Here is a 95,690-nt window from a genome sequence, read left to right on the forward strand (position 1 = left end):
TTCGTGGTGGTCACTCTGGACTTGAAATCAATGAAGGACGTGCCAATGCTAATAAGGAGATGGTACGTTTTGTTCGCAAAGCAATCACCGAACTCGATGCTCGGTTAGCTGGTTGGCAGGGTGGAAACATGCGTAATGCCATTCCTTTCAAGGCTGAAGTTGTCTTAGCCTTACCACAAGCTAATGTCGTTGTACTTAAGGAACTCGTTGAGAAACAGAAGTCTGCTATCAAGGACGAGTATAAGGGTATAGAGGTTGTTGATAATGTAGAATTCTTCGTAGAGGACGTAGATAAGCCTGTAGCTCTTCTACCAGTTGAGATTCAAGATAACCTCATCGACGCTATTTATGCTTGTCACAATGGTGTCTTGCGTATGATTCCTTCTTATCCAGATGTGGTAGAAACCTCTTCAAACCTCGCTATCATCAATATCGAACCAACAAAGGCTTCTATCAAGATCCTTGCTCGTTCAAGTCGTGAAGACATGAAGGAGTATATCGCAACACAATTGGAAAGCTGCTTTAATATGGCTGGTATGAAGACAGTCTTTAGTGCTCATTATGGCGGTTGGGACCCAAATCCACAGAGCGAGATCCTTAGCTTGTTGCAAAAAGTATATAAGGAACAAAACGGCGAAGAGGCAATTGTGCAGGTAGATCACGCTGGTCTCGAGTGTTCAATCATACTTGGTAAGTATCCAAATATGGATGTTGTCAGTCTTGGACCAACGATTCGTAGTCCTCACACAGCTAAGGAACGCTTTGAAATCGCTACTGCTGAGCCATTCTGGAACTTGTTAGTTCAGACCTTGGAGGAGATTCCTGTGAAGTAAGATAATGGTCGTTGAGAGCCTCACCCGACCTCACTGAAAGAGGGAGAAGATGCCTCACCCCCGCCCCCTCTCCGAATGGAGAGGGGAGTAGATAGTGCTATTGGTGTATGGAGGGAAAGGTTTAGTCGGGTGTTGTGAGGCATTGCTTCGTTAGCAGCGGATAAAAAGACGAAAGATAAGAAACGCCTCCTTCGAAAGAAAGGGGGCGTTTCTTCGATATGAGGAGAGCCTCTCCTTAGTAGAAAGAAACGCCCTTCTCCAATGGAGAAAGGCGTTTCTTGTTTTCTTACTTATGAGTTTTGAATATTGAATGAAGCAATTCTCCCCTTTATCCTAACCAACTTCCGTTAGGCACATCCCCCTCTTCGGAAGGGCTTGGGGAGGCTTTTTTTGGTATTCTGTGGGGTATTAAAATGCCCAACCAAAGCCGAGATAAGGGTAGAGCACAGCCTTTTTAATAGCGTTCTTCTCACCTAATGTGAAGGAAGGATTCACACCCACACGGAAAAGGAAGCCCTTGTTTGAAACGTGACGATAGCCAATGTTACCAAAGAAATAGTATCCGAAACGGTTGTGACTCGTGTTATAACCAAGGTAAGTAATCGTCTTTCCACCGATAGTTCTTTGCGTTATCAGGTGCGCCTGTTGGTCAGGAGTGAGCGTGACAGGACCTTCAAGGGTTTGAATGTCACGATCGTGAGAGTTGTAAATACCCACGTTAGCGCCAGCCCCCAGCTCTAAGTTGTTCTTTTGAGAGCCTATAAGATAGTTTACCTCCAATGGAACTGAGTAATAACGAATACTACCATAGTTACCAAAGAAGTTGGAGTTGCTACCGAAACCGAAGCTAAGACCTGCTCTCCAACCCCATTTTGTATGGTCGTTGAAACGCTGATCATAATTGATACCTACCATGTTTGAGGCTCCTAAAAGCTCCAAGTAGACAGCTTTGTCTTTCTCAAGTCCATCTGAATTAGGCTCTACTGCCATCATGTTTGTTGCTAAACTTAATACAATCGAAAGTGTAAGTAATTTCTTCATAAGAATCTTCTTTATCATTATCTTTTAGTTTTCTGGCTGCAAAGATATATTTTTTTTTGATATATATAGACACTTTCTCGGTTTTTTATTTGTACTTTTGCAATATACTATATACTCGTTTCAATCATCGAAGAAAGTTCTCTTGACAGGTTGAGCGAATAAATATTTAGGTAGCAGTGGTAGGCATCTTCACATTAATATATAATGGTCTTTTCAGCTTGGCAAATACATTCTTCCGCAGAGTGTGGGGGAGTGAACGTTGTCAACGATGGCTACAAAAGAAACACCTAAAGGCTTATCGCTTTGTTATGGGGCAACAAAACTTGCTCTCAACCATACGTTGTGAGATGGTAGATGATGGTCGTGAGGTCTATTGGTTTCATGCTGCTTCCTATGGAGAATACAATGTTATTCGTCCGATTATACGGACTTTAAGGAACGAGAGACGCCGTTGCATCGTTACTTTCTTTTCATCATCTGGTTACATTGCGTTGATGAATGAGAACGAGAAAAGCCATGAGGTGGATAACATTTTCTACCTTCCTTTAGACACGAAAAGCAATGTTAAGGAGTTTCTTGACATCGTGAAGCCTTCAAAGGTAATCTTTGCTATCTCTGAATATTGGGTAAATTACTTGTCAGAATTGCATCGCCGCAAGATACCAACCTATCTTGTTTCAATGTTAGTAGCTGATAGTTCTTATCTTCTGAAGTGGTATGGTTACCCCATCCGAAAGGTTTTCAAGGTCTTTACAAAGTTCATGGTCTTGGACGAACGATCGAAGGAGAATCTGGCAAAGATAGGCTTTAATAATGCAGAAGTGATAGGTGATCCTTTGTTTGATAACGCTATTCGCATAGCCAAAGAGCCTTATCAGAATGCAGTAATAGAGAAGTTTTGTGCAGACAATACGCCCGTCTTTGTGGCAGGGAGCGTGAGCGATGCTAACGATTTATCGCTTGTGTCTTCTTTAATTGAGCACGAACCAGATGTTAAATTCCTTGTTGTTCCACATGAGATAGATGCAGTGACACTTCGTGAGGTGCAAGAAAAAATACCTGCAAAGTCATTGTTATATACGGAATGTACCGCAGATACCGACTTTACCGATGTGCAAGTATTGGTAGTTAATATCCTTGGCTCGCTCTCACGTATCTATCGTTATGGTAATTGGGCATACGTTGGAGGTGGTTTCACAGCCTATCTGCATAGTGTTATCGAACCAGCTGTTTATGGCATACCCGTGGCTTTTGGTCCAAGAATAGAGCGTAAGACAACCCCGAAAGAGATGGTTCGTCGAGGTATAGGAGCGATAGTCACAACGCCAGAAGGCTTGTGTTACTGGTTTAATCAGGTGAGAGAAGTAAGGGAACAGGAGGATGTGAAGAGTCGGGCAACGGCTTTCATAGAAGCAAATGCCAACTTCACTCAAAAGGTTTGTGCAAACATAGAGCAATGAGAAAAGTACGTTATTATATATTCCTCGGTCTCCTCAAGTGTATAGCCTTGCTGCCTTTCTGGTGCTTGTATCGGATAAGTGACTTTATATATCTCGTTTTGCGGTATGTTATTCATTATCGGAAACGAGTGATGACAGGTAATATCAGTAGGTCATTCCCAGAGTTAAATCAAAAGGAGGTAGGCGTTATCACCAATAAATTCTATCGTCATCTGGCTGATGTCATAGTAGAGTCTGTGAAACTTCTGCATGTCAGTGACGATGAGATGAAACGCCGAATTGAGGTCTATAATGGCGATGAGGTGGAACGCATAGCGGCTGATGGTCGCCCCGTAATCCTATTCCTTGGGCATTATGGTAACTGGGAGTGGGCACAGGAAGTATCGCATTATTACAGTCGACCAGCATTCACTTGTGAGTTATATCGACCTGTAAAAGACAAGGTGATGGACGATTTGATGTTACGCATCCGAAGCCGTTTTAACACCACACTTGTTACACAGCAAGAAGCCATCCGATTCCTTTTAAGGAAGTATCGGAGTAATGAACAATTCCTCGTGGGGTTCATATCTGACCAGCGTCCGAATAGTCAGAACCTTCATAACTGGACACAGTTTCTGCATCAAGACACCGCTTTCGCTGTGGGAGGGGAGGAGATAGGTAAGCACGTAAAAGCCCACTACTTCTTCCTACATGTTGAGAAACCGCGACGTGGTCACTATGTTATGACCTTTCAAGAGGTGCGTCCTGAAGAGGATAAAACGAAGTTCCCTTATACTTTACAATACCTCCGCATGATGGAGGAGAACATCCGTAAGCAACCCGAGCTATGGCTTTGGTCGCATAACAGATGGAAGTTTGACAGGGACGGGAACGCCATTCATTAGAAGTACTAAATAATAGATACAATGAATATCGTATGTGTAATTCCTGCGCGAGCAGAGTCTTCGCGCTTTTTTGAAAAGCCTCTTGCATTGATCTTAGGCAAGCCAATGATACGTTGGGTGTGGGAACATTGCAAGGAAGTAGAGCAGTTCAGTGAAGTGTATGTAGCAACAGATAGCGAGAAAATCAAGGCTCTCGCAGAATCGTTCGGAGCGAAAGTTGTTATGACAGCATCTGATCATGACACTGCAACAGAGCGTCTTTATGAGGTGTCAACAAAGGTTGATGCAGATCTATATGTCATGGTGAATGGTGATGAACCATTGTTGACTAAGGACTACATCACGCAGTGTATCCCTGCAAACATAGGTGAGGGAGAGATGTATGTGTCTAACCTTATGACCGATTTCCACAACCCTGTTGAGGTCGTTGATTCGACTAACTTGAAGATAGTAACAGGTCATAACAACCGTTGCTTATTTATCTCACGCAGTCCAATCCCATATCCAAAGGGCAATATGGATTATGTTTATCATAAGTTCGTGGGTGTAGGTGCTTTCAATCATAAGGCTTTGGAGTTCTATCATACGACCCCTCGTGGACCTATAGAGAAGATAGAAGAGAATGATTCCTTCCGCTTTATCGAGAACAATGTGCCTATTTATTACTACAATTGCCATTGTCGCTCACTCTCAGTGGACAACCACAAAGACATTGCGGGAGTTGAGGCTATTATGAAAGGCGAAATGGAATAAAGAGGAAATCACCTATGGGTAATTCAATAGGGAAGATCTTGGACTATGTATTCGTACCTCGAATATGTTATCGTCCACGTCTCTCTTCCATCATGGCAGGGCTTAGCCATGATGAAAGAGAGATTGTTATGGATCGTGTTGCCTACTATAATAAACTTCAAGAGCATACTCATATAGATGGAGCAACTACTGTTGGGCAATATAAGTTCCCATTAAAGAAGCAACAGTTTGGCGATAAGAAGAGTCGTCTCTCTACTTATTTCTTTGACCAGTATAGTGTCTTGAAGTATTTCCCAGCGGCATGTAGATTTAGATATGAGCATGGGGATGTAACCCATGTGCCGTCTCAACCAACGTTTGTAAAGAGCCGTCCGATAGCAGGGGACAATGTGAATGCGGTCTTGCTGAAGCTCGATCAGCATAGACACTTCCGTTTCGTGCATGACGAGAAGGCTTTTGCAGAAAAGAAGAACATGCTTGTCTCAAGGACAACATGGTGTAATGCTCGTCCTCACAGACGCAGGTTTTGCGAGATGTTTTGGGATCATCCCATGTGCAATATAGGTAAGTCTCAAGCCGAGCCAAACGAAGATTTCCCTGAAAGTATCAAGGGATTCCTAAGCATTGAGGAGCAGTTAGATTATAAGTTTGTCGCTTGCATTGAAGGAATGGACGTTGCAACGAACCTCAAGTGGGTGATGTCCTCTAATTCAGTAGCCGTCTCCGCACCTATGATTTATGAGACTTGGTACATGGAAGGAAGGCTTATTCCAGATTATCATTATATAGAGGTAAAACCTGACTACTCGGACTTGATAGAGAAAATAGAGTACTATATTGCACATCCATCAGAGGCTGAAACCATCATAGAACATGCCCATGAATGGGTGAAGCAGTTCCAAAATCCAAGAATAGAATTGGCTACGCAGCTTGCAGTAGCACAAAAGTACTTTGACTTAACAGACCTATGATGACTAACGATAACCAGCGGCATGGACGGAAAGTGCATATTGCATTCCTTTCAAAAGACTTCCCTTGCGGTGGAGCAGAGCGTGTAACGTGTGATGTGGGCAACTGGTTATGCTCCCACGGATTCGCTGTTACGGTCTTTGTTATGAACCATTTGCAAGAGAACTATCCGAAGGGTTTCCAGCGATTGTTCGATGTGAAACCTCTTCCTAAGGGTAATATCCTATGGTCACCACGTGTTGCCAAGGCTATTCGTGATGCCATATTAAGGGAGAAGGTGGATATTCTTGTGACTTATCAGAAGCAACGCTATGCTGCTTGGTTGAAGGCAAAGACAGGTGTAAAGATGGTCTTTGTCCTCCACAATCCACCATTCCATGAACTGTTGGGGCTTACCGTAGCTATTGGTGAAGCACATCCTTTTAAAAGGAGTCTGTTACAGGTATGGAAGAAGGTAATGGATATGGATTATTACAGAAAGTACCAGAAAGTATATCACTGGGCGGATGCTTATGGTGTTCTTTGTCAGTCTTTTAAAGATCAATTGACGAAGAACTTGAATCTATCAGCTGATAATAAGGTATGTGTCTTACCCAATTCTGTATCCTTACCAACTGATGTGAACTTGGATAAAGAGAAGATCATTCTTTATTTGGGACGCTTTGCTCATATACAGAAGCGTGTTGACCGCTTGTTACGAATATGGAAGATCGTACAGCCGCAGCTACCTGATTGGAAGTTGGAGATTGTTGGCGGAGGTGTAGAAGACGCATCATTAAGGGCAATGGCAACAACGCTTGAACTGAAGAATATAGCTTTTGAAGGACCGACCAATCAGGCAAAGAAGTATTATGATGAGGCTGCAATCTTGTGTATGACATCGTCTTATGAAGGCTGGCCGTTGGTTTTGGCGGAAGCACAAACTAATGGTGTTGTTCCTATTCTGTATAATAGTTTCACAGCAGCTACAGCTGTTGTCTCAAGCAAAGAGGAAGGTGTTCTGATAGAGCCATTCGATAAAGAAGCATACGCCAAAGCGTTAGTTGCACTTGCTAAAGACGATGAACGCAGGAAGAGAATGCAGTTACGAGTGATTGAGAAAGCAAAGACATACAGTATTGATAATACAGGGGCTGCATGGCTCCAGATGGTTAGGAGGATACTAAATGAAGATAGGGGTTGATGCAAGGAAGATATTACGTAATGCCACGGGATTAGGCAATTACGGTCGGACATTGGTGTGTAATATGTCAGAGTTGATAGCTGACAACGATCGTCTCTTGCTGTTTTCTCCAGATGAAGGGAAGCCTGCTTTGAAAGCTATCTCTATACCTCAAAAAGGAGAGTTGGTGGTTCCTACAAATTCATCCATCCCTTTATATAAAAGGTGGTGGCATTTGAAAGGAATGGTAAAAGACCTCCGTAAGCATGAAGTGAATGTCTTTCATGGACTCAATGCAGAGTTACCAAAGGGTATTAGTAAGGTTGTTCCTGCCATTCTTACAGTTCATGACCTTATCTTTCTGCGCCATCCCGAATGGTACAAACCCATTGATAGATGGCTTTACACCCGTCGTTTCTATAACGCCATCAATGAGGCAACACACATCATAGCCATCTCTGAATGTACAAAACGAGATATTATAGAGTATGGGAAGGTGCCCGAAGAGAAAATATCGGTAATCTATCAGAGTTGTAGTACACGTTTTGCAGCTCCTGTAGATGTGTCTTTAAAGCATAAGGTAAGGGAGAAGTATCATCTTACAAACGACTTCATCCTCTTTGTTGGTACGATAGAAGAGCGCAAAAATGCCCTTGAGATAGTGGAAGCCTTATCTTATTTGGAAGGTGTTGATGCGGTTATTGTGGGTAGAAGAACCCCTTATGCCGATCGAATAGAGGCGAAAGCTAGGGAACTTGGAGTCGCTGGTAGGGTTCATCTCCTATCTGGTATTGATGATGAAACATTGCATGCTCTATACCATTCGGCAGCTGTCTTTGGTTATCCGAGCCGTTATGAAGGGTTCGGAATACCCATCATTGAGGCAATGGAAGCTAGTCTCCCTGTTGTCGCAGCGACGGGAAGTTGTTTGGAAGAAGCTGGTGGTAAGGGTAGTCTATACGTGAGTCCAGATGATCCGAAGGCATTTGCTGAGGCTATAAAGCGCATGTTGCCGGGTGGTGACCGGCGTGAGCAGGCTATCTGTGAAGGCTTGGAATACGTCAAGAAGTTCGATGGTAAGAAGGTTGCCCAACAGGTGATTGACATATATAATAGGTATGGCAAATAAAGAAAACAAGCGTATCCTTGTCATAAGACTATCAGCATTGGGGGATGTTGCAATGACTATCCCTGCTATCTATAGTGTGGCTAGAACCTATCCACAACACCGTTTCTATGTGTTGACGATGGCTTTTTGTACCAAGCTCTTCATCCATGTTCCAGAGAATATAACACTGTGTCCTGTGAAGGACAGAAAGGCTGTCTTAGAGCCAATTAAGGGCTTGAAGTTTGACGCTGTAGCCGATTTACACAACGTGATGCGCTCTTGGAAGATTGATTTACGCTATCTTTTGCGAGGCGTGCGAGTGACAATACTTGACAAGAAACGTAGTGAACGACATGCGATAACACATCAACATAAGTACACGGAGAGTAAGTTTACAGCACGATACTTCGATGTTTTTAGACGATTAGGGCTACCTTGTGAACCTCAGTTCGATGGTTTGTTCGATAAGAAACCAACCCTACCTCTACAATTAACAAAGCCGGAGAACGAACATTGGATAGGTATTGCACCCTTTGCAAGATATAAGAATAAGACCTATCCAGCTAGTCAGATGCAAGAAGTTATTGCCTTGTTGAATCAGACAGAGAACGTGAGAGTGTTCTTATTCGGCGGTAGGGGAGAAGAAAAAGCAACTTTAGAGTTATGGGCAAAAGAGTTGGCTAACGTCAGATGTATCGCTGGTTCATTGCAATTACACGAGGAATTGGCACTGATGGCATGGCTTGATGTAATGGTGTCTATGGACTCTGCCAATATGCACTTAGCCTCTCTTGCAGGCGTGCGTGTCGTGAGTATATGGGGCGGAACAGCTCCCGCTTGTGGCTTCTTAGGCTGGCAGCAGCAAGAAGGTGACGCTTTGTTGACACATTGTGATTGCCAACCTTGTACGATAGCGGGGGCAGATGAGTGTGCAAAAGGTGATTACCATTGCATGACGACATTAACCCCATCGCAAGTTGTAGATAAGTTGATGAATGTGATAAAGACGAACGATAAGAAGTGATATAACGTATAGATAAAGATAAGAACATCTATTAGATAGACTGAAAAAATTGATTATGAAGAAAGATCTTTCAATATTATTGTGGCTGTTTATAGCCTTTACTTTGTTTTTCTTAGGTATTCAGAAGCCGTTATTCCTCATTTATAACCATGGCTTCGGAAAATTATCTCCATCGTTCCATGACGTCTTGGAGATTTATGTACATGGTTTTGCCATTGATATGGCAACGGTGGGTTATATGATGGCAATACCTCTTTTGCTCTTTGGTATCAAATGGGCATGGGCGAAGTTCCCTATTAAGAAGAGTTTAAACATCTATCTCGTCATTATCTCCATATTACTGACATTGGGCGCGTTAGCCGATGCATCGTTGTATGAGTTTTGGGAGTTTAAGCTCGATCGGATGGCGTTCTTTTATCTTAATGACCCAAAGGATGCCTTTGCAAGTGTGTCAGTAGGTTATCTGCTTGTACGTCTACTCGGTTGGATTGTACTAGCTGCTATCTCATACGCCCTGCTTGCATGGCCTTTATGGAAAGTACAATTAGGAAAGATAAAGACAAATCCATGGTTGCGTGGTGTCCTTTTTGTTGTGATAGGAGGAGCCTTGTTTGCTATGATTCGTGGTTTAAGAATATGGCCAAATACGCCAGGTCGTGCGTTTTATAGCAATGTCACATTCTATAATCATGCAGCTTTGAATCCAATCTTCAACCTTATGTACAGTCTTCAGAAGGAGGAGGACGACTACAAGGAATTTGATGCTTTCGATGAGAAAACGCGAGCTAAGCTATATGAGGGTCTATTTCCAACAAAGGCCGATAGTACGGAGAAGCTCATAAAAACATCACGTCCTAATGTGTTAGTAGTGGTTCTTGAGGGCTTTGGCTCATGTTTCATTGAAGGCTTAGGAGGTATGAAAGATGTTGGGGTAAACATCAATCGCCTCTTACCAGAGAGTGTTGTCTTCGATAGTTGTTATTGTGGTAGCTTCCGAACAGACCGTGGTATTGTGTGTGCAGTGAGTGGTTATCTGGGGCAACCAACGACAAGTATCATGCGTTTTACACATAAGATCAAGCATTTGCCAGGCTTACCAAAGACCCTGAAGAAGTATGGCTATCAGACACAAGCACTCTATGGAGGCGACGTGTCATTCTTTAATATGTCTGAATACTTCCTTGATTCGGGGCATGACAAGCTAGTGACAGAGGATGACTTCCCCGCTTCTGACAGAACAACTAAGTGGGGAGTACCAGACCATGTAACCTTTAACTGGTTGTATAATGACATTGTTCGTCGTGATAAGGAAAAGTCTGGTCCATGGTACACTACCTTCTTAACCATCAGTTCTCACAACCCGTTTGATGTGCCTTATCATCGTTTGAAGGATAAGAAATACAATGCTTTCGCATATACGGATCAGTGCTTTGGAACATTCATAGATAAGTTGAAGAAGACTCCAGCATGGAAGAATCTACTCATCGTAGTGGTTGCTGATCATGGATTTAACTGGCGTGAGATTGCTTCACCGAAGTTCCCTTACATTCCATTCTTGATGATGGGCGGTGCTATTAAGCATCCTCAGCGTATCCATAAACTGATAAGTCAGACCGATCTTCCTGCTACTGTCTTAGGTCAAATGGGTATTCCTCATGAAGACTTTACCTTTAGTCGTGATGTAATGGGTAATACTTATCGTTATCCGTTTGGCTTCAATACCTTTAATAATGGCTTCAATTTCTGTGATTCAACAGGCTGTACTGTCTATGACAACGTAAGTAAACGAGCTATTTATGGGAATGACAAGCGACGCATAAACATAGGAAAAGCCATTTTGCAGACCCTGTATCACGATATGGCAAAGCGTTAATAGTAATACAGAATCATGTTATGAATCTCATACGAAAGATTAGAAATTACATCTCTTCATGCCGTTGGGTAGTGCCAATCACTACTCAATGGCCTTTATTTATAAGTTATATCGTATTGATAGGATGGAGTTCTATAACTCAGAATATCTATGCGCGTGCTTTCGTAATCTACTTGCATGCTTATATCGCGACCGCTATCGTCACATGGACTAAACGCTCGTGGGTGAAGGTGCTGATCTATGTTTTAGCCTTTATCTTATTCTTTATTAATGCCTCATTGAAGGTTAACTATGACTTAGAAATATCCCCCAGCGTATTGATGCTGTTAGCTGAGACGAATGCAGAAGAGAGCTCGGAGTTCTTACATTCATTGCTGCACACGAGTACAGCATGGGTTATTCCGGCATTGACAGTGGTCTTTGTTGTACTTGTTGTAATAGCTGAGAAGAAGAGGACGAAAGGTACATTATATTTAGAAAGGAAACGTCCTTTCCGTATATTGTCAGTATTTTCTGGGATAATGCTCACTGTTGGTGTGATTGGTTCCTATTGTTATATAGGTCTCTTCCAGTGCAAGAATCCAGATGACGTCTCTGTTTGGAATCTACACATGAGTTACCCCAGCGATGCGCTAACAAGGGTGGTTGTGGCTCTTTATGATTCACATCTGGCTAAGAAAGAAATGGAAGGAACAGCACTATTAGCGGAAAATGTGAAGTCAACAAAGAGTGATATTGGAGCAAAGGATTCGTTGAATATCGTCCTTGTGATCGGTGAATCGTATATAAAAGATCATGCTTCTGTGTATGGATATGGACTTAATACTACTCCTTTCTTATTGCATGAGAAGAAAGCGGGACGATTAGTTGCATTCACAAATGCCGTCTCTCCATATAATTTTACAACCAAGGTAATGCGCAATCTGATAAGTACGAATAGTCTTGAAGATGGTGTTCGATGGAGCGAACGCCCACCATTAACGGCCGTATTCAAGCGAGCTGGCTATTTTGTCAGTATGTATGATAATCAAAGAACCTTTGCTTTTGGAGCAACATTCACCTTTGCTTTGAACAGTTATCTTTATGCACCACGTGTCTTGAAAGTATGCTATGATAGGACAAACAACAATTCTTTTGAGTATGATGGACAATTAGTTGATAGATATAAACGTGATTTTCAGGAGCAACATAGCCATGCTCTGACTATCTTCCATCTCATGGGACAGCATATAGAAGCTGTTAAGCGTTATCCTGCTGATAGGCAGTTTAACCATTTCTCTGCTGATAGTATTAAGCGGAAGGAACCATGGATAACAGAGGAGATGAGGAGGGGTATTGCTGAATATGATAATGCTACATTATATAACGACTATGTGATGAAGCAGATAATCAGTCAATATGCTCATCGGAATGCAGTGGTTATCTATGTTTCTGACCATGGTGAAGAGGAGTATGACTATCGTCCAAGTGCGGGTAGAAAGGGCAGTGATGATCTGAAAAATATGCTTTATTATCAATACAGTGTACCTATGATGGTGTGGTTCTCTGATGCCTTTAAAGAGAAATATCCTACTAAGGTTCGGCAGATAGAGGCTTCGGCAGCAAAGCCTTTGATGACAGATAACATTTGTCAAATACTGTTCTATCTTGGTGGTTTGACCTCTTCTCCCTATTACTTAGCTAAGCATAATGTGTTGAGCAAGGACTATGTTTGTGGGAAGCGCATCGTTGATGATAAGTATAATTACGATAAGATCGTGCGCCCGTGAGGGATAACAAATAAGAACGGGGTGCTCTTTAAGGATATAGAAGGGCGTCCCTTCATATTGTGCGAAGCCTCATCTCCATAGGTGCGGGTATTCCCCTCATTATATGAAATAGTATTCGTGTTAAATTCCCAAAGGTAGGATGTGACAGGCGGAAGTAGGATAGAATGAAGAGAAAAGGGTAATGTGATAAAGTGCAAAGTTAATTTTGCTGTCATTCCTGTCACTCTTTTGTAGCATGTAACTACCTGTTTGTTAGTAAGTTGTTTGAAATGTTAAAAGTGACAGCAACTTTAATTAAAAATAAAATAGGGTTTTAAGAGTATGAAAAAGGTTCGTTTTCCACTCTCGTTGATACCCCATCATCCAACGAAAATATAAGTGGATATACTAAGTAAACAATCTTGTGGATTCGAGTAAAGAGCATTTTAAATTGCACCTTTTCGATAAAAAAGTTTGGAGAAGTTTTGTTGTTTAAATAAAAAACGCTACCTTTGCACTCGCAATTCAGTAATGAGTTAGCTCTTAATGGGATATGGTGTAATGGTAACACTACAGATTCTGGTCCTGTCATTCCTGGTTCGAATCCGGGTATCCCAACGCTTAGAGAGATAGAGTTATCTATCTCTTTTTTATTTTTGTGCATTTCCTTCCTTCATTATATACGCCAATTTGCAGTTAGAGATAGACTGTGCCTACTCTTTTATAATCATAGCCTTGGTACGTAAACATAATTGTTTTTGGTCTTGAAGAATATATTTCCCGATAGAGCTTATAAAAGAAAACCAGCAACTTAGATGTTAGATCTAAGTTGCTGATTGCTTATTGTGGACCAGCCTGGGCTTGAACCAGGGACCTCCAGATTATGAGTCTGTTGCTCTAACCAACTGAGCTACAAGTCCGAGATGTGGTTGATACGGGTGCAAAGGTAATGAATTAAATGGAAAAAGGAGAATGGAGTTGAAAGAAAGTTGCGGTTTTAACACATTTTGAGAAGTGGTGGATAGTGTTTGTGGCGGTTTCTAAGTAACTTTGCAAGGAGCTTCGTTAAGGTGTGCAAGGGGCTTTGCTAAGGAGAGTAAGGATCATCGTTAAGGAGGGAAGGCGCTTTGTCAAGAGGTGATAGAAACTTTCCAGAGAGGTGAGAGGAGCTTTTCTAAGGAGTGAAAGGAGTAGGAGGAGCGAAAGAGAGGTAAGATAATAGTGCTGTTGAGGAGGATTGTTTGAAGAGATGGAAGAGGGGAGAAGGAGGACAGATAGCTGTTGGAAGGATGGTAAATAGTGTATAAGGAATTTGGAAACGATATATATAAAGCAAGGAGAGAAGGTTGAGATAGGAGAGCTGGTAGCTACTATCGGCTTCTTTGATGGTGTGCATCGTGGGCATCAGTATTTGATAAGGAATGTGGTTGAAGAGGCGCATCGGGTAGGGATGGTGTCGGCTGTGATAACCTTTGATGAGCATCCTCGGCAAGTGTTGAAAGTATCATTGGGGAAGGAAGAGGATGTTAATAGCCGACCAGAATTGCTATCATCGCTTGATGAGAAACTGCTGTTATTATCAAAGACAGGCATTGATAAAGTCATTGTGTTACACTTTGATGTTGCATTGGCAGACTTATCTGCACGCGAGTTTATGGAGGACGTCTTACGCAATCAACTGAATGTACGGAAGCTGCTTATCGGTTACGACAATCGTTTCGGGCATAATCGTTCGGAGGGATTCGATGATTATAAGCGATACGGCGAGCAGTTAGGAATAGAGGTCATACACAATAATGCCTACCTTCCCGATGGTGAGAAGATTAGTTCGTCACAGATAAGGACGTATATAAAAGAAGGTGATATCGTGCGTGCCAATCACTGTTTAGGTTACGATTACACCATCTCTAGCAAGATTGTGAGCGGCTTGCAGAATGGTCACAAGTTAGGTTTTCCCACTGCCAACCTCGATATCAACACTTGCCAACAGCTCCTACCTATGCGTGGCGTATATGCTGTCATGGTTCAATTAGACCACTCCCTCGTATGGAAGCGTGGGATGATGAATATCGGCAAACGCCCCACATTCAATGGAACGAAAGAGACTTTAGAAGTAAACATCTTCAATTTCGAGGGCAATCTCTATGGGCAAGATGTCTCTATCCGATTCATCAGTAAGATACGAGATGAGCGTAAGTTCGATTCCCTCGAAGCCCTATCCCAACAGCTCGAACAAGACAAACATACCATCAACGAACTCTTCGATAGGCGTCATCCGATGGTTGATAACATTGTAGAACAATAATAAACAAGGAAGAATATGAAGTCAAGAAAATTATGGACAGCCGTTCTTTATACCATATTATTCGTAGCACTCTTCATTGTGTTGCAAGTTATTGCATTAGTAATTACCGATCTTACAGTTTCATTCATTAATGGAACTCCCTTCTTAACCACGATGAATGGTGCCAAAGATGGTACTTCGATAGCTCTCTCATCAGTGATTAGTAGTTTGTTAACCCTCCTCCTCTTCACTCGTACAAAGTGGGCACAAGTATCTAACCTCTATCTCAAGTCACGTCCGTGGGGCGTTCTCCTTTGGGCAGCTTTGCTTGCTTTAGGTTCTATTCTTCCGATGGAGTTTATAGCAGAAAAGATTAATCTCACCATGCCCGAACAAACGGAAGCAATGTTCCAAAGCATTATGGAGACATCATGGGGATATATCGCCTTAGGTATCATGGCACCATTGGAAGAGGAGGTAGTCTTTCGCGGTGGTGTACTCCGTGTACTTCTGAATGCAACGGGCAGTAAGAGTCACTGGATAGCTATCATCCTCTCGGCTCTCGTCTTTGGTTTCATCCACTTCAATCTGGCGCAGGGAATCCACGCCTTCTTGCTCGGTTTGGTACTTGGATGGATGTATTATCGTACAAAGAGCATTCTACCAGGGCTTATGTTGCATTGGATGAACAACACAGTAGCCTATGTGATGTTCCATTTAATGCCACAGATGAGCGACGGAAAGCTCATTGACTTCTTCCATGGAAGTGAGCGAATGATGTATGGCGGACTGTTTTTCTCGCTTTGCATACTCATCCCGTCCATCTTTCAATTAGCCCTTCGGATGAAGAAAGCATAACGACGAACCTTCTTATTCCACAATGATAAGGGTGCATCAAATGTCCGTTAGGATTATTGATGCACCCCTTTTTTAGTCCTGTTACCTATGACCTCTTTCTGTCTCAAGCCTTGATACACACAGTCTCAAGCCCTGATACACACAGTCTCAAGCTATGAGACCCACAGTTTCAGTACATGAAACGCAGGGTTTCAATACATGGAACGCAGGGTTTCAATATATGGAACGCACAGTCCCATGCAATGGAAGGTGAGAAAGAAAGTACCAGGATGCTCGATTTTCCTATCTGTTATGTATGCGAAGTTACGTCTTTATTAGTACCTTTGCATAGTTTTTAGAGTTGATTTAGATGTTTCGTTCGTTCTTTAACAGGCGTTTTTACAAGAGTGTAAGTATTATTCTCGTAGTTCTCCTATTGTCATCTATTGCCAGTCGTAACCTCTCGTTGACAAGAAGACATATACAAAGATGTGCCGTAGATGTGACTGAAAAGTCTTATTATCAGTTGGACGTTGATGGCAAACCAGCAGCTTATTTCTCTGATTATACCGACTCTACTTTCGTTGGTGGTAGTCTCTCTGCCGACAGCATACACTCACGTATGTCCGTCTCAGAGGGCTATTGGGTGAATAAACTCCCCATTTTGCCTTCTTGCTTTGGGCGTATAGCAGTGATAAGGCGCCATTATCCTTCTACAATTATCAATCTGAAGGATCAGAAACTGCGCCATGTATTGATGTATGCGTTGCTGAAGATGGATATAAAGTTGGTGGGTTTGCAGTCCAAGCGGAACGAGACAGCCTATTATCTGCGCGTTCATAGTGTGCAAGATTATGGCTATAACAAGATTGCCGATTATCATACAAAGTTGGTGCAACAGATGGATTCACTACAAAGGATTATACATGCTTTGCAAGATATAAAGCCCAGCTCGCGTCTCCGTATCCGTCAAGTGAATCAATACACAGCACGTGTATGGTATAAGCCAGGCGAGATAATGGTTTGTAATCGCTTGAATGACGAGTCAAACCGATGGGCTCTTTGCTTGCAGACATCTGATTGTATGACTCCTTGGAGGATCTCTTCACGCTTCGGCAGAGAGCGAGGTATGCAAGAGAGTTTGCGTCACTTCAAGTCTTATCCGCATCCCGTTCTCGGCTTTCCGGCAGGAGCTTTGATCGATTCTGCGGGTTATTACGTTGGCGAGCAACGAAGAGGAAAGGCTGAGGGATATGGTCAGTATTATGGTAATGATGGTAGTTTCTATGATGGGCATTGGCTGGATGACAAACGAAATGGCTTTGGTATCAATGTTGCGCCACATGACTTTCTGAAGGTAGGGGAGTGGAAGAACAACGTATTTAAGGGCGAACGTCTCACTTACAACGCTGACCGTATCTATGGCATAGACCTTTCTAAACATCAACATGAGAAGGGGGAGCAGCGTTACGGCATAGCTTGGAGCAAGTTAAGAATCACTCATCTTGGTACATTAAGCACTAAGAAGATCAAAGGAGTGGTTGATTATCCGATCTCATTTGCCTATATCAAGGCAACTGAAGGGCGTACTTTGCTCAACAACTATTACTATTCTGATTACTTGGCAGCCCGTCAGCAGGGGATCAGAGTGGGCTCTTATCATTTCTTCTCAACCTTGTCTTCGGGCTATATGCAGGCTAACTTCTTCTTAAAGAAAGCTCGATTCAGAAAAGGCGACCTACCCCCTGTGCTTGACGTAGAGCCTACTGATGCGCAAATTCATGCTATGGGAGGTGCTGAAGTGCTGTTCAAACAAGTGAGGATATGGATGTCTATGGTATTTAAACATACGGGTCATCGCCCGATACTCTATATCAGTCAGTCGTTTGCTAACCGTTATATGCCCTTAGCCCCTGACCTTGGTGATAACTATCTCGTGTGGATTGCGCGTTATGGAGAGTATAAACCTAACTTCAAGTTAGCTTACTGGCAGCTTAGTCCTGATGGTAAGGTGCGTGGTATTCATGGTGATGTTGATATCAATGTGTTCAATGGTTATCGCAATCAATACGAAGACTTCTTAAAGAGACATTGCTTTTGAATGTCGCTTTAAGAAGTTATAAATAATTGTGTGATACGATTCAAATGCGCCTTAGAGAGTAATTTCTCCAGAACCAAAGCAGCGGTGGTGCTGCTCATCATATATGACACAGAACTGTCCGGGGGCAACTCCATGAATATTCTCTGTAGAATGGATGAGGCACTTCCCATCGCTTAGTTGCTCCACGGTAGCCGTGTGATACTCCGGTGTATGGCGTATCTTGAAAGTCACCTTAGCTGGTAGTTCCGTGATACCTTCGGTTAGGAAGTGGAAATCATGCAGTGGGAAGTCCTTCTTATAAGCTGTTGCTGGATCATAACCATGGCTTACATAGAGAAGATTCTGCGCCACATCCTTCTTAACAACGAACCAAGGACCGCCTCCAAGACCCAATCCTTTGCGTTGTCCGATGGTGTGGAACCATAGTCCACGGTGCTCACCAATCTTCTTACCAGTCTCTAATTCGATGATGTCACCCATCTGTTCCCCCAGATAACGACGTACATACTCATTGTAATCAATGTTCCCAAGGAAGCAAATACCCTGTGAGTCCTTCCTACGAGCATTGATTAAGTGCTCCTGTTCGGCAATTTCTCTCACCTCATTCTTCGCATAATGCCCTATAGGGAATATCGCTTTCTTTAGTTGCCAATCGTATATTTGAGCTAAGAAGTCGGTCTGATCTTTTACAGGGTCAGGGCTTGTTGTAAGCCATTTACGCCCAGCAATCCATTCAGTCTGCGCATAATGCCCCGTTGCAATTAGGTCATAATCATGTCCCATCTTCGCATCGAAGGCACCAAACTTTATGAGTCTGTTGCACATCACATCAGGGTTTGGAGTGAAACCAGCCTTTACCTTTTCCATAGTATAGCTCGTTACCTGATCCCAATACTCCTTATGACAATCGATGACCTGCAACTTGCAGCCATAACGATGCGCCACGGAAGTAGCCATCTCCAAGTCTTCTTCAGAGTTGCAATCCCATTCTTCCTTCTCTTCTGGTCCTATCTTAATATAGAAACAATCGGGGTGTAAGCCCAGTCGAGCAAACTCATACACGACGACCGAGCTATCTACACCGCCAGAGAGAAGCACAGCAATGCGTTTATCTTTTATCTCCTGAATATCCATTCTATAATCCTTTCCTATCTAAAAAACCGTCAGGCTTTTACCTGTTCTTCGGTTATCTTCTTGCGATGCGATACCTTCATGCGATCAAAACCAACGCCATATACACCATTAACAGCCCCTTGCGAAACGAATGCGTTGGGGTCTATTTCATCAATGAGTTGGTAGATGGCGCGTGCTTCCGAACGCCTTGCTATGACGAAGAGCATCTTCAAGTCCTTACCCGTATAGAACCCTTGTGCATTGATGATGGTACATCCGCGTGGCACGTCGTTATTGATGGCTGTACCGATCTCTGCCCAATGCTCCGATATAACAAAGAACTGAACGGAACCTCGCATACCGTTGATCATGTAATCAACAACGTATGTCATGACAAAGAGAACGATGTATCCATAGATTACTTTCTCCCAATTATTCAATACGAGATAACTTGAGCTAATAATGCAAAGGTCGCATGCCAAGATGACACGACCTAATGAGATGTCACGGTACTTATGTATCATTGCGGCGATAACATCCGATCCGCCAGAGCTTGCATTGTACTGTAATGCGATAGCAACACCAGCTCCTAATAGTACACCTCCTACTACACAGGCAAGGAAGGGCTGGTCGGCAAAGAGTGCATGACCCGCAAATACCTGTCTAAAAAGCGATGTAAAGAATGCGAAGCTAAGCACTGCAAAGATGGTTCTAACGCAGAACTTCCACCCAAGAATCCTCAAAGCAACAAAGAGAAGAATGCCATTAATTGCCAAGTAGGTATATTGAACGGGAATATCTAATCCCCATTGAATAACAGAGGAAATACCTGCTATACCACCAATTGTAATCTTGTGAGGTAAGAGGAAGGCGCACCATCCAAAACTACCAAGCAACATTGCAAAAGCAATCACTAAGAACTCCCATACGTCTCTTAGCTTGTTTTTTCTTTTTCTGACCATGTGTTTATCGATAAATAGTATTTTGCAAAGATAGTGAAAATATAATGAAAATCAAGTTACTGGATGTCTTTTTCATAATTATGATATGTTCTTTCTCTTGTAAGAGAGTCTTTTCTCCAATCAAAGAGACGCCCTTTTCATTGCGAAGAAAGCCTTTCTTCACAGCAAGAAGAGCCTCTCTTTGCATGAAAGAAAGGCTCTTCTGTTTATTAGTTGGTATTCTCCTTGATTTGTGACTATTGCTTGTTTCGTTTGTTGAAGAGGCGGAATAACTCTCCAACCCATAGAACGACAGAGGTGGAAGTGACGATGATCAACCAATCAGAAAGGCTAAGGGGAGTGACGTTGAACATCTTTCCACCACACTGCACGATGATAATTTGCCCCACAAATATCAACAAGGCTATAACACCAAAACCCTTACAACCTTTCAAGTGGAAAGCACTGCGTCCTGTTGCAAAGGCTCGCGCATTAAACATGTTCCAGAACTGTATCATCACAAAGAGTGTGAAGAAGATGCTCAATTCATGGTCAGTTAGTCCTTGGTTTCCCATATTCTTCCATGTAAGGAAGTCGGTCATTGATTGAATAGGAGCATGTTCCAGCATATAAAGCAACGTGAGTAGGATTGCAAAGAACAAACATCCAACACCGATAATGAGCCTTGTCATTGCTGGATTAATAATGAAGGACTTGCGGTTGCGAGGCTTGTCACGCATGACGTCTTTCGATGGTGGAAGAGATGCGAGAGCCATAGCTGCGAAGGTATCCATAATGAGATTGACCCATAACATTTGAGTTACTGTCAGTGGACTCTGCGTTCCCATCAGTGCTCCTGCTAAAACGATAAGGCAGGCAGCAACGTTTACTGTCATCTGAAAAAGGATGAATCTCTGAATGTTCTGATAGAGTGATCGCCCCCACATTACTGCACGACCAATAGAACGGAAGGAGTTATCAATGATGGTGATATCGGATGCTTCTTTCGCAACATTCGTTCCATCGCCCATTGATAAACCCACGTGTGCCGCTTTGAGAGCTGGAGCATCGTTTGTTCCATCGCCCGTAACAGCTACGACTTGGTGCTGGGCTTGCAAGGCTTCAACCAATCGCTTCTTATCCATTGGGCGTGCGCGGGCTATGATCTTTAGACTGTTTACACGTTTAGAAAGTTCTTCGTCGCTTAGAGCTTCAAACTCCGGACCTGTTATCACACAGTTATCACAATCCTTCCCAGTCCATAGTCCCACCTGTCGACCTATCTCTTTTGCTGTCCCCGGGGTATCGCCTGTGACAATCTTAACATCTATTCCAGCATCAAGACATTCCCGAACAGCAGCTGGAACCTCCTTACGAACAGGGTCGGAGATGGCTACGATACCTTGGAAAGTTAATCCTTTCCCTGTTTGTTTGATGGTGTCGAGGAGGGTTGGAATTACCCCTTCGTGTAAGTTCTCATCGTTGATGAGCATATAGGCAAAGCCCAATGTGCGCATAGCTTGGTTCTGCCAGGTTAACAACTGGTTGCTAATTTCATCCCACGAACGATTCCCCATGATAGAAGAACAATAATTACGGATGATGTCGGTTGCACCTTTTATATATAAGATGGTCTTCCCTGGAAGTTGAGCTGAGCGCACCAAAGTTCCCATGCACTTGCGTTCTGTTGAGAAAGGAAGTTCGTCTATCACTTCAGCCTCTGTGCGCAACTGACGATAATCATAGCCCTGATCATTTAACCAAAGTAGGAGTGCGCCTTCTGTTGGGTTGCCTAAGGCGGTTGGATGATGATCGTCAGAGAAATCGAGAGACGCTGTTGAGTTCACAGCAATAGCCTCTCTTGCTAACGCCTTGTGCTCTTCAGTCTCTCTGTCAATAGCCATTTCACTCACACGCATTTGATTCTGCGTTAGCGTTCCGGTCTTATCTGTACAAATGACAGTCGTTGCCCCCATAGTTTCGCAAGCGTGCATCTTGCGCACAAGATTGTTTGTTTTTAGCATGCGACGCATTGAATAAGCCAAAGAAAGCGTTACCGCCATAGGCAATCCTTCGGGAACAGCAACGACGATAAGCGTCACGCAGATCATTATTGAGTCTAGGAGATATTGCAGGAAACGTACCCATTCGAAAGAGAAGTTCGAGAAGAACATGATAATGCGGGCAATGAGAATGAGGGCGGCAATGGTGTAACTAGCCCAAGTAATAAGTTTGCCCAATCGTTCTAATTGCTCGGTAAGGGGTGTCTTAACGCTGTTGTCGATCTGAGAAGCTACGAAAACCTTACCATTTTCGGTGTTATCTCCAATCTTCTCAACGCGGAATAAACCATGACCTTCCATCACCTTCGTTCCACGAAGGACATAGTTTGTTGGGAATGTTGCGTCTTTATCGAAATCAGCATCATGTGTACTCTTATGACAGATAGGCTCTCCAGTGAGAGAAGACTCGTCTATGTTGAGAGAGATAGCTTGTAGTAACGATCCATCAGCAGGCACTTCAGAACCCGTGTTGAGCCTGACAATATCGCCAACAACCACTTCTTGCTTTGTTATTTGGGTGGTATTGCCATTGCGAATGACCTCCACAGGTTCCTCGTCGTTGACTTGGTTGAGAACAGAAAAGGCTTTGTTCGCTTTCTCCTCGAAGAAGAATGCCATGCCAGTAGCCAATAGTATGGCGATAAAAATGCCTACTGGCTCGAAAAACACCTCTGTTCCTTCATGCAAACCATAGTATTCATAGAAAGAGATAGCGATAGAGAGAATGCCAGCAACAAGTAGAATGATAATCAGAGGATCCTCAAATTTCTTTATAAAACGCTTCCACATAGACTCTTTTGTGGGTGGTGTGAGGAGGTTCTCACCGTACTTCTTCCTACTTGCTAACACCTCTTGATCATTAAGCCCGTTAATTATCTTCTTCTCTTCCATAATGTCTTTGTGTATGAGACAACGGCGACAAAAGGGAACATGTTTACCTTTTAGCTGTTGTACTTGGGCTGCAAAGATACAAAGAAAAAATGATATTTGGCGACAGAAGGGAACATGTTTGCTATCAAGTGGAAGTTCTTACATTCACTACTATCGCTCGCGCCTTTAAAGCAATGGGGATTAGTGCATCTTTTGAAGCGCAAGGAATAGGGCGTATAGCATTGTGGTAAAGATGATATCGTACTATTGGTAAAATTGAAGGAAATCATTTTTGCTGTCATTCCTGTCATCTTTTCATAGTATATAAGGCATTAGTAATCAATGATATAGTGTAAATGTTAAAACTGACAGCAAATGATTTTGAAACTTAATTAGGGGTTTTATGTAATATAAATGAACTGGTTTTGTATTACTAAGATGGTTAAGAATACCTTTCATAAGCAGGACTTACGAACATAAGTCTACCCTTCACGGAAAAAGTCGAGTGCTTCCTTAATGTCTTCCTCCGTGATGGTCTGATCGATGCGGATGTCTCCGATACCACCAAGGAGCGTCACATTGATTTCATTACCACGATTCTTTTTATCGTGGTGCATGAGTTCTATAAGTTCAGGATAGTCGTTGCAGGTGATAGGAAGACTTCCATAATACACCCGAATGAAGTTTACTGTTTGGCGCATGCGCTCTGTGGGGAAGTCTGTTTGTGTCGTTGCAAGATACAGCTCAGCAATCAGTCCGAATGCGACAGCGTAACCATGCAAGATAGGTTGGCGCTTCATCGCCCATGACTCGAACGCATGTCCAAAGGTGTGACCGAGGTTTAAGGCTTTACGAATACCCTTTTCGTGTGGATCTTCAGCAACGATACGTTCCTTAATGCGTACACTCTTATCCAGCATTGAGGCTAATTGATGGAGATCAGGTTGTGCTAGATTGAAGTTGATGAGCTCTGCCCACATCGTTTCATCAGCTATCAAACCGTGTTTGAGCATCTCGGCATAACCGCTGCGGATATTTTCTTCATCAAGTGTTTGGAGCCAGTTGGTATCAAGCAATACAAATTCAGCATCATTAAAAACTCCTATCTCGTTCTTTAACCCACCAAAGTTGATCCCCGTTTTACCTCCAACACTTGCATCCACCATGGCAAGTAAGGTTGTTGGAACATTGATGAAGTTGATTTCCCGTTTGTAGGTTGAAGCAGCAAAGCCACCTAAGTCGGTCACCATACCACCTCCAAGGTTGATGAGCAGACTGTGCCGTGTGGCTTTCCCTTGCTGTAATGATTCCCATACATGGATGAGTGTGTCAAGATTCTTACGTCTGTCAGTTGCACCAATAACAATTGTTTGAGCATCTTTCAGACATAAATAATCCTTGACAAGAGACCAACAGAGTTTGTTGGTAGTTTCATCTACAAGAACAAAGATTCTATCATGTTCACATTCAGCAATGGCTTTTGCCAATTCTGTCTTGAGATGTCTTGATATGATGACACGCTGTTTCATAAGTTATCTAATCACTTTTAATCCTTATAAAAAACCTTACTTAGGAACGCCTTTGTCTATTAAGACGATGGAGAGCAGCATAATCTAATAGGATCAACTGCCAACTGCAATGTTACAAAAAATAATTGTAAACGTCTTATATAAGCTGTTAAAAGTGAAGATTAAAGTTAAACTTCTTATATGTTTAACCATCATATAAATCAGTTAATGAGATAGTTTTATGGTAAAAAGATTATTCTTGTTTGTATTCTTGTCGTTTAGTAGCATCACGCTACTTGCACAGAATAGAACGATAACAGGCTCTCTTTTTGATGGAGAAGTGAAAGAGAAAGTTCCTTTTGCAGTTGTTCAGTTGTTGAAGATGGATAGCACCTATGTTGTTGGAGCTACTTCCGATGAAGGTGGTAATTTCAAAGTGACAGCTCCAACGAATGGCAGGTTTATTCTGAAGGCATCCTATGTTGGTTATAAAACGATCTTTCAGAATGTTACGATTGCAAATGATCAAGATGTTGCTATAGGGCAGCTCGATTTTCAAGTTGATACGCACACGTTGAAAGAAGTTAAGGTTGTTGCAAGTGCACCAAAGGTAGTTGTGAAGGCTGATACCTTTCAATACAATGCGTCGGCATTCCGTGTTGCAGAGGGATCGACTATTGAAGCCTTAGTAAAAAAGCTACCAGGAGCCGAGGTGTCGGACGATGGTACGATAAAGATTAATGGTAAAGAGGTCAAGAAAATACTCATTAATGGTAAGGAGTTCATGACTGGTGATACTAAAACAGCACTCAAGAACCTCCCTACCTCTATAATAGATAAGATTAAAGCATACGACCAGAAGAGTGATTTGAGTCGTGTGACGGGTATTGATGATGGCAACGAATCGACTGTACTGGACTTCGGTGTTAAGGCTGGAATGAACAAAGGTTTCTTCTCAAACATTGACCTTGGAATAGGAACCAAGCATCGTTATTCGGAGAAGGCAATGGCTGCTTATTTCAATGATAAGTTCCGAATGATGGGCTTCTTGTCTGCTAATAATGTCAACGATATGGGCTTTGGTGGTGTCCTCGTGGCGGATGGGGTGGCATACGTCAAGGATTGAATGCTACAAAGATGGTTGGTTTGAATATGAACTATGATAATGGTAAAACCTTACAATGGGATGGTAGTGTTCGTTGGAATCATTCTGATGGTAACTTGAATACCCGTGTAGCAATAGAGAACTTCGTTGCGTCACAAGGTTCATACGCCAATCGTCGCTCACAGGAATATACTCGTGAGAACTCTTGGGACGGTCGTTTCCGTTTGGAGTGGAAACCTGACTCTATGTGGAATATCATGTTCCGACCTAATATCCGACTATCAAAGAATGATGGACAGATTGTTAGTAAGTCGGCAGCTTACAATACCGACCCATACGAGAGTGTGGATGATCCATTGTTGGCAACAGCTATTGCACAGTTAGAAGCACAAGGTGTAATGGTGAACAATCAGCATAATACAACCATTTCTTATGGTGATAACAATGCTTGGGGGGCTATGCTCCAAGTGAATCGTCGCTTGAGTCAGAACGGACGAAACGTTACCCTACGGGTGGATGGCGATTATAGTGATGCAGATTCGAAGACTTTCTCAACACAAGACTTACAATACTTTCAGTTGAGAGATGCATTGGGGAATTATGAAACCTATCGTGCTTATCGTTATAACCTTATGCCAACAAAGAGCTGGGATTACGCTTTGCAGGCTACTTATAGCGAACCACTTGCACGGAAGACATACTTACAATTCAGTTACCAGTTCAAATATGGTTTCTCAAAGAGCGATCGTGATACTTATGATTTCTCCTCATTACCATCTGGAACATTCGGTAGTTTGAAGCCAGCTTATCGATCATGGGATAATTATCTAGGCTTATTGACAAATCCTTTGGCAAGTTATTTAGATTCTAATTTAAGCCGTTATTCAGAGTATCGAACCTATACTCACGATATGCAAGTGATGTTGCGAATGTTACATACAAAGTGGAAAATGAATGTCGGAATGAAGTTACAACCACAACATTCCACCTATATGCAGGATTATCTAGGTGTGCATGTGGATAACAAACGATCAGTGGTGAACTGGAGTCCAACATTCGATTTCCGTTATAAATTCAATGCACAAAGCAATCTGCGTATCAATTATAATGGCACGGTCTCGCAACCATCTATGACGCAGTTACTTGATATTGTCGATAATACCGATCCACAGAATATATCGAAAGGTAACCCTAATTTGAAGCCAGCCTTTACTAATAAGTTTCGCTTGTTCTACAATGCCTTTAGGCAAAAACATGCGCAATCAGTGATGACTTTTGCGGACTTCTCTACTACACGTAACGCCATTGGAAACAGTGTTACGTATGATGGAACGACGGGAGCTCGTACAGTACAACCAGTCAATGTGAATGGTAATTGGGATGCAAATGCAGCTGTGATGTTTAATACAAGTATTGATTCTGCAGGTGTATGGAATGTTAATACGTTCACACGAGGCAGTTTCAATCGTTACGCTAGTTATTTACAACAGAATGCAACAAGTGCCGTTGAGAAGAATATCACTAAGTCTTTGACACTTGGGGAACGCTTATCAGCTAGTTATCGCACTTCTTGGCTAGAACTAGCATTGGATGGTTCGGTTGATTACACACACTCTAAGAACAATCTCCAAAGTCTCAATAACTTGAGTACATGGCAATTCTCTTATGGTGGAAGTCTTATCTTCTCCTTGCCTTGGAACATGAGTTTATCTACTGATTTACATCAGAATAGCCGTCGAGGATATAATGATGCGGCACTAAACACGAATGAGTTGTTGTGGAATGCACAGTTTTCTCAGAGTTTGTTAGCGGGTAATGCTTTGACATTGAGCTTACAGTTCTATGATATTTTACATCAACAAAGTAACCTCTCGCGCACTATCAATGCTGTAAACAGAACCGACACGGAATATAATAGTATAAATAGTTACATCATGTTCCGTGCTACTTATCGATTGAATCTATTTGGTGGCAAGAATGCTCCAAAGCCTAAGGATCGTGGTTTTGGACGCCCTAATTCAAATATGCCACCACCTCCTCCTGGTGGTGGAGCAATGGGCGGTGGTCGCCCACCAATGGGTGGTTCTGGTGGTTTCTAAGTAGATAAAAGGAACAAGAACCCTTTTAACTATATTACTTTAGGCAGAATAATATTCTTGAAGACAAAGCAAAGAAACGTGAAGGATCTCCGGCAAATTCTCTGCAAACAGTACTTTCTACTCCCCTTTCCATTATAGAGAGGGGTTGGGGGGAGGCTTTTTTCTCTATTTCCTTGCTCATTCTATTTTATCTTATTACCTTTGCATTGTTAAGTGGAAATTAACTTATAATAGTGATATTTCAAATAAAGAATTTCAATTAAGCTAACTATTGTGGCTTATATGATAAAGGTGTAAGTAATACCTGTTGTATTAGATTCTTTAACACATTAAAACGAGAAGAAGATAGCAAATTATTTGGTAGTTCCAAATAATGGTGTATTATAGGTCTAAATATACATTTATCTTCTCACATAAGCATAAAGGGCGTGAGTTGGGTAAATAAAAGATTTTCAGGAGTTTCTTTTATTTTCCTTAATACTTAGATATAGAGATTTTAAAGGTGAAATAAGAACTATATGATGTAAGTAGGTGAAATTAGTTTGTATACTTAAATTATTAATAATTAATTAAATTCGGCAATATGGATAAAAGAAAAGAGAGATATTATATAAGACCGCAAACGGAAGTTATATTTATAAAGCAAGGTGAGTATCTTCTTGAGAATTCTCCGGTAAACGGAGGACATTACAGCGCAGAAGATGATGGCGAGTCTTTAAATGCAAAGCCGTCAGGCTTTTTCTTTGAGGAAGAATCTGCCGAAGACAAGAACTAAAGTAGAATGGAACACAAGTTAAGAAAAGGTAGAAAAATGAAGTATTCTTATTTTTGGGCTTTACCGGTCATAGCCTTGCTTTCACTGGCAGGCTGCTCCAATGACGACACTTTGCAAGCAGACAACGGGAAGCAACAGAACACGGTGCCCGCAGGGATGACAGAGTTTGCAGACGGGGGATTGACCCGCACAGCAGGCACTTACGACGGTTCGGCGATAAAGTTTTATTGGACTTCAGGAGACAAGCTGTGGATCAACAACGCCGGCACTTTAACAATAAGTACAAAAGACAATATCACGGCTAAGGCTCCTACGGCTAAGTTCTATTTCCCCGGAGTACTCACCGCACCGAAATACAACGTACGTTATACGGGCAACGGCAACGCCAATGGTGACAAGGTGACCATAAGTCCGATCCAGTCGCAGAGCTCTTCTGACGATGCCTCGCACATCGGTACAGACGGAGACTGCGGCACGGCGGAAGCCAGCAGGCAGGGTGACGGGAGCTACACCTTCACACTCTCTCACAAAGCATCCTACCTCGTCTTTACGCCTTATTACAGCCCTGAGTTTGCAGAGGACGTGAAAGTGACGCAGATCAAGGTAACGGCAGACAAGGCAATTGCCGGAGATTTCAGATTCGATGACAATGGGATAAATACGACACCCCGCCCCGCTGCAACTGCTGCCAACAGGAGTATAACGCTCACACTGAACGGCGGTTCGGATGATGGATTCGTCATACCCAAGGTAGCAGACCATGAAAAGAATGCGGCTATAATGGTTCTTGCACCGGGCGAATATCATCATGTTACTGTGGAATACACTCTCTACGACCAGAAGACGAAGGTTCGTGGGACAGTATCCAAGACTTATAATAACATTACCTGCAAGGCAGGAAAGAACAAGAAAGTAAGCACCGATCTGGCAATCACACACTATTCGAGCGACAGATACTATCTGTGGGACGCTGCCGTGGGAAAGAACGCATGGAAAGATCATGAGAACGACCAGCCGGTTCTGAAAGGAGCAACGAACGCCAACTATCCCCAAATATCCAGTGACTCAAGATGGTATAACTCTGCCGCATTCCCGACTTCTGCAACACGTTCGGCAGCCGCTTGCCCTAATGCTAACGAAATGTTGTGGTATGTTATGTATGGAGATCCTCATTGGGATCCTTCTCTCTGGTCCATCATGAAACATCTGTATGCTGGAGGTATGTGGCTGAAGAAACTCAGCGGTATCGCTGCCGCCGAACATACGAGTGTAACGGCGATGAAGAAGGCGGCTCCCGGTGGGACTGATTACACAAAAGTACAATCAGATTTTAAGATTTATGACAAGTATCCTAAGAGCAACACAGACATTAAAAAAGGCAGACCTAGCAACCCGAATGATTACATCTTCCTGCCAACTATTGGCATCTATCTAGAAAGTACGGGACAGTTATGGTGGATTGGAATCAGAGGATATTATTGGTCAAGTACACCACGTCCTGATGGAACATTAAATGGCTATGATTTGTATGTTCAGGAAAATGAAGTACATACTGGATATAATCCTCGTGCACATGCACACTGGTTGTGGCCAGAATAATATATTTAAAATAAAAGGTGTGTCAAAAGCAAAGTTTGACACACCTTTATGTTTGATGGCAATTATCTGAAGATACTTTTAGTTCGCTGAAGATATTTATAGTGGATAATTATATTGTCAGGTTTATATGGTAGTGCACCATAGTAGACAAGTTGTCGTATAAAACTACAACGGAACGTATTAAGAGAAAATTTTTAATGTGTTTGATATTCATGGGGAATATGTTAGAAATCTACAGGGACAGGTTGGAGTTGCAGAGCCGATGTTACTTGAGAGAAACATTATATTATTTTGTCCATTCGGTCTAAGACATGTTTTTAGGAAACATGTTATTCTTCATCATCGTCATCAAAGCCGAATATTGCTGGATCGATGAAGGCATCTATCTGTCGACGGTCTTTCTTTGTGGGGCGACCAGTACCTCGTGCTCTGTCAACGAAACCACTGATACGACTCATCTCAAGTAGTTCGTATTGCTTTGCTTCGGTGACATTCTCATATACTTCGGGGATTAGTTTTGCTCCAACGCGCTGTTCTATGGTTTTAAGAACCTTAAACGAATAGGTGATAGGAGGCTTCTTTACGCTTACTACTTCGCCCACTTTGATAGTGTGAGAAGGCTTTACGTTTATGCCCTTAATCGTCACACGACCATTCTTACAAGCGTCTGCTGCAATAGAGCGAGTTTTAAAGATACGTGCAGCCCAGAGCCATTTATCTATTCTTGCAACGTCGTTCATACTTCTTTTATTAGTTTTTTGAAACCAAATAGTATTACTTCTTACCGAGTTTGTTAAATTGATTCATGGTGATATCAATACCTGCTAAAACAAAACTCTTGATGATATCTACACCTAAATCAATCGCAGGTTGAAGGACTTTCATATCATCTTCTGAATAATGCCCAAGCACCCAGTCTATTTGACCTCCACGTGGGTAATCGTTGCCAACCCCCATGCGTAATCGTGCATAATTTTGTCCAATGAGTTGTTGAATATGACCCAAGCCATTGTGCCCACCATTTGATCCATTCCCTTTTAAGCGAAAAGCACCTAGTGGTAATGCGACATCGTCAGAAATAACGAGTAGTCGATTTTGGTCAATATTCTCCTTATTCAACCAATAACGAACAGCATTCCCTGATAGATTCATGAATGTTGTAGGCTTGAGAAGAATGATTTTCCGCCCTTTAATAGTCGTTTCTGCTATGAAACCATAGCGTTTATCCTCAAAAACAATATTGGACGCTTTAGCGAAAGCGTCCAATACCATAAATCCTGTGTTGTGCCTAGTCCCTTCGTATTCACGACCTGGGTTGCCTAGTCCACATATCAAATACTTATCCAATTTGTTGTATCTGTTTAAGATTGTTCAGTTTCAGCTTCAGCCTCTTCGGCAGCTGCAGCCTGAATAGAGTTACGTGTAGCCTTGATAGAGCAAACGACAACCTCCTTAGGAGTTACCAACTCGAGACCCTCAAAACTTAGTTCACCAACCTTGATACTCTTACCAAGGTGAAGATTAGTAACATTGATGTCTAGGTGCTCTGGAATCTGCTGATAAGGAGCCTTAACATTGATCTTACGAATAGACATGTTCATACGTCCACCATCACGTACACCCTGTGCTAAACCAACGAGCTTAACTGGTACGCCCATAACGATAGGCTTCTGGTCGTTTACTTCATAGAAGTCTACGTGAAGCAAAGCATCTGTTACTGGGTGGAACTGAAGTTCCTTAAGAACTGCTGTGTGTCTCTCGCCGTCAATAACCAACTCTACAACGTAGATGTGTGGAGTGTAAACCAACTTGCGAAGTTCTGCCATTGAAGCAGTGAATGACAATGCCAATGGCTTGCCGTCTTTCTGTGCCTCACCATAAAGGTTACAAGGAACTAAACCTTCCTTACGAAGTTGCTTTGAAGCTTTCTTTCCAAGGTCTGTACGCTTCTGACCTGCTACTTTAATTTCTTTCATAACTTTGTGTTACTCTAAATTAATATGAACGTTAATTCGCCATCACACACTGAGAAATAACGAGGCTAAGTCTTTATAGAACTTTTAATATCTCTTTCTCAATTTGCCGAAAGCGGTGCAAAGTTACCTCTTTTCACTGGACTACACAAGTATTGTCTTAAAAAACATAGAAAAAGAATGTTTTGTTTGCATGTGCGAAGGAATTTTCCTACATTTGCAAAGTTAAAGAATTCAATAGAAACACAATCTTTTAGAACAGACAATGATCAATAGGGAATTAATTAGAATTAAGATTGTCCAGTTAACCTATGCATACTATCAGAACGGTAACAGGAATATGGACAATGCGGAGAAGGAATTGCTTTTCAGTTTGGCAAAAGCGTATGATCTCTACAATTACCTCTTGGCTTTAATTGTATCTATCACGCAAGAGGAGCGCCATCGCGTTGAGATAAATGCTAATCGTGCTACACGTGAAGGAACAGAGGCTCCTTCTCAACGTTTTGCTTATAATAAGTTTGCAGTACAACTAGAGGAGAATAAGCAGCTCAACAGGTTCATGGAGACGCAGAAACATCGTTGGGAAGATGATATGGAGGTTGTTCGTAAACTTTGTGATCAGATAGAACAGAGTACAATCTACCAAGAGTATATGGTGAACGAAGAAGATTCGTATGATGTAGATCGTGAGGTTTGGCGGAAAATCTATCGTACTTTGATACAAGAGAATCCAGACTTAGATGCTGTCCTAGAGGAAAAGAGTCTTTATTGGAACGATGATAAAGAGATTGTTGATACTTTTGTTATTAAGACAATTAAACGTTTTGATCCAGAGAATAAGGCAGATCAAGAACTATTGCCAGAGTATCGTGATGAGGAAGATCGCGAGTTCGCAGTGAAGCTTTTCCGCTCAACTATCCTTAATGCGGATGAGTATCAGCGTTATATGAGTGAGTCAAGTCGCAATTGGGACTTCTCCCGTCTTGCTTATATGGATGTTGTTATCATGCAAATTGCTATTGCTGAGATGATGACATTCCCTAATATTCCAGCGACAGTGACCATCAATGAGTATGTGGATTTAGCTAAGTTATACAGTACGCCACGCAGTGGCGGATACATTAATGGTATGCTTGATACAATCGCACGCCATCTTATAAAAACAGGTAAGATGATGAAGGCGATGCCAGAACCACGTCCTCGTCGTACTTATGAGGATAATCAGAGGAACAAAGCTCCCCATCGTGAAGGACGTCGCCCAACGATTGATCAGACATCAGATCAGGATGCTGCTAATCCTGTACAGCCAGAAGATACGCAATTAGAAGTCGAATAGTGTGGCTTGCTTTCTTTTTGAATAAGGGTTCTTCATGTAGACAAACATTTTTAATAGTACAATAAAGTAATAAATAGATAAAATGAATACAGCTATGTTTTTAGCAGCACAACCTACCCAAGGTGGTGGTGGTTGGCAGATGATAGTCATGATGGTAGTAATCTTTGCCATCATGTGGTTCTTAATGATTCGCCCACAGCAGAAGAAACAGAAAGAAATACGTGCTTTTCAGAATGCATTGAAAGCAGGTGACACTGTTGTTACTGGTGGTGGTATCTACGGTACAGTCAAGAAGATTGATTTGGCAACCAACAAGGTGGATATAGAGATTGCACACAATGTTGTAATCACTGTAGACAAAGGTTACGTCTTTGCTAGCGTACAGGCTTCCCAACAGGGGCAGACAAAGTAGAAATGATCTCATAAAGGAGTAATTCATTTGATGAAGATAGGCAAATCGCTGCATACACTCAGTTTCTTCAGAAGCTTCTTGTCGATAATCATCAACAAGGAGTTTCTGATTTTTTTGTTCTTCCTAATATTAAGTGGCAGTTTTTGGCTCATTATGACGTTGAATGAGACGTATGAGCGAGAGTTTAGCATACCACTTCGTATGGCAGATGTGCCCCGTAATGTTGTTATTACCAGTGAGCCAGACTCTGTTGTTCGTTTTACGGTTCGCGATAAAGGCTATATGATAGCTGCTTATGGGGCAGAAGACGTTTTTCGCCCTATATATGCAGATTACAAACTCTATACTGATGGACATAGCCGAGGCAACATCTCTGTTGCAGATCTTCAAAAGCAGATTTATTTTCAGTTATCAAAAAGCTCAAAGATAACCTCTATTAAGAGTGGTAAGTTCTCATTTTCTTTCAACTTCGGACAACATAAGAAGGTTCCTGTGCATTTATTAGGAACGGTAGTGCCAGGTAAGAATTATTATCTAGCACACGTTGACTTTGTTCCCGATAGTGTACAAGTTTATGCAGCTAGGAATGTATTGGATAGTATTCAAACTGTCTATACAAAACGTCAGTATATTACCAATTTCACCGACGTAAAGGAGATGACGATTGATCTTCGGAAGTTCACGAATGCGAAGTGCATACCATCGAAAGTGAAGATGAAACTCTACCCTGATGTCCTTACGGAAGAAAACGTTGAAGTACCAATAGAGGCGATCAACATGCCAGAAGATAAGGTAATGCGCACGTTCCCAAGTAAGGTAAAGGTTCGCTTTGTCGTTGGTGCATATCGTATGCGTAGTATGCCGAAGAATGCAGAGACAAAGGAATTACTGCCCGTAGACTTCCGCATCGTTGTTAATTATAAGGACATAGAATCGAGCCAGTCAGACAAATGCCGCCTATATATCCTCAATACTCCTAATGGGGTTCGAAATGTTCGTCCGTCAGTCAATACTGTTGATTATTTAATTGAGCAGCGATGATTATTGCAATAACAGGTGGTATTGGTAGTGGTAAGTCCTATGTGTGCCAAATATTAGCTATGCGAGGTATAAAGGTATACGATTGTGATGCCCATGCTAAGTTACTCATGCGCACTTCGATTCAGTTGCAAAAGAATCTAAAGCTGTTAGTTGGCGAGCATGTATATAAAGAAGGTGTATTGCAGAAAGCTGTTCTTGCCGATTATCTCCTTCGTGATGATGCCCATGTGCAGGCTGTTAATAATATCATTCATCCTGCCGTTGCACGTGATTTCGAACAATCAGGAATGTCGTGGATAGAGAGTGCCATTCTCTTTGATAGTCGTTTCTACGAGCGCACACATATAGATAAGGTGGTATGTGTCACTGCTCCGATTGAAGTGCGCATACAACGTGTTATGCAAAGGGATGCTATCAGTAGAGAGAAAACTCTCGATTGGATAAACCGACAATTACCGCAAGAAGCAGTCTTGAAGCGTAGTGATTATGAAATTATCAATGATGGAATACAATCATTAGACCAGCAGATAGACTCCCTGCTCACACAACTATCTTCCACAGAGAACCATTCCTAAGAATAAAGAGAGTTATTAATTCAGAATAATTTAACAATAAACAATTTATAAGAAAATGTTACAGACAATTCTTTCAATTGCAGGCAAACCAGGACTCTATAAGTTGGTTAGCCGTGGTAAATCGAATCTTATCGTTGAATCACTCGATGAGACGCACAAGCGTCAACCAGCTTTTGCTACCGACAGAGTAACCAGTCTTGCTGATATTGCAATGTTCACTGATAGCGAGGATGTGCCATTGGGCGAAATATTGACTAAGTTGCGTGATAAAGAAAATGGCAAAGTTGCTTCCCTTAATTGGCGTAAGGCATCTGCAAAGGAGCTACAAGCGTACTTTGGAGAGGTGCTTCCTAACTTTGATCGTGACCGCGTTCACAACAGTGATATCAAGAAACTTCTTCAATGGTACGAGATTCTTGTAAAGGCAGGAGAAACCAACTTTGAAGAGGATATGAAGCCTACCGAGGGTGATAACATCGATGACAGAAAGTAATTGAAATCATATAAAATGCTTAGAGCAACTAAGTGTTAGAATAAGGAAAAGCCCCGAGTACAAGCGTACTTGGGGCTTTTAACATCACAATTTATTCAATTCAGTATAATTCTTCTTTCATCAATAACTAGACAACTAGACTTTATCTCAAAGTCTTTCAAATCTTTAGTCTACAGCAATCTGTCTTGCAATCTTCTGCTCTTGAACCTGAATCTTAGGCAAAACAACCGTCAACACACCATTATTAACACGTGCTGCGATATGCTCCTTTTGTACATCATCAGGTAAAATCAGTGTCTGCTCGTACTTGCTGTAAGCAAACTCACGACGCAAGTAATGACCTTTCTTCTCTTGCTCCTCGGCTTTCTTCTCCATCTTAATAGTTAAGTCGCCATCACTATTGATGTTTACATCGAAATCCTCCTTGCTTAATCCAGGTGCTGCAAGCTCCACAGTGTATTCTTTTTCAGACTCCAGTACGTTGATAGCTGGTGCTGTTGCATTTGTCTTAGGCATATTTGCTGTATTCAAAAAGTCATTGAAAACTTCTGGTAACCATGAATTTCTATACATATCTTAATCTCCTTTACTTTATGTTATTATTATCGTTTTTGTACTGACCATAATGCAAGGAGCATACCAATAGACTATGTGTGTCATTTTGTCAAAATGTAATGACATTATGTCTCATAGGCGTAGATTCTTATCATATTAATACTATGAATGCGATATGAAAGACACTGATATGTCTATCAAGGAGATGCAAAAGGCTATAAGAGGAGAGTTGTTTCTATGTGAATTCATTGCGAGGTAATCTTGTTTTATTGCTGTTTTAGATACGAGTTGGATAGCATTCTGTGCATTGGAGATTATCAGAGAATATTCTTAATGAATTGAGTTTGTTTTTCTAATTTTTACTTCCATAATTGAATTAAGTGCTTTCATTCTTTGATTTTATATATTTAATATTTATATTTGCAATATTTTAATTAAATAACCAAAGCTTATGAAACATTTTACCTTATCAACGAAGCTGTTTGTAAGTATTTTCTTTCTATCCCTTACAAACGTGTTATCTGCAAAGATTCAGGAGCCTAATGTGACTAATGCCACTGCACAAGCAGGTTCTGAAAAGCCAACTATTGAGTTACTGGAGGATCCTTACTTTTATTCTTTTAATGAAGGGAAGCCTGTACAATGGCAAACTGTAGGAACCGTAACACAGCTCAAGGGAAGTGATCGGTATAGTAGTGATACAGGTTTTGGGGTCGGTATTCAAACTGAAAATGAGGTGGGATCTCTCAAACAGGTAATTGATCTGAAACGAGCTGACAAGGAAGTTGTTGCAGGTGACGAACTAGAGTGTCTTCTACATTATTGTACGTTAACTAGCAAACGCCCAGAAGGACCTTTCCGTCTTGCTTTGCGTTGGTTGGATGCTGCGGGGAAAGAACTTCCATCTACAGAGAAGGATTTTATCAATAATCCAGATATTTACTTCGGTAGAATGAAGGCGTACGGCGAGTTGAAATTCCGCACCATCTGTCCAGAAGGAGCCGTAAAATTAGAGTTTTCCTTACTGATTGCTCCAGAAAGCCAAGTACGTATGGACGACTTTAGTGTCCTACGTCTATCTAAGAAAGACATTCTCCCTCTTGTTGCCGTTTTGCCTCAGTTCCGCACAATAGTGGGTGAGGTGGGGAAGTCAGAGACTTATCCTGTTGCCTTACAAGGTATGCACTTAGCTGCAGATCAAGCTCCTAACTTTGCTGGAACGCAGTCTGCTTCTGTGATGAAATTAGATGTTGATAAGTTACCAAAGAATGGAACCATCAAGGCACATCTGACAATTACTCCACAAAAAGCTGGAGTTTATGTGGGTGGTAGCACTTATAAGCTACGTTTTTCGGGTGCAGACCAAGAGAACAGTGGTTCTCTTTCATTGACAAGCTACTTCAAGAAAGCGGGAACAACACCATCTATTAAACTTAAATCAGGTCAACAAGTTCGTACTTTCGTAGCCGCTCCAAACAAAACGGATGAGCAGTCGCTTGAGTTTGAAATCAGCGATGTTATCACAAGTGTGAATCTGGCTTTAACACAAAAGGTAAATGGAGCTTTCCGTATTGATGTGGGGCAGTATTATTATGCAACAGGCTCTGGCAAACTCTATCAACGCCCTGTTAAGGTAACCTTCGCACCACGTGAAGCAGGTGAATATGAAGCTATGTTGAAGGTCTCAAGTGTATTGGCTGACACTTTAGTTATCCATCTCAAAGGCGTTGCAAAGGCTGCAACTTCCACGGAATTAGTAGAGTCTTTCAGTGAAGATCGTGCGATGGATAAACGCTTCGTAGGTACTGCGTGGACAGGTTATCATAAGTTTGATTTGGGTTATTGGAAACTTGATGGTAAGTGGAAAGATAAGAGTAACGTATCCTTGTCAGCGTCAGGTACACTCTATTATGATGAATTAATAGCCAATGGAGTTAATACACTTCAATTGTTACCAGTCACTAGTGCCAAGCAATGCAAGGCAGAATATTCCATTGATGGAGGTGGACATTGGATCTTATTAGCTGTTGCAAATGGCGCTGGGGAGTATGTTGTTAATACGCATCGTCCAACGCTTATTCGCTTCGTAGCCACTTCTGATATAACTGTAGAGCGTGTGAAGATTCTTCCGAATACGTTAGAAACACGTCAGAAGTTTGATAAGATAGAAGATGCCATGCTGAAGCAAGCCGATAAGGAACCATTAGAAGTTCTCAATGAGACATTTTCGGGCTTACGCCATACACGTATTCTTGGATTGAACGGGTGGCAGAATCTTACCCTTCTAGGTGAACGCCCCTTCTATGCGTGGCAGCAGAAGGATGCAGCGCAGACAGTTGTTGAGAATGAGGTGGCACAGATCTCTTTCTTGAAATATGGTGTGGAAGATAACAGAGAACATGAGAGCTGGCTTATCTCACCGACCCTCTCTTATAAAAAAGCAAAGAGTAAAGACCTAACCTTTAGCTTGATGTATCGCAATCAGACTACTGATGGGAAAGAAGTCTTTGGATTCTATATCCTCGCAGAAAAGGACGGGAAGGTTACACCTTATTATATAGATCTCTCTAATTACGTTCCAGCTGGGGTGCAGCTTGAGGCTGATTCATGGTTTGATTATCGTATCGACCTATCTAAAGTGGATGGACTTACCATTGACGACAACTTCCATGTTGCCTTTTCTTACTATAGTCCAGTGGGAGGTAAACGCACATCTCTTAACTTCATGATAGATGATGTGACTTTCGGACGCACTGATCTTCCTGAATTGAGTATTGATAATGACTTTATCAAGTTTGTGTTCCATGCAGGACAGGAGATGACGCCTCAGACGATAAATGTATTCTCTGACCGTACTAAGGCTCCAATTACTCTCACTTTAACTCCTTCTGGTCAGAAAAAATACTTTAAGGTTTCGCATAGTAAGTTGCCAAGTGAAGGAGGAACTATTGCCGTTGGCTTCAAGAGTAATGATACAAAAACTCATGCTGCGGCATTGCTTATTCAGACTCGTGGAGCAGAACCCATTGTTGTGAAACTACTTGCTCAACCTATTGACACAGGTATTGATGACATAACAAGTAATGGAGAGAACGTGCCATCTCCTGCAATTATTGGTTCACAATTGGTTGTCAAAGGTAATTATCAACACTATCAACTTTTCTCTACGGATGGCAGTCTTTTACAACAGGGGACTTATCAAGAGCAAATTGATCTGTCTCATTTTCATTCAAAGATCTTTATTTTGAAGCTCAGAACTGATAATGTTGTGAGGAGTTTCTCATTGATACGTTAAATACTAAAAAACTGACATATTCTCCATAATTGTCAGTATATAAAGCAAAACAGGGGCAGATGATAATATCTGTCCCTATGTTTGGTTATGTTGTTTCGAGCAGTTCCTGCAGGACGACGGCATTGTTATGTTGCTCGTCATGTGCCGCATAAAGTAGTGTTACATTAGGATGTTCTTGGATGGCGTGACGTAACTCCTCCAATGCGCCAGATACTTGTAACTCTGCTTTGTAACGCTCGGTAAACGTGTTGAAACGCTCTGGGTCATGCCCGAACCACTTACGTAATTCGTTGCTCGGAGCAACCTCTTTCAGCCAAAGATCAATCTTCGCTTTCTCTTTACTAACGCCTCTTGGCCACAATCGATCTACGAGTATTCGATAACCATCGGTTTCTTCTGCCGGCAAGTAAACACGTTTTAGTTTCATAATCTACTCTTTTTAAAAACCTTATTCTATAGCTAATGCTCTCGGGAATATCACTTCGTTTTCCACATAGATATGTTCCAAGAGATAATTGCGGAACTGTTTTAAGTCGACCAAAGCCTTTACATATTCAGGTTCTGCACCTTCTGGGGCTGTGTAGTTATTAGTCAGTTCTGCAATGCGATCGTGTCGTTCAATCTCATCACTATGGTCAGCCATCATTGCATTGATAGGGAATTGGATAGAACCACAGTGGAACGGAGCGTGCTCCTGACCCAATTCTGCTGCATTGAAAAGCTCTAGGATGAAAGGATAGAGTACGTTCTCTTCTTTCTGGCAATGCAAGTCTAAGTCTGCAATACTATTGCGGAAATGATCTACAACACGATCTAATTCTGGGTGATTAGCTGCTAATTGGTTCAGTCTCTCTAATAGTTCATTACCATATTTGCGTGTGTTACGATGATGAAACTTCAATACGTAATCAACAAGTAAGTCTAGATCCCATGTCTCAAAAGGGATATTTGTTTTGAATTGTGCCTGTGACATATCTTTTAATTGTTATCTTGTTCTTGTTTGCAAAAGTATTAAAAATAACGGGAGGAGGGGAGTAACAAATGTGACCATATCGGGTTAAAGCACGTTAAAAGTATAAGATTACGAGTATTCTTTGTATCTTTGCAGGCATGGAAAGTAATGTTATGAAAGCCCTTCGTGCCTGTCCGCTTTTTGCAGGGATGAGTGATATTGAGATAGAAATAACGCTGGGGAACGTTCCACATCAGTTGGTTTCTCTACCTCCGCATGATGTTTATGCGCTAGCAGGAATGCCTTGTCGATCAGTAGATATTGTTGTGAGTGGTGTGTTGATATGCCGTATGGCAGCCCTGTCGGGTAAGCAAGTAGAGGTGAGCCGACTGAGAAGTGGTAATCTTGTTGCGCCTGCTTTTATCTTCTCTAAAGACCGAAGTCTACCCGTTAGTGTCGAGACTGATGGGCGTGTGGAATTGTTTCGTATGAAGCCCGATAGCCTGAAGTCACTTATTGATAATGATGATGCTATCCGCATGAATTTCATTCGTATCCTTTCTAATATAGACGTTTTCCTTACGCAAAAGATGAAGATTCTTAGTCTATTTACCGTCCGTGAGAAGGTAGCCTACCTACTCTTAGAGCGTGCAGGAGAGCAGGGTAGTAATGAGATACACCTTGAACGCTCACGTCAGGAGATTGCTGATTCATTCGGAATACAGAAGTTCTCTCTTCTGCGTGTACTTTCCGATTTGGAGAAAGAAGGTGCTATCGAGATTAAGGGTAAGATTATTAAGATACTTAATCGACGTGGGCTTGCTGGCTAAAGAGTATATCTAGAACTTCTTCCAGCCCCTCTCAAGGAGGGGAGTACCTAATGGGAAATATAAGGAGACGCTTTTCTCTAATTGAGAAGGGCGTTTCCTTGTTGTAAGGAAAGGCTCTCTTCATGTTAAGAAGAGCGTCTCTTTATTTTTGCCATCTTTGTTCTTGGCTAACGAGGCATTGCCCCGTTACACATAGACCTTAGTCTTTTTCATATTGTGAAGAGGGGCAACTTGGAAGCAAATAATGGATGAAATGAGGGCTATTTATCAAATAACTGCATTGTAAGTAGCCCATAATTGATGCAGAACTAACATTTTGGCATATTGCTTTTTATTTGTATCTTTGCCCGCCAAAAGAGAAAGAAGTATATGATACTAAATGTTTTATTTATCCTCGTGGGCATTGTGCTCGTTTTATGGGGAGCCGACCGACTGACTGACGGGGCTGTAGCAGTGGCTGAGAAGATGAAGATGCCACAGATTGTGATAGGGTTAACAATAGTTGCGATGGGCACAAGTATGCCTGAATTTTGTGTGAGTCTTGTGTCTGCACTCAAAGGGACTACCGACTTGGCTGTAGGTAACATCATTGGTTCGAATATCTTTAATACGCTGTTGATAGTTGGTGTCTCTGCATGGGTAGCACCTATGACTATCTTGAAGTCAACCGTTCGGAAGGATATACCTTTTGCATTATTTGCCTCAATTATATTATTAATAATGTGTCTTGATGGTAATATTAGTAGGTTGGATGCAGGCATCCTCTTTGTGCTATTCCTTGTCTTTATGTATGTCACCTTGAAGGGTGCTAAGACGAAAGACGATGATACCACAGCTAAGACAGTCCCCATTGAAGATAATAAAAAACCTATGGCAGCATGGTTCTCTATCGTATGGATAATCGTTGGATTAGCTTGTTTGATAGGAGGCAGTAATCTTTTTGTGGAAGGAGCAACGAAGGTGGCAGAGCATATCGGTGTGTCGGAAGCAGTCATCGGACTAACCATTGTGGCTGGAGGAACTTCCCTACCAGAGTTAGCAACAAGTGTTGTTTCTGCGCGTAAAGGCAATAGTGGCATTGCTATTGGCAATGTCTTAGGCTCGAATGTGTTTAATATTCTTGCAATCTTGGGCGTTACAGGTGTAATAACTCCTATGCACTTGCAAGGTATAACAATGTTAGACCTCTCAATGATGGTATTCTCAACGCTGTTAGTATGGCTTTTCTCCTTCACGAAGTATAAGATTGCAAGGTGGGAAGGAATCGTCCTTACAATAGTGTTTATCGGTTATATGGTCGTGTTGTGTTATTAAATAATGTGTGTCAAATAGCGCGGCTATCTGACACACTTTATATATATTACTTCAATAACTTTGCTAATTCCGTCTGCAAAGCTTCACCTCTTAGATCCATTGCAATGATTTTGCCGTCCTTATCGAGCAGTATGTTTGAAGGAATAGATCGAATGCCATAAACCTTACCAGCAGCAGACTGCCAGCCTTTCAGGTCAGACATCTGAGGCCAAGTCATACCGAGCTTCTCAACAGCAGATGACCATTTGAGTTTGTTGTCATCGAAACTAACGCCAATAATCTCTAGTCCCTTGTCCTTATATCTCTTATAAGCCTCCACAACGTTAGGCATCTCCTTGCGGCAAGGTGCACACCAGCTAGCCCAGAAGTCGACGAACACATACTTACCCTTACCTGCCCAATCGCTTAGCTTCATTTGCTTACCATTGAGGTCGGTCATTACCAACTCTTTATACATAGAGCCTGGTTCGCGTAGCTTGTACATCTCATATAAATCTTTGGCTTTCTTCATCTCTGGCGCATTGTAATAGCCCGTTGATGGGTCACATAGCCTCTTTAAATCTTCATATTGTAATCCGTCAGCCACCTCCGCAATATATTTTGCAGGGAAAGTAGTAGTCTTGAACTTCTCAGCAATCTCTAGTACAGTAGCCAACTGCACACTATCTAGTGAGTCAGCCTTTGCCATAATCTCTGTGACTTTAGCCTTATCAGCTTCTGTGAATGTAGATGGATCTTTCTGGCGCAAGGGAGTGAGTTCAGCTTCCAACTTATGAAATTCAGTCTCAATCTGCGACATCTTACTCTCGTATGGCTTTGTATCTTGCGCACTAGCAGCAAGTGTTGTAGCAGCCAACATGGTCATTAAAATGATTTTCTTCATATCTTTCATTTGGTTTATATATATGGTTACAAAAGTAATGAAAATATGCTGATCTCCACGTGTATTTAGCTTTTTTTTAGGGCTTGTTACGGTAGTTCAGATAAAAAGTGTACCTTTGCAGCCAATTAATTGGTATAGGGGTACTTGCTCAACCCCCTTTAACAAAACAAGACAATGATAAAAAGTAGACAACAAGTGAGTGTGCTGTTTATGCTTTTCAGCATCCTCTTCTGCGTTTGCCTTATTGCGGCAAACATCCTCGAGACAAAGCAAATCTCTGTGTTAGGTATCTCATTGACGGGTGGACTCATCGTCTTCCCCATCTCTTACATCATCAACGACTGTGTTTGTGAGGTATGGGGATTCCAAAAAGCGCGTCTGTTGATATGGACGGGCTTTGCAATGAACTTCTTCTTTGTATCTATGGGGGCTTTATGTGATTGGATACCAGGTGCTCCGTATTGGACTAACGAAGCTGGGTTCCATGCTATCTTTGGTCTTGCTCCACGTGTGGCAGCAGCCTCTTTCATAGCTTTTATATTGGGATCATTCGCTAATGCCTACGTCATGAGTAAGATGAAACTACGTGATGGAGGTCGTCATTTCTCATGGCGTGCCATCTTGAGTACCATAGCAGGTGAGAGTCTTGACTCTCTCATCTTCTTCCCATTGGCGTTGGGTGGAGTTGTTCCAACTCCTGAATTGCCAAAACTAATGCTCTGGCAGGTGGTCTTAAAGACGCTTTACGAGGTAATAGCTTTGCCTATAACGATTCGAGTTGTAAAGGCTTTAAAGGCGCATGAAGGGGAAGATGTTTATGACAATGGTGTGAATTACAGCATTTGGAAGATATTTTCTTTGCAGTAGCGCACAAGGGAATAAACGATTAAAAGGGGATGTGTCAATCGGTTGGCACATCCCTTTTTCGATGTAAGTAAGGCTTGAGTAGTAGTATCTAATGGAGGCTAATCTTCTGTAAGTTCTGGTAGTGTGCCTAATATTGTCTCAAAGTAGGGATAGCATTGTGAGGCAAAATAAGAAGACAAACATTCGTAAATATCTAATCTAATGCAGAGCAACTTTATGCGAGTGAGCTTACTATGAGTAAGGTTGCACAACAAACCAGAACCCCGCTTGCTATTCGGATTATTCAATATCGGTTCCTATTAGTTGTGCGTTTTGCGCTCCTTGTCTAATACAGTTTCACTCAGTTTCTTCCTTGTATCTTCTTCTTTTCTCATGTGTTTTACGTCTTTATCTTCCGTACCTTTTATTTGTCTCATCACGATGAAACTCGTGTCTCATCATGATAAAACGAGTGTCTCTTCATGATGAAACTTATGTCTCATCACGATGAGATAAACTTTTTATACGTTTGTAAAAGATGCAGAGCACGTGAGAAATGATTCGCAGACGTGGAGTAAATAATAATGGAACGGGTGGGAGAGAACCTTGAGCCTATAAGATGTTGGTTAGGGTGGTAATATATGAGAATGGTGTTTGCAATTTACCAACAATGTATTACCTTTGCAAGTAAAACAATATAAACGATTATGGAAAGAAACGAAGAGGGCTTACAGTCGTTAGGTTCTGCAACCCAATACAGAATGGATTATGCGCCAGAGGTGTTGGAGACGTTTATGAACAAGCATCCAGAGAATGACTATTGGGTGCGTTTCAACTGTCCTGAGTTCACGAGTCTGTGCCCTATTACGGGACAACCAGACTTTGCAGAGATACGTATCTCATACGTCCCTGGCGAGCGAATGGTTGAGAGTAAGAGTCTTAAACTCTATCTTTTTAGCTTCCGTAATCATGGTGATTTTCATGAAGACTGTGTGAATACTATCATGAAGGACCTCATTAAGCTCATGGATCCTAAGTATATTGAGGTGACAGGAATCTTCACTCCTCGTGGGGGAATCAGTATCTATCCGTACGCTAACTATGGTCGTAAGGGTACGAAATACGAGCAGTTAGCCGAACAACGGTTTATCACGCACGAATAAAGAAGTATGTTCCTTGTTCGTAACAAATGCTGATTGTTATGACAACTAAGCGGATTGTATATTCCATATTCTGGGTTCACATCCTACTAAGTTTCTGTTGGTGGGCATTACATATATGTCTACCAGCAGATTTGCGGATGGAACCCTTATTCGATACCTTATTATACTATGGCATGCTTGGCACGCTTCCTATATGGCTTTATCCTATAGGGAAAATAATCCGAAAGAGCTTTAACTATAATGAGATATTGGGTGTGTTGGTCATCATCCTTATGAGTGTTATCGTTCTCGTCTGTGGTGTTGTTGGTTTGTTTGTGTTCTCTATTGATGGACCGAAGGCGGTATGGTATAAGGATAAGACTCATATCATTACAGATGGTTATGCGTCACAGGTGTGTTCGTTCTTCGTGTGTGATAGGGGAGGAATAATAGATAAGGTAAAGTATAAAGGATTTACTGGCGATTCACCGATAATCCTTGATTCTGCACAATGGAAGTTCTATGACCAGTGGGGAGTACTGATTGCATGGTCGGATAATAAGCTTGATAAAGCCCGAGGCATGAAGGCTTATAGCCTTTTTGTTACAGACTCCTTATTATATAAGCGGCATCAGAAGGAAGTGCTAAACCTGCGTAAGTCTTATCTGATGAAGGAACGAAACTATATTCTCAATGGTCATTTATCGTGTTACGGAAGGTCTCTTCCGAACTACGAGTTCGAATATAACACACGGACACGGATGATGAGTGTAGACGGGGGCGGGTTTGATTCTAAGAATGAAGTTAGTTTTAAGTTGTCCCAGGAGGCGAATGATAGTATTGTTGCTTTCATTCACCAGCATCCAGAGGAATATATAGATCATGACGAAGACGTTGAACATTATGGTCAAGGAGATGTATGTGTATGGCTTAATGTAAATAGGCGTACTGTCTTTGACTGCGACAATAGCGACTTTGCACACATGCCCGCTCCTTTCCAGAATATCATTCGTCTATTTGCAAATAAGCATGTACGGGGTCGTGATCTATTGCAAGTTGTGGACAAAGCAGAATGATTTACCTAAAATAAAAGCTCTCAATAAAGCACTATAAACCCCTAATTTATTTTTAATTTTATTTGCTGTCAGTTTTAACATTCCGTATAACTTCTTATTTATCAGTATCTTCTTCTGGTATAAGTAATGACGGGAGTGACAGCAAATATAATCTCTCTCTTTATTTATAGAGTATTTACATCGTGTAAGAAACTACTTCGGAAAGTCCTGTAATTTACTCTAATTTGTGTATAAAGGGGCAACTATTCCTTTGCTAATGTCTCCAATCGGTTATCGATAAGGGCTTTGTATGATAGCTTCTGGTCATCACTTATAAAAGATGCATCTATACAAGCAAACCACTTATCTCTAAATTTTGAGAAGTCGGAAAGTATTCTGTTTGTAACTATCTCGGAAATGCCTGTGGAGAACATTGCTTCCCTAAAGTCATAAACAAGAAGTTTCTTCTTGAATCCATTGAGGTATAGTGCCATTTCTTCTGTATCTTCTGGCATGACGATCTTTGTAGAGACTTGATCGTAAGTTGGACTGAGGACATATCGATTTATTTGTGGACTATACAAGGAGAAGTTCTTTAGGTGCATGTCTGCATTACCAATAATCCATGAGAAGACAACCTGTTGCCAATAGTTTATTTTATCGAGTTGTGGTATACTTGAATATTGTTCTATGATACTTGTAATCGATTCATAGCTACCTTGATATTTCTGTTCTGTGAGCTTTCCACTCAATTGACACATATCTTCCATAGGCAGTTTCTTGCCATCGTTTGTCCTATCTATTCTCCGTGTGATATAATTCAATTCACCATCAGCAAACCGAATGAGTGCATGAGGAACGACTGGGATTTTTGCAATCTCAGCCAAATGCATGGAGAGATCTTCTATTTCGGGCAATCGTTCGAATCGTTCTGTCTGTGGCTTAAGGATGTAACGTCCAATGACGCCTACAATCGTTAGGCGTTGTGGATTGCCTACAGAATCATGTTCAAGATCTATTGATAACTTTGATTGAACACCAGTCACAGTAGTCCTATTAGCAACAACAATCTGTGCTAACTCATTGATGTCTTTACGAGTATAAGGTAGTTCTGGAGCTATGAGAGAACCAAATACTTTCTTTATACAATGTGAATGATAATCAATCTCACCTGCATGTAATTGTTTATAACAGCACAAACATCGTTTCATCTTTCCTCTTCTTTTTGCTCAATAGGTACAATACTGACATCGCCTATGCAATCACGACAACATGAGAGAAGTAGTCCCATGCGGTCACGTTGATTGATTTTCCAGTTCCGTTCAGCAATGCGCAACATCCAACCTTCAGGTATAAGACCATCAAAAAAGGAAAAGAGAACATTGCTATGATAGTCTTTTTGACCTAATGGTAAAGTGAGACTAACAGGTGTGGGATGGTTACTATTTAGGTACTCTTGCGAATAAGTGAAGTTGTAACCAGTCTCATTTTCTATTATGATACCTGCCATTTGATCTCTAACAAATACTTGTCCTTGTCTCATTTTGATGAATATTTGGGTGGATACTCCTTCCTTGGTATGGGTACAGGTGCTAGTTGTAAGTTGAACAATAGAAGTACTTGATTCACCTTATCCATACGCAAAGTAGCCTTTCCTTGCTCCATCTCACGGATGAATCGAAGACCTACTCCAGCCTTGAAAGCCATATCCTCTTGTGTCAGATGATACTCTTTGCGTAGCTGCTTTAGTGTGGTTGATAATTGATTATTCTCCATCTTGTTTATACCTTATCGGGTACAAATATACAGAAAAACTATGAAAAAGAGGGCTAAACATCCCTAACGGGTATAATCTTATGCTTATTTAACGTAATTACACCCTATTGGGTATAATATAGGTGATTGGTGGCTCTTATTTAAAAGGTACTTATCTCCTTATGACGAAACGCCTTTCTCATAGCAAGGAAGGCGTCTCGTCAAATGAAGGGAAGCCCTACCTAATTTTGAGAGAAGGGGAGTTTGTCTAAAGAGAGATAGTTTGAACGAAAGTGATGTGGTGCCTCTCTCTATTTGATGTATGTTTACTGATAGTTATAAGTCATGTATTGTTGATTGAAAAGCCTGCTTCAAAGTAGGGACAGATGCCCTCGTCTGTCCCTACTTTGTAGTGCTCTATTTCACAGAACAAATAACCAGTCCACTTGTTGACCGATCAACTCGTCAACTCGAAGTAACCATAATTTTGAATTATGAATTATGTTTTTTGAGCTAAAAAAGAGAGATCTTACTTCTTTATTGTGTCCTGCTTTGCAGCCTTTGCCTCAGCCTCTTGTGCTTCCTTGTTAGCCTCCATTGCACTCTTCTTACGATGGTATTGCATGACTTTCTTACCGAAGAGAGCAGCCATAGAATCGGCTGATAGGTAACGCATAGAGCCTGCATCAAAGCCAACAGAGTCTTGTGGAATACGGTGCCCACGCTCATCAATGGTGTCCTTGTATATATACAACCAACCGTTGTAGATATGCCAACTGGTGTAAACAGTTACTTTCGGGTATTCTACAGGACTCTCATCTTCCAAAGAGTTTGACTTCATGATATATCCCACGGGGGACGCTTGATTATAACTCTTGAGCGTGAATCCATACTCTCGAGGGATGAAGAGAGCCTTCTTCAAAGAGTCACTCATCCCTGCAAGAATCTCATCTTCAGTCTTCGTTGGGTTAGGTTTCAACTTCGGAAGAACCTGAAACGTCCATGTCCCCTTCATCTGTTCAAGGTCGATAACCATAGCTGCTTCGTATGGATCAATAGGGTTCGGAAGAATCGCCAGTTTATCTCCAATCTGTATATCACCATATACCATGTTATTACGTTTAGCCGTCACAATGTCAAACTTTATAGGGTCTCCACCCTCATCAGGGAGGAAGACTATGACCGAATCAGAGCACCCATCACATGCCAGTCCATATCGAGTACTATCACCTTTCAGACTTGTTTCAATGTCTATAGCCCCATGATCACCTGTTGAAGCTTGGTTATAACATGCCGTGAGCAACAATAGAGAGAGACTTAAAAGGGGGAAAAAGAAATTCTTCATGTACGTTGTTTTTATGCTGCAAAGATAGTCAATTATTGCAAAAAATATTGTATGTCAGATGATTTTTGGAATTTTTTATCTAATTTTGCAAGCTGAGATTGCAGGTTGCAATCACCTTCATTTAGATAGAAATAATATAAGATATGGGAAAGAAAATACAGTTCAGTCTCATTTACCGAGACATGTGGCAGAGCTCTGGTAAGTTCCAGCCACGTAAGGATGAGTTGGTACGTATAGCTCCTCTCTTTGTTGAGATGGGTTGTTTTGCGCGTGTAGAAACCAATGGTGGAGCCTTCGAACAGGTTAATTTGTTGGCTGGTGAGAACCCTAATGAGGCTGTTCGTGCTTATACCAAGATTCTGCATGAGGCAGGTATCAAGACTCACATGCTTGATCGTGGCTTGAATGCTTTGCGTATGTATCCTGTTCCTGACGATGTTCGTGCGATGATGTATCGTGTAAAGCATGCACAGGGCGTTGATATTACACGTCTTTTTGATGGTCTGAACGATATTCGTAACATTGCTCCTGCATTGAAGTGGGCTAAGGAGGGAGGCATGACTCCACAGGGAACATTGTGTATCACAACTTCTCCTGTTCACACTTTGGATTATTATACCAAGTTGGCTGATGAGGAAATCGCAGCTGGTGCAGAGGAAATCTGTTTAAAGGATATGGCTGGTATTGGTCAGCCTGCTTTCTTAGGTGAGCTTACTCGTCGTATTAAGGAGAAGCACCCAGATGTGTTGCTGGAGTATCATGGTCACTCAGGTCCAGGTCTTTCAATGGCATCTATGTTGGAAGTTGCTAAGAATGGAATCGATATCCTTGATGTTGCTATGGAGCCATTGTCATGGGGTAAGGTGCACCCAGACGTTATCTCTGTACAAAGTATGTTGAAGAATGCAGGCTTTGATGTGCCAGAGATCAATATGGACGCCTATATGAAGGCGCGTGCTATGACACAGGAATTCATCGATGAGTGGTTGGGTTACTTCATTAATCCACAGAATAAGATCATGAGTTCATTGCTCCTTAGCTGTGGTTTGCCTGGTGGTATGATGGGTTCAATGATGGCCGACCTCGGTGGTATTCGCTCTACTATTAATAACCTCCGTAAGAAGAAAGGCGAGGAAGAACTCTCTGTTGACGATATGTTGATTAGATTGTTCGATGAGGTTGCTTATGTTTGGCCTCGTGTAGGATATCCTCCATTGGTAACTCCATTCTCACAATATACTAAGAACATCGCATTGATGAACCTCCTCACTCTTGAGCAGGGTAAGGGACGCTTCGTTATGATGGACGATTCTATGTGGGGTATGATCCTCGGAAAGAGTGGTCGTGTACCAGGTGAGATCTGTCAAGAGTTGAAAGACTTAGCTAAGCAGAAGGGACTTGAGTTCACAGATGCAGACCCACATACATTGTTGAAGAACAATCTTGAGGATTTCCGCAAGGAAATGGACGAGAATGGTTGGGACTATGGTCAGGATGAGGAGGAACTCTTCGAATTGGCTATGCACCCAGAGCAGTATCGCAACTACAAGAGCGGACAGGCTAAGAAGAATTTCTTGGCTGATCTTCAAGCTGCTAAGGATGCTAAGCTCGGCGCAAAGGTTAGCCCAGAAGAGGCTGCAGCCTTTAAGCATGCAAAGGCAGATGCACTTGTTGCTCCTGTCAAAGGTCAGTTGTTCTGGGAGTTCCAGGGCGATGGTGAGGCTGCTCCAGCTGTAGAGCCATTCATTGGCAAGGAGTATAAAGAGGGCGATGCTTTCTGTTATATCCAGGCTCCTTGGGGCGAGTTCGTCACTGTTCCAGCTGCACTCGGTGGTAAGTTGGTTGAGATCAACGCTAAGCAAGGTGCTAAGGTGAACAAGGGCGATGTTATTGCTTACATTGAGCGTGAGCATGCTGAATAAGTAAAACACATTAAAAAAATATTAAGTCACGGTCTATTACTATTGAGTGAGACCGTGACTTTTTCGTTTATGACTATGGATTATCTTTCAATCATCAATAAGTATTACCCAACCGACAATGAGCTTCGTCACATCCTCTTAGTTCATAGTCGCAGTGTGGCTGATAAGGCATTAGCAATAGCGACTCATCATCCAGAATTAAAGCTTGATTGTGCGTTCTTGGAGGAGGCTGCTATGTTGCATGATATAGGTATTTTCAAGTGCGATGCGGCTGGCATTCAGTGTTTCGGGACCGAACCTTACATCTGTCACGGGCGTATCGGAGCAGAGTTATTAAGGTCAGAAGGCTTCCCACGTCATGCTCGTGTTTGTGAGCGACATACGGGTGCTGGGATTACAAAAGCGCAGATTATAGCGCAAAATCTCCCTCTTCCGCAGCAAGATTTCCTACCCGAAACGATGGAAGAAAAGGTGATTTGTTATGCAGATAAATTCTTTTCTAAGACGCACATAGATCGAGAGAAGACGATTGAACAGGCGGAAAAGAGCCTATCGAAGTTCGGTGAAGAGGGTGTTCTCCGCTTCCGTGAGTGGGAAAAGTGCTTCGATTAGGTGCTTTTCTCTGCTGTTTTCTAATCTTTCCAATTATCTTTTTAGATGATTCGTATAGACGAATTCATTAAGAAGATATTTTACATTCTAAATTTCCGAATTAGCTCTTTCTAGAAACGAATATTGGTTTTTGGAGTCACTAAATACCAATAAACTCAAAACGATAGTACCTTTTTATGAAAAAGTACTATCGTTTTTGGTGAAAAGTAGTATCGTTTTCATGAAAAGTACTATCGTTTTTTACGAAAATAACCATCGTTTTGGGCTAAAATATGCTCCAATTTCGTTAAAATCTATCTGCTTTCTTCTAATAATATGATAGCGTTATTTGTAACAGATTGGTTATTAGTCTATTAGAAGAACAAGACTTATTGCTCTCAAAAATCGAATATTTCGAGCAAAGTAAGTGGCTTTCCGGAATATCGCAGTAATAACCTATCAAATTTGCTATATTCTTTTACAAAACAAGCGGGCGTCTTCTGCTTCTATTCATTGTATATTCTATAGAAAAACAACTATCGAATTTCAGTGAAATAAGCTATTATTTAGTTTATTCTTATGTGCCTTTATGGAAAATGCTTACCTTTGTATTGCTATTAGAACAAATCAAAACGATATGAAAAAACATCTTTTTTGGCTTTGCGTGCTGGCATTTTCGGCATCTCTACACGTCACAGCACAATCGTTCAAACAGCAGATTAGTGCTCATCCAGAACTTTCTGCCAACAATTACTTAGCTTATCCGATTCCTTCTGGTAAGCTGACACCTGCTCCGTCAGGCTATTTTCCTGTGTATCTCTCGCATTATGGGCGACATGGATCGCGCTATCTCATTCATGCGCAGCAATATCTTCGACCGATTGAAACGCTTGAGCGGGCAGATTCTGCTGGAGTTTTGACGAATGAGGGGGTAGGTGTGTTGAAGAAATTACGCCTCATGTATGCAGAATCCTATAAGCGATGGGGCGAATTGACCCCTCTGGGAGCACAACAACATCAGCAGATTGCGAGAAGAATGTACGAACGTTTCCCATCTGTTTTTCGTGATTCTGTGTGGATAGATGCTAAGTCTACGGATGTTATCCGCTGTATTCTGTCCATGGAAAACGAACTGCAAGAGCTGATTCGACATAATCCTCGCTTGCGAATTAGGCATGATGCGAGTGCACATGATATGTATTTTATGAATCAATCAGACAAAAAATTGTCTCACCAAAGGGATAGTAGTGCTGTAAAGAATACGATTGACGAATGGGGCAAACGCAATATTGACACAAAACCTTTGATGACTCGCCTCTTTAAGGATAAGGAATATGTGGCAAAGAAGGTGGATGTAGGGCAACTCTCATTCGATCTTTTCAGTCTGGCTAGTATTGTTCAGAACTCGGAAATACGTCATTCGCTTTCATTGTACAATCTCTTTACTCCAGAAGAATTATACCGTCTTTGGGAACGTAGTAATGCTTGGTGGTATTTGCGTTATGCTAGTGCACCACAAAGCGGAGGTAATCAACCTTTTTCACAGCGCAATCTCTTGCGTAAGATCATCACTGATGCCGATTCTTGTTTGGCACTTCCTCATCCCGGTGCGACACTTCGTTTCGGACATGACACAATGGTGATGCCGTTGACCTGTCTGCTTAATCTGAATAATAGTGACATCAGAGTATCGGATATAGATAGTCTTGACCTGAAAGGTTGGAGTTCTACACGCATTGTACCTATGGCTGCTAACATTCAATTCATATTCTATAAAAATCTGAGGAAGCCTAAGGCTGAAACGCTTGTGAAAGTTTTATTGAATGAAGAGGAAGCAACGCTGCCCCTCCCAAAGACTTCTACACCATATTATTATAAGTGGAGTGACTTCAAGAAGTATTATCTCTCAAAGCTAAACAGCTATCATGAGTAAAGAGGTAAGGAATATTCTTGTCTGGTAAGTAGCGTGGAAAGGCAAGATAATATAAAACAGAAAGTAGGGACAGACACCTTTGTCTGTCCCTACTTTTTTGATGTTATTTTCTTAGATGTGGACCTGGTGGTAAATGAACTTACCTATATCAGTCCTTGATATTCAGAAATTTAGCCGAACCTCAATTTTTACTGTAGCCAATCTGTAGCCATTTCAGATATTTTTGAGAGAACGCACAGAAGTTGCATAGACTTCTTGTTTTCGGGTTCAAAGTTACAAAAAGATGATACATCTTCCAAATATTTGACTAAAAATGTTTTAGAAAGCTTGTGGCTACAATTTTTCAGTGCACGGTGCAAGACCTATCTATATATAGGCTTGCACCGTGCACTGAAGAGCCTTGCCACTTGTGATATACTGCTGATAATCAATATATAAAATGGTATTATATTACCAGACAATGGTATTTTGATATTCCGTTAGAAGCTCATTTCATTAGGAACTTTGCAGCCATAATCATTATAGTCCAATGTATTATGGCAAACAAAAACAGCAACTCAGAACAAAAGGGACACCTGTACATCGGTTGTCCTACGCTTGAAACTTTAGCTCTTTCATGCGTCAATGCAAAAGATGCTGCTCATACAAGTAGCATCGAGTATTCAAATTTCCTAAAGGCTTGCAAAATGGAAAAGGACATCAGAATCAGCACATATCGGAAATGTGCAGCAGGTTTAGGAAAAGAAGTTCTAATCATACATCTGCCTTTGGGAACCATAGAGTCGATGACCAAACCCAAAGCCCATGTGAAGAATCTTTATGAAACAATTGAACTGGATGAACTGATCAAGGTTTTAATGAAGGTTATGCCAAGTGATGGAATGAAGATAGTGAACTTCATGGAAGAGTTCAAAGGGCATCTAACAAGACACGACAAGGAGAACCTGATGAAACCCTTTCTGTCAGCTATTGTAGAACTTTGCCAAAACTTACTTAATGATGATGGAAAACCATGAAACACGCTCCCTAATGAATGAGCTTCAAACTCTTCGCGAAGAGTTCAGGCAGATAGCCTGCTTTATCAGAGAGCTAAAGCGTGACTACTCTGTATTAGAAGAGAAAATAGAGTTAAGTACGGCAGATGTCTTGCATCTGCTTGGTATATCTAAGGCATCCCTTGCCAGATGGCGGGAAGCGAACTCTATTCCTTACCGCTATGTATCAAGTAATCATGTGGTCTATCCATTCAAAGGACTCTACCTTTCTGTAAAGACAGGTAGGGCTACATTCAAGGGCTTTCGCCGCTTGGAGGCTTTGCAGCGTCTGAACGCCTACAAGGATGGTGTCCTTAAAGGCTACATGGGGGATTCTCAAACCTTATTTGAAGAACTATGAACATCAAAGAAGAAATACTAAGCCGGACGAACAAAGGACTGGAGGTGTTCTGCTTCTACATGCCCATCAACTTTGTACCCAAGCGCAACTTCCGTAATCCATTGTATGACGATAGGCGTGCATCATGCAATATCTACCTCGATAATAAGTCTGGCTGCTACCGCATGAAGGACTTTGGCAATGACGCCTACTCAGGTGATTGTTTCTGGTTTGCTGCAACTATGCTCGGTTTGGACGTGAGAAAAGATTTTATGAATGTTCTTGAAACAATCATCAGAGATTTACAACTCAATATTCGTCTTGAAGAAAGAAAAGAATATGGTAATAAGCGACCTGTCTTAATAAAACCTTCAAAGCAGCCTATATTACCTCCACCCGACCTTAATACTTCCATGACAAGCGAGAAGTGGTTTACATATATCGAACAGCCCTTTGGAGAAGAGGAACGAAATTATTGGCGACGATACGGCATTGATACCAGGACTTTGCTACGCTTCCATGTTAAATCATTAGCACGCTATGAATCCGTTTCAAGTCAGGGCAAGCCATTCTCACTTGTTTCTACGCGAGAAGAGCCTATGTTTGCTTATTGCCTTGGCAGGTTTGTGAAAGTTTATCGTCCCAATAGTAAATTGCGCTTCCTCTATGGAGGCAAGGAGGTGGATGACTATGTGTTTGGTTTTGAGCAGTTGCCCTGCAAAGGCGATATGATATTCATTACGGGGGGAGAGAAGGATGTGCTTTCACTCTCGGCTCATGGATTCAATGCCATCTGTTTCAACAGCGAGACAGCACAGATACCAGAGAATATCATTGAGGGACTATTGCTCCGTTTTCGACATCTAATCATATTGTATGATACGGATGAAACAGGACTAAGAGAAACTAAACGACAAGTCGAAGCTCTATCCAAGTTTAAGGTGCTTCACTTAACATTGCCCTTACAAGGCACAAAAACAGAAAAGGATATTTCCGATTACTTTGCCTTAGGCAATGGTTCGGAAGGTTTAAAGGCACTGCTTTCTGATATGTTTACCCAAATGTATGCACAGACGATGATGATATTGCAATCTTGTGAAATAGACTATGACAATCCTCCCGATGCCTCGAAGTCGGTGGTAGCAGTAAACGGCGTACCCCTCGGTACACAGGATAATCTGTTCTGCATCACTGGCGGAGAAGGAACAGGCAAAAGCAACTACATTGCTGCCATTCTTGCCGGTACTCTTGGTGCAGAACGCTTACAACCAGAACAAACTTTGGGATTGGAGGTAACCGCCAACCCCAAAAGATTAGCTGTACTCCATTACGATACAGAGCAATCAGAAGCACAGTTGCATAAGAATTTGGGGAAGACACTTCGTCGGGCAGGAGTCACGTCTGTACCAGAGTTCTACCATTCTCTTTATTTGGCTTCACTTTCTCGTAAAGATAGATTGAAAATTATTCGTGAGAGTATGGACTTGTTTCACCATAAGCACGGAGGAATACATCTTGTGGTAATTGACGGCATTGCAGACTTGATACGATCTGCCAATGACGAAACGGAGAGTATAGCCATTGTGGATGAACTCTATCGTTTGGCAGGAATCTATAATACTTGCATCATCTGTGTGCTCCATTTTGTCCCTAACGGTATTAAGTTGCGTGGACATATTGGTTCCGAATTACAGCGCAAGGCGGCAGGTATTCTCTCCATAGAGAAAGACGATAACCCTGAATATTCGGTTGTAAAAGCTCTGAAGGTGCGTGACGGCAGTCCACTCGATGTGCCGATGATGCTTTTCGGCTGGGACAAAGATGCGGATATGCACGTCTATCGTGGAGAGAAGTCGAAAGAGGATAAAGAAAAGCGTAAGACGGATGAACTTTTGGCTGTTGTAAAATCAGCTTTCCATACCAAGCTAAGACTCTCATATCAAGAACTATGTGACGTATTGATGCGTGAAATGGAAATCAAAGACCGAACGGCAAAGAAGTACATTGCCTATATGAAAGAGCAGTGTATATTGTCGCAGGACGCAAGTGGTAACTATCAAAAGGGTGAGCTATGCCATACTTAGAACAGACAACAGAGAACGATTGGTGCAAGCGATTGTTTGACAGCTTGAGAACTATCGAGAGCAAACTCGACCAACTGCTTGTGATGAAAGAGCAATCTGTTGACACAACTATTCATCCGCCTCTTAAACCAGAGTATCTTGACATAATCGACGTGTCGAAGATTCTCAAAGTAGAGCAGAAAACCATTTACAATTGGGTATGGGCAGGAAAGATCCCATATCTCAAAGCGAATGGTAGACTGCTGTTTCTTCGTGACGAGATAGACGATATGCTTCATAAACGAGAATGTTGGTGATCAACAAGCAATTTGTTTATTGCCGAATTCTAACTTATGGCACATCTTAAAATAGACATGAATATGAAGAAGATAGTTAAATTTTAGGACGGTAAATCAACTATTAGTTTATTTGTGGGAATTATTTTCAACCAATAAGCTATTATTTGAAATGATTTGCTTATCTTTGCGGTTGAAATAAATACAAGCAAGTAAACTATGAGTGTATCTACAGGTAACAAAATCAACCAAATGCTCCAATTAGGACAAAAAAACGGATTGTTGTTTGCTCAATGGCTAACAGGACGAGGATATTCCAGTCAGCTATTGAAAAGATACCGCATATCGGGATGGTTAACACCTCTATGTAGAGGTGTAATGTACCGTACTGGGGATAACCTATCTGCCTATGGTGCATTGCAGTCGTTTAATGAACAGTTAGGAAAGAAGTTCCGTATAGCTGCTCATTCTGCATTAGAGTTATGGGGCTTCAATCATTATGTGCCAATGGGTAAGCCATTGCTAGTGATAACTGCTACCAATGAGAGAATGCCTCAATGGATGAAGCTTAACGTATTCGACCGTGATTTTCATTTTTTCAAAACAGACGCATTTATGCAAGCACAAATAACGACTTTGTCTTATTTAGATTGGAATTTACTCGCGTCTACTCCAGAACAGGCTTTTATGGAATGCTTGTTACTATCGCCGCGGCAATACAACTACATGGACTTGTACTATATAATGGAACAGCTAACAACATTGCGTTCAGAGGTTGTCCAATCGTTATTGGAAACAACCAAGAACTATAAGATGAAGCGCCTATTCTTATATATGGCAGAAAAAGCAAACCATTATTGGTTTGAAGAATTAGACTTATCTAGGATAGATTTGGGAACTACAAAATTGCAGTTGGTAAAGTCGGGGGTATATCTCAGTAAGTATAAAATGACAATCCCCAAAGAATTGAACGACTATGAATAATCATCAGTATAAAAGTCAAGTGGCACTATTGGTACGCATCATGCCCTTGGTTTATAGAATCAAAGATTTTGCCGTACATGGTGGTACGGCTATCAACTTGTTTCATCAGAACATGCCACGGTATTCTGTGGATATAGATCTTACCTATATTCCCTTGGAGGCACGTTCAACGAGCTTGGAACATATCAATCTGAATCTTCAAGACTTGAAAACGAGCATCGAACGAGCCGTACCGGGAATACATGTGGTACATAAAACTGATGTATGGAAACTGCAATGCACATACAATGGCACTACGGTGAAAATCGAAGTGAATGGCACCAAACGTGGCATACTTGGAGAAGCGGAAGTAATGAACCTCTGCCCAAAGGCGAAAGATGAGTTTCAAGCTAACTGTAAGGCACGCATCGTACCTTATCCACAACTATATGGAGGTAAGATAGCGGCTGCTCTCAGTCGCCAACACCCACGTGATTTGTTTGATTGCAAGTACATGAAAGACGAAACATTGGATGAAGTAAAAGACGGTTTGTTTCTGTGCTTACTGGGAAGCGACAAACCCATCATAGAATCACTTTGTCCTAATGACATTAATCAGGAGGAGGCTCTTGAACATCAGTTCAAAGGAATGACCGATATTCCTTTCACTTACAAGGATTATGAGTCCTCGCGTAACGACATTATCAGAAAGGTAAATGCCTGCCTTACCGATGAGGACAAAGACTTCATCATTTCTTTTGAAGAAGGCTCCCCGCAATGGGAACTATGTTGTGCTGGTGATTTGAGCAAATACCCATCCGTACAGTGGAAACTGCTCAATATCGAGAAACTAAAAAAGCAAAATCAAAAGAAGTTTCAAGAAGGAATTGATAAACTCAAAACTTTTTTTGAAAAAATGATGTAGGTATAATCCGAATATAAACACTACCTTTGCAACGTAAATAGTGCCGATAAGGACTTTTGTCGCTTTATTAGCACTCTAAAAAGGGGAAATGGGGCTGTGTACTTTGTCGATACAGTCCCTTTTCGGTGTATTAAAACTTCAAAATCTTATGGATCTCTGAATAGAGCATAATAAGAAAGAAGACTATCAGCTGCTTAAAAACAATTAATAGTCCTCTCTTTTAGTGGACTTGCGGAGAGTCGAACTCCGGTCCGCACAAGGAAACCATATGCTTTCTACATGCTTATTTCAGCCTTCTGTTTTCGAGTGTTGGCAAGACCTGAACCACCAACCAACACCTTATCCTCTAAATTTCATCTATGCATCGAGGCATACACAAACTATTTCCGATTTACCTGCACCGCTTGACCCTTAGATTCGGAACAACATCCTTGGAGCAGTGTCTCGTCGCATCACCTGGTGACGCAATAAAGCCAGTAATCTACTATGCTTCGATTAGGCAGCGAGAGCGTAATTGTTTTCGCCAATTAATTTTTTGACCACTCAGATTTAGGAGGTAGCCGTCGAGCCTCCGCATGCTTACATACCATCTCATCTTGCCGTCAAATCCATACAAGCCCTCGGTATGTTCTGCAAAGTTACATATTATTTCTGAATTTGCTGAATGAGATTCGATAATTTTGTTGCAAATTTATTCTTTTAGATTCAAAATCTTACTTTATGACGTACTATTGTCTCTTTTGCACTGTGTTCTGAAACTGTATCAGGAGGATTTTGCAAGTCTGATTTTGGGGAGAGTTCTCCATCTCCTTCTTTGTCCGCAGTAATCGTCAAAGTGATTTTTCTGTCCAGCTCTGCCACCTGTCCTTTGAGCGAGCGAAGTTCGTCCTCTTTCTTCCACGTCCCATTAGCAATAGCAGTGTAGATTTCCTTATTGGCTGCAACCTTCTCTTTCTCCTTCTCATGCGATTCTATCACCTTGGGGATACGTCCCAGCGCACCCAAGAAGTTCTCACACGCAAGTTTCGGGTCGGTAGCCAACTTACCATTATTATAAGTATAGTAGATACTCTCCTGCCCTTTAACAAAGAAACGGTTCACGGAGCAGTCAAACAAATCTTTTGAGGTACTCTCTGTCTTCACCATGATGGAAAAGCCATAAATCTCTCCGATTTTATTGTACTCGCCTTTGGTACGTGCCTTGTCGTTAATCTCCTGCAGGCGTGCGGCAATGACCTTGGTATCCGTACTGCCCTCCACACCTTTGATGACAAGTTTATTGATAGGATTGCCGTCCTTATCACGCTCGACACGCTTCTCAAAGCATGCCAAGTCCGCCTTGGCTTCCTTAATCTTGTCCGAATGAAAAGATACGGAACTGTCAATCTCCGCCAACTTTCCCGTTGCGGCATCACGCTCACGGAGGAAGTTCTTACGCTCGGATTCCAGCGTGGCAATCTTCTTGTCGAGTTTGGCTTTCTCTAACAAGTCTGTATTACCAGATAGCACGGCAACATACTCTGAAAAGTTCATACCGCTATCCTCGTCCATCGAACCCTCGTCAATGGTACGACTACCGAGCGTATTGGTCTTCAACTGATTGATAAACAATTGCTTGTTATGTAGTAGGTTGAACTTATAACTGTCCAACGACCGCTCCACGGCATAGATAATCACATCGACCTTGTTGTCTGCAAATTCTTTGGCAACCATATTGCCTTTACGGATTGCCCGACCATTGCGCTGTTCTAAATCTGAGGGTCGCCAGGGTGTGTCAAGTTGATGCACCGCCACCGCACGCTGCTGGGCATTAACTCCCGTTCCAAGCATGGATGTAGAACCGAAGATAATGCGGATGTCTCCACGATTCATCGCATCTACCATCGCTTTTTTGGCTTTCTCGTTCTTGCACTCCTGAATGAAGCGTATCTCGTAGGACGGAATATGATAGTCCTCCACCAACTTACGCTTCACCTCCGAATAGATATTGAAGTCTCCACCGGGCTTGTAAGTGCCCAAGTCGGAGAAAACAAACTGCGTACCTTTCTGTGCATCATACTTCTGATAGTAGTCATTGAGTAATTTCGCACAATGGCTTGCCTTGTTGTCGATATGGTCTGAGTAGCCGTTTTCGTCTATCATGCGCAGATCCAAGCTCATCTTTCTGGCGTAGTCTGTGGCAATGAGCATCTTCGCCCTTTCCTCACTCTCGCTCAGCGGTGCACGACCTAAGATTGTGGCATCCCCTTTCTTGGCAAACTCCATCAACTTACCGATGAACTCTTCCTGTTCAGGTGTCGGCGGAATGTTATGCAGTATCTCGTTTTTCTCCGGTCTGTCAATGCCTATGTCCTTTGCTGTGCGGTAATCGCAAATCTCCGCATAGAACGAGGCAAGTTCGGGTACCTTGATGAAGGTTCTGAAACGTTCCTTCTGAATAATCTCATTCGTGATGGAAAACTCATAGTCGGTGGACTTCTTGGCAAATACCGCTGCCCATGCGTCAAAACTGTTGATGCCCTGCTTTTCCAAGGCTTGCGGGCGCAAGTATTTGAACAAAAGATAAAGTTCGGTAAGACTGTTGGAAATGGTTGTTCCCGAAAGGAATGTTGCTCCCAAGTCCTTGCCCGACCGCTCCTGTATGGTGCGAATGGCAAAGAGCATATTGAGCGCACGCTGCGAGCCATCCGGATTGCCCAAGCCCGACACTCTGTCGTGGCGAGTGTTGAACATCAGGTTCTTGAATTGGTGGCTCTCGTCCACAAAAAGGTGGTCAATACCCATCATCTTGAAGTCCACGGCATCGTCCTTTCGCTCGGCAATGCTGTCTTGAATGCCCTGCAACTTGGCTTCCAAGGTCTGCTTTCGCTTCTCTAAACCTTTGAGCATAGCACGGGATATGTCCGCTCCCTGCATACGGAGCACTTCAAGGTTTTCTTCCACAGAATCTTTTTCTTTCTGCAAAATCGCTTCTTGTATCTCCAAAGCCTGCGGTATCATGCTAAACTGCTCATGCGTAAGGATAATGCAGTCCCAATCATTGTTCTTGATGTCGTTAAAAATACGCTGTCGATTCTGCTTGCTGAAATCGTTCTTGCCCGGATAGAGAATCCTTGCATTTGGATAAGCCTTGCGGAACGTGTCGGCAATATCGAAAACGTTTGCCTTCAGACCGATAATCATCGGCTTGTTCACCAAGCCCAATCGCTTCATCTCATAGGCAGCCGTACACATGATAAGCGTCTTGCCCGCTCCGACCTCGTGGTCGCAGATACCACCTCCATTGGTCTTCAGCATCCACACGGCATCTTTCTGACTCTTGTAAAGGTCAGGTATGCCCAGTCTTTTAAGGTCGAGGTCGGGAAACGACTGATGCGTACCGTCGAAGTTAGGGCGCACAAAGCAGTTGAAAAGACGGTTGTAACGGTCAGAGAGCTGCTCCTTGAACGTGTCGGGCGTACGTCCGAGCCAATCCACAAAGCCTTGTCTGATTTCCTCAATCTTGGCGTTCGCCATCTGTATGGCGTGCCCGTCCCGTACTTTAATGGTCTTGGTTTCTCCTGTGATCTTATCCGTCACTTCCTTACTCTTGTTGATGTCGGGAATGGTATTGTGAAGTGCGTGCTTCATCAGGTTGATGCCGTCATAACGGCGAAATTCTCCCTGCACGGCATATTTGTGCCAAATGTTGGCATTCTTTCGGTCGCAGACAAGGGAATACTCGTCCATATTGGAATGATAGGACACGTTAATGTCCGTCTCGAAGAACTCCGAGGCGAACTTGCCATATACTTTGGCAGGTATCCATCGTTCACCAAGGTTGAAGTCCAAGTCGGCAAAGGGAATGGGCGTGGGCGTGGCGGCACGCAGGGCAGTCAGACTCTGTTTCGCTTCCTCATGCTCTGGATGATCCAAGAGCCACGACTCGATACGCTCCGCCTTTTCAATCACATTGCCAGAAATAAACTTGTCGGCTACCTCATAGCTGTCCTCTTCGGGATTGTAGAAGATGCGTCCTTCCAAGGCAGAAAGCATATCGCTCTCTTCCATATCGGGAAGCAAAGAACTCATATAGTCAAGTTCCACCGTGCCGTATTTGTTGAGTGATGCGCCCAATGCCTCCATCGGGTCTGCGGCAATGGAAAGCTCGGAGGTGGAGAAAGCCGTCGGATGGTCGAAAATATCCGCCTTGATGTACTTGCCGTTCTCGGAGCGTTCCAAGAACAGCATTTCCACTCCGGTGGCATCCATCTTGATGACATCGGTGTTTACTTTCTGGTTGAAGCATCCCCAACGCACTACATAGCCGTCATAAAGTCGATTGAGTTTCTCACGCTCTTCCTTGTCCTCCGCTTGGTTGTTCGCCTCATAATCATAGAGTCGGTGATAACTCTCCCTAATCTCAATGTATGCTTTCAGCCGTGAGAGCTGGGCAAAGGGCAAGTCCATCGGATTGAAGGTAGGATGCCGTTTCAAGTCAGAGAGAAAACCGACCTGTCCTTTCTGCACGACAATAGAGCCGTCCCTCAGATGAGAGTCGGGCGATGAGAGAAAGGGACGCGGTGAAGCGTCAAACTCTTTCTTGACTTCTGCTATGGGCTGTGGCTTACGAGGCTCGGCTTCCTCCATAAAGTCAAAGAGCGAGGGCTCTCTGACGGGGGCTGATGCAGTTTTCTTGTTTCTGCGGGGACTAGTGGGTGTACTTCTTGTCGATTTAGGTTGCCTGCTCGCAGAAAGCGGTTGGTTATCGCTGACCTTCTTTTGTTGAGCAGCCTCTTTGATTTCATTATTTACACGGGCTACATCTTGTGTCCAAAGACTATACTCTTCTGGGGCAAACAAGAGTTGCTCCGTTGCTTCGGTCTCTATGGTGCTATCCATAATCGGATGATGGTCTTCATCAAAGAATACCGTCTGTCCGTTCATTTCACGTGGGGCTTCCACGTCCGTGCGAATTTCACGGCTTGCCTGCTCATATTGCCTTTGAAGGGTGATTACGGGGACACCTTCGGGAGCAGGTTCGTTTTCAGGCTCTATTGTTGGAAGTACCTGTGCAGCTTGTGCTTCTTTTTTTGTCTCTGCTTCGTCTCTTGCTTCATCTCCCACTATCTTATTACCATCTTCGACCTTCTCTTGGGGCTGAGTGCCTTCCTGCACGGGTCTCAGAACTTCCTGACGGCTTTCATCCTTGCCTTCCTCAATGATAGGTTCTTTGGTGTATTGTCCTCTGACAATCTCTTCCAGTTCCGCAATCTCGTGCAATTTTGTGGGTTTGAAGTATAAGTCCCGCTCAATACCCAAGCCTTTGACCTTTACTTCCTCCATTTCTTTGAGGGACATATACCCAAGTTCCCAGCCATAGCCCATCGTAACGGCACCGAAGCCGATGCGCTCCTTGGGGTCGTATTCCAGCATATAGGCAGTATAGGCTCCCATCGGAAAGAAATAGCGAGCGTATGCCGTGCGGTCGCCAATGAGCTGTTTTTCCGTTGCATAGAGCTTGGGAAGTTGCTTCTTGGTGCTGTCGGGCATCAAATTGTAGGCATTTTCTTCTTCTTTTTCTTCTCCCTTATCCCCCTTGTCCTTGGACTCTTGTAACAGAGGTGTTTGTTCTGTTTTTATGCTTTCTTGCACTTTCTGCACCATCTTGTCCACCTGTACCTGCCATTCCTCCTCGGTCATGGGTATGCCGGTTTCATAGAGTTTACGATCGAAACGCTGCTCCACTTCCAAAGAGAGTTGCGTACGCAGGCTGTCGGCCATATCCTCGATACTTCCGTCAAACGTATATTCCCAAGCAGGCTTGCCGTAAGGATCCGTACCCATCGTGCGGTCTGTGGCAATCGTGCGGTGGGAAATATCTTTCCATTCGCCCTCAAAAAGTGAGTTATGATTGAACGCAATAGAAAAGCCGTCGCCTTTAGGAACAGAGGCGGTTTGTACAAACTGCTGCTCGATGCCCTCACCAATTTCCTTGCCACTCTGCTTTTGCAGCACAATGAGGTCGCTGCCCACATCCGTACCTGCATTCTCGGAGAACATGCCCGAAGGCAAACGGATAGCGGAGATAAGCCTGCTGTTCTGCATGAGGTAACGACGGATAGCTTCATTTTTAGGACTGTCCAATACGCCCTGCGAGGTAATGAAAGTAAGAAGTCCGCCCTCTTTGATAGTGTCCAGCCCTTTTACAAAGAAATAATTGTGAATGGTTCTGGTGGATTCCCGTTTAAGGATATTCTCCCCCTTGCTATAACTACGGTCATAAACCATAAAGTCGCCAAAGGGGATGTTGCTGGTGATAAGGTCGTACTTGTCCTTGTCTTCCAGTTCTCCGATGGCTTCAAAGGGTTCTTGCCGAACAAAGATATTGTCCTTGCCGTAAGGATGAAGGGCTTGTGTGATGCGTGCCGTCAGCAGATCTTTTTCCATAGCATCGACCATACCGGCACTTTTGGCAAAGGTTTCGGTAAAGGCTCCCATACCTGCGGAAGGGTCCAGGCATCGTCTTACTTGCACATCGGTGGCACTTAGGGCATCGGCAATGGCGGAGACGATACGGGTGTCGGTATAGAAGGAAGTCAGTACGCTTGCCTTGATGCTCTCCCAATAGCGTTTGGCTGTGTTGGCATCGACGGCATCACGGTAAATCATCTGTTTGAGTCTTTGGGTCGGCGCGAATAGGTTTTGCTCCGATGCACTCCAATAACGAAGGTCATCGGGATTATCACAACGGTTTAAGACGCATTTCAGACCACCGAAACCTTGATAACCTCTAAGCAAGACTTTTTCGGCATCGGTGGCTTCACGACGTTCTTTTTCTAATCGAAGGACCACACGGATGGCTTCCGTGTTGCCCTCCAAGACAGCTTTCTTATTGTATGCCATAGTTTTTCTGTTTTAAGATGGAGAGGAATTAGTCGGGAGATTATTTCAGTCATATAGAATTTTTCCTATCTCCCGACTAATTTATTTTATCTCCGAGTCTGTGTAAACTATCTCCCTCGTGCTTTTCCTTTCTTTCCTTCAAACTCAAAGGAGGTGGTATGGTCTTCGCCCAGAACAAGACGTGCGTTGAACTTTTTGCCAGCCTTACTCGTCAATCCTTTGAGAATGGGCGTTCGCCCGGTGGTTATCAAATCACGGATATTGTCTTCGGAAAGGAACGTGCCGCAGATTTCTCGGAAGATGCGGAAGTCGCAGCCCTCATGCCTGCATTTGGCAATCTTGGCATAGATGCCCACACTCTCATTACCGCATTTGGGGCAGCGGTAGGTGGGATAGGCTTTCTGCACCTGTGGAGCAAGGGCAAGAAGTTCCTCGCAAATAGTCTCCACGTAGGAGTTGATGCCTTGCGCGAACTTCTCGGGCGGCATCTGTCCTGCCTCTATGGCGGCAAGGGTCAGTTCCCACGAGCCTGTCATCTCTGCATTGGCAATCCGTTTGTCCTTGACAATCTCATAGACTGCCAAGCCTTTCTCTGTCGGAACTATCGTTTTCTTTTCTCTTCGGATATATTCACGCAAAATGAGCGTTTCGATGATGTTGGCACGGGTAGCGGGCGTACCGATGCCGCATTCTGCCATCGCTCTTTTACTTTCTGCATCTGAAACTTCTTTACCAGCATTCTCCATAGTGGAAAGCAACGTTGCTTCTGTATAAAGCGGTTTTGACTTGGTTTTGTGTTCGGTAATCTCTGAAGAAAGCAGTGGTAACACCTCGTTTTCTGTCAGGTTGGGCAATACGGATAAGGTTTGTTCTTCATCTTCCTGGCTTTTTTCTACGTGCATCTCAGTACCTTGCTGCACGGCTTTCCATCCCAAAGAAATGCTTCGGCACGCTTTCCAAATGAAGGTATTTGTACCGTCCGTCAGTTCCACCTGCATCCTCTCTTCCTCCGAGTCGGGAGAGAAGGCTTCGATGAAACGATGGACTACCATTTGGTAGATGGTCGTTTCATCTGCCGATAGTCCCGATGGAGTTTCACCCGTAGGGATGATGGCATGGTGGTCGGTTACCTTGTCGTTGTCCACCGAGTGGCGATTGAGCGGTGTCGGAAGTGCAGTGCCTATCTTGCCAAATAAGTCGGGTACTTCCTCGAAAACGTCTTCACTGATGTATCGGCTGCCTGTGCGGGGATAGGTCGTGATTTTCTTCTCATAGAGGCTTTGTGCGATTGAGAGGGTCTTATCTGCTGAAAAGCCGTGCTTTCGGTTGGCTTCCTTCTGTAGGGAGGTAAGGTCGAACAAGAGGGGTGGCGACGTGTGTCCCACCCGTCTTGCGACCGAAGTAACGGTAAGCCGGCTCTGTTCGCGAAGCATGGCGAGAGCGGACTGTGCATCGGCTTCATTCTCGAATGCACTATCGCTCACGGCTTTCAGCGATATGCCCTCTTTCTCTGCTGCTACGGAGAGTTTCCAATAAGGGACGGAAGAAAAATCACGATTCTCTATGTACCGACGGCAGACCATTGCGAGTGTCGGGGTCTGCACCCGTCCCAATGAGTAACCGCCTTTGCGTGCAATGGACAGGGCACGGCTGGCATTGATGCCCACAAGCCAATCGGCTTCGCTTCTTGCTTTGGCAGAATGATAGAGATTGTCATACGCAGTTCCTGCCTTGAGATGGGCAAGTCCTTCACGGATGGCTTTGTCCGTGAGTGAGGAAATCCAAAGTCTTTCAAAAGGCTTGTGGCAGTTCAAGTGCTGATAGATATAGCGGAAGATGAGTTCACCTTCACGCCCGGCATCGGTGGCTACGATGATGCGGTCGGCACTGTCGAAGCAACCACGAATGGCTTTGAGCTGCTTGAGTGCTGCGGGGGCTGACGTGTACTCCTTGTCCTTTCGCACTTGTCGCACGATAAGCCTGAAAGGATTTGGACGGATGGGTAGGTCTTCGGCTTTATAGGCTGCAAAACCGTAGGCTTCGGGCATGGCAAGGGTGATGAGGTGTCCCATCGCCCAAGTAACAAGATAGCCGTTACCTTCCAAGTATCCGTCCTGCTTGCCATTTGCCCCTACGATACGGGCTATATCTCTGGCTACCGAGGGTTTCTCGGCAATAATACAAGTAATCATAGTTAGGTTTGGTTTTAAGGGTTACATCTTACGTCCACGGCGCTGCTGTTTCTTCTCGTCCTGCTTCTGCTTTTGGGCGGCAGTGGGCTGTGTCTGCCCGGACTTTAAGGGCTCGTTCACGTTCTTGGTGGCTTCGTTGGTCTTGCCTTGGTTGTTCACTGCAACCTGTGTTTTGTGTTCTTCGGCTACGGCTACCACCTTTTCCTTGCCGGTTTCCTGCTTCTTGTCAGGGTTCCACTTGTAGAAACGTGGGCGGTTCTGTTCCTTGTCCATCTTGACATAGGCATTAAAAGGTTGCCCTTCCTTGTCCACCATATTCTTCAGATAAAGCGTGCGACCGCTGTCTAATGCTTCACGCTGCTTGTCGGAGAGTTCCAAACCACAGAGCTTGCGTGGTGCGCCTTGTTGCTGCGTGTGCTGCTGTCGCTCCTTCAAGCCTTGCTTGTTCTCGAAGATAAACTCGATGCCTTTCTTCTCAGCATTGACTTGCAGAGTGGCATTGAAGGACTTACCACTCTTGGCGGTCATTCCTTCCACTTTCACGGCTTTGCCCTCTACAAGGCCTTTGTACTGCGCATCAGAAAGTGTAACACCCTTGATTTCTTTTGGGATATTCACACGGTCGGCACGCAGGGCAATAAGTTCATTGGTCTGTGGGTCTATGGAAACGTATGCGGCAAATGGGTCACCATTCTTGGGCGTAATCTCGATGGTCTTGCCAAGGTTGCCCGTTGCAAGGAGTAGTTCTTTCTCTTCATTAGAGAACTTGTGTCCCATATAGGGGAAGTCGAGCTGTGGCTCCTTGCGAAGCGGGTGAACTGCCAATCCGATGTTACCCTCGCCATCTGTACGGAATGCCAAACGGGCATCGGTGTAGATGGTGGTATCACCAATAGGTATGGCTATCGTTATAAGATTGCTCTTCTGCCAGCCAAGCATCTTTACCAATTCTCCGCTCTGCTCCAACCGCTCACGGGTAAGTCCTAGGTTGTCGAGCTGCTTCCAATCAATCTTCGACTCGTCAATGGCAGTGGCATTCTTCTGCTTGGGCAAGAAATCATCAAAGCGCACCTGACTGTCTGCCAACTGCTGCTTGTTCTCAGGCTTCTCACGGTTCTGAAGCATGGTGTGGAGCGATGCCACGCCCTGCTCCACGTTATTAGCTACTACCTTGTAGAGTCCGAAACGGGACGGCTCATTAAACTGCTTGAGGAAGTTGGTCATGAAGTTCTTCAGCAAGCCGTCCTTATTGTTGAATTTCAGAAAGGCAGTTTGATGCACGTCTTTGGCTTCCGTTGTTTGGAGTTTGCCCTTGTCGTCAATACCTGAAACTACAGAGAGCTTTCCTGCCTCTTTCTCGTTCTTCACTTCCGTGCGGTCTTCTAATACCAACACATAGTTTTCATTGTTGTTCGATTCCATAAATCATTGTTTTTAAGATGAATAAATCATTATCGAACAGCAAAATTAAAGCAATAATATTTATATTATAAGGCACAGGGAGAAACTGGGAGAAACAATGAATTTAAAGGATTTTATTCTTCAAATGAAAAATATTTCACATATAAATAGGTATTGAAGAGCAGATCTTTCAGCCAAAAATCACTCTTTTTGAGTATTGATATTGCTATGTTTTATCCGTAACTTTGCAACAAAAAAAGAATGAACAGTTTACGCGACTTGTTAGAAAATGCAGCTAATAAGGCTCCACAAAAAGGAATTTTTGTAGTAAACCATAATGTGGGAGATATATTTATTTCTTATACAGAATTAGCAGAGAAATCAAGGAAGATAGCATATATACTAAATAGCTACTATGCAATACAGCCCAAAAGTAAAATAATAATTTCAGCAGTAAAGTCGGAAGACTTTATTGTGCTATTTTGGGGATGCGTATTCGCTAACTGCGTACCCGTACTTATGCCTTCTGTTCAATTGAATAATAAAGAATCTATTGACTTTGAACGATTCAAAAATGCCCAAGAAGTTATAGGTGAGGCTTTTTTAATTTCAAGTGATTTCAATTTATGCAATGCTTATCAGAAAAATAATGCTATTTATATAGAAGACCTTCTAAGACAGATGGAATTGGTAAGCAATTGTGAAATGAGTTTGCCCAATATTTTAAAAGAAGAGTTGTGTGTAATACAATTTTCGTCAGGAAGTACAGGAAATCCTAAGGGTGTTATGCTAAGTTGTGATAGGATTATAGCAAACATCAAAGCAAAAACCTTTGCAGATCATATTATAAAAGGAGATAAACTTATTCACTGGATGCCATATTTCCATGATTATGGGTTATTCGGTAATCACTTAACTTGTGTGTACAATTGTATTACCGAAGTTAAAATAGAGCCTTTTTCTTTTCTAAGAAATCCAACCGTTTTTATTCAAAAAATAGTACAATATGATATTACTATCTGTGGTGGAACAACTCCGTCTGGCTTAGAACTCCTCTCTAAAAAGGTTAAAGATAAAGAGCAAGAATTAAAAGATATTGACCTATCCCATATAAAGACCTTGTCTGTTGGAGCAGAAATGGTACCACCTAATTTATATTCAAGATTAGAACCGTTATTTAAACTTGGTCTCCGTCAAGAGGCCTATATCCCATCATATGGAATGGCTGAAACAACATTGATTGTTTCGGCGTGTACACATGGACACGGAAACAGAACCATAAAAATTGAAAGGGATGCTTTCTACGATGGGATAATCAAACATTGTAATAATGACGCTCCTTTTTGCGAGTTTACAAGTGCTGGAACCGTACTTCCTGGTTTTCAGGTGAGAATCGAGAAAGATGGTATATCGCAGGGAAATATGCAGATAGGAGAAATTCAAGTAAAGGGGGATTGCGTCATGATGGGATATTATAATGACAAAAAGTCAACAGATGCAGTTTTCAAAGAAGGCTGGCTATGTACAGGAGACCTTGGATTCTTTGACGCCAATAATATTCTATATATTGTAGGACGTAAAAAGGAGGTCATCATTGTAAATGGGCAGAATTACCATCCGTTCGATTTGGAAGATTCCATTATAAGAAAATTCTCTGGGGAAATCGAAAAATCAGTTTTGACTTCCTATTACTCAACGAAAACAGAAAAAGAAGTAGTATTGCATTTCTTCACATTGTATAAAAATATGACAGAGACATCTGTTCAGCAATTAGTGGAGAATGTTAACAGTTTTATTGCCAACATTGCAGGATTTGCTCCATCATATTCTATCCACATAAAGAAAGGAAATATACAGAGAACTTCAAGCTCAAAGATAAAGCGGAGATCCATGGCATTGGCTTTTGAAAAAGGAATGTATAATAAATATATTATTAATCTTATGGATAATTCAATGGAAAAAAATTATGCGTTAATATTGAAAGAGGTGTGGAAAGAAGTCTTACATGTGGAAAATATACAATTAGATGATAATTTCTTTAATCTGGGAGGAGATTCCATTAGAAGTATGGTAGCGGTCTCAAAAATAGAGAAGGCTTTCAATGTTAAATTAGAGAATAGTTTCTTCTACCAGTATTCTTGTATCAATGCTCAAAGCAAATATTTGGAAGCACACTTTTCAAGTAAAATGGAAGCTCCACTTAACGAATACGAATTATTAATTAAGGAATTTTGCTGTGAGGAGTTAAATGTTCCATTTTTGAAACTGCAATATACCGACAATCTGATAAATAGAGCTCAGTCCTTTGCACAAGTATATCACCTTATGCAACGGTTAACCGAAGTCTTTGATAAGATAACATTTGAGGATATTAAAGAGAAAACGAATATACGCGATATTGCAAAGGTCGTAAAGGAGCATTATGTTGTATCTGAAAGGATGCCTTTCCCATTAATGGACTTTCAGGAAACATTGTTTTATCATAATAAAAGTTTTATTCGCAATGAACCAACAGGACTTAGTTGTTATATTATATGTAGAACAAAGTTCAGAGGAATGTTTGAATTGGGATGTTGGAATAAAGCATTGAACGATATTATTCGGCATCATCCTTTATTACATTCCATCCTTTATGAAGAAGCTAACGAGCCAGAAATGGTTACATTGCCTACATATTCAACTTTCGAGTGCGGATATGAGGATATAACCAATATGAGCAAGGAAATGCAAGAAACTTTCTTTGCTCAAAAAGACATAGAGAGTCATGATTATAGATTCGACCTTAAAAAATTCCCCCTATTTTATTGTAATGTTTACAAAACGGGGGATAACGAACATGAGGTTTTATTCCATATAGACCATCAAATTATTGATGGATATAGTTTTTTCCATTTTTTACAAGAGTTGTTGTCTAATTATGATAGACTTCTAAGTGGCGAAAAAGTAATTGCAGAGAATGAAAAGGGCTTATCTTTCTTTGATTATGTTTTTATTGAGAGAGGTAGAAGAAAAACTTGGCGTTATCAGAATGCAATGGATTTTGCTCTGAAAGTCTTTAAGGACTTACCAGAAAAGATAATACTCCCAACGAAGCAACGTCCTTCTATGGTGAAAGATGTACATTTTCGAACATTGCATACAGAGTTAGATGGGGCAAAAATGAACAGATTGTTAAATCACATCCATAATACAGCAGGTATTTGTTTAAATTCCTTACTCATGGCTTGCTATTTTAAGCTAATGAATTTATGGTCTGGTCAAAATGACATCATCATTAATATGCCTGTATTCAATAGGGAACAGCATCTTCCTACTTCTAAGAGTGTTATTGGAAGTTTTTTGGATATATTCCCTGTTCGCATACACACTCATCCACAAGAGTCCATTGTTTCCATAGCACGAAACATTGAACGCTATGTACGTACTATGCTGAAATATCCAATTTCTTCTATAGAATTATCAAGAAGAATTGCAGAACAGGAAGGCCTTAAACAGGGTTCGCTGAGTCCTATCATTTTCAGCAATTCTATAAATATGCTTCCTAAGGGAATTAGTCATTCGACTAAGAACTTCACTATCGATCCCCCAAAGGTGCAGACAGGTGCTCCTGGCACATATATAGATTTGGTTCTGTACACTTGGGAAGACAAATGGTGTTTGGACTGGAACTATCTTATGGAATTATTTGATCCGCAATATATTTTGCTTCTATCCCAACAATATACTAATATGGTTTATCAACTTGTTGATGCTATAAATTCTTCTGAATTCGAGAGTATAGTAGCTTCAGATATTCTGCCTGTTCCCTATTTACAGATGTTGAAAGACAACAACAAAACAGAGCATGAATATTCTAAAAAGCCTATACATGAGCAAGTTTATCAGACAGTATGCAAATACCCAACAAGAGAAGCCATTTCGTGTCAAAACAAGTCTCTCTGCTATGAGGAATTTTGGAAAAGAGCTAATCAGATGGCTCACTTTTTACGTTCACTTGGTGTAGATAGGCATTCACATGTAGTTCTCTTATTGAACAGAACAATTGAGTTACCCGTGGTACAATTGGGTATTTTACTTGCTGGCGGTGCATATGTTCCTATAGATCCATCATATCCGTCAGACAGGATAAAGTATATGATAGATGATTGTGGGGCAAATGTACTTATAACTCAAGGGGCACATGCAAAGATTATAAATCAAGCATACACAAAAAAAATTAAACATTGTGTTTTGTTAGAGGATACTCATATTTCCTTGCCCACTGCATATTGCCGACATACGAAGGAAGACATTATGAAATTTCCAACCAAAAACATCGAGTTATGTAATACATCAGAAGACTTGATTTATATAATTTATACATCAGGTTCTACTGGACAGCCTAAAGGTACGATGTTACGACATAGGAACGTTTCTAATTTCTTCAATTACGAGAAGGAAGCTTTCAACATTAATTCAGATAGCAGGTTCGCTTTAATAACGTCATATTCATTTGATATGACTGTTACGTCAAATTGGTTGCCATTTATGACAGGAGGATCTTTGCATATTCTTTCCGATGATGAAACTAAGAACGTAGAGACACTTCTTTATTTCCTTGAGAAAGAAAAAATTAATGTATTAAACGTCACGCCCTCTCATTTTTCTATGCTTGTGAATGCTATGGACTTTTTGGAGCGTCCTGTAAAACTTTCAGAGCAAATGACCATACTTCTCGGTGCAGAGATTGTCAACGTTTCGGACATCAACAGATGGTTGGAACGTTATCCCTTACATCAATTTATCAATGAATATGGACCGACAGAAACGACGGTAGCTTCTACATTTTATAGGATTCCTATAGAAGCAGATGGACAATGCCATCTTGACACAGTGCCCATAGGTAAACCTATTTACAACACACAGGTTTACGTCTTGAATGATGATATGAAGCAGACTCTTCCCAATGTGCCCGGTACGCTCTATATCGGAGGACAAGGTGTGTCTTGTGGATATTTGGGCAAAGTTGAAAAAACGAAGGCGGCATTTGTTATCAATCCTATTAGCCATAAAGATATTGTATATAATACTGGTGATGTAGTAAAGATGACCGAGCAAGGAAACCTTATCTTTGTTGGAAGAAGAGACTTTCAAATAAACATGAGAGGATACAGAATAGAATTAGGAGATATTGAGAATGCTCTACTTCATGTTCCAAATATTGTAGATGTATGCGCCGAAATCCAAAAAGACGACAGTGGAGAGGATACCATAGTCGTATTTTATGTATCTAAAGAACATCGTAATATAGATAATAAGGACATTATGAAGGTATTACAAGCCCGATTACCTCATTATATGATTCCTAAATCTATGATGAGAATAGAACAATTACCCATCTCAGAGAATGGGAAGACTGACAAAAAACAATTGCCAAATATTGCCAGGGAGCAGAAGAACAAACTTGCCAGAAACATTGTTGGACCAAGAAACGAGAAAGAAAAACAGATTGTTTCTATTTGGCAAAAAGTGTTGGGTATATCAGAAGTTAGCATATATGATAACTTTTGGGATATTGGTGGGGATTCTATACGTTCTATTAGACTAATCAAGGAACTCAAGAATTTTGGTTTAAAGGAAGTTAAACTTAAAGACTTGTTCGAAAAACCAACAATAGCGGAACTTTTATCTTCAAATGAGGGTAATGACACTACAGAGAATGTCATATGCGTGAAGAATGTAGAGTCCCCTATTGCAAGACTCGTATGCTTACCATATGCCGCAGGTACCCCTGGAATGTACAACACTTTTGCAAAGGATTTTGTCAGCAACATTAATATTTATACTGTACAATATCCTGGCCATGGTGATGACCGAGAGATAAAGGCTACTGTGGATGAGGTCGGAGAATTACTATTTGGCGAAATACGAAAGTTTAATGATGGCATTCCTTTGTTTATTATGGGTTACTCTTACAGTTGCTATATTGCCTATGACTTATGCAAAAGGTTTGAGAAAGAAAATATTCCATTGCATGGTATCATAATGATAGGAGGAACTCCACCAACCTTGCGTGATATTCTGATGAATTTCTTCTCAAATGAGGATAATGAACTGCTTGATTATTCACGCACAAAGGATTTACTCAATGAAGAACTAATTTCGACATTAACAGAAAAGGAGAAGCATGAGTATCTGCATGAACTTAGAATGAACACTGTAGCAATGGTCAATTATCATTTCCTTGATTTCAAATTGAGGACGACTCTCTGTTCTGTTGTTGGTAAAGAAGACGAACCGACAATAAGGAGTAATCAACAGCTCTGGGAAAATTATTTTCAACAAGTTAATTATAATGAGTTGCCAGGTGGACATGTGCTTATTACGAAATATCATGTAGAATTGGCAAACCTCGTGACGAAACACATAGAGAAGAATGTTTGATACAACTTTACTATCTACCTCCACCATTGCCGTCAAATTGGTAGAGGAGAAAAAGGATATTCTAACAGAAGAGAGAGTGCTGCTTGATGAAACATCTCTGATTAAAGACAAATGGTCTCCAGTGAGACAAAAGACTTTTATTATGGGGCGTATCGCAGCACACAATGCTGTAAGAACCTTGGGGTTAGAAGATATTCCTATATTAAGAGGGAGAGATGGGATGCCAATATGGGGCAAAGATGCAGTAGGATCCATTTCTCATAAAGACACCATAGCCGTAGCCATCGTAGGAAAGAGTGATGTGTATCAGTGTGTCGGCATAGATATAGAAGATATGAACTTTCTGTTGGCAAAGGAAGAATACTCCCTTTTTTGCAATGAAGAGGAAATAAAGTCAATTGAGGAAGGTCTCCTATCAGGAACTATGATTTTCTCACGAAAAGAGGCTATTCTGAAAACTCTGTGTACCATAGATACCAATGTATATACACTGAAGAATATAGATAGTATTAATTTTCAAAAAAAACACCCAAAGTTGTATTTATCTTGTATTTATTATAAATCATACATCGTTAATATATGCTACATCAGCAAGTAAAAAAGCTACTTTTATTAATGGGAGGAATCTTTATCCCATTGATAAGTTTTGCACAACATTCCTTATCAGGGCGTGTTGTGAGCGAGAAAGATGGAGCCCCCGTTGTCAATGCCGCCATATATATAAAGAAAAACAATGTCGAAGTTTTTACGGATAAAAATGGGCTTTATCACATAAAATTAACCCAAAGTGGGAAGTATACTATAAGGGTCTCTTTCATGGGATATAACACGGTTGAACAGACTGTGAATATAAAAGGGGAATCCACCTTGAACTTTACACTGAAAGAAAATTTACAGGAACTTAACGAAGTTGTAGTAAGTGCCTCCGCACAGAAGGCAGAAATAAACCGTATTCGGCAAAGTCCTATGGCAGTAACAGTTGTAGACGGAGAAAAGTTACGGGGACGTTCAAGCGGTATAGAAGAAATTCTCACAAGAACGTCTGGCATTAAAGTGAGAAAAACTGGCGGATTAGGAAGTGCATCTCGCATATCTGTGCATGGGTTGGAGGGAAAGCGAGTCGCAGTCTATATCAATGGATTTCCTTTAAATAGCCCTGATGGTTCTTTCGATATTAATGATATTCCGATTGATGTCATCAAGTACATAGAAGTGTACAAGGGTATCGTTCCTGCCGAATATGGAGGCGACGGATTGGGAGGAGCTATCAACATTGTGACCAGAGAAGATGAATGTGATTTAGTTGGATTCACACAAGAATTGGCTTCATTTGGAACATTCAAGACACTTGCAAGTGCCCAGAAACTTTTTGCAAAACCTGGAATATTGTTCAATGTTGCTTTCTTCAAGAACAAGTCCAAGAACAATTATATGATGTCATGGCCAGTGTTTGAGACTAATCTACCTGCTTCTGAATACAGAAAGGTGAGACGAAACAATGACTACTATGACGCAGACTTCTATCATGTGGGCATAGGATTTAGGAAACTATACTTCGACAAACTGGATCTGGAATGTGCCTTTTACAGAAACAAGAAAGGTATACAGTCTCTTAACTTTGACTCGAGACATGCCTATACGAAAAGTCTTAATATCATGCCTACTTTGGACTTGGAGAAAAATAATTTTATCTTCAAGGGGTTGGATATGAGAAATACACTTGTTGCTCCCATCATACGTTCGAACATGACGGATACCGCAACAACAAAGACGCAATGGGATGGAACTGTCACACAAGCTATTGGGGAAACAGAGGACAACCTATTCAACGAATCGCATAACCGACAATTTGAGTTGCGAAACAAATTAAACTTGAAATATATGCTTGGACGACATTCTTTCAACCTGAACGACCAATTCGTACTCTCAGACTATAGGCCCAAGGATGAACGTATGAATGAATATCTTGGCTTTGATCCCAGTTCGTTTCCCAGCAAGATGATTTCAAACAACATCGGGTTCAGTCATTTGTACGTATCTTCCGATAATCGCTTTCAAAACTCCTTGACAATGAGCATCTATTATCTCAAGTCAAAGATTTTCAGAACAAGCGATGCTCTGTCAAAAGACCATGCGGAGGATGTGGCAGCTCCCAAGCAGACAAGCGTGAACAAAACATATTACGGGTTTAGTGAGGGGGTAAGCTATGAGTTTTGGAAAGGTGTGAGGGGGAAAATCTCGTTTTCACACAATGTAAGGATTCCAGATACGGGAGAGTTGTTTGGTAATGGGATAAGTATAAAGCCATCAGTAAACCTTCAGCCAGAAGTTGGGAATAATCTGAATGTAGGTATTATCATAGATCGAAGAAATCTGTGTGGACTTACTCGTGTGCAATGGGAAACAAACTTTTATTATATGTATATGAAGAATATGATAAGACTTTTCCCTGCAGATACTCGTTCCATATATACAAATTTAGGAAAGACGAGCACGCTTGGGTTCGATACAGACATAAAGGTGGATGTGACTCCCAACATCTATGCTTACTTTAATCTTACATTGCAGGACATTCGAGACCGACAAAAATGGTTAAACGATGAGAAGGGAACAGATAACCCAACGTATGACAAGCATGTGCCCAACATACCTTCATTCTATTACAATTATGGTATGGAATACCACGTTGAAGGTTTGCTAGGAAAGAAGGAATTGTCCAGAGTTTATGTAGACGTTTCCCATGTCGGAGAATTTGATTGGGGATGGCAAATGAGTACACTGCCCGACCAGCGCAAGAAATGGCTCATCCCCTCCAATGATGTGTTTACCATAGGTCTTCAACAGTCCTTTTGGCACAACAACATTTCACTGAGTTTTGAGGTTGAGAATATCTTTGATAAAGAAAACTACATGGAATTCAAAATGCCACTGCAAGGGCGTACTTTTAAAATGAAATTGCGTTTTAATCTGTTCCGAGATAAAGTCTCCGGGGGAGCTATGAGTATGTAAATTCTTATTATTATTTTTAATATTTAATTCAAAATGAAACATTATTTCTTAGTTGCAGCCGTAGCGCTGCTTGTATCAACAGGTCTTTCCTCATGTGGAAAAGACTCACCAGATGTTCCTCCAATGCCTCCGACAAAGACAGAATCGGGATTTGTACACAGCGTGAATATAGGAGAGAACACTTATGTCAGCCTGTTTAAGGACTTGACTGTCGGCTCACTTAACACGGACAATGCGTTAGTGTTAGCCAAAGGTGCATTTACCTTTGTACATAAAGGTAAGGTGTATGTAACTGACACTGAACACCTCTATAAATATACGCCTAAGGATGGCAAACTTGTTCAGGAAGGGCAGACCATGGTGTTTCCAAGTGGCGCAAAGGCTACATACATTACGTTCGTATCCGAGAAGAAAGCCTATGTTTCTTGCCTTGGATTAGGAAAGGTCTGGATAATAGACCCTGTTTCTATGACGAAGACAGGAGAGATAGATTTATCTGACTATTCTTTGGGGAAGTCGGCTGGAGACAACAATCCTGAGCCATGTGCCTCTATCATCAGGGACGGCATCTTATACGTTACCCTCTGCCAGTTGAAGTCTGCCTACTCATGCGAGGAGGGAGCATACATAGCCTTGATAGATACCAAGACCGATAAGCCCATCAAAATGATTAGTGACCCTCGTGCCACAATGTCCTCATGTATGACTCCTGCTGGGGATCCTTTCGTGGACGAGAAGGGTGACCTCTACTTCTATTGCGTTGCCATGTTTGGATATCAGCCTGGAGTCAAGGAAGGATTCCTGCGAATTAAGAAAGGAGAACAGAACTTTGATAAATCATATTGTTTCACTCTTGCAGATGTAAAGTTAGAAGGAGTCAAGGGAAACAAAACATCGTATGCATATAATAAGGTGTATGGTGGAAACGGAAAGGTTTACGGATATCTTAATATTCCCGGAGCCGCAAGCAATCCACCAGACTACGTTCATGACAAATCATTCCAGGCCTTTGAGATTAATCTCTACAATAAGACTTGCAAAAAGATGGATTTTGCAGGAACTACAGGCTGGGCGGCATCTATTTGCAAATCAAATAATGATATTATCTTCGGCATGGCGACTGACCAAGGTGTGGGCTACTCTGTCTATCATATGAATGATGGAAGCTATGAAAATGTAAAAGTAAAAACTTCTGGAGCACCATATATGATTAGTAGTCTGAAATAATATGAATTTCCTTGTCGAAAGTAAAATATTTCGACAAGGAAATTGTTCTCCTATCCATAAAAAAATAACAGGATGAGAATCTTTTGTTTTTTGACACTTTATTTATAGAGGATACAAAATGAAGAAAAAAATATTAGATATCATCGCCGTCTCAAGTATCATAAGTGGTGCGTTTATTACTGTCTGTGACTATCTCGTCCAGATGAGATCAACAGAAACGGAACAGTTTGTGTCAAGATTGTTAGTATTAGACGGAGTGTCCATCACTTTATCGTCTTATGTATGTATTTTTGCCTTTCCCTTTTGGATAATAGGTCTTTATCTTGTTTATTTGACCATGCATAAGGTCAATAGTGCTATGGCTACGATTTGTTCAGGAGTGATTGCATATTCTATGATTATGATGACTTTTTTTCATTATTGCTATGCTTTAATATATAACATAGGAAATGCAGGCATCATCGGGTCTGAATGGGAATCTGTCGTTTCTACTTTATCTCCTTTCTTTCCGTTTATGTTTATATTATTGCCTTTGGGCTGGATTTTGGTTGGCTTATGTAATTTGTCATCTAAGGCCATTGTTTCACGATGGACTATTCTACTAAATCCCGTTGTACTTATGGTAATGTCATCTACCATGACATGGCTATCTCCTACTTTTTTCAGGAAGGTGCAACCTTGTACGTTTAGTCTTGGCATTACTTCTTATTACTTTATTTGTTGGTTCTATATAAGAAAGAAAATATAATATTATGCGGCAAAAGAAAGTCTTAATTATTGGTGGAACAGGTATAGCTGGTATGGCCATCCTTAATGTATTGTCTGAATACAGAACTCTATGCAGTTTATCCATTGCAGCTCGAAAGTATTCTGGTGAATTTGACAATGCTGCCAATTTCATCCAGTTGGATATATTTGACACCTTAGCTTTAGAAAAAATTATCAAGCTCTTTGACATAGTTGTTATAGCAGCTGGTCCGTTCCATAAAATCAATTTGGATATTTATAGAATATGTCTTGAAAGTAAGATTGTGTGTATTGACATAAATGATAATATTTTACATTATGAACGTTTGATGAATTTCAAGAAGGAATCAATCAATCCTTATCACGGAACAGTATTAACAGGAATGGGGTTATGTCCAGGACTTACAACTTTTATGTTGGAATTTTTGGCAGGACAACTTGAAGGAATTGCTATAGAAGCATATAGTAGGATTTTCTTTGGAGCAGGAGTTGTATCTGGTAAAGCTTCCATAGACAATTTCTTTGAAAGTTTCAGCAGAGATGCACTTGTTCTTTCAGACGGTTGTATAAAAAAATCTTCGTCGAGACGTTTCCATCAAAAAAACTTTTCGTTTGATGCTTCTCATGAGGATTTACCACTACTGTTTTTTACGAGCTCTGAAATACTGTCTTTACCACAGGCTTTGTCTTTCAAACAGTTAAAAACATTTGATAGTGCTTTTTGTCTGCAAGGCTTCCCTAAAGGTCTTTTGCCATTATTGAGGCACAGTTCCTTTGCAAGAAGAATTCTTTGCCAAATGACAAAAAATAATCAACACAAATTGACTGCAAGTAGTGAAAAAGAAAGAACGGTCATAGTAAACTTGACAGTTAGAAATGAAAGGTGTCAAAAGAATTGTGTTTTACGTTCAGATTCCTCATTTCGATTGACGGGAATCTTTTGCGCAGCAATGGTACTTTCTGTCATTAATGGATGGGTACGCCTGGCACCAGGAGTATTTTCCTTTGAACATTTGGAAAAGAAAATGTTGCCAATATATGATTTTTTGTGTGATCATGGGTTAGAAATATTTATGGAAAATAAACATGAAAAATAAAATCAAATACATTGGTGTAATAGGAGGTAATGGATCAGTAGGAGGTCTTATCGTGAATTATTTACTTTCAGAATTGTCCGACCAACATATTTTGATAAGTTATAGGACAAGCGAGAGAGTTCCTACGTCAATATCTTCTACAGAAAGAACAAAATATTGCCATTTAGATTATAACAATGAAAACGAGTTAAAGAGTTTTTGCTCTCGATGTTTTGTTGTAATCAATGCTGCTGGTCCTTCTTCTTTGATGGGAAACATTATAGCACTACAAGCTCTAAATAGTGAATGCCATTACATTGATATAGGGGGGTATGATTCTCTTATGGAACAAATGAAACCATACGAAGATATTGTAAAAGCCAAAGGACTATGTTTTGTTATAGGAGCAGGTTGGATGCCAGGATTATCAGGCGTCTTTGCCAAATATATCATAGAACAACATTTGAATGTTAACCAAATGAAATTTAGAATGTTCTTTGGTGCTGTGGATACTTGGTCGTATAGTTCAACCTATGATATGGCAAAAACTTCCATAACAGGTTTCAGCACTTCTTTCTTTTCCTATGGAAAAAGATATAGACGTTCCCCTTTACACAAGGATATTCTTAAATCATTTTCTTTTCTTCTACAAAGAAAAATATGTATTCCAATATTCGACAACCAATTAGTCAAAGTTGCGTCCATACACAATCATGTGAAGGAGTTTTCTACCTATGTGATGGTAAACGATTTTATTTCAATGTTTAAATTTATGTGGATTAGTATTTTTTACAAAAATAGACTGGAGCAGGCTGCTAAATTATTGGAGAAAGATTATAAAAGACTGGTTAAAAAAGAAGGTAAATGGGGGGCTGTTGTATGTTCTATGTCTGCAGAGAAGAGTAGTACTGAGAAAAAATTTTGTATGCTTACAAATGACAATTTAAAATACACTTCATTACCTTCCATCATTACCGTTAAGAACTTATTGAGAAAAAAAATAAATTCAGGGGTGAATTACTTATGTGATGCCATTGAATGTGACTCGTTCATAAGAGAGATTAGTGAATATGGAATAAATTATACCTGTGATGAAATATAACAATAAAAAAAGAGTTCTAAAATTTTTGCTATGGATTTGTGTTATGGCCTGTATAACGGGGGTTCCATGGGGTTTCATTCCCTTGCAAAAGGTATATTCTTATATAGGTTTTAACGGCACCCCATCATATATGACGCAGTTTTTATTCACACAGCAATCTTTGTTTTTTAGTTTCTTTTCCCTTTACTTCCTGCTCCTGAAAAAAGACGTAGAGAAGTATAAAGAGATTCTTAGTATAGGAACTTGTTTAATAGCTTTTATGGGGTGCTTTATGTATGTTTTGAAGTGTCGTACAGGGCTGATTTATTGGTCTTCAATTTATGAACCTTTCATTTGGCTATTCATCGGAAGCTCTATGTTTTTACTTAATCTCAGTATTAAGACAAAGAGAGTAAATAAAAAACTTTTATTTCCTACAACGGTCTTGTTTCGCATATTCTCTATTTTGCTGGTCTTAAACCTCTGTAATATATTTTATCCAAAAGAAATTTGGAATTTACTATTTCGCATGCCGTATGATTCTGCTTCATCCCTTGATAAGTATATATTTGGACTGGTTAGCTGTTTCTGCGCCTTCTCATCTGTAATCATATACTATTTAAGCGATAGAATATCAAATTTTGTGTATATGGCAAAGTTAGTAGCAATCTTCTTCTTTATATTCTTTGCTTACTGCCTTGTTAGCTTTAATCCCAACAAACTGTACGCTCCTGTTGGTATCATATATATTGTAATAAATATATTTATAACTTTTTCAAGTTCATATAGTCTGTTTAAATGGAAATAAAATGGAAAATAATAAAGGTAATGTTGATGAATTGATAACGTCTGTTCCAGGTGAATGGAAGTTTGACGAGCAGGTCTCCAAAAATTTTGACACGCATGTCAGAAAAAGTGTTCCCTTGTATGAAGAAGTACAGAAGGAGGTTGTAGAGATGAGCGAATGGTTCGTTCGTGACAATAGTATAATCTATGATTTAGGGGCATCTACAGGAGAGACAATATCCCTTCTTCTTCAAAAGCATCATAGAAAGAATAACATAAGATACATTGGAGTTGAGGAAAGTTTGGCTATGATTGAGATTGCGAGAAAAAAATGTAACAGTGATACTGTGCAATTTTTACAACAGGACATTGCGGATATAAATGAGTTCTCAAATGTAGATTTGATACTGTCTCTATATACTCTACAGTTCTTGCCACTTTGGAAAAGGAAATTAGTTCTTCAAAGAGTCTATAATGGTTTAGTTGAAGGAGGTGCTTTCATCTTTGTTGAGAAAATGAGAGCAGAAAATTCTATGTTTGAAGACATTTGGAACGACCTATATTGGGATTATAAACAAGAAAGAGGGTTGAATGAACAGCAAGTAATAAAAAAGTCTCAAAGCTTAAGAGGGGTACTAATGCCTCTAACCTTGACAGAGAATTTACAATTGTTGTCAGACACGGGTTTCCAGTGTATGGACACATTTATTAAGTGGAATAATTTCGCAGGAATTGTTGCCGTAAAAATGTTTTCTAAAAACAATTTGTCAGAAAATAAGAATTTCGAACCTAAAAATAAGAAAAAAATAGAAATTAAGTAATAACTAAAATTATGAATATCTATATTATACTACAAATTACACTTGTTGTAATTTCTTTAACAGGTTTATGGGTATATTATTATGCCTTCAATACTGGTTACAATAATAATAAGCAAGGTATAGAGTCATCAGTGCCACAAAGACTGTATTATGCAAGTACTTATCCGGCTTTGATATGGTATGTCCTACCTTTTGTAAGGCAGCCGAGAATACATGGAGTTTACGATTTGATTGGTGGAAATTTTAACCTGCTTAGTTCTATTTATGTTTTCATAACATTAGGCGTTTTCCTCTATTTCTTTATTTTTTGGGGCAATAAATCTGTTTCTCAAAATTTCAAGGCAACCAAAAATACTTTTTATGCTCCAAAGAAACTTTTGACAGACGGAATTTATGGGAGAGTTAGGCATCCAATGATAATAGGTGATATTCTATGTCATTTCTCTTTAATTTTATTTATGGGAAGTTTTTATACATTGTGTCTATTCCCAATCTATATATTAATAGATTTATATATGATAAAAGTGCAAGTGAAATTTTCATTAATGCCGTATTTTAGAGAAGAACTATTAGCCTATAAAAAGACAACACCTTCTCTTCTTGATAGAAGATTGACTTTGGTTTTGTGCCTTTTGCTGTTATTATTGTTCATAAATATTTTATTATCGTTTATATAAAGTATCAACATGATGAGCATGTTAAGACGATTAGGAGCTTATATGGGAGGACGCAAGTGATTGCTGCTCTGTTGGGGTATCGTCAGTTAGCGGACAGCTTTCGCTTGTCTCTTTCCATAATACAGCTTACCACGGAGGGTTACCTTACCAACGCATCCATATGAGATTATGCCCTTGTCGCTTTTATCAATTGAATGATGCGTTTTCGCAAGAAATCACTATATTTGGGTATTGTATGGAAATAGCATTCTTTCTATCTTTGCAGTATCTAAAAAAAGTTTATGGCAAAGGATAAATACCACATACAAAGAGTTTCAATATTGAAACAACAAAGTAGTGCATCATTCATCATAGAATGGTGCGTTTTTTTTGTGAACAAATTAAAACTATGTTCATTATTCATCTTTGACTATGCAGACATTGAAGACAGACATAAAGCAACGCATATTGCAAGTTGCCCATAGAGAGTTTATCAAAAATGGTGTGCAGCGTACGTGCATTAGAAACGTGGCGCGTAAGGCTGGCGTGACTGTGGGGAACCTGTATCATTATTTTGACAGTAAGGATACACTATTTTGTGCGGTATTGCAGCCATTGCTCACCGCGCTTGACCGCTATATCCTCTCACATAACGATGAGGAGTTTCTCTCAATCAATGTGTTCGATTTGCGGCAGCAGCAGGTCAATCACATCATGGCGATGCTCACTCTTGTCAAGCAGTTCCGCCCCGAATTGCGGCTGTTGCTCTTCAATGCTAAGGGAACTTCGTTGGAGGGATACAAGAACAAAATCATCGACCACCAGATGAAGGTCGGTATGGAATACCTCCGGCTGATGAAGGAACGATATCCGCACATCAACACCGACATCTCTCCGTTTCTGACACATCTCACATGCTCAACTTGGATGACCCTTTTCTGCGAATTGGTGGAGCACGAAGACTATAGTGAGGAGGAAATCAAATTGGCACTTGAACAGTATGTCACTTTTGGGATGGCAGGCTGGAAAGAGCTGATGAAACCATAGGATAACATTCAAAATAAAATAATGATATGTTCAAAACACTCAAACGATTAGGAGCTTACATGGGAGGACGCAAGTGGTTGCTTCCCTGCGCCGTCGGGCTGTCAGCAGTCAACGGACTGCTCTCGCTCGTCCCGTTCGTTCTTTTGTGGCTTGTGGTACGCACGCTACTCACCGCGGAGAGCAGCCTTACCGACGCACCCGTATGGGACTATGCCCTCGCCGCCTTCATCGTGTCGGTAGTAAACGTGCTGCTCTACTTTGCCGCACTCATGTTCTCGCACCTTGCTGCGTTCCGTGTAGAGACCAACATGCGCCGCAGGGCAATGCAACGGCTCATGCGTGTGCCGTTGGGATTTTTCGATACGCAGAATACAGGACGCATGCGTAAAATCATTGACGAGGACTCAGCGCAGACCCACACCTTCGTGGCACACATCCTGCCCGATGTGGCGGGGAGCATCGTCGCCCCCGTTGGTGTCATCGTGCTGCTGCTGACAGTGGACTGGCAATTGGGCTTGGCGGCTATGTTGCCAATCATCTGTGCCTTCGGCATCATGGGCTATATGATGAACCCGAGAAACAACAACTTCCAAAAACAATATCTCGATGCGCAGGAGAAGATGAGCGGCGAGGCTGTGGAGTATGTACGCGGCATCCCGGTGGTGAAGGTTTTCCAGCAGACCGTCTTCTCGTTCAAGCGGTTCCACGACAGCATCATCCGCTATCGTGACCTTGTCATTCTGTACACGCTGTTGTGGCGTTCGCCGATGTCGGCATATACTGTTGCCATCAATGCCTTCGCCTTCTTCCTCGTGCCGGTGGGTATCATCTTGATCGGGCATGGGGGCAGTGTGGCGATGGTTATTGCCGACCTCTTTCTCTTTGTTGTCATTACACCGGTCATCGCAACCAATGTGATGAAGATGATGTATCTCAGTCAAAATCTTTTCTTGGCAAACGAGGCTGTCGATAGATTGGAGAAACTAACCGACGCCTCCCTACTGCCCGAAAGTGACGTTCCCCGGAAGCCACAAGCCCGCGACATAAGCTTTGAAAATGTCTCGTTCAGGTATGAAGGCGCGGAAAAGGATGCCCTCTGCCACGTCAGTCTCACCATTCCCGAAGGACAGACGGTGGCGCTTGTGGGAGCTTCCGGCAGTGGAAAGACAACGATGGCACGGCTCATTCCCCGTTTCTGGGACGTGCGTGAGGGCAGCGTGAGCATCGGCGGGGTGGATGTCCGGCAGATGGACAAGTCGGAGCTGATGCGCAGCGTGTCTTTCGTATTCCAGAACACCCGCCTGTTCAAAACTTCACTAATAGAGAACCTGCGTTACGGTAATCCCGAAGCAACGGCAGAACAGATAAACCGGGCGATAGACCTCTCGCAAAGCCGTGAAATCATCGACCGTCTGCCCCAAGGTTTGGATACTGTCATCGGAGCGGAGGGCACTTATCTTTCCGGCGGCGAGCAGCAGCGCATTGTCCTCGCGCGTGCCATTCTGAAAGATGCGCCCATTGTGGTGCTCGACGAGGCTACCGCCTTTGCCGACCCGGAGAACGAGCATTTCATCCGAAAGGCATTAGTGCACCTCACCAACGGGAAGACCGTCCTCATGATTGCTCACCGCCTGACCACCGTGCAGGATGCCGACAACATCGTGGTGGTGGACAATGGACAGATTGCCGAACAGGGTACGCACAAGGAACTGATGGCTAAGCAGGGACACTATTATAATATGTGGAACGAATACCAGAAAGCAGTGGCATGGAAACTATAAACATTCAAAGGAGACATCCATATGATTAAATATTTTCAAAACCGTTTCGCCCTTTCGGAAAAAGGGGCAAAGGACTTGCGGAGGGGGATAGCTTTCTCAACGCTGCTCAACCTTGCGCTGATGTTGCCGCCCTCCTATCTGTTCCTCTTTCTTATGGAATATTTGGAAGCCGATTCACGCATAGGTCAGCATACCTTGTGGTTTTACGTGTTGTTGGCGATAGCACTAATGTGCGTGATGTTCTTCATTAGCCGATGGCAGTATGACAGCACCTATACCACCATTTACAACGAGAGCGCGCAGCGTCGCATCGGTCTTGCGGAGAAACTGCGCCGCCTGCCGTTAGCTTTTTTTGGAGAGCGAAACTTATCAGACCTAACTTCTACCATGATGGAAGACTGTAGCTCATTAGAGCAAATATTCTCGCACACCGTTCCCCAATTATTTGCATCGGTGCTGAGCATGCTTATCATTGCCATAAGCCTGTTTTTCTACGACTGGCGATTGGCCATCGCTCTCTTTTGGGTGGTGCCGTTGGCGTTAGCAACTTTGCTCTTGGCAAGACGTATGATGGACAGGTCTTTCAAGCAGAATTACCACGTCAAGCGTAGCGTAACCGAACAGGTACAGGAGGGGCTGGAGTGTGTGCAGGAAATCAAGTCGTACAATGGCGAAGCGGAATACAACCGCAGATTCGATAACCAGCTGAAAGCCTATGAGAAGGAATTGGTCAATGGTGAGTTGGTGGCGGGGTCGTTCGTCAACCTCTCTGCCATGCTTCTGAAATTGGGTATGCCCACCGTCATTGTCGCAGGCGCATGGATGCTACAGTATGGGGAATTGTCTATTTTTGTCTATCTGGCATTTCTCCTTATTTCAGCCATGGTTTATAATCCCATTCAGGATGTGTGCAACAATCTTGCCATCCTCGCTTTCCTCGACGTACGCATCAATCGCATGAAAGAAATGGAGGCTATGCCGGAACAGAAAGGAAACAAGGATGTGGCGATGGACAATTACGACATCGAGTTCCGCAATGTGAGCTTTGCCTACGAGACCGAAAAACAGGTATTGCACAATGCTTCCTTTACAGCAAAGCAGGGAGAAGTGACGGCACTCGTCGGTCCGTCGGGAGGCGGAAAGAGCACCACCGCCAAACTCGCCGCACGCTTCTGGGACATTGACGGCGGAAAGATTCTATTAGGCGGAAACGACATCGCCCACATCGACCCGGAGACACTGCTCCGCAACTATGCCGTGGTGTTTCAGGACGTGCTGCTCTTCAACGCCTCTGTCGCCGACAACATCCGCATCGGCAAGCGTGACGCCACCGATGAGGAAGTGCGGCGTGTGGCACGGCTGGCACAATGTGATGATTTCATCAGCCGTATGCCGAATGGATACGACACCATTATCGGCGAGAACGGCGAAACCCTTTCTGGCGGTGAGCGGCAGCGTATCTCCATTGCCCGTGCGCTTCTGAAAGACGCTCCCGTCATTCTCTTGGACGAAGCTACCGCCAGCCTTGATGCCGAGAACGAGACGAAGATTCAGGCAGGCATCTCAGAATTGGTGCAGGGTAAGACCGTCATCATCATCGCCCACCGCATGCGCACCGTCCGCAATGCCGATTACATCGTGGTGCTCGGTGGCGGAAGAGTCATCGAGCAGGGTGCGCCCGAAGACCTCATGGCTAAAGGTGGAGAATTTGCACGGATGGTAAAACTTCAACAGGAAAACAATAATGAAAAATAAATAGCAATGTGGTATGCCGAAATACGTACAATATCCTTGCCGGTGTGGACTGGTATCCGAGCAACGATTGGTACTTCAGCGCGCAATACTGCCATAAATATACGGCAGGGAACCTTGACGGTCTTTCCGTTTATCGCAATGCCGGACTTGCCACGGCAAGAATATCGAAAGAATTACTGCGGAATATGCTGAAACTTTCAACATTCGTCTATATAGATGTAGCCAATGGTGGTGTTTTCAACCGTTTCTCTGCATCCTACGCTTTGAACGACCAAATCGAACTCACTGTCAGATACGATTTCTTCCATGCCGACAAAGGCAAGTTTCAGATGTATGACCGAAACTCTGAAATATGGGCAAAGATGAAATATAGTTTTTGAATGACATAAAGACATTGCGTCTCATTCTTTTATAAGATGACAAAGAGAAGGATCGTCTTTTATCCTTTTTATTTCTTTTTCAATCAAAACAATTATTTCCTGCTTAACACGTTTATAGTTGGCTTCGATAGTTTCTTTGAGATTATCGGAGCCATCTTCGTTTTGAAACGCATTGATCTTAGGAATGGGCTGGTATTGCTTCATTTCGGCAGAGACTTTAGCACTATCCACCACTATTTCAGCATGGAAAATCTTTTGGTCGATACGTTCATCAAAGTTGTCGGATACTGCTCCTACAAACATGCCTTGTGTGAGATTGCTGATTTTCGATGCAGGGATAAGACTATCCATCTGCGTAGAGATAGATGTGGACTTATCGTTGCGATTGATGGTCATAGACTGCCGTTGTTGAAGCACCTTGCCAAAACGCTCAGAAAGAGTCTTGGCGGTTTCACCTACAACTTGACCACTAAACACATTGCCCACTGTGTTCTGTATCACCTTGCTCTCCTTATCCCCATAATCACGGGTAAGCTGTGAGAAGTCTTGAAAGCCCAGACACACGGCAACCTTGTTACTACGGGCTGTAGCAATGAGGTTGTCAAGCCCACGGAAATAGATGGTCGGCAACTCGTCGATAATCACCGATGATTTGAGTTGCTTCTTTTTGTTGATGAGTTTCACAATACGGCTGTTATACAGTCCCAATGCCGCCGAATAGATGTTCTGTCTATCAGGATTATTGCCTACGACAAGCACTTTCGGCTCATTAGGATTGTTGATATCGAGCGAGAAATCATCGCCCGTCATTACCCAATAGAGAGCAGGGCTTATCATACGAGACAGTGGTATTTTGGCACTGGCTATCTGTCCCTGCAACTGGTCTTGCGCTCCGCCCTCCCAAGCATCCATAAAGGGAGAAAGGTAGTTGGCAAGCTCATCGTAGGAAGTAAGTGTCGGAAATATCTGTGCGTAGGGACGGTTCAGGAATTCGATGGCATGGGGAAAGGTGCAATACTTACCGTTCTCATATATCTTCAGAAACCAGATAATGGCGGCAAGCAAGATAATCGGTGATTCGACGAAAAAATCTCCCTGCTTCTGTATCCACGAGCGGTTGAGGTTGAGCATGATGGTGTAGGCGCTCTCGTAAGCATCCGATATATCTGTCATAAAGGCAGGATTGATGGGATTACAGCGATGGCTCCTGCGTGGGTCGTCGAAGTTTATCACATAGAATTGTGGTTTGACTTTATAAGCATCTAAATGATGAAGCAGGTGATTGTAGGCAATCTCCGACAAATCAGGGAATTTATAGTCGTAGATATACATGGCAAAGCCTTTCTCAATCTGCTGTTTGATGTAGTTATTCACAATGGCGTATGACTTACCCGAACCCGGTGTGCCGAGTACCATTGAGGCCCGAAACGGATTGACCACGTTAATCCAGCCTTTGTTCCACCTTTTCTTATAATAGAAGCGTGTAGGAAGATTGACCGAGTATTCATTTTCCATCAGCCTTGTTTCCTGCATAAAGCTCTCGTTCTCCGTGTTGAATACGTCGTCCATGAGGTTGTTTTTGAGTAATCGGCTCATCCACACACCACCCATTAGCAGGCAGATATAACCCACGGACAGTGTGAAGATGTAAAGCGTAGCCGCCCCGATTTTACCAATGGGCAATGCCAACAGCCACCAGTTGAGAAAGAAAAATACAAAGCCTGAGAAAAGTGCCGTCCAAATCTTTGGCCATGTGATTTTCTCCTCCTTCACGCCTTTTGTGCCCAAGCAGGATAAGGCGAGAAACACAACACAGAAGAGTTTCGTCCATAGGATAGATGAAAATAATCCCGTGGTGCGTTGAAAGTTCATCAGTATCTTATTGATGATGCCGAGTGTGAAATGCCACTCGTGAAATGCCTCGTAGCAAAACCAATAACAGTTAATCAGGAGGAATATCACAGATATACCTCGCATAAAGTCCATGACCTTACCTAATGCCCTTAAATCATCTTCTTGTGCCATAATGCAATCTTATTGTTGTTAGAGAATCGTTTGAATGTTATTTGAGCGGTGTACTTAACTCTTCCTACGTTTAAGATTTACCTTATTTTGTCTTCGGAGTTTACGCTGCCATGCCGCTTCTTTCCAATCATCATTGCCCGATGTAGAGAAAGTTTCTCTCACCAAATCGTCGATAAGTTCATCGACAAGATTGTCGCTTTCCTCTGTGTCTTGTTGTAATAATTGTGTTTTATTTATCTGTTCATGGCTAACGGACGGGCTACCATAAAGCGATTCATCCAAGAATGGATTATTTTTCGGGTTAGAGAAGTACTCGTTAAACTTATTGGCGGCATATCCTTTACCCAATCGAGAGCCATTGAGCGCAATGCCTTTTTCATCATCAATGAATGTAATACCATAGATGCGTCCGCTCTCATTCTTTCGGATAACTACACGCAAGCCTTGTTCCTCCAATCTTTGTCGGTGTCTTTCCTCCGTATCAGGAGAAGTACGCATTACTTCCAATACCTTTCTTCTGACGGCTGGTACCAATGGCTTAACCATCTGCTTCGACTTCTGCATCTTGTTCTGGACGGCAGCATAGCCCACACCTCTACCTATGTCCGAGGCATGAATGGGCGTGCTCACCTTATTGCCTTTGTCATCGGTAGGCACATAGACCAGCCCGTCATATCGCTTGCCCCTATACTCGGTCTTTACCTCCTCTACTGCAAGGTTGTATTTATGCAGAACGGCATTTAGTTCACCTAAGGAACAAAATATATAATGCTTCATAGCAGAACGGACGGTGTTAGCCACCTGCTCCTTGATATTCCCTTGCACAACATCGACCTTTGGTGTTTCTGTCGTTGTTTTCTCACTGACCTTTGAACTTAAAATAAGATTATATTTCTTTTCCAGAGCATCAGTAATCTTTTTGCTTCGTCTGCCTTCATACTTGTCATTGATTTTTCTGCCTTTGCTGTCCACCCGAAGCGACACGATGTGGATATGCTCACGGGCAATGTCGTTATGTTTAAAGACGATATAGGGTTGCTTGCCATAGTTGAGAGCTTCCATATACTCCTTCGCAATCTGCACGAGCCTTTCATCAGAAAGTTTCTCGTCCGGGTGCGGATTGAGGGAACAGTGGAACACCGTATTCTTTGTCCTGCACTTATCCGGGATAAGTTGTCTCATATCGGACAATACCTGTTCCATAGAGTATTTGCCGTCTTGATTTTGGTACAGACCATTGGCAAGCAGGACGGTTGCCTCTTCCTGCCTTACCTTCTTGAAGTTGTACCCCAATGCTCCTCCAAGGTTTGCCGTTGATGATATTTTGGCTATCATTTGCTGCGGTAGTCAATCGTTAAATCTATTGTTTTCTGCTGAAGTTCGATTATCTGGGCAGATAGTCTTTCCAATTTTTCAAGCATAATCTGTGCAGTTTTTACGCTATGGTATGCATTGATGGCACGCACAACTTGGTTGTACAGCACGCCAATCTTATGTATCTGTGCTGTCAGTTCTGAGAGTTTCCTGTAGTATTCCACGGCAGATTTGTCCACCGTAATGACCTTAAAACTATCGCCAAGAATACGTCCACGCACAAAATCCGACTTCGTTTCTGCACCTGAACGCTGAAACAAATCAATCACTTTTTGTTGGTCTTTAGGATTGGGCAGCCGTACATGCCAGTTGTCCCAACGGGGCTTTTCCGCCTTTTTTCTCTCTGAACGAGATTTCTCTTCCTTATTCATAGCTTCCTTTTTCTTTAATCACGACTTTGGAGTGATTATCCCCTCGCACCGAGGCAAGGGTCTTTGTGGTACAACTGAAAGTTTGTGTTACAAAGACACACCTTGCTGGTATCAAGAAATGATACGATTGAAGTATCCACCCTTTGGGGGTGTCTGCTTCGGGATATTACCTCCATGTATTATTCTCGCCTGCAAAGTTACGGCGGATTTTCAAATATCTCATTATCAGTGATATTCACTCTTTTTCCTTGCATTTCCCTGCACTTCATCGGTGTCATATAATCAGCCAAAATATCATTTATTTTGCAGTCAAAACGAGCGAACTATGGTATGACGACACAAGCAAAAGACACATCGTATTACCATTAGCTTGCACCAAAGATGCAAAGAAGAAACGAAACATATTCATGACAATTTGTTGTCATGACAAACTATTGTCAGTACAACAGATAGCAAGAACTATAAATCGTCCTTTCAGACTATCGCACGAACCATGCACAGCCAGAACAAACTGTCTGCTGATACTTCTCAAAAATGAGAGCACATCCAAACATCAAATAGACAAGTAATATGAACTAAGAAATTATCATTATGGAGAACAAACAACAACGCCCCATCTTTCTGGGGT

The 95,690-nt window shown here is 41.9% G+C and carries 69 protein-coding genes, 2 tRNA genes, 1 other RNA gene and 3 pseudogenes (1 of these 75 cut by a window edge); 51 read left to right on the forward strand and 24 right to left on the reverse strand.

All coding sequences use genetic code 11. The features are described from left to right. Nucleotides 1-833, forward strand: the 3' portion of a protein-coding gene (locus tag D464_RS0106115; protein ID WP_018910618.1) for an aminoacyl-histidine dipeptidase. 628 nt of this gene lie to the left of the window's left edge; 833 of the gene's 1,461 nt are visible here — the last part of the coding sequence; its start codon lies off the left edge, out of view; its stop codon occupies nt 831-833. 408 nt (nt 834-1,241) lie between these two features. Here the strand turns inward: D464_RS0106115 and D464_RS0106120 are convergent, their stop codons facing one another. Continuing rightward, the gene (locus tag D464_RS0106120) at nt 1,242-1,874 is read right to left on the reverse strand and encodes a hypothetical protein (RefSeq protein ID WP_208854298.1); all 633 of its coding nucleotides are present in this window, start codon (nt 1,872-1,874) and stop codon (nt 1,242-1,244) included. Between the two features lie 218 nt (nt 1,875-2,092). On the opposite strand from D464_RS0106120, the gene D464_RS0106125 reads away from it, so the two are divergent. The 10 genes from D464_RS0106125 to D464_RS0106170 all read left to right on the forward strand — a co-directional run bounded on the left by D464_RS0106125 (nt 2,093) and on the right by D464_RS0106170 (nt 13,476). Beyond that, on the forward strand, nt 2,093-3,334 hold the full coding sequence (locus D464_RS0106125) for a 3-deoxy-D-manno-octulosonic acid transferase (protein ID WP_238309016.1): 1,242 nt from the start codon (nt 2,093-2,095) through the stop codon (nt 3,332-3,334). Further along, nucleotides 3,331-4,221 carry a lysophospholipid acyltransferase family protein gene (locus tag D464_RS0106130; RefSeq protein WP_024985689.1) on the forward strand — a complete coding sequence of 297 codons (891 nt, stop codon included), beginning with the start codon at nt 3,331-3,333 and terminating at the stop codon, nt 4,219-4,221. The genes D464_RS0106125 and D464_RS0106130 overlap by 4 nt, the downstream gene beginning before the upstream one ends. Before the next feature lie 21 nt (nt 4,222-4,242). Then, on the forward strand, nt 4,243-4,974 hold the full coding sequence (locus D464_RS0106135; protein WP_018910622.1) for a 3-deoxy-manno-octulosonate cytidylyltransferase: 732 nt from the start codon (nt 4,243-4,245) through the stop codon (nt 4,972-4,974). Nucleotides 4,975-4,988: 14 nt separating this feature from the next. Further along, nucleotides 4,989-5,945: a glycosyl transferase family 90 gene (locus D464_RS0106140; RefSeq protein ID WP_018910623.1), complete on the forward strand. Its 957-nt coding sequence runs from the start codon at nt 4,989-4,991 to the stop codon at nt 5,943-5,945. Beyond that, entirely contained in the window at nt 5,942-7,126 is a 1,185-nt protein-coding gene (locus tag D464_RS0106145) for a glycosyltransferase (RefSeq protein WP_018910624.1), read from the forward strand. The genes D464_RS0106140 and D464_RS0106145 overlap by 4 nt, the downstream gene beginning before the upstream one ends. Beyond that, nucleotides 7,110-8,234, forward strand: a complete 1,125-nt coding sequence (locus tag D464_RS0106150) for a glycosyltransferase family 4 protein (RefSeq protein WP_026284647.1) — start codon at nt 7,110-7,112, stop codon at nt 8,232-8,234. Before D464_RS0106145 ends, D464_RS0106150 begins: the two co-directional genes overlap by 17 nt. Then, the gene (locus tag D464_RS0106155; protein WP_018910626.1) at nt 8,224-9,237 is read left to right on the forward strand and encodes a glycosyltransferase family 9 protein; all 1,014 of its coding nucleotides are present in this window, start codon (nt 8,224-8,226) and stop codon (nt 9,235-9,237) included. The genes D464_RS0106150 and D464_RS0106155 overlap by 11 nt, the downstream gene beginning before the upstream one ends. Before the next feature lie 55 nt (nt 9,238-9,292). Next, nucleotides 9,293-11,110: an LTA synthase family protein gene (locus tag D464_RS0106160; RefSeq protein ID WP_018910627.1), complete on the forward strand. Its 1,818-nt coding sequence runs from the start codon at nt 9,293-9,295 to the stop codon at nt 11,108-11,110. 20 nt (nt 11,111-11,130) lie between these two features. After that, nucleotides 11,131-12,879 (forward strand): phosphoethanolamine transferase, encoded by a 1,749-nt coding sequence (locus D464_RS0106165; protein WP_154649587.1) that lies wholly within the window; start codon nt 11,131-11,133, stop codon nt 12,877-12,879. Between the two features lie 526 nt (nt 12,880-13,405). Then, a tRNA-Gln gene (locus tag D464_RS0106170) sits at nt 13,406-13,476 on the forward strand. 228 nt (nt 13,477-13,704) lie between these two features. Here D464_RS0106170 and D464_RS0106175 read toward each other — a convergent pair. Further along, nucleotides 13,705-13,778: transfer RNA gene (locus D464_RS0106175), tRNA-Ile, on the reverse strand. A gap of 392 nt (nt 13,779-14,170) precedes the next feature. Here D464_RS0106175 and ribF point away from each other — a divergent pair. From ribF to D464_RS0106190, 3 genes are all read left to right on the forward strand, one after another. After that, nucleotides 14,171-15,163 (forward strand): riboflavin biosynthesis protein RibF, encoded by a 993-nt coding sequence (ribF, locus tag D464_RS0106180; RefSeq protein ID WP_018910629.1) that lies wholly within the window; start codon nt 14,171-14,173, stop codon nt 15,161-15,163. 15 nt (nt 15,164-15,178) lie between these two features. Continuing rightward, nucleotides 15,179-16,000 (forward strand): CPBP family intramembrane glutamic endopeptidase, encoded by an 822-nt coding sequence (locus tag D464_RS0106185; protein ID WP_018910630.1) that lies wholly within the window; start codon nt 15,179-15,181, stop codon nt 15,998-16,000. A gap of 349 nt (nt 16,001-16,349) precedes the next feature. Then, on the forward strand, nt 16,350-18,080 hold the full coding sequence (locus D464_RS0106190; RefSeq protein ID WP_018910631.1) for a GH25 family lysozyme: 1,731 nt from the start codon (nt 16,350-16,352) through the stop codon (nt 18,078-18,080). Nucleotides 18,081-18,131: 51 nt separating this feature from the next. On the opposite strand, the gene mnmA is transcribed toward D464_RS0106190, so the two are convergent. The 3 genes from mnmA to D464_RS0106210 form a co-directional block, all read right to left on the reverse strand. Further along, nucleotides 18,132-19,214, reverse strand: coding sequence for a tRNA 2-thiouridine(34) synthase MnmA (gene mnmA, locus D464_RS0106195; RefSeq protein ID WP_018910632.1), 1,083 nt, complete (start codon nt 19,212-19,214; stop codon nt 18,132-18,134). 29 nt (nt 19,215-19,243) lie between these two features. Further along, the gene (locus D464_RS0106200; RefSeq protein ID WP_018910633.1) at nt 19,244-20,155 is read right to left on the reverse strand and encodes a YitT family protein; all 912 of its coding nucleotides are present in this window, start codon (nt 20,153-20,155) and stop codon (nt 19,244-19,246) included. A 236-nt stretch (nt 20,156-20,391) separates the two neighbouring features. Further along, the gene (locus D464_RS0106210; RefSeq protein WP_018910635.1) at nt 20,392-23,088 is read right to left on the reverse strand and encodes a calcium-translocating P-type ATPase, PMCA-type; all 2,697 of its coding nucleotides are present in this window, start codon (nt 23,086-23,088) and stop codon (nt 20,392-20,394) included. Between the two features lie 137 nt (nt 23,089-23,225). Between D464_RS0106210 and D464_RS13920 the strand changes: the two are divergent. Next, nucleotides 23,226-23,318: pseudogene (locus D464_RS13920) on the forward strand (transcriptional regulator); the annotation flags it as partial. Nucleotides 23,319-23,549: 231 nt separating this feature from the next. Here the strand turns inward: D464_RS13920 and aroB are convergent. Then, nucleotides 23,550-24,596 (reverse strand): 3-dehydroquinate synthase, encoded by a 1,047-nt coding sequence (gene aroB / locus D464_RS0106220; protein WP_018910636.1) that lies wholly within the window; start codon nt 24,594-24,596, stop codon nt 23,550-23,552. Nucleotides 24,597-24,816: 220 nt separating this feature from the next. Here aroB and D464_RS12555 point away from each other — a divergent pair. The 3 genes and pseudogenes from D464_RS12555 to D464_RS0106235 all read left to right on the forward strand — a co-directional run bounded on the left by D464_RS12555 (nt 24,817) and on the right by D464_RS0106235 (nt 30,153). Then, nucleotides 24,817-27,779 (forward strand): annotated as a pseudogene (locus tag D464_RS12555) (outer membrane beta-barrel protein). A 583-nt stretch (nt 27,780-28,362) separates the two neighbouring features. Further along, a complete protein-coding gene (locus D464_RS0106230) occupies nt 28,363-28,554 on the forward strand; it encodes a hypothetical protein (RefSeq protein ID WP_018910637.1) in 192 nt (63 codons plus the stop codon). A 36-nt stretch (nt 28,555-28,590) separates the two neighbouring features. Continuing rightward, the gene (locus tag D464_RS0106235) at nt 28,591-30,153 is read left to right on the forward strand and encodes a hypothetical protein (protein WP_026284649.1); all 1,563 of its coding nucleotides are present in this window, start codon (nt 28,591-28,593) and stop codon (nt 30,151-30,153) included. A 329-nt stretch (nt 30,154-30,482) separates the two neighbouring features. Here the strand turns inward: D464_RS0106235 and D464_RS0106240 are convergent, their stop codons facing one another. The 3 genes from D464_RS0106240 to D464_RS0106250 are packed head-to-tail and all read right to left on the reverse strand — an operon-like array spanning nt 30,483 to nt 32,129. Then, nucleotides 30,483-30,893 carry an RNA-binding S4 domain-containing protein gene (locus D464_RS0106240; RefSeq protein ID WP_018910639.1) on the reverse strand — a complete coding sequence of 137 codons (411 nt, stop codon included), beginning with the start codon at nt 30,891-30,893 and terminating at the stop codon, nt 30,483-30,485. A gap of 34 nt (nt 30,894-30,927) precedes the next feature. Next, on the reverse strand, nt 30,928-31,500 hold the full coding sequence (gene pth, locus D464_RS0106245) for an aminoacyl-tRNA hydrolase (protein ID WP_018910640.1): 573 nt from the start codon (nt 31,498-31,500) through the stop codon (nt 30,928-30,930). 14 nt (nt 31,501-31,514) lie between these two features. Then, a complete protein-coding gene (locus D464_RS0106250) occupies nt 31,515-32,129 on the reverse strand; it encodes a 50S ribosomal protein L25/general stress protein Ctc (RefSeq protein WP_018910641.1) in 615 nt (204 codons plus the stop codon). A gap of 262 nt (nt 32,130-32,391) precedes the next feature. On the opposite strand from D464_RS0106250, the gene nusB reads away from it, so the two are divergent. The 5 genes from nusB to D464_RS0106275 all read left to right on the forward strand — a co-directional run bounded on the left by nusB (nt 32,392) and on the right by D464_RS0106275 (nt 35,986). After that, nucleotides 32,392-33,465 (forward strand): transcription antitermination factor NusB, encoded by a 1,074-nt coding sequence (nusB, locus tag D464_RS0106255; RefSeq protein WP_026284650.1) that lies wholly within the window; start codon nt 32,392-32,394, stop codon nt 33,463-33,465. A gap of 82 nt (nt 33,466-33,547) precedes the next feature. After that, nucleotides 33,548-33,877, forward strand: coding sequence for a preprotein translocase subunit YajC (gene yajC / locus D464_RS0106260; protein ID WP_018910643.1), 330 nt, complete (start codon nt 33,548-33,550; stop codon nt 33,875-33,877). A 30-nt stretch (nt 33,878-33,907) separates the two neighbouring features. Continuing rightward, nucleotides 33,908-34,918 (forward strand): CdaR family protein, encoded by a 1,011-nt coding sequence (locus tag D464_RS0106265; RefSeq protein WP_024985687.1) that lies wholly within the window; start codon nt 33,908-33,910, stop codon nt 34,916-34,918. Further along, on the forward strand, nt 34,915-35,493 hold the full coding sequence (gene coaE, locus D464_RS0106270) for a dephospho-CoA kinase (protein WP_018910645.1): 579 nt from the start codon (nt 34,915-34,917) through the stop codon (nt 35,491-35,493). Before D464_RS0106265 ends, coaE begins: the two co-directional genes overlap by 4 nt. 55 nt (nt 35,494-35,548) lie before the next feature. Beyond that, nucleotides 35,549-35,986, forward strand: coding sequence for a DUF5606 family protein (locus D464_RS0106275; protein WP_004382481.1), 438 nt, complete (start codon nt 35,549-35,551; stop codon nt 35,984-35,986). 165 nt (nt 35,987-36,151) lie between these two features. On the opposite strand, the gene D464_RS0106280 is transcribed toward D464_RS0106275, so the two are convergent. After that, nucleotides 36,152-36,559 (reverse strand): Hsp20/alpha crystallin family protein, encoded by a 408-nt coding sequence (locus D464_RS0106280; RefSeq protein WP_018910646.1) that lies wholly within the window; start codon nt 36,557-36,559, stop codon nt 36,152-36,154. A 433-nt stretch (nt 36,560-36,992) separates the two neighbouring features. Between D464_RS0106280 and D464_RS0106285 the strand changes: the two genes are divergently transcribed. Further along, entirely contained in the window at nt 36,993-39,836 is a 2,844-nt protein-coding gene (locus D464_RS0106285) for a choice-of-anchor J domain-containing protein (protein ID WP_018910647.1), read from the forward strand. Nucleotides 39,837-39,921: 85 nt separating this feature from the next. On the opposite strand, the gene D464_RS0106290 is transcribed toward D464_RS0106285, so the two are convergent. Together D464_RS0106290 and D464_RS0106295 are read right to left on the reverse strand one after the other, a co-directional pair. After that, the gene (locus D464_RS0106290; RefSeq protein ID WP_018910648.1) at nt 39,922-40,263 is read right to left on the reverse strand and encodes a DUF488 domain-containing protein; all 342 of its coding nucleotides are present in this window, start codon (nt 40,261-40,263) and stop codon (nt 39,922-39,924) included. 21 nt (nt 40,264-40,284) lie between these two features. Next, a complete protein-coding gene (locus tag D464_RS0106295) occupies nt 40,285-40,809 on the reverse strand; it encodes a hemerythrin domain-containing protein (protein WP_018910649.1) in 525 nt (174 codons plus the stop codon). Nucleotides 40,810-40,946: 137 nt separating this feature from the next. Here D464_RS0106295 and D464_RS0106300 point away from each other — a divergent pair, with 137 nt between their 5' ends. Next, the gene (locus tag D464_RS0106300; RefSeq protein ID WP_004382486.1) at nt 40,947-41,618 is read left to right on the forward strand and encodes a Crp/Fnr family transcriptional regulator; all 672 of its coding nucleotides are present in this window, start codon (nt 40,947-40,949) and stop codon (nt 41,616-41,618) included. A 369-nt stretch (nt 41,619-41,987) separates the two neighbouring features. Further along, nucleotides 41,988-42,932: a calcium/sodium antiporter gene (locus tag D464_RS0106305; protein ID WP_018910650.1), complete on the forward strand. Its 945-nt coding sequence runs from the start codon at nt 41,988-41,990 to the stop codon at nt 42,930-42,932. A 46-nt stretch (nt 42,933-42,978) separates the two neighbouring features. Here the strand turns inward: D464_RS0106305 and D464_RS0106310 are convergent, their stop codons facing one another. Then, complete coding sequence (locus D464_RS0106310) at nt 42,979-43,815, reverse strand: TlpA disulfide reductase family protein (protein WP_036908718.1); 837 nt, start codon at nt 43,813-43,815, stop codon at nt 42,979-42,981. Nucleotides 43,816-43,989: 174 nt separating this feature from the next. Here D464_RS0106310 and D464_RS0106315 point away from each other — a divergent pair, with 174 nt between their 5' ends. The 3 genes from D464_RS0106315 (at nt 43,990) to D464_RS0106325 (ending at nt 46,879) form a co-directional block, all read left to right on the forward strand. Continuing rightward, a complete protein-coding gene (locus D464_RS0106315) occupies nt 43,990-44,682 on the forward strand; it encodes a queuosine precursor transporter (protein WP_018910652.1) in 693 nt (230 codons plus the stop codon). 686 nt (nt 44,683-45,368) lie between these two features. Beyond that, entirely contained in the window at nt 45,369-45,824 is a 456-nt protein-coding gene (gene queF, locus D464_RS0106320; protein ID WP_018910654.1) for a preQ(1) synthase, read from the forward strand. Nucleotides 45,825-45,862: 38 nt separating this feature from the next. After that, entirely contained in the window at nt 45,863-46,879 is a 1,017-nt protein-coding gene (locus tag D464_RS0106325) for an endopeptidase (protein WP_238309012.1), read from the forward strand. A 242-nt stretch (nt 46,880-47,121) separates the two neighbouring features. Here the strand turns inward: D464_RS0106325 and D464_RS0106330 are convergent, their stop codons facing one another. From D464_RS0106330 to D464_RS0106345, 4 genes are all read right to left on the reverse strand, one after another. Next, complete coding sequence (locus D464_RS0106330) at nt 47,122-48,069, reverse strand: HipA domain-containing protein (RefSeq protein ID WP_018910656.1); 948 nt, start codon at nt 48,067-48,069, stop codon at nt 47,122-47,124. Then, nucleotides 48,066-48,401 carry a HipA N-terminal domain-containing protein gene (locus D464_RS0106335; RefSeq protein ID WP_018910657.1) on the reverse strand — a complete coding sequence of 112 codons (336 nt, stop codon included), beginning with the start codon at nt 48,399-48,401 and terminating at the stop codon, nt 48,066-48,068. Before D464_RS0106335 ends, D464_RS0106330 begins: the two co-directional genes overlap by 4 nt. Beyond that, entirely contained in the window at nt 48,398-48,634 is a 237-nt protein-coding gene (locus tag D464_RS0106340) for a helix-turn-helix transcriptional regulator (RefSeq protein WP_004382497.1), read from the reverse strand. The genes D464_RS0106335 and D464_RS0106340 overlap by 4 nt, the downstream gene beginning before the upstream one ends. Before the next feature lie 508 nt (nt 48,635-49,142). Further along, the gene (locus D464_RS0106345) at nt 49,143-49,958 is read right to left on the reverse strand and encodes a hypothetical protein (RefSeq protein WP_018910658.1); all 816 of its coding nucleotides are present in this window, start codon (nt 49,956-49,958) and stop codon (nt 49,143-49,145) included. Between the two features lie 143 nt (nt 49,959-50,101). Here D464_RS0106345 and D464_RS0106350 point away from each other — a divergent pair, with 143 nt between their 5' ends. From D464_RS0106350 to D464_RS0106390, 9 genes are all read left to right on the forward strand, one after another. Further along, nucleotides 50,102-51,880, forward strand: coding sequence for a biotin/lipoyl-binding protein (locus D464_RS0106350; RefSeq protein ID WP_018910659.1), 1,779 nt, complete (start codon nt 50,102-50,104; stop codon nt 51,878-51,880). 75 nt (nt 51,881-51,955) lie between these two features. Next, complete coding sequence (locus D464_RS0106355; RefSeq protein WP_024985686.1) at nt 51,956-52,492, forward strand: HDIG domain-containing metalloprotein; 537 nt, start codon at nt 51,956-51,958, stop codon at nt 52,490-52,492. 616 nt (nt 52,493-53,108) lie between these two features. Beyond that, entirely contained in the window at nt 53,109-54,404 is a 1,296-nt protein-coding gene (locus D464_RS0106360; protein WP_018910661.1) for a histidine-type phosphatase, read from the forward strand. A gap of 536 nt (nt 54,405-54,940) precedes the next feature. Continuing rightward, the gene (locus D464_RS0106365; RefSeq protein WP_018910662.1) at nt 54,941-55,420 is read left to right on the forward strand and encodes a hypothetical protein; all 480 of its coding nucleotides are present in this window, start codon (nt 54,941-54,943) and stop codon (nt 55,418-55,420) included. Next, a complete protein-coding gene (locus D464_RS0106370; RefSeq protein ID WP_018910663.1) occupies nt 55,407-55,799 on the forward strand; it encodes a hypothetical protein in 393 nt (130 codons plus the stop codon). The genes D464_RS0106365 and D464_RS0106370 overlap by 14 nt, the downstream gene beginning before the upstream one ends. Further along, on the forward strand, nt 55,796-57,862 hold the full coding sequence (locus tag D464_RS0106375; protein ID WP_018910664.1) for a bifunctional DNA primase/helicase: 2,067 nt from the start codon (nt 55,796-55,798) through the stop codon (nt 57,860-57,862). The genes D464_RS0106370 and D464_RS0106375 overlap by 4 nt, the downstream gene beginning before the upstream one ends. Continuing rightward, complete coding sequence (locus tag D464_RS0106380) at nt 57,850-58,158, forward strand: helix-turn-helix domain-containing protein (protein ID WP_004360030.1); 309 nt, start codon at nt 57,850-57,852, stop codon at nt 58,156-58,158. Before D464_RS0106375 ends, D464_RS0106380 begins: the two co-directional genes overlap by 13 nt. Before the next feature lie 198 nt (nt 58,159-58,356). Further along, nucleotides 58,357-59,121, forward strand: coding sequence for a type IV toxin-antitoxin system AbiEi family antitoxin domain-containing protein (locus D464_RS0106385; protein ID WP_004360031.1), 765 nt, complete (start codon nt 58,357-58,359; stop codon nt 59,119-59,121). After that, complete coding sequence (locus tag D464_RS0106390; RefSeq protein WP_004360032.1) at nt 59,114-60,025, forward strand: nucleotidyl transferase AbiEii/AbiGii toxin family protein; 912 nt, start codon at nt 59,114-59,116, stop codon at nt 60,023-60,025. The genes D464_RS0106385 and D464_RS0106390 overlap by 8 nt, the downstream gene beginning before the upstream one ends. Before the next feature lie 221 nt (nt 60,026-60,246). Here D464_RS0106390 and ssrA read toward each other — a convergent pair. The 4 genes from ssrA to D464_RS0106405 form a co-directional block, all read right to left on the reverse strand. Beyond that, nucleotides 60,247-60,645, reverse strand: a transfer-messenger RNA (tmRNA) gene (ssrA, locus tag D464_RS13150). 85 nt (nt 60,646-60,730) lie between these two features. Next, nucleotides 60,731-66,910, reverse strand: a complete 6,180-nt coding sequence (locus tag D464_RS0106395) for a helicase-related protein (protein WP_018910665.1) — start codon at nt 66,908-66,910, stop codon at nt 60,731-60,733. A gap of 107 nt (nt 66,911-67,017) precedes the next feature. After that, on the reverse strand, nt 67,018-69,102 hold the full coding sequence (locus tag D464_RS0106400) for a type IA DNA topoisomerase (RefSeq protein ID WP_018910666.1): 2,085 nt from the start codon (nt 69,100-69,102) through the stop codon (nt 67,018-67,020). Between the two features lie 21 nt (nt 69,103-69,123). Next, nucleotides 69,124-70,524 (reverse strand): DUF4099 domain-containing protein, encoded by a 1,401-nt coding sequence (locus D464_RS0106405; protein WP_018910667.1) that lies wholly within the window; start codon nt 70,522-70,524, stop codon nt 69,124-69,126. Nucleotides 70,525-70,764: 240 nt separating this feature from the next. Here D464_RS0106405 and D464_RS0106410 point away from each other — a divergent pair, with 240 nt between their 5' ends. The 13 genes and pseudogenes from D464_RS0106410 to D464_RS13165 form a co-directional block, all read left to right on the forward strand. After that, entirely contained in the window at nt 70,765-76,926 is a 6,162-nt protein-coding gene (locus D464_RS0106410) for a non-ribosomal peptide synthetase (protein WP_018910668.1), read from the forward strand. Next, nucleotides 76,919-77,524 (forward strand): 4'-phosphopantetheinyl transferase family protein, encoded by a 606-nt coding sequence (locus D464_RS0106415; protein ID WP_018910669.1) that lies wholly within the window; start codon nt 76,919-76,921, stop codon nt 77,522-77,524. The genes D464_RS0106410 and D464_RS0106415 overlap by 8 nt, the downstream gene beginning before the upstream one ends. A 17-nt stretch (nt 77,525-77,541) precedes the next feature. Next, on the forward strand, nt 77,542-79,935 hold the full coding sequence (locus tag D464_RS0106420; RefSeq protein WP_018910670.1) for a TonB-dependent receptor: 2,394 nt from the start codon (nt 77,542-77,544) through the stop codon (nt 79,933-79,935). A 33-nt stretch (nt 79,936-79,968) separates the two neighbouring features. Further along, nucleotides 79,969-81,162, forward strand: coding sequence for a YncE family protein (locus D464_RS0106425; RefSeq protein ID WP_004360039.1), 1,194 nt, complete (start codon nt 79,969-79,971; stop codon nt 81,160-81,162). Between the two features lie 118 nt (nt 81,163-81,280). Beyond that, entirely contained in the window at nt 81,281-81,910 is a 630-nt protein-coding gene (locus D464_RS14150) for a DUF6796 family protein (protein WP_081618105.1), read from the forward strand. A 4-nt stretch (nt 81,911-81,914) separates the two neighbouring features. Then, the gene (locus D464_RS0106435; RefSeq protein WP_018910672.1) at nt 81,915-83,006 is read left to right on the forward strand and encodes a saccharopine dehydrogenase family protein; all 1,092 of its coding nucleotides are present in this window, start codon (nt 81,915-81,917) and stop codon (nt 83,004-83,006) included. Continuing rightward, entirely contained in the window at nt 82,996-84,087 is a 1,092-nt protein-coding gene (locus D464_RS0106440; protein WP_018910673.1) for a saccharopine dehydrogenase NADP-binding domain-containing protein, read from the forward strand. The genes D464_RS0106435 and D464_RS0106440 overlap by 11 nt, the downstream gene beginning before the upstream one ends. A 788-nt stretch (nt 84,088-84,875) precedes the next feature. After that, the gene (locus D464_RS0106450; protein WP_018910675.1) at nt 84,876-85,673 is read left to right on the forward strand and encodes a methyltransferase domain-containing protein; all 798 of its coding nucleotides are present in this window, start codon (nt 84,876-84,878) and stop codon (nt 85,671-85,673) included. An 11-nt stretch (nt 85,674-85,684) separates the two neighbouring features. Further along, a complete protein-coding gene (locus D464_RS0106455; RefSeq protein ID WP_018910676.1) occupies nt 85,685-86,350 on the forward strand; it encodes a methyltransferase family protein in 666 nt (221 codons plus the stop codon). 411 nt (nt 86,351-86,761) lie between these two features. Beyond that, nucleotides 86,762-87,376, forward strand: a complete 615-nt coding sequence (locus tag D464_RS0106460) for a TetR/AcrR family transcriptional regulator (RefSeq protein WP_018910677.1) — start codon at nt 86,762-86,764, stop codon at nt 87,374-87,376. Nucleotides 87,377-87,402: 26 nt separating this feature from the next. Then, nucleotides 87,403-89,157 carry an ABC transporter ATP-binding protein gene (locus D464_RS0106465; RefSeq protein WP_024985682.1) on the forward strand — a complete coding sequence of 585 codons (1,755 nt, stop codon included), beginning with the start codon at nt 87,403-87,405 and terminating at the stop codon, nt 89,155-89,157. 21 nt (nt 89,158-89,178) lie between these two features. After that, the gene (locus D464_RS0106470; protein WP_018910679.1) at nt 89,179-90,912 is read left to right on the forward strand and encodes an ABC transporter ATP-binding protein; all 1,734 of its coding nucleotides are present in this window, start codon (nt 89,179-89,181) and stop codon (nt 90,910-90,912) included. 5 nt (nt 90,913-90,917) lie between these two features. Further along, nucleotides 90,918-91,292: pseudogene (locus D464_RS13165) on the forward strand (DUF1302 family protein); the annotation flags it as partial. Nucleotides 91,293-91,313: 21 nt separating this feature from the next. Here the strand turns inward: D464_RS13165 and mobC are convergent. From mobC to D464_RS0106490, 3 genes are read right to left on the reverse strand one after another with little or no spacing between them, the layout of a single operon-like run. After that, nucleotides 91,314-93,317: a conjugal transfer protein MobC gene (gene mobC / locus D464_RS0106480; protein WP_018910681.1), complete on the reverse strand. Its 2,004-nt coding sequence runs from the start codon at nt 93,315-93,317 to the stop codon at nt 91,314-91,316. A 54-nt stretch (nt 93,318-93,371) separates the two neighbouring features. Further along, nucleotides 93,372-94,652, reverse strand: coding sequence for a conjugal transfer protein MobB (gene mobB, locus D464_RS0106485; RefSeq protein WP_018910682.1), 1,281 nt, complete (start codon nt 94,650-94,652; stop codon nt 93,372-93,374). Then, complete coding sequence (locus D464_RS0106490) at nt 94,649-95,062, reverse strand: plasmid mobilization protein (protein ID WP_018910683.1); 414 nt, start codon at nt 95,060-95,062, stop codon at nt 94,649-94,651. Before D464_RS0106490 ends, mobB begins: the two co-directional genes overlap by 4 nt. Nucleotides 95,063-95,690: the final 628 nt, after the last annotated feature.

It is taken from the genome of Prevotella veroralis DSM 19559 = JCM 6290, assembly GCF_000377625.1.
GTDB lineage: Bacteria > Bacteroidota > Bacteroidia > Bacteroidales > Bacteroidaceae > Prevotella > Prevotella veroralis.

Coding starts and splice junctions, on each gene's coding strand:
- D464_RS0106335 (WP_018910657.1), bottom strand. CDS start 48,401: ATGAGACAAGGACAAGTATTTGTTAGAGATCAAATGGCAGGTATCATA.
- D464_RS0106275 (WP_004382481.1), top strand. CDS start 35,549: ATGTTACAGACAATTCTTTCAATTGCAGGCAAACCAGGACTCTATAAG.
- D464_RS0106200 (WP_018910633.1), bottom strand. CDS start 20,155: ATGGTCAGAAAAAGAAAAAACAAGCTAAGAGACGTATGGGAGTTCTTA.
- D464_RS0106455 (WP_018910676.1), top strand. CDS start 85,685: ATGAATATCTATATTATACTACAAATTACACTTGTTGTAATTTCTTTA.
- D464_RS0106160 (WP_018910627.1), top strand. CDS start 9,293: ATGAAGAAAGATCTTTCAATATTATTGTGGCTGTTTATAGCCTTTACT.
- D464_RS0106460 (WP_018910677.1), top strand. CDS start 86,762: ATGCAGACATTGAAGACAGACATAAAGCAACGCATATTGCAAGTTGCC.
- D464_RS0106230 (WP_018910637.1), top strand. CDS start 28,363: ATGGATAAAAGAAAAGAGAGATATTATATAAGACCGCAAACGGAAGTT.
- D464_RS0106350 (WP_018910659.1), top strand. CDS start 50,102: ATGGGAAAGAAAATACAGTTCAGTCTCATTTACCGAGACATGTGGCAG.
- D464_RS0106290 (WP_018910648.1), bottom strand. CDS start 40,263: ATGAAACTAAAACGTGTTTACTTGCCGGCAGAAGAAACCGATGGTTAT.
- D464_RS0106300 (WP_004382486.1), top strand. CDS start 40,947: ATGGAAAGTAATGTTATGAAAGCCCTTCGTGCCTGTCCGCTTTTTGCA.
- D464_RS0106415 (WP_018910669.1), top strand. CDS start 76,919: ATGTTTGATACAACTTTACTATCTACCTCCACCATTGCCGTCAAATTG.
- nusB (WP_026284650.1), top strand. CDS start 32,392: ATGATCAATAGGGAATTAATTAGAATTAAGATTGTCCAGTTAACCTAT.
- D464_RS0106140 (WP_018910623.1), top strand. CDS start 4,989: ATGGGTAATTCAATAGGGAAGATCTTGGACTATGTATTCGTACCTCGA.
- D464_RS0106295 (WP_018910649.1), bottom strand. CDS start 40,809: ATGTCACAGGCACAATTCAAAACAAATATCCCTTTTGAGACATGGGAT.
- mnmA (WP_018910632.1), bottom strand. CDS start 19,214: ATGGATATTCAGGAGATAAAAGATAAACGCATTGCTGTGCTTCTCTCT.
- D464_RS0106340 (WP_004382497.1), bottom strand. CDS start 48,634: ATGGAGAATAATCAATTATCAACCACACTAAAGCAGCTACGCAAAGAG.
- D464_RS0106470 (WP_018910679.1), top strand. CDS start 89,179: ATGATTAAATATTTTCAAAACCGTTTCGCCCTTTCGGAAAAAGGGGCA.
- D464_RS0106135 (WP_018910622.1), top strand. CDS start 4,243: ATGAATATCGTATGTGTAATTCCTGCGCGAGCAGAGTCTTCGCGCTTT.
- mobC (WP_018910681.1), bottom strand. CDS start 93,317: ATGGCACAAGAAGATGATTTAAGGGCATTAGGTAAGGTCATGGACTTT.
- D464_RS0106185 (WP_018910630.1), top strand. CDS start 15,179: ATGAAGTCAAGAAAATTATGGACAGCCGTTCTTTATACCATATTATTC.
- coaE (WP_018910645.1), top strand. CDS start 34,915: ATGATTATTGCAATAACAGGTGGTATTGGTAGTGGTAAGTCCTATGTG.
- D464_RS0106355 (WP_024985686.1), top strand. CDS start 51,956: ATGGATTATCTTTCAATCATCAATAAGTATTACCCAACCGACAATGAG.
- D464_RS0106155 (WP_018910626.1), top strand. CDS start 8,224: ATGGCAAATAAAGAAAACAAGCGTATCCTTGTCATAAGACTATCAGCA.
- D464_RS0106190 (WP_018910631.1), top strand. CDS start 16,350: ATGTTTCGTTCGTTCTTTAACAGGCGTTTTTACAAGAGTGTAAGTATT.
- D464_RS0106145 (WP_018910624.1), top strand. CDS start 5,942: ATGATGACTAACGATAACCAGCGGCATGGACGGAAAGTGCATATTGCA.
- D464_RS0106280 (WP_018910646.1), bottom strand. CDS start 36,559: ATGTATAGAAATTCATGGTTACCAGAAGTTTTCAATGACTTTTTGAAT.
- D464_RS0106425 (WP_004360039.1), top strand. CDS start 79,969: ATGAAACATTATTTCTTAGTTGCAGCCGTAGCGCTGCTTGTATCAACA.
- D464_RS0106330 (WP_018910656.1), bottom strand. CDS start 48,069: ATGAAACGATGTTTGTGCTGTTATAAACAATTACATGCAGGTGAGATT.
- D464_RS0106240 (WP_018910639.1), bottom strand. CDS start 30,893: ATGAACGACGTTGCAAGAATAGATAAATGGCTCTGGGCTGCACGTATC.
- D464_RS0106305 (WP_018910650.1), top strand. CDS start 41,988: ATGATACTAAATGTTTTATTTATCCTCGTGGGCATTGTGCTCGTTTTA.
- D464_RS0106235 (WP_026284649.1), top strand. CDS start 28,591: ATGAAGTATTCTTATTTTTGGGCTTTACCGGTCATAGCCTTGCTTTCA.
- D464_RS14150 (WP_081618105.1), top strand. CDS start 81,281: ATGAAGAAAAAAATATTAGATATCATCGCCGTCTCAAGTATCATAAGT.
- D464_RS0106250 (WP_018910641.1), bottom strand. CDS start 32,129: ATGAAAGAAATTAAAGTAGCAGGTCAGAAGCGTACAGACCTTGGAAAG.
- D464_RS0106410 (WP_018910668.1), top strand. CDS start 70,765: ATGAACAGTTTACGCGACTTGTTAGAAAATGCAGCTAATAAGGCTCCA.
- queF (WP_018910654.1), top strand. CDS start 45,369: ATGGAAAGAAACGAAGAGGGCTTACAGTCGTTAGGTTCTGCAACCCAA.
- D464_RS0106435 (WP_018910672.1), top strand. CDS start 81,915: ATGCGGCAAAAGAAAGTCTTAATTATTGGTGGAACAGGTATAGCTGGT.
- D464_RS0106390 (WP_004360032.1), top strand. CDS start 59,114: ATGAATAATCATCAGTATAAAAGTCAAGTGGCACTATTGGTACGCATC.
- D464_RS0106130 (WP_024985689.1), top strand. CDS start 3,331: ATGAGAAAAGTACGTTATTATATATTCCTCGGTCTCCTCAAGTGTATA.
- mobB (WP_018910682.1), bottom strand. CDS start 94,652: ATGATAGCCAAAATATCATCAACGGCAAACCTTGGAGGAGCATTGGGG.
- D464_RS0106395 (WP_018910665.1), bottom strand. CDS start 66,910: ATGGCATACAATAAGAAAGCTGTCTTGGAGGGCAACACGGAAGCCATC.
- D464_RS0106345 (WP_018910658.1), bottom strand. CDS start 49,958: ATGAAGAATTTCTTTTTCCCCCTTTTAAGTCTCTCTCTATTGTTGCTC.
- D464_RS0106450 (WP_018910675.1), top strand. CDS start 84,876: ATGGAAAATAATAAAGGTAATGTTGATGAATTGATAACGTCTGTTCCA.
- D464_RS0106360 (WP_018910661.1), top strand. CDS start 53,109: ATGAAAAAACATCTTTTTTGGCTTTGCGTGCTGGCATTTTCGGCATCT.
- D464_RS0106315 (WP_018910652.1), top strand. CDS start 43,990: ATGATAAAAAGTAGACAACAAGTGAGTGTGCTGTTTATGCTTTTCAGC.
- D464_RS0106420 (WP_018910670.1), top strand. CDS start 77,542: ATGGGAGGAATCTTTATCCCATTGATAAGTTTTGCACAACATTCCTTA.
- D464_RS0106165 (WP_154649587.1), top strand. CDS start 11,131: ATGAATCTCATACGAAAGATTAGAAATTACATCTCTTCATGCCGTTGG.
- D464_RS0106375 (WP_018910664.1), top strand. CDS start 55,796: ATGAACATCAAAGAAGAAATACTAAGCCGGACGAACAAAGGACTGGAG.
- D464_RS0106440 (WP_018910673.1), top strand. CDS start 82,996: ATGAAAAATAAAATCAAATACATTGGTGTAATAGGAGGTAATGGATCA.
- yajC (WP_018910643.1), top strand. CDS start 33,548: ATGAATACAGCTATGTTTTTAGCAGCACAACCTACCCAAGGTGGTGGT.
- D464_RS0106490 (WP_018910683.1), bottom strand. CDS start 95,062: ATGAATAAGGAAGAGAAATCTCGTTCAGAGAGAAAAAAGGCGGAAAAG.
- D464_RS0106400 (WP_018910666.1), bottom strand. CDS start 69,102: ATGATTACTTGTATTATTGCCGAGAAACCCTCGGTAGCCAGAGATATA.
- D464_RS0106370 (WP_018910663.1), top strand. CDS start 55,407: ATGGAAAACCATGAAACACGCTCCCTAATGAATGAGCTTCAAACTCTT.
- D464_RS0106285 (WP_018910647.1), top strand. CDS start 36,993: ATGAAACATTTTACCTTATCAACGAAGCTGTTTGTAAGTATTTTCTTT.
- D464_RS0106385 (WP_004360031.1), top strand. CDS start 58,357: ATGAGTGTATCTACAGGTAACAAAATCAACCAAATGCTCCAATTAGGA.
- D464_RS0106405 (WP_018910667.1), bottom strand. CDS start 70,524: ATGGAATCGAACAACAATGAAAACTATGTGTTGGTATTAGAAGACCGC.
- D464_RS0106120 (WP_208854298.1), bottom strand. CDS start 1,874: ATGAAGAAATTACTTACACTTTCGATTGTATTAAGTTTAGCAACAAAC.
- D464_RS0106325 (WP_238309012.1), top strand. CDS start 45,863: ATGACAACTAAGCGGATTGTATATTCCATATTCTGGGTTCACATCCTA.
- D464_RS0106210 (WP_018910635.1), bottom strand. CDS start 23,088: ATGGAAGAGAAGAAGATAATTAACGGGCTTAATGATCAAGAGGTGTTA.
- aroB (WP_018910636.1), bottom strand. CDS start 24,596: ATGAAACAGCGTGTCATCATATCAAGACATCTCAAGACAGAATTGGCA.
- D464_RS0106365 (WP_018910662.1), top strand. CDS start 54,941: ATGGCAAACAAAAACAGCAACTCAGAACAAAAGGGACACCTGTACATC.
- D464_RS0106465 (WP_024985682.1), top strand. CDS start 87,403: ATGTTCAAAACACTCAAACGATTAGGAGCTTACATGGGAGGACGCAAG.
- D464_RS0106150 (WP_026284647.1), top strand. CDS start 7,110: ATGAAGATAGGGGTTGATGCAAGGAAGATATTACGTAATGCCACGGGA.
- D464_RS0106265 (WP_024985687.1), top strand. CDS start 33,908: ATGAAGATAGGCAAATCGCTGCATACACTCAGTTTCTTCAGAAGCTTC.
- D464_RS0106310 (WP_036908718.1), bottom strand. CDS start 43,815: ATGAAGAAAATCATTTTAATGACCATGTTGGCTGCTACAACACTTGCT.
- D464_RS0106380 (WP_004360030.1), top strand. CDS start 57,850: ATGCCATACTTAGAACAGACAACAGAGAACGATTGGTGCAAGCGATTG.